77 protein-coding genes and 1 tRNA gene (1 of these 78 running past the window's edge) are annotated in these 87,549 nt (G+C 46.1%); 50 read left to right on the forward strand and 28 right to left on the reverse strand.

Going from position 1 to position 87,549, the window contains the following annotated elements; genetic code table 11:
* The 5 genes from HGH90_RS19255 to HGH90_RS19275 all read left to right on the forward strand — a co-directional run.
* A protein-coding gene (locus tag HGH90_RS19255; RefSeq protein ID WP_168764880.1) for a RagB/SusD family nutrient uptake outer membrane protein crosses the window boundary here: on the forward strand, positions 1-1,234 show its 3' portion. Its footprint begins 305 nt before the window's first position; only the last 1,234 of its 1,539 coding nucleotides appear in the window; its start codon lies off the left edge, out of view; its stop codon occupies positions 1,232-1,234.
* 136 nt (positions 1,235-1,370) lie between these two features.
* Positions 1,371-3,830 carry a TIM-barrel domain-containing protein gene (locus HGH90_RS19260; protein ID WP_168764881.1) on the forward strand — a complete coding sequence of 820 codons (2,460 nt, stop codon included), beginning with the start codon at positions 1,371-1,373 and terminating at the stop codon, positions 3,828-3,830.
* Between the two features lie 692 nt (positions 3,831-4,522).
* On the forward strand, positions 4,523-7,783 hold the full coding sequence (locus HGH90_RS19265) for a SusC/RagA family TonB-linked outer membrane protein (protein ID WP_168764882.1): 3,261 nt from the start codon (positions 4,523-4,525) through the stop codon (positions 7,781-7,783).
* Positions 7,784-7,805: 22 nt separating this feature from the next.
* The gene (locus HGH90_RS19270; RefSeq protein WP_168764883.1) at positions 7,806-9,293 is read left to right on the forward strand and encodes a SusD/RagB family nutrient-binding outer membrane lipoprotein; all 1,488 of its coding nucleotides are present in this window, start codon (positions 7,806-7,808) and stop codon (positions 9,291-9,293) included.
* Positions 9,294-9,375: 82 nt separating this feature from the next.
* Positions 9,376-10,182, forward strand: a complete 807-nt coding sequence (locus tag HGH90_RS19275; RefSeq protein ID WP_168764884.1) for a hypothetical protein — start codon at positions 9,376-9,378, stop codon at positions 10,180-10,182.
* A 72-nt stretch (positions 10,183-10,254) separates the two neighbouring features.
* Here HGH90_RS19275 and HGH90_RS19280 read toward each other — a convergent pair whose 3' ends face one another.
* On the reverse strand, positions 10,255-11,442 hold the full coding sequence (locus tag HGH90_RS19280) for a hypothetical protein (protein ID WP_168764885.1): 1,188 nt from the start codon (positions 11,440-11,442) through the stop codon (positions 10,255-10,257).
* Positions 11,443-11,586: 144 nt separating this feature from the next.
* A tRNA-Ile gene (locus HGH90_RS19285) sits at positions 11,587-11,660 on the reverse strand.
* Between the two features lie 131 nt (positions 11,661-11,791).
* On the opposite strand from HGH90_RS19285, the gene HGH90_RS19290 reads away from it, so the two are divergent.
* Entirely contained in the window at positions 11,792-12,421 is a 630-nt protein-coding gene (locus HGH90_RS19290) for an HAD family hydrolase (RefSeq protein ID WP_168764886.1), read from the forward strand.
* Positions 12,422-12,449: 28 nt separating this feature from the next.
* Here the strand turns inward: HGH90_RS19290 and HGH90_RS19295 are convergent, their stop codons facing one another.
* The 3 genes from HGH90_RS19295 to HGH90_RS19305 all read right to left on the reverse strand — a co-directional run bounded on the left by HGH90_RS19295 (position 12,450) and on the right by HGH90_RS19305 (position 13,357).
* Positions 12,450-12,692, reverse strand: a complete 243-nt coding sequence (locus HGH90_RS19295; RefSeq protein ID WP_168764887.1) for a DUF4834 family protein — start codon at positions 12,690-12,692, stop codon at positions 12,450-12,452.
* An 82-nt stretch (positions 12,693-12,774) separates the two neighbouring features.
* Positions 12,775-13,125, reverse strand: a complete 351-nt coding sequence (locus HGH90_RS19300; RefSeq protein WP_168764888.1) for a TM2 domain-containing protein — start codon at positions 13,123-13,125, stop codon at positions 12,775-12,777.
* Positions 13,126-13,135: 10 nt separating this feature from the next.
* Entirely contained in the window at positions 13,136-13,357 is a 222-nt protein-coding gene (locus HGH90_RS19305) for a DUF2752 domain-containing protein (RefSeq protein WP_168764889.1), read from the reverse strand.
* Positions 13,358-13,598: 241 nt separating this feature from the next.
* Between HGH90_RS19305 and rimP the strand changes: the two genes are divergently transcribed.
* From rimP to HGH90_RS19335, 6 genes are all read left to right on the forward strand, one after another.
* A complete protein-coding gene (gene rimP / locus HGH90_RS19310; protein ID WP_247679910.1) occupies positions 13,599-14,063 on the forward strand; it encodes a ribosome maturation factor RimP in 465 nt (154 codons plus the stop codon).
* A 16-nt stretch (positions 14,064-14,079) separates the two neighbouring features.
* Positions 14,080-15,327, forward strand: coding sequence for a transcription termination factor NusA (nusA, locus tag HGH90_RS19315; protein WP_145662295.1), 1,248 nt, complete (start codon positions 14,080-14,082; stop codon positions 15,325-15,327).
* A 130-nt stretch (positions 15,328-15,457) separates the two neighbouring features.
* The gene (infB, locus tag HGH90_RS19320; protein WP_169191729.1) at positions 15,458-19,084 is read left to right on the forward strand and encodes a translation initiation factor IF-2; all 3,627 of its coding nucleotides are present in this window, start codon (positions 15,458-15,460) and stop codon (positions 19,082-19,084) included.
* Between the two features lie 175 nt (positions 19,085-19,259).
* A complete protein-coding gene (locus tag HGH90_RS19325) occupies positions 19,260-20,645 on the forward strand; it encodes a peptidylprolyl isomerase (protein ID WP_169191730.1) in 1,386 nt (461 codons plus the stop codon).
* A gap of 277 nt (positions 20,646-20,922) precedes the next feature.
* Positions 20,923-22,650 carry an amidophosphoribosyltransferase gene (locus tag HGH90_RS19330; protein ID WP_248277037.1) on the forward strand — a complete coding sequence of 576 codons (1,728 nt, stop codon included), beginning with the start codon at positions 20,923-20,925 and terminating at the stop codon, positions 22,648-22,650.
* Between the two features lie 256 nt (positions 22,651-22,906).
* On the forward strand, positions 22,907-23,404 hold the full coding sequence (locus HGH90_RS19335) for a SixA phosphatase family protein (RefSeq protein WP_168764894.1): 498 nt from the start codon (positions 22,907-22,909) through the stop codon (positions 23,402-23,404).
* Here HGH90_RS19335 and proC read toward each other — a convergent pair.
* Positions 23,401-24,198, reverse strand: coding sequence for a pyrroline-5-carboxylate reductase (gene proC, locus HGH90_RS19340; protein ID WP_168764895.1), 798 nt, complete (start codon positions 24,196-24,198; stop codon positions 23,401-23,403). The two genes, HGH90_RS19335 and proC, sit on opposite strands and share 4 nt — an antisense overlap.
* A gap of 87 nt (positions 24,199-24,285) precedes the next feature.
* Between proC and HGH90_RS19345 the strand changes: the two genes are divergently transcribed.
* Positions 24,286-27,576 (forward strand): AAA domain-containing protein, encoded by a 3,291-nt coding sequence (locus HGH90_RS19345; RefSeq protein ID WP_169191732.1) that lies wholly within the window; start codon positions 24,286-24,288, stop codon positions 27,574-27,576.
* 86 nt (positions 27,577-27,662) lie between these two features.
* On the opposite strand, the gene HGH90_RS19350 is transcribed toward HGH90_RS19345, so the two are convergent.
* Together HGH90_RS19350 and dusB are read right to left on the reverse strand one after the other, a co-directional pair.
* Positions 27,663-28,232 (reverse strand): NUMOD4 domain-containing protein, encoded by a 570-nt coding sequence (locus HGH90_RS19350; RefSeq protein ID WP_145662278.1) that lies wholly within the window; start codon positions 28,230-28,232, stop codon positions 27,663-27,665.
* Between the two features lie 42 nt (positions 28,233-28,274).
* Positions 28,275-29,342, reverse strand: a complete 1,068-nt coding sequence (gene dusB, locus HGH90_RS19355; protein WP_168764897.1) for a tRNA dihydrouridine synthase DusB — start codon at positions 29,340-29,342, stop codon at positions 28,275-28,277.
* Between the two features lie 183 nt (positions 29,343-29,525).
* Between dusB and HGH90_RS19360 the strand changes: the two genes are divergently transcribed.
* The 5 genes from HGH90_RS19360 (at position 29,526) to HGH90_RS19380 (ending at position 32,719) form a co-directional block, all read left to right on the forward strand.
* Positions 29,526-30,470 carry a CPBP family intramembrane glutamic endopeptidase gene (locus tag HGH90_RS19360; protein ID WP_169191733.1) on the forward strand — a complete coding sequence of 315 codons (945 nt, stop codon included), beginning with the start codon at positions 29,526-29,528 and terminating at the stop codon, positions 30,468-30,470.
* Between the two features lie 26 nt (positions 30,471-30,496).
* Positions 30,497-30,745, forward strand: coding sequence for a DUF2007 domain-containing protein (locus HGH90_RS19365; RefSeq protein WP_169191734.1), 249 nt, complete (start codon positions 30,497-30,499; stop codon positions 30,743-30,745).
* A gap of 107 nt (positions 30,746-30,852) precedes the next feature.
* Entirely contained in the window at positions 30,853-31,737 is an 885-nt protein-coding gene (locus HGH90_RS19370) for a phosphatidate cytidylyltransferase (protein ID WP_169191735.1), read from the forward strand.
* 85 nt (positions 31,738-31,822) lie between these two features.
* A complete protein-coding gene (locus tag HGH90_RS19375) occupies positions 31,823-32,476 on the forward strand; it encodes a phosphatidylserine decarboxylase family protein (protein ID WP_168764900.1) in 654 nt (217 codons plus the stop codon).
* A gap of 27 nt (positions 32,477-32,503) precedes the next feature.
* The gene (locus HGH90_RS19380) at positions 32,504-32,719 is read left to right on the forward strand and encodes a hypothetical protein (protein WP_168764901.1); all 216 of its coding nucleotides are present in this window, start codon (positions 32,504-32,506) and stop codon (positions 32,717-32,719) included.
* A gap of 89 nt (positions 32,720-32,808) precedes the next feature.
* Here the strand turns inward: HGH90_RS19380 and HGH90_RS19385 are convergent, their stop codons facing one another.
* The gene (locus tag HGH90_RS19385) at positions 32,809-33,504 is read right to left on the reverse strand and encodes a YjjG family noncanonical pyrimidine nucleotidase (protein ID WP_169191736.1); all 696 of its coding nucleotides are present in this window, start codon (positions 33,502-33,504) and stop codon (positions 32,809-32,811) included.
* Positions 33,505-33,602: 98 nt separating this feature from the next.
* Here HGH90_RS19385 and HGH90_RS19390 point away from each other — a divergent pair, with 98 nt between their 5' ends.
* The 3 genes from HGH90_RS19390 to HGH90_RS19400 all read left to right on the forward strand — a co-directional run bounded on the left by HGH90_RS19390 (position 33,603) and on the right by HGH90_RS19400 (position 37,205).
* Positions 33,603-34,304 carry an SDR family oxidoreductase gene (locus HGH90_RS19390; protein WP_168764903.1) on the forward strand — a complete coding sequence of 234 codons (702 nt, stop codon included), beginning with the start codon at positions 33,603-33,605 and terminating at the stop codon, positions 34,302-34,304.
* A 158-nt stretch (positions 34,305-34,462) separates the two neighbouring features.
* Positions 34,463-36,409 carry a BatD family protein gene (locus HGH90_RS19395; RefSeq protein ID WP_168764904.1) on the forward strand — a complete coding sequence of 649 codons (1,947 nt, stop codon included), beginning with the start codon at positions 34,463-34,465 and terminating at the stop codon, positions 36,407-36,409.
* 7 nt (positions 36,410-36,416) lie between these two features.
* Positions 36,417-37,205, forward strand: a complete 789-nt coding sequence (locus HGH90_RS19400) for a tetratricopeptide repeat protein (RefSeq protein WP_168764905.1) — start codon at positions 36,417-36,419, stop codon at positions 37,203-37,205.
* Positions 37,206-37,208: 3 nt separating this feature from the next.
* On the opposite strand, the gene HGH90_RS19405 is transcribed toward HGH90_RS19400, so the two are convergent.
* The 7 genes from HGH90_RS19405 to HGH90_RS19435 form a co-directional block, all read right to left on the reverse strand.
* On the reverse strand, positions 37,209-37,955 hold the full coding sequence (locus tag HGH90_RS19405) for a LytR/AlgR family response regulator transcription factor (protein WP_168764906.1): 747 nt from the start codon (positions 37,953-37,955) through the stop codon (positions 37,209-37,211).
* A gap of 111 nt (positions 37,956-38,066) precedes the next feature.
* Positions 38,067-38,876 carry a sensor histidine kinase gene (locus HGH90_RS19410; protein WP_169191737.1) on the reverse strand — a complete coding sequence of 270 codons (810 nt, stop codon included), beginning with the start codon at positions 38,874-38,876 and terminating at the stop codon, positions 38,067-38,069.
* Between the two features lie 195 nt (positions 38,877-39,071).
* Entirely contained in the window at positions 39,072-39,782 is a 711-nt protein-coding gene (locus HGH90_RS19415) for a response regulator transcription factor (RefSeq protein ID WP_145662239.1), read from the reverse strand.
* A 62-nt stretch (positions 39,783-39,844) separates the two neighbouring features.
* Positions 39,845-40,864 (reverse strand): sensor histidine kinase, encoded by a 1,020-nt coding sequence (locus tag HGH90_RS19420; RefSeq protein ID WP_248277038.1) that lies wholly within the window; start codon positions 40,862-40,864, stop codon positions 39,845-39,847.
* Positions 40,861-41,349, reverse strand: coding sequence for a gliding motility lipoprotein GldH (locus HGH90_RS19425; protein WP_168764908.1), 489 nt, complete (start codon positions 41,347-41,349; stop codon positions 40,861-40,863). The genes HGH90_RS19420 and HGH90_RS19425 overlap by 4 nt, the downstream gene beginning before the upstream one ends.
* A gap of 16 nt (positions 41,350-41,365) precedes the next feature.
* Positions 41,366-42,241 (reverse strand): YicC/YloC family endoribonuclease, encoded by an 876-nt coding sequence (locus HGH90_RS19430; RefSeq protein ID WP_168764909.1) that lies wholly within the window; start codon positions 42,239-42,241, stop codon positions 41,366-41,368.
* 115 nt (positions 42,242-42,356) lie between these two features.
* Positions 42,357-42,965 (reverse strand): pseudouridine synthase, encoded by a 609-nt coding sequence (locus HGH90_RS19435; RefSeq protein WP_168764910.1) that lies wholly within the window; start codon positions 42,963-42,965, stop codon positions 42,357-42,359.
* A 54-nt stretch (positions 42,966-43,019) separates the two neighbouring features.
* On the opposite strand from HGH90_RS19435, the gene HGH90_RS19440 reads away from it, so the two are divergent.
* From HGH90_RS19440 to HGH90_RS19500, 13 genes are all read left to right on the forward strand, one after another.
* Positions 43,020-43,730, forward strand: coding sequence for a Crp/Fnr family transcriptional regulator (locus HGH90_RS19440; RefSeq protein ID WP_145662219.1), 711 nt, complete (start codon positions 43,020-43,022; stop codon positions 43,728-43,730).
* 91 nt (positions 43,731-43,821) lie between these two features.
* Positions 43,822-46,239, forward strand: a complete 2,418-nt coding sequence (locus HGH90_RS19445; RefSeq protein ID WP_168764911.1) for a heavy metal translocating P-type ATPase — start codon at positions 43,822-43,824, stop codon at positions 46,237-46,239.
* A 215-nt stretch (positions 46,240-46,454) separates the two neighbouring features.
* Positions 46,455-46,745, forward strand: coding sequence for a cupin domain-containing protein (locus HGH90_RS19450; protein WP_168764912.1), 291 nt, complete (start codon positions 46,455-46,457; stop codon positions 46,743-46,745).
* 7 nt (positions 46,746-46,752) lie between these two features.
* On the forward strand, positions 46,753-46,911 hold the full coding sequence (gene ccoS, locus HGH90_RS19455; protein ID WP_168764913.1) for a cbb3-type cytochrome oxidase assembly protein CcoS: 159 nt from the start codon (positions 46,753-46,755) through the stop codon (positions 46,909-46,911).
* Between the two features lie 30 nt (positions 46,912-46,941).
* Complete coding sequence (gene ccoN, locus HGH90_RS19460) at positions 46,942-49,086, forward strand: cytochrome-c oxidase, cbb3-type subunit I (RefSeq protein ID WP_169191738.1); 2,145 nt, start codon at positions 46,942-46,944, stop codon at positions 49,084-49,086.
* An 11-nt stretch (positions 49,087-49,097) separates the two neighbouring features.
* The gene (locus HGH90_RS19465; RefSeq protein ID WP_168738353.1) at positions 49,098-49,277 is read left to right on the forward strand and encodes a CcoQ/FixQ family Cbb3-type cytochrome c oxidase assembly chaperone; all 180 of its coding nucleotides are present in this window, start codon (positions 49,098-49,100) and stop codon (positions 49,275-49,277) included.
* A gap of 7 nt (positions 49,278-49,284) precedes the next feature.
* On the forward strand, positions 49,285-50,364 hold the full coding sequence (locus HGH90_RS19470; RefSeq protein WP_168764915.1) for a cbb3-type cytochrome c oxidase N-terminal domain-containing protein: 1,080 nt from the start codon (positions 49,285-49,287) through the stop codon (positions 50,362-50,364).
* A 29-nt stretch (positions 50,365-50,393) separates the two neighbouring features.
* Positions 50,394-51,779, forward strand: coding sequence for a cytochrome c oxidase accessory protein CcoG (ccoG, locus tag HGH90_RS19475; protein ID WP_169191739.1), 1,386 nt, complete (start codon positions 50,394-50,396; stop codon positions 51,777-51,779).
* 33 nt (positions 51,780-51,812) lie between these two features.
* Positions 51,813-52,250 (forward strand): FixH family protein, encoded by a 438-nt coding sequence (locus tag HGH90_RS19480; protein WP_168764917.1) that lies wholly within the window; start codon positions 51,813-51,815, stop codon positions 52,248-52,250.
* A gap of 22 nt (positions 52,251-52,272) precedes the next feature.
* Positions 52,273-52,980, forward strand: a complete 708-nt coding sequence (locus tag HGH90_RS19485; RefSeq protein WP_211092999.1) for a sulfite exporter TauE/SafE family protein — start codon at positions 52,273-52,275, stop codon at positions 52,978-52,980.
* Positions 52,981-52,986: 6 nt separating this feature from the next.
* The gene (gene hemN / locus HGH90_RS19490; protein WP_168764918.1) at positions 52,987-54,345 is read left to right on the forward strand and encodes an oxygen-independent coproporphyrinogen III oxidase; all 1,359 of its coding nucleotides are present in this window, start codon (positions 52,987-52,989) and stop codon (positions 54,343-54,345) included.
* Between the two features lie 607 nt (positions 54,346-54,952).
* Positions 54,953-55,900, forward strand: a complete 948-nt coding sequence (locus tag HGH90_RS19495; protein ID WP_168764919.1) for a UDP-3-O-(3-hydroxymyristoyl)glucosamine N-acyltransferase — start codon at positions 54,953-54,955, stop codon at positions 55,898-55,900.
* Positions 55,901-55,988: 88 nt separating this feature from the next.
* Entirely contained in the window at positions 55,989-56,663 is a 675-nt protein-coding gene (locus HGH90_RS19500) for a hypothetical protein (RefSeq protein ID WP_168764920.1), read from the forward strand.
* A 2-nt stretch (positions 56,664-56,665) separates the two neighbouring features.
* Here the strand turns inward: HGH90_RS19500 and HGH90_RS19505 are convergent, their stop codons facing one another.
* From HGH90_RS19505 to pheS, 3 genes are all read right to left on the reverse strand, one after another.
* Complete coding sequence (locus HGH90_RS19505; protein ID WP_168764921.1) at positions 56,666-57,652, reverse strand: NAD-dependent epimerase/dehydratase family protein; 987 nt, start codon at positions 57,650-57,652, stop codon at positions 56,666-56,668.
* Positions 57,653-57,699: 47 nt separating this feature from the next.
* Positions 57,700-58,548, reverse strand: coding sequence for a 3-hydroxyacyl-CoA dehydrogenase family protein (locus HGH90_RS19510; protein WP_317166164.1), 849 nt, complete (start codon positions 58,546-58,548; stop codon positions 57,700-57,702).
* A 129-nt stretch (positions 58,549-58,677) separates the two neighbouring features.
* Complete coding sequence (pheS, locus tag HGH90_RS19515; protein WP_168764922.1) at positions 58,678-59,706, reverse strand: phenylalanine--tRNA ligase subunit alpha; 1,029 nt, start codon at positions 59,704-59,706, stop codon at positions 58,678-58,680.
* A gap of 92 nt (positions 59,707-59,798) precedes the next feature.
* Here pheS and HGH90_RS19520 point away from each other — a divergent pair, with 92 nt between their 5' ends.
* Positions 59,799-60,641, forward strand: a complete 843-nt coding sequence (locus tag HGH90_RS19520; protein ID WP_169191740.1) for a sensor histidine kinase — start codon at positions 59,799-59,801, stop codon at positions 60,639-60,641.
* On the opposite strand, the gene HGH90_RS19525 is transcribed toward HGH90_RS19520, so the two are convergent.
* Together HGH90_RS19525 and HGH90_RS19530 are read right to left on the reverse strand one after the other, a co-directional pair.
* Positions 60,638-61,324 carry a response regulator transcription factor gene (locus HGH90_RS19525; protein ID WP_168764924.1) on the reverse strand — a complete coding sequence of 229 codons (687 nt, stop codon included), beginning with the start codon at positions 61,322-61,324 and terminating at the stop codon, positions 60,638-60,640. The two genes, HGH90_RS19520 and HGH90_RS19525, sit on opposite strands and share 4 nt — an antisense overlap.
* A 16-nt stretch (positions 61,325-61,340) precedes the next feature.
* Positions 61,341-62,777, reverse strand: coding sequence for a sensor histidine kinase (locus HGH90_RS19530; RefSeq protein WP_168764925.1), 1,437 nt, complete (start codon positions 62,775-62,777; stop codon positions 61,341-61,343).
* 193 nt (positions 62,778-62,970) lie between these two features.
* Between HGH90_RS19530 and HGH90_RS19535 the strand changes: the two genes are divergently transcribed.
* Together HGH90_RS19535 and HGH90_RS19540 are read left to right on the forward strand one after the other, a co-directional pair.
* Entirely contained in the window at positions 62,971-63,756 is a 786-nt protein-coding gene (locus HGH90_RS19535; protein WP_168764926.1) for a GLPGLI family protein, read from the forward strand.
* 40 nt (positions 63,757-63,796) lie between these two features.
* Positions 63,797-66,685, forward strand: a complete 2,889-nt coding sequence (locus HGH90_RS19540; RefSeq protein ID WP_169191741.1) for a TonB-dependent receptor — start codon at positions 63,797-63,799, stop codon at positions 66,683-66,685.
* 83 nt (positions 66,686-66,768) lie between these two features.
* Here the strand turns inward: HGH90_RS19540 and HGH90_RS19545 are convergent, their stop codons facing one another.
* A complete protein-coding gene (locus HGH90_RS19545) occupies positions 66,769-67,059 on the reverse strand; it encodes a hypothetical protein (RefSeq protein WP_168764928.1) in 291 nt (96 codons plus the stop codon).
* 212 nt (positions 67,060-67,271) lie between these two features.
* Between HGH90_RS19545 and HGH90_RS19550 the strand changes: the two genes are divergently transcribed.
* Together HGH90_RS19550 and HGH90_RS19555 are read left to right on the forward strand one after the other, a co-directional pair.
* Positions 67,272-68,165: a hydroxypyruvate isomerase family protein gene (locus HGH90_RS19550; RefSeq protein WP_168764929.1), complete on the forward strand. Its 894-nt coding sequence runs from the start codon at positions 67,272-67,274 to the stop codon at positions 68,163-68,165.
* 118 nt (positions 68,166-68,283) lie between these two features.
* Positions 68,284-69,738 carry an amino acid permease gene (locus HGH90_RS19555; RefSeq protein WP_169191742.1) on the forward strand — a complete coding sequence of 485 codons (1,455 nt, stop codon included), beginning with the start codon at positions 68,284-68,286 and terminating at the stop codon, positions 69,736-69,738.
* Here the strand turns inward: HGH90_RS19555 and HGH90_RS19560 are convergent.
* The 3 genes from HGH90_RS19560 to mqnC all read right to left on the reverse strand — a co-directional run bounded on the left by HGH90_RS19560 (position 69,735) and on the right by mqnC (position 72,358).
* Positions 69,735-70,277: a GNAT family N-acetyltransferase gene (locus HGH90_RS19560; RefSeq protein WP_168764931.1), complete on the reverse strand. Its 543-nt coding sequence runs from the start codon at positions 70,275-70,277 to the stop codon at positions 69,735-69,737. The two genes, HGH90_RS19555 and HGH90_RS19560, sit on opposite strands and share 4 nt — an antisense overlap.
* A gap of 141 nt (positions 70,278-70,418) precedes the next feature.
* A complete protein-coding gene (locus HGH90_RS19565) occupies positions 70,419-71,021 on the reverse strand; it encodes a hypothetical protein (RefSeq protein ID WP_168764932.1) in 603 nt (200 codons plus the stop codon).
* A 212-nt stretch (positions 71,022-71,233) separates the two neighbouring features.
* A complete protein-coding gene (gene mqnC / locus HGH90_RS19570) occupies positions 71,234-72,358 on the reverse strand; it encodes a cyclic dehypoxanthinyl futalosine synthase (RefSeq protein ID WP_168764933.1) in 1,125 nt (374 codons plus the stop codon).
* Between the two features lie 134 nt (positions 72,359-72,492).
* Between mqnC and HGH90_RS19575 the strand changes: the two genes are divergently transcribed.
* The 7 genes from HGH90_RS19575 to HGH90_RS19605 all read left to right on the forward strand — a co-directional run bounded on the left by HGH90_RS19575 (position 72,493) and on the right by HGH90_RS19605 (position 79,116).
* Positions 72,493-73,722, forward strand: a complete 1,230-nt coding sequence (locus HGH90_RS19575) for an aspartyl protease family protein (protein ID WP_168764934.1) — start codon at positions 72,493-72,495, stop codon at positions 73,720-73,722.
* Between the two features lie 13 nt (positions 73,723-73,735).
* On the forward strand, positions 73,736-74,650 hold the full coding sequence (locus HGH90_RS19580; RefSeq protein ID WP_168764935.1) for an aspartyl protease family protein: 915 nt from the start codon (positions 73,736-73,738) through the stop codon (positions 74,648-74,650).
* Between the two features lie 88 nt (positions 74,651-74,738).
* Positions 74,739-75,977, forward strand: coding sequence for a M16 family metallopeptidase (locus HGH90_RS19585; RefSeq protein ID WP_168764936.1), 1,239 nt, complete (start codon positions 74,739-74,741; stop codon positions 75,975-75,977).
* 43 nt (positions 75,978-76,020) lie between these two features.
* Positions 76,021-77,301, forward strand: coding sequence for a M16 family metallopeptidase (locus HGH90_RS19590; RefSeq protein ID WP_168764937.1), 1,281 nt, complete (start codon positions 76,021-76,023; stop codon positions 77,299-77,301).
* Between the two features lie 150 nt (positions 77,302-77,451).
* On the forward strand, positions 77,452-78,258 hold the full coding sequence (locus HGH90_RS19595; protein WP_169191743.1) for a class I SAM-dependent methyltransferase: 807 nt from the start codon (positions 77,452-77,454) through the stop codon (positions 78,256-78,258).
* A gap of 1 nt (position 78,259) precedes the next feature.
* Positions 78,260-78,661 carry a lysozyme inhibitor LprI family protein gene (locus HGH90_RS19600; RefSeq protein ID WP_169191744.1) on the forward strand — a complete coding sequence of 134 codons (402 nt, stop codon included), beginning with the start codon at positions 78,260-78,262 and terminating at the stop codon, positions 78,659-78,661.
* Positions 78,662-78,714: 53 nt separating this feature from the next.
* Positions 78,715-79,116 (forward strand): lysozyme inhibitor LprI family protein, encoded by a 402-nt coding sequence (locus HGH90_RS19605; protein ID WP_169191745.1) that lies wholly within the window; start codon positions 78,715-78,717, stop codon positions 79,114-79,116.
* A gap of 114 nt (positions 79,117-79,230) precedes the next feature.
* Here the strand turns inward: HGH90_RS19605 and HGH90_RS19610 are convergent, their stop codons facing one another.
* Together HGH90_RS19610 and HGH90_RS19615 are read right to left on the reverse strand one after the other, a co-directional pair.
* A complete protein-coding gene (locus HGH90_RS19610) occupies positions 79,231-80,370 on the reverse strand; it encodes a formimidoylglutamase (protein ID WP_169191746.1) in 1,140 nt (379 codons plus the stop codon).
* A gap of 108 nt (positions 80,371-80,478) precedes the next feature.
* Positions 80,479-80,727, reverse strand: a complete 249-nt coding sequence (locus HGH90_RS19615; protein ID WP_089764628.1) for a hypothetical protein — start codon at positions 80,725-80,727, stop codon at positions 80,479-80,481.
* Positions 80,728-81,091: 364 nt separating this feature from the next.
* Between HGH90_RS19615 and HGH90_RS19620 the strand changes: the two genes are divergently transcribed.
* The gene (locus HGH90_RS19620) at positions 81,092-82,186 is read left to right on the forward strand and encodes a glycosyltransferase (RefSeq protein ID WP_169191747.1); all 1,095 of its coding nucleotides are present in this window, start codon (positions 81,092-81,094) and stop codon (positions 82,184-82,186) included.
* Between the two features lie 50 nt (positions 82,187-82,236).
* On the opposite strand, the gene HGH90_RS19625 is transcribed toward HGH90_RS19620, so the two are convergent.
* A complete protein-coding gene (locus tag HGH90_RS19625) occupies positions 82,237-82,566 on the reverse strand; it encodes an arsenate reductase family protein (RefSeq protein ID WP_168764943.1) in 330 nt (109 codons plus the stop codon).
* A gap of 97 nt (positions 82,567-82,663) precedes the next feature.
* Here HGH90_RS19625 and polA point away from each other — a divergent pair, with 97 nt between their 5' ends.
* The 3 genes from polA to HGH90_RS19640 all read left to right on the forward strand — a co-directional run bounded on the left by polA (position 82,664) and on the right by HGH90_RS19640 (position 87,404).
* The gene (gene polA, locus HGH90_RS19630) at positions 82,664-85,483 is read left to right on the forward strand and encodes a DNA polymerase I (RefSeq protein WP_169191748.1); all 2,820 of its coding nucleotides are present in this window, start codon (positions 82,664-82,666) and stop codon (positions 85,481-85,483) included.
* A gap of 126 nt (positions 85,484-85,609) precedes the next feature.
* On the forward strand, positions 85,610-86,134 hold the full coding sequence (locus HGH90_RS19635; RefSeq protein WP_145662110.1) for a GNAT family N-acetyltransferase: 525 nt from the start codon (positions 85,610-85,612) through the stop codon (positions 86,132-86,134).
* 124 nt (positions 86,135-86,258) lie between these two features.
* Complete coding sequence (locus HGH90_RS19640; RefSeq protein WP_168764945.1) at positions 86,259-87,404, forward strand: aminopeptidase C; 1,146 nt, start codon at positions 86,259-86,261, stop codon at positions 87,402-87,404.
* The last annotated feature ends 145 nt before the right edge of the window (positions 87,405-87,549 follow it).

Raw genomic sequence — 87,549 nt, forward strand, 5'->3', positions numbered from 1 at the left:
CGCTCATGTACAGAATACCTTCAATGCCCTGCTGTTGGAACAATTCAGCGCTACCAACGTACTCAACTTTCGCCCTACGCCGAGACAAGAGGCTGAAGCCCGCTTCCTGCGCGCCTTCTCCATGTTTTCGGTAATTGACCTGTACGGCCAGGTGCCCTTCCGTAATCCGGGAGATAACCTGCTGGAAGCGCCTAAAGTGTATAAAGCCGCTGAAGGCATCGACTTCATCATCTCCGAACTGAACGCCATCATGGCTAACCTGCCCGATAGAGCCACTGCCGGACAAGCCTATGTAGCCAATAAAGATGCCGCAAGGTTCCTGCTGATGAAAATATACCTGAACAAAGGCGCCTTCCTCAACAGGGCCGCACCCACCTTCGATGCCGCCGATATGCAGAAAGTAATATCCCTGGCAGACGAGCTGAAAGCCAGCGGCTATATTATTCAACCTAACTACTTCGATAATTTCGCCAAGGATAACGATGTAAAATCCCAGGAAAACATTTTCACACAGCAAAATGGTCCTGGTATCAGTAATATCCGCAATGGCAACAACGTATACTGCCGTTGGATGTGCACCCTGCACTATAGCCAGAATCCGAGTGGCTGGAATGGTTTTACCACCCTGTCTGATTTCTATGATACGTTTGAAGCAGTGGATACCCGCAGAGGCGGCAGTTATCCCGGCGTAACCAACGTTTCCGGTCTGAAAGTAGGCTTCCTTATCGGACAGCAATACGATCAAAACGGTAATAAGATCCTTGACAGAAGCAAACGCCCGCTCATCTTCACCCGGGAAGTGGAACTCAGGGCTACCGGCGACCAGGTGGAAATGGCCGGTATCAGGGTAGTAAAATACCCACCGGATATGGGCTCCAATGGTAGCGAAGCATCCAACGATTTCGTATTCTTCCGTTATGCCGACGCTGTGCTGATGAAGGCCGAAGCATTACTGAGAACCAATAATGCTGCTGCAGCATTGCTGCTCGTAAATGACCTTCGCGTTAAACGCGGCGCAACGCCTTTGACCACACTGGATCTCAACCAGATGTTGGCTGAAAGAGGACGTGAATTGTACTGGGAAGGCTGGAGAAGGCAAGACCTGATCCGCTTTGGCAAATTCCTCAACGCATGGCAATTGAAACCAGCCAGCGATCCTAAGTACTTGCTGTTCCCGATTCCTACCAGCGATCTTGCTGTCAATAAAAACCTGGTACAAAATCCAGGTTACTAATCATATGCTTTAAACGGGTGCGGGCAATGCCATGCCTGCACCTGTTTAATCTCCCACTACCCGCTATCTCATTACCACAGCGCATTACGTAAATTATGCGCCAGGGGAAGTTTTGCGTGGAAAATTAATCGCTCATATGTATATAAAAGCTCTGTTAAGGTGTTCCGGGTGGATACTCCTGCTTTCCTGCCTGTCGGCCCAGGCACAAAACCAGGTAAAGAAGATTGGTAAAGTAAATACTGTCCATATCTCAGGTCAGCAAATCGCTATAAGCGCAGAAAATGCCTATGCCGAAATTACGGTATACAGTCCGGCGATTATCCGGGTAAGAATGGACCAGCGGCCATTGACTACCGACTTTTCGTATGCGGTAGTTGCCAAGCCGGCGACCACCCATATACAGACCACTCAAAACAACGATGCTGTTAATATTATCACCGACTCGCTCCAACTGCGGATCGATAAAAATCCTTTTGCACTTCATTTTCTGACACCTTCCGGGGAAGTGATTAACGAAGATGAAGCAGGCCTTACTACCTCCTGGATTGGTGACGAAGTAACCACTTATAAAAAAATGCAGGAAGGCGAACGGTTTATTGGCCTGGGAGAAAAAACAGGTAATCTGGATCGTAAAGGTGAAGGCTATACGAACTGGAATTCTGACAAATTCGGCTATGCCACCAACCAGGATCCAATTTATGCCACCATTCCATTCTACATCGGCATTCACCATCATCTTAATTACGGCATTTTCTTCGATAATACTTTTCAAAGCGACTTCAACTTCGGCGCCAGCAACAATCGCTTCTCATCTTTTGGCGCCAGGAATGGGGAGATGAACTACTATTTCATCTATCACCCACAGATGGCCGATATTATTACTTCTTATACAAGCCTTACCGGCCGTATGCCCATGCCTCCTCTCTGGAGCCTGGGCTACCAGCAAAACCGCTACAGCTACTATCCGGATACTGAAGTACTGCGCATTGCGCAAACGCTCCGGGAGAAAAAGATTCCTGCAGACGGCATTACCCTCGACATCCATTACATGGATGCCTATAAACTCTTTACCTGGAACAAATCCCGTTTTCCCAATCCTGCTCAACTTACCAAACAGCTGGATAATATGGGCTTTAAGCTCACGGTTATCGTAGATCCGGGTATTAAAGTAGAAGATGGATATGCCGCTTATGAAAACGGAAAAAAGGAAAACATCTTCATAAAATACAGTGATGGCCAAAACTATACCGGCCAGGTATGGCCCGGCTGGTGCCACTTTCCAGACTTCACCACATCCAAGGGACGCGACTGGTGGAAAGGCCAATTAAAACCATATATCCACGACGGTGTGCGGGGCATTTGGAATGATATGAACGAAATAGCCACCTGGGGACAGAAAATGCCTAACAATGTGGTCTTCGGATATGAGGGGCATCCGGTTACTCATCAACAGGCACATAATATTTACGGGTTGCAAATGGTACGCGCCAGTTACGAAGGTACGCGGGAGGAATTGAAGAAACGTCCTTTTCTTTTAACCAGGGCAGCCTATTCGGGCTCTCAGCGTTATAGTGCTATCTGGACGGGCGACAACCGGGCTGAAGAAGATCATATGCTGCTGGGCATTCGACTGCTGAATAGTTTGGGAGTAAGCGGCATGGCCTTTTCCGGGATGGATATAGGCGGCTTCACCGGCAATCCTACCGTTAGTTTATATGCCCGCTGGATGCAGATAGGCGCCTTTATTCCTTACTTCCGCAATCATACCGGTGTTAATACCAAATCTTCCGAGCCCTGGGCTTATGGAGAAGAAGTACTGGAAATTACCCGCAACTACGTGAATCTGCGCTACGAGTTGCTACCTTATCTGTATAGCTCCATGTATGAAGCTACCCGCACAGGTATGCCTGTGATGCGTACGCTGGCACTCACCAACACCTTCGATGCGAATGTGTATGACGCGCGCTACCAGAACCAATATGGCTATGGTCCCGCCTTTATGATTGCTCCTTTTGAGAGCACCAAAGAATTTGGACAAATTTACTTTCCTGAAGGAAAATGGTATAACCTTTACACCGATGCGGTGGTCAACGGGCACCAGGAAGTCATTACGCCGTTGAACATAAAGACGCTGCCGGTGTATGTAAAAGAAAGCAGCATTATTCCGATGCAATCGCTGATACAGTCGACAGCTGAGAAGCCCACAGATACCTTATTCCTGCATATTTACAAGGGCAATAAATCCAACACCTTTGTTTATTATGAAGATGATGGCGAAAGCTTTGACAACGAAAAAGGTGTCTTTTATCAACGTACGATTACTTATTCACCGGCAGATAAAAAAATAGTGCTGGACAAAGTCAATGGAACCTATCCCTCCAAATTCCATCATATCCAGCTATTACTCCACGGTTTTGATGAGCAAAAAAGTATATCCGTTAATGGTAGTCCCCTGGCATTGCAGGCGAATGGATACGCTTTCCTATCACCTATTTCACGCTTTGATCCACAGGGATTTTTTAACCCTGCAGAGCGTTGTTCCGTGCTACAGGCCACTTTTGAGAATGGTAATCAGCTCATTAACGTGGATTTGTAATAAAAAGAACGGCTCCCCTGGATTTTCCGGGGGGTCTTCTTTATATCTGGTATATGAAGCAGGTAAAAACTGGATGGCTTTATTAAAATAATATAGGGATGATGCAACCCCGGCAACAAATGTGTTAACATCGTTAACGTTTAATTCATTATAAGTTAACATGAATATTAACAAAGCATTCACGCCATGCTATAGCTTTGTTATATCATGTATGCGCGTTTTACCATACTTATTACGCTACTTTTTATTAGGGTATTCTTTTCCCCGATATGGTATAGTTATAACGTACAGCATCTGCAACACCCCGAAAGAGCCTTTGAACAGGTACGTTTACATAAGAGAAGATCCAGCGCTACCGATGACGCGGTACTCCATGAAAGCATTGTTTGTGAATCGTCTTCCGAAGTTCAACGAAATTTAGCTGGCTTACTACGCATCATAAAGAGATGGTTATCGCTCACAGATGTTGTGACCATCATTCCCAGCTATCACTATACCTATTATTTATCTCCTCTTTTTATAAGGCATTGCGTGCTTCGCATTTGATTTCTTGCTGACATCGGGTTCCACAGCGCATATTATGGCGCTATATATTCCTTTTGTATGACTGTTTATTCATGCCGCAAACGATATCATTCGTTATGCGCAGGCAGTTTATTGTCTCAGCAATTTGTTTCAATCAAATCAGAATTATGCGAAAGCTTTCCTCTTTGCTATTTATATTATCTCTATTCCTGGTGTCGCTGTTAAATACAGGTATCACACAGGCACAAACTGCCGGGCTTATCTCCGGAAAAGTAGTAGATGCAGAAGATCAATCACCTATTATAGGTGCGGTAATTACCGTAAAAAATTCCGCTAAAGGAGCTGTAACTGATGCAGAAGGTAACTTCAAAATCAATGCCCCAGCCAATAGCACGCTAAATATTAGCTTCATAGGATATAAGTCGTCTAGTATAATTATCGGTACGCAGCTTACCTTAACTATCCCATTACAGAAAGACAATAAAGCGTTGAATGAAGTGGTGGTCACTGCGCTGGGTATCAACAAACAGTCCAAAGCTTTGGGATATGCCGTGCAAACCGTTAACACCAAACAACTTACACAAGCGCCAGACCCCAACCTGATTAATAACCTGGGTGGCAAAGTAGCCGGCGTGGTAATTACTAATGGTGGCGCCGGCGTAGGATCAACCTCCCGTATTGTGATCCGGGGAGAAAACTCGTTCAACGGCTCTAATCAGCCACTGTTTGTGGTAGATGGTGTTCCTATCAACAATGAAACTTTCTTCAACAACGCCATCGAAAATTCTTCGAACCAGGGCACCTGGGCAGAAGTAGACTGGGGAAACGGGGCTGCAGAAATCAACCCAAATAACATTGCTAAAATAACTGTGCTTAAAGGTTCTACCGCCGCCGCCCTCTATGGTTCTCGCGCTGCTAACGGCGCGGTAGTCCTTACTACAGAAAAAGGCAATACAGAAAAAGGCAAAATGGGTGTTACTTTCAATACCACCACTACTTTCGAATCGCCTTTAAAATTGCCTCGCCTGCAAAATGAATATGGCGCCGGCGTAAATGCTTATCCGCTGTCCGGTACACCTAATACGTATTCTTTTGTAAACGGGGCAGGAGCCAGCGAAAACAATATTCCCAACTGGGGTCTCAAATTCGATCCTTCTGTAAAAGTAGTTCAATTCGACAGCCCGGCAGGAGATGGCTACCTGGCCGGTGATTTAGTGGCGAGAGGTATTAATCCAGGTCTCACCGTAACACCCACTCCCTGGGTAGGACATGCTGATCACTTTAAACAATTTCTCCAAACAGGCTTAACTACACAAAATAGCATCGGTTTCGGTGGTACTACCGATAAAGGAAGTTACCATTTTGCAGTTGACCAGTTATACAACAAAGGTATCCTTCCCGGCACCGACCTGAAACGTTATGGTATTGCACTCCGTGCCGACCACCACTTTACCGACAAGCTCAGCACAGATTTCTTTATCAATTATATTAACAGTGGAAGTAGTAACCGTCCTAATATCGGTTATGGCTCAGAAAGCGTGATGTATACCTTCTTCGGGGTGTATGGTATGCCGATAAACATTGATATTAATTCATTGAAGAAAGAGTGGCAAACCGGCAGAGATCAGCAAAACCAGTTTCGCTACTGGAATAACCACGACAATCCTTACGTAACACTCAACGACAATACCAACAGCTTCACCAAAAACAGGGTATTGGGTAATGCCTCTCTGAAATACGCCGTAAACGACCAGTGGACTGTGATGCTAAGAACAGGCTCCGATTTCTATGCAGACAATAGGGAAGGACACAGAGCCTTCACCAGCGTTCGTTTTCCGACCGGTGGTTTCAGAACAGATAATGTCAACTACTTCGAGAATAACACCGACTTCCTGGTAAGTTATCATAAAAAACCCAGTCATTTATTCAACGTCAATGCGTCGCTGGGTGGCAACCGCTTCATGCAGAATATCACTTACACCAGGAATATTGCCAATGCGCTGATTACTCCCGGCTTGTATAACTTCTCCAACGCCCAAAACCAGTTACCCACACTGTATCAAAAGTTTGACAAAGTGGTATACAGTTTATATGCGTTCGCCGATTTCGATTACAAAAACCTGGTCTTCTTAAACGTAACTGGCCGCAATGACCGATCCAGCACTTTACCTGCCGGCAATAACTCCTATTTCTATCCCTCAGCATCATTGAGCGCTATCATTTCAGATATGGTGCATCTACCGCAGGCCATATCCTTCCTGAAGGTGAGGGCTTCCGCCGCCCAGGTAGGCCGCGACGCAGATCCTTATTCTATCAACAACACGTTTATTACCAACACGCCATTTAATGGTACGCCATTAACTACCGGCAATAACGTGTTGGCCAATAACAGCCTGAAACCTTCTTCTACCACTACTACCGAAGCTGGTATCGAAGTGCGGTTCTTGAAAAACAGGGTAGGCCTCGATGCCACCATCTACCAGTCAAATACCAAAGACGAGGTGGTGCAATTGCCCATCGCAGTATCTTCTGGTTATACCAATGCTTATGTAAATGGCGGAAAGATCAACAACAAAGGGGTAGAGATCATGCTGACAGGTACACCATTCCGCTCCCATGCTGCCAACGGTTTCAACTGGGATATGAGCTTCAATTTCAGTCACAACATAGGAAAGGTAGTATCCCTCCCGGATGGTATCAACACCTATGTATATGCACAGGTTACCCAATACGACCGCTACTACAGGGCAATACAGTATGATGCCAAGGTAGGGCAACGTCTGGGTAATATGTATGGCAATGCCTTTGTGAGAGACCCACAGGGTAATATCGTTTATAAAAATGGCGTACCACAATTTACAAGCACCCAAAATTCCTTGCTGGGCAACTATAACCCTGACTTCGTGTTGGCCTGGTCAAATGAATTGAGCTATAAAAACTTCACCATGAGCTTCCTGTGGGATTGGCACCAGGGTGGTAAGTTCTTTTCCTATACTGAATTAGGCGTATTAGCAGGCGGCATGTCGGTAGAAACATTGCCTGGCAGGGAAACCGGTATCGTCGGTCAGGGTGTGATGATGGATGCTGCCTCCGGTAAATATGTACCTAACACAGTAAAAGTAGATGCCGCTACCTATTACAATGGATATTACAATGCTTCCAACAACGAAGCCTTCATGTACGACGCTTCTTATCTCAAACTAAGAGAGCTGCGTATTGGCTATACCTTCAAAAACATCTTTGGCAAACTGTCTAACAGCAAGCTGAATGTTTCCCTGATAGGTAGAAATATCCTCGAATTTACCAAGAATAAGGACGTTGATCCGGAGACCCTGGCGCTGCGTGGACAGCAAATCCTGCCTGGAACAGAATTCCTGAGCATTCCATCTACCAAAAGTATGGGATTCTCTCTTGGTCTTAATTTTTAATGTAAATACCTAACTCTTCATCATGAAAAAGAACAGCTATTTCCTGGCTATCATTATAATAAGCATTACACTGGGCGCTTGTTCCAAAGAACTGAAACAGGTGAATACCAATCCTAATGCGTTAGAGAAGCCAGATGCCACCACCTTATTATCCAATACAATTGTTACAGAGTTTTACAGCAATGCCAACATTGTATGGACCCTGGGTAATGGATATAATCAGTATATGACCTTTAGCCAGTCTTACTACGACCAGCCTACCCGTTATTCGCCCGTAACCAACGAGCCATACTGGATTCCTATGTATGAAGCAGCCCGTGATGCCAATACTTTATACACATTGGCGCAGGCGAAAAACAATCCGCTATTGCAAGCGGCCGCCCTTACGCTGCGGTCCTATGCTTTTGCCCAGTTAACAGAGTTATGGGGAGATATTCCCTTTCTTCAGGCACTGAAAGGAAATACAGGTGTGTATACGCCGTCATATGACTCCCAGCAAACCGTTTACATGGACGCCGGACAAGGTATTATTCCCAGCCTGAGAAGAGCCGACAGCCTGTTAAAAGCTAACCCTTCCGGACTGATAGAAGGCGATGTATTATACAGTTCTAACACCGGCTCCTGGCGGTCATTTATCAATGCTTTGCGCTTACGTTACCTGTTAAGAGTGGCTGGCAAAGCAAGTGTTGCTGCTGAAATGCAAAGTATTGTGAATGATGCAGCATTGATGCAGAGCTCCTCCCAGAGTGGCACATTGGCTTTACCCACAGTAACACCCTATAATTTTGTGAGCCTGACCGAACGTTCCGGTGACTTTGCCGTTAAATACATGAATAGCACCCTGTACAATCAACTGCAGGCCACCCAGGACACTGCCCGTATCACGGCGTATTTCACTACCAACGCAACAGCTCCTGCCGGAACCCCATTCAATTTCAATAATTATGGAGGCATGCCTATGGTGGTAGATGCCACGGAAGCGCAGAGCAAGCAGGCGTCTAACTTCAATCCCAGCTTCACCAAGGGCACCAACCCCGCTTTAATTAAAGCAAGGCTGATTACTTATGCAGAACAGGAGTTTATCCTGGCAGAAGCTGCCCTGAAAGGATATATCAACGGCGGCAACGCCATTGCGCTGGCGCATTACAACAACGGCGTAATAGGCGCATTCGCAGAAATTGGAATCAATGCCGCTACGGCTACCAGCTACCTGGCGCACACCGGGGTGCCACTCGACAACTCCTCTCAAAGCAGCGCTATGCAGCAAATTATTACACAAAAATGGCTGGCCAATATCAACAATGGCTTTGAAGGATGGATTGAGTTCCGCCGTACAGGCTATCCCGCCTTCCAAACAGGCGATGCTGCCAATATGAACAACGGTATGATTCCCACCCGCTTCCTCTACCCAACATCTGAACAAACGATCAACAGTAAAAATTATGCTGCGGAAGTACAGCAAATGGGAGGAAAAGAAATCACCACCTATAAAGCCTGGTGGGAAAAATAAATAACCTTGTCTTTTACCGAAAGCGCCGGTATACAATATACCGGCGCTTTCTACCCCTCAGCGGCATGTAAATGATACTACAATGAATTATACACAACCCGAAATAAATGAGCTCTTTCTAAAATTCTATAGCGTTGACAAATATGAAGAAAGGCTTAAGTTCTACGATAACCACTTTAACATCTTACCGTTTACACTCCCCGATTTCGAAACAAACCTGTTTACCTTTTTTTCAGAAGACTACCTGCAGCAATTTGAAAACCTCTTGCGCATAGAGCGAAAGAATAGTGAATCATTACAAAAGACTTTCTTTTTCGAAAGAGAGCATTACACCTTCAGTATCAAACCAGGTCCTGCACACTATGCTACTTTCAATAACTATATCATCTCCCGGTTTCTTCAGGCCGATACTCAGTTGAAGCAAAAAATACAGCAGGAACTGGCACTGATCGGCGAAAGCAAAACACCTGTCAAAACAATGCTGGCTTCCGTGAATGAAATGCTCGTTATACTGAAAAGAAAGGTATCCTGTGATAACAGGAGACGCCTAAACACCCAGTTTGCATTGGTATTCCTGAAAGGGCTTACTGACTTTAGCGCTCATGGCATGCCCGTTATTGCTCCTAAAAGGAAAAAAATAATAGAGTTGTACCTGTATGCACAGGGGATTATGTATGGGGAGTATATACAGCTATTAAAAAAGAATGTACCTGGCCAGGAGGAGGCTAATATACCATTTGATAAAATATCGCTATTGAAAGAGCTCGGAGTAATCGAGGCAATCCGGAGGAAGTATCCGTTTTTAAATAAAGCGGATATGGATAAGAAGATAGAGGAGATTATTTACTTGGTGACAGGGGAGAGGATGGCGATTACAGCCATACGCTAACCGTTAGTGAAGCATTGTCCAGCACTCACATAGAGCACTGGACAATATTGCGGCGGAGGCTTAATGGTTATTTTACTTCATTAACTTAGCTGTATTTTCCTTCAATGCATCTACCTGTCGCTGCAAGTCGATAATGTAAAGTGTCAGCTCTTCTATTTTCTGAAGATACAATTTGTTCATTTCACCTAGGTCTACGCCTGTTTCTTTTACTTCTTTTTCAGATGGAATATCGGGCAAGTGTTTATTGTCTTTAATAAACTGTGCTACTGTGGCCAATGTGGGGAGTTTATAATCGGGATGAAAAACGTAATCAGCCCACTGTTCCTGGGTAACTTTTACCCGCCTTGCCCCAATAGTACCATCCACCGTAAGCTTGTAGCTCGGGTTATCGACGCCGATTCCAACATTTTTGTTGTTGGCAATGACCATTGAAGATCCAACTGATGTCCCCGTTCTGCCAATCTCAAAAATAATTTTACCACTAAGCGCAGCTCCAATGTGGAGATCCCTATAACTTTCAATAATATTGGAATTACGTTGAGAAATTACCGGATAAGTGGAATTCGTGTTTCCAATATACATTTGCGAGTTGGTGAGGGCTCCGTGGGTGATTGCTATTAAGTTAGAATAGGTTGAATCAGTACCCGCGAGAACCAACCTATTAGAAGTAGCTGCATTCTTTATAACTACGGCACCCTGTACCCCTACTTCTTCGGTAGCATTAAAAGTACTTACATCCGAAACTTCACTCCCCCGCACGATTTTAAATGAATCGTTTTGAGCATATCCTGTAAAGGAAAAATTAAAAAGTGAAGATGTCTGGGGAATTGAAACCGCTAAATATGCCACAGCGTTGTACGTCAAAGTAACCAGTGAAGCCCGATCACTAAAAGACATTAAAGTTCCTCTATTTCCCATGTAAGCAGAAGCTGTATTTACATCAACTATCCATTTCCGGTTAGATCCGACAGAACTACCGCGTATTGCAGTAAACCGGCCCATTACATAATTATCAGTAGGCAAAATAGTACCTGTATAGATAACATGTAATAAGATATAGTTTTCGGTGACGTTATCATCCGACATTCCCGGAATCCCCCTATCCACATAATAATTTCGGCCATTATCCAATACGTGAAGTCGACTCGTCGGAGTGACAGTACCTATGCCTACATAGCCATTGGCAGCGGGCAGGGCATTTTGGGCGCTTGCAGTAATACAGGCAAATAAAGAAAGAAGGGCTACAAATAGTAATTTCATAAAACGGTATAGGTTATACAATTGTATTGTGGTTAAGATACAAAAATATTTTTATACTTTGAGGATGACGTCATATGTATCAAAACATGTATCAAATGAAAAAAGGCTTTCCGCGCCAATCCGCTGAAAGCCTTTCTAGTCTTGTGGTCCCACCAGGGCATGATCCTGGGACCCCCTGATTATGAGTCAGGTGCTCTAACCAACTGAGCTATAGGACCTGTTCCGAAGAACGAATTCCCTTTTTCAAGGGAGGGCAAAAGTAATTATTTTATTGAAAAATCCTAAATTATTTTTTTCTTCCAACGCTTACGCCTATACTTTAATACATTTGAGCCCTATTTCTGATCATATGCAAGGCATTAAAAATATCATTTTCGACCTGGGAGGTGTTATCCTGAATATCAATTATCAGCTTACCAGGACGGCTTTTGAGGCATTGGGAGTAAAAGATTTTAATTCTCTTTATTCACAATTTCATGGTTCCGATTTATTCAACTCCCTGGAAACGGGGCATGTGTCTACGGAAGAATTCCTGGCAGCTATGCACCAGCATGTGCCGGCAACGGTAACCGACCAGCAGATCGTTGCAGCCTGGAATGCTATGCTGCTCGACTTTCCGTTGCAGCGGCTACAGCTCCTGCAGCAGTTACGGCAGCATTATGGCCTTTATTTACTGAGTAACACCAATGCCATTCACCTGGAGGCCTTCAACCGGATTTTGCAGGAGAGTAGAGGGATTCCATCACTGGGAGGTTTCTTCGACCGGGCTTATTACTCTCATGTAATGGGCTATCGTAAGCCGGATAAGGAATGTTACCAGGTGGTGCTGGATGAAAATGGACTGGTGGCAGAGGAAACTTTATTTATTGATGATACATTGCCTAATATAGAAGGGGCTAAGGCAGTGGGCTTGCAGACGATTCATTTACAGTCGCCTAAAACGATCATGGATGTTTTCCGCCCTAAGAGTGCGGTATAAAAAAGGCCGGTGAGTCACCGGCCCTTTCTTATTTTACTTCTTCAAAATCAATATAATCACCTTTGTCCACTTTCTTCGGTGGGGGAGGATTAGGGGCGGATGACTGCTGAGAGCCGGTTTGCTGGCTTTCATACTGCTGACGCATATGTTCCTGCATATCACTCATTTGTCTGCGCACCTGTTTGGTTACCTTATACCCCGGTATGAGCAGGTCAAATACCAGTTTATAGAGCAACCACGCAATAAATATGGAAAAGAAAAATTTCAACATAATGATGCGAAGTTAGCGGAATATACTTTCCGCGGCCTTGAAAATCACCTCATTTTAAGTTTTTTTTAACTTTCCATGCTGGCTAGATGCCCAGTAATGCTGCTGATGCCAGGGCTTCCTTTTTGTTGAATTCCCAGGTCATTTTACGATAATTTACGGCATCGATGATGGTGCCGATGAAGCAAAAGCCCAGGGTGATCAGGTAGATGATTCCCATGGCGATCTGGTTGAGCAGAAAGCGTTGAATACCTGCAGGGCCCAGAAATCCGATCAGGCTGCAGATCAGGATTGTTTGAGGGTCTTTGCGCCGGCTCTGATAAACAGCCAGGAAGCGTTGTTTATTCTCTGCTGAGTAACCTTTGGTAAGTTCCTGAAGCCATAGCATCTCTTCGGTTTCAATTCCCGGGAGCATGGCAAATGAAAAATCGCTCATAGCGGTAGATTTATAGTTGTTTAAGGTCTGTATATTGTAATCGGGCTAATTGTATGGTTCTATATAGCAGTACCACTACTACCAGCGGTGATAGCCAGTGATGCTGGATAGCAGCATTCCATTGGCCATGCAGGAAATAATGAATGCCATGACCCAGGCCACAACCCGGACAGAAGGGAATGCCTGCCCGCTTTAACAAACATAGGCTCTCCGACTTGGGGTCGGGTTTCATTATATATAAAAGGATAAGACCCAGTGGCCAAGCCATCAACTCTATGTTAATTTTTTGCCAGAAAGTGGTTCGCACGTCAAATATTTTAAAAACACATATGAATGATGGCAGCGCGTCTCATGCAAATATTTACATACAAGTTAAAGAAATAGTTTTTCAATCAAAATAAAATCATAATTTTGTGTGAGGAAAAATGATTCAAACGAAGGGGACGAGATATTGTCCCCTTCGCGCTTTTTGTATGGCAAACGAACACGTGATAAAAACGATCCGGGAAATCGCAGAAGGACTGCTGGTTAATGATCCCGACAATTTTTTGGTAGACATCAGGATTAAGCCCACTAACAATATAAAGCTCTTTCTGGACGGCGACAAAGGTGTACCGGTGGCTACGCTGGTTTCATTCAACCGCCAGTTATATCCCTTGCTGGAAGCGGCTGAACTGTTCCCTAACAACGATTTCTCTCTGGAAGTATCGTCTCCGGGCCTGGATGAACCGCTCAAACTGCACAGACAATACCTTAAAAATATTGGCCGTAAGGTGGAAGTAACCCTCCTCGATGGTTCCGTAAAGGAAGGTACCCTGCTGGCGGTAACAGAAGATGCTATCAACATTGAAGAGCTGGTAGGCAAAAAGAAAGAAAAAAAATCAACAGATTTAAAACTTAATGAAATAAAGCACACAAAGGTGTGCATCGTGTTTTAAAATATAACAACTAAACATGGCTAGTATTAACTTGATTGAGTCATTTACCGAGTTCAAGGAGGCGGAAAACATTGACCGTCCTACATTGATGAAGGTCCTCGAAGATGTGTTCAAAACACTGCTGCGGAAAAAATATGGCTCAGATGAGAATTTTGACGTGATTGTAAATACCGAAAAAGGTGACCTTGAAATATTACGCCGTCGAACCATCGTTAATGATGGGGAAGTAGAAGATGATAACGCACAAATCGCCTATTCCGAAGCTATTCTCGTAGAACCGGATTACCAGGTAGGTGAAGATTTATATGAAGAAGTAGAGATCATGGACTTTGGCCGCCGGGCCATCCTGGCTGCTAAGCAGACTTTATCCGCCCGTATCGGCGATTTGAAAAAGAACATCCTGGTGAAGAAATACGCCGATAAAGCAGGCGAAATTGTGAACGGAGAAGTATACCAGGTTTGGAAAAAAGAAGTTTTATTGCTTGATGATGAAGGGAATGAGTTAATTTTGCCTAAATCTGAACAAATCCCCACAGATTATTTCAAGAAAGGAGAGAACGTAAGAGCGGTGGTGAAGAAAGTAGAAATGAAGAACAACGCGCCACTCATCATTCTTTCCCGCACACATCCATCCTTCCTGGCTAAATTGCTGGAAATTGAGGTGCCTGAGATCTTTGACGGGCTTATTGTTATCAAGAAAATAGTTCGCGAACCCGGCGAAAGAGCCAAAGTTGCCGTAGAATCCTACGATGACCGTATCGACCCGGTAGGCGCCTGCGTAGGTATGAAAGGTAGCCGCATACACGGTATTGTACGCGAACTGAGAAACGAAAATATTGATATCATCAACTATACGACCAACATTCAGCTGTTGATCCAACGCTCCTTGACTCCCGCCAGAATCAGTCGCATGGAAGTAGATAACGAAAATAAATATGCTTCCGTTTACCTCAACCCTGACCAGGTATCACTGGCCATCGGTAAAAAAGGCGTAAACATTAAGCTGGCATGCGAACTGACTGGTTATGAGATTGATGTATTCCGTGATGAAGCACAGGAACAGTCTGAATTTGATATCGATCTGGAAGAATTCTCGGATGAAATCGAAGAATGGATAATAGATGAACTGAAGCGAATAGGTTGTGACACTGCCCGCAGCGTATTGGAGCTGACAGTCGAAGAACTGGTTCGCCGGTCTGATCTGGAAGAAGAGACAGTGCAGGATGTAAGAAGAATATTACAGGAAGAGTTTGACAAAGAATAAAGCCGAGCCACAACCCTTCCCAGGTAAAGGCCTTATTAGAAAGGGAATTGATTTTTTCGAGTTATTGTTTAAACGTAAAAAAACATCCCGTTTTGAAGAAACGGGAAACAGGGGAGGCCCGAAATACGATATGCCTGAAACAACAAACAACACACCACGACTGCTGGCTGCAGCCAAAGAGTTTAATATTGGTAAGGAAACCCTCATCGATTTCCTTGGCAATAAAGGCTTCGACATGGGCGGCTTTGGTTCTCCCAATGCCCGCCTTACGGCTGTTATGTACGCAGCACTGCAGTCGGAATTCCAACAGGACAAGGCTAACAAGCGCAAAAGCGACCAGATAGCCCTGCCCAAAGGAAGCGTGTTAGAAACGATGAAGAAGAAAGAGAAGGAGGAAGCGGAAGCGGCGGCTAAAAAGAATACCACTAAAGAAAATGAGGCAACAACTGCTGCCCCGGTAGCAGAAGCTCCTAAACAGGAAGCTAAACCAACACCTCAACCGGAACCAGTAAAGGAAACCCCTAAACCGGAACCAACACCACAGGCGAATGTTACCCCGGTAACACCTCCGCCTCCCGCAAAGGAAAAAGCTGAACCTAAGCCAGAACCAACCGCTGTTACAGCTCCCCCTGTTGCGGAAGTTCCTAAAGCCCCGGTAACGCCACCTCCGGCAGAACCAGAAGTTGTAAAAGCAGAAACGCCGAAAATCAATGGCCCTAAAGTAATTACAACCATCGACCTGGATGCCCTGAACCGCAAAAAACCAGTTGCACAAAAACCCGAACAGGACAAGGCTCCGGCCTCCACTCCTGAAGCAGTAAAACCTCCGGTGAAAGAAGAAAAACCGGTAACTCCTGCTCCAGCTGCGGAAAAACAACCGGAACCCAAACCAGCTCCTGCTCCGGAAGCAACTGCTGCACCAACTGAAAAACCAGTTGAGAAAGCCGATAAAACGGAACAAGCCCCTAAAGGTGAAACCACTACTCCGGCTGACAAAGTAGCGAAAACAGATAAGACCGATACGACAGAAAAAACGGAAAAAGCCGCACCGGTTGAAGATAAACCTGTAGTTAAAAAAGTGGAAGAAGTATTACAAGAGGCTAAACCGGCTGCAGCCAAAGAACCGGCGCACATTCCTGTTAAGCAAGTCGTAAAATCGGAAAATCGCAAACCCGATAATACTGCCGAAAACATACCAACACCCCCTCCTGCCGCCCCTCAGGCCCAGGAAGATGCTGGCCCCGCAGTAATCGAAAACATCCAGGCCGAAAAATTAACCGGCCCGAAAGTAATCGGTAAAATCGAACTGCCAGTTCAGTCTGACAGACGCGATAACAATAAAAGCAACTTTAACAGGGACGAGAAACGCAAACGCAAGCGTATCATCGTAGAAAAGAAACCTGAACCCGTTCAGCCTAAAGACTTTAAAGAAGGTGACCGCAAAGAAGGCGGCGCCCCGGGCGAACACCGTCCTCATCAACATGGCGGACAAGGCGGCAATCGCCCTCACCATGGCGATAACCGCGGTGGGCACCAGGGCGGCAACCGCCCGCAAGGCGATAACCGCAACCGCCCAGGTGGCACCAACACCGGAACCGGTGGTGGCTACAACAGACCTGCCGGACAAGGTCAGGGCGGACAAGGGGGTTATAACAGACCCGGTGGTCAAGGCGGACAAGGTGGTGGTAACAGACCCCCTGGACAAGGCGGCGGATATAACCGCTCCGGTCAGGGCGGACACCAGGGTGGAGGCAACAGACCCGGTCAGGGCGGTAACTTTAACCGGCCAGGACAAGGTGGCAACTTCAACAGACCCGGCCAACACCGCGGTGAAGACAAACGTACTACTGAAGAAAAAGAAATCGATAAGAACGAGATCCAGAATAAGATCAAGGAAACCATGGCCAAACTCAGCGTTGGCCGCGGTAAGAACGTGAAGGCGAAACATCGTAGAGAAAAACGCGAAGAAAGAGCTAACCTCAAGGAAAAAGAAGGAGGCGCAGACAACAAACTCCAGGTAACTGAGTTCGTTTCTGTATCCGAACTGGCTAACCTAATGGATGTAAGCTTCGCCGAAGTAATCTCGAAATGTATGGGCCTCGGTATCATGGTATCTATCAACCAACGCCTCGACGCGGAAGTAATAGAACTTGTTGCCGGCGAATTCGGATACGAAGTGGAATTCATTGGTCTGGAAGATGCAGAGGAAAACGATGAGGAAGACGAAGTAGATGATCCCGCAGATCTGCTGCCTCGCGCCCCAATCGTTACCATCATGGGTCACGTTGACCATGGTAAAACCTCCCTCCTCGATTACATCCGTAACGCGAATGTGGTAGCCGGTGAAGCCGGTGGTATTACCCAGCACATCGGTGCTTACCAGGTAACTACCGCCAGTGGTAAGAAAATTACCTTCCTGGATACCCCCGGTCACGAAGCGTTTACCGCGATGCGTGCCCGTGGTGCCAAAGCAGCAGATATCGCTGTTATCGTAATCGCAGCAGATGACGCTATCATGCCTCAAACCCGTGAAGCGATCTCCCACTCCCAAGCGGCTGGACTGCCAATGGTATTCGCTATCAATAAAGTGGATAAAGAAGGCGCCAACCCGGAAAAAATTAAAGAACAACTGGCCGGCATGAACCTCCTGGTAGAAGACTGGGGCGGTAAATACCAAAGCCAGGAAATATCCGCCAAAAGCGGCTTGAATATCGATGTGCTCCTCGAAAAAATATTGCTGGAAGCAGAACTGCTGGAATTGAAAGCCAATCCAGACCGTGAAGCCTCCGGTAGTATCGTGGAAGCTACGCTGGACAAAGGTCGCGGTTATGTCGCTTCCCTGCTGGTACAAAATGGTACCCTCCGTCAGGGCGATACCATCGTATCCGGCTCCTTCTTCGGTAAAATCAAAGCTATGTTCAACGAACGTGGCCAGAAAATGGACGAAGCAGGTCCTTCTATGCCAGTACAAGTGCTCGGCTTAAACGGTGCCCCTCAGGCTGGTGAGAAATTCAAGATGTATACCGACGAATCTGAAGCAAAAGAAGTGGCCAACCGCAGAGCCCAGATCGTTCGCGAACAAGGTATCCGTACCAAGAAACATATCACCCTGGATGAAATCGGTCGCCGTCTGGCACTGGGTAACTTCAAACAGCTGAACCTCATCATCAAAGCCGACTTTGATGGTTCCGTAGAAGCATTGAGCGACTCCCTCCAGAAACTGTCTACCGAAGAAATCGTTATCAGTATCGTTCACAAAGCAGTAGGTCAGATCACCGAATCCGATGTATTGCTGGCTACCGCTTCTGATGCCATCATCCTCGGATTCCAGGTACGTCCTTCTTCTCAGGCAGCTAAACTGGCAGAGAAAGAAAACATCGAAATCCGTAACTACTCCATCATCTATGACGCAATCGACGAAATCAAAAGCGCCATGGAAGGGATGCTGGAACCAAAAATCGAAAAGAAAGTGGTGTGCAACGTTCAGGTGCGCGAAACCTACAAATTCGAAAAGGTTACAGTGGCTGGTTGCTTCGTGGTCGATGGCAAGTTGACCAGGAACACCCGTATCAACGTGGTACGCGATGGTATCGTGGTATTTACCGGCGAACTCGGCTCCCTGAAACGTTATAAAGATGATGTGAAGGAAGTAGCCGCCAACATGGAATGCGGATTGAGCGTTCGCGGCTATAGCGACCTCAGACCTAACGACAACATCGAAGGTTTCGAAGAAGTAGAAGTAAAGAGAACTCTCTAATAATATCTCACACAAAAAACACAAAGGCGTTAAGGATTAAATTATATCATAATATCCTTGGCGCCTTTGCCGTTTCCATCCCCACCAGGGATTCATCTAAACTTTTGTTAAATCCGTCGACATTCCCTATGCTACTGACCTTTAAATGGTTATTTTTGATTTTTACCGTTTTTGTATGAAGAAACTTTTAGCATTATCCGCAGGTGCTTTACTGCTATGGCAAGCATCTACGGCCCAGCAAAAACTTGTGGCAGATAAGATTATCGGCGTAGTAGGGGATAAGATTATCCTCAAATCCGATATGGACGGCGCTCTCGCCGATCAGCAACACAATTCCCCCGATGGAATCCTGAAGCCCGATGCTGCCTGCAAAACCCTGGAAATGCTGATTTCCCAGAAAGTAATGGTGCTACAGGCGGAAAGAGATAGCTTACCCGTAAGCGATGGCGACGTGGAAGCGCAAATGGAAAACCGTATCCGTTACTTTGAATCGATGTACGGTAGTAAGGAAAAAATGAAAGAAATTACCGGCTACTCCATCTACCAACTGCGCGAACGTTTCCGTACACCTATTAAAGAAGGATTACTGGCCCAGGCCATGCGTAATAAAATCATTGAACCGGTAAAAGTGACGCCGTCAGAAGTAAAACGCTTCTTCGACGCCATCCCGAAAGATAGCCTCAAGTTCTACGAGTCTGAAATGGAAATCGGTACCCTCGTGCTGCAGCCCAAAGCTACCCGCGAAATGGACCAATACGCCATTGACCGGCTCCTCGATTTCAAAAAACGAGTACTGAATAAAGAATCTGACTTCGGCTCCCTCGCTCTCTTGTACTCTGAAGATCCAGGCGTAAAAGACAACAAAGGTATTTACGTATTAAACCGTAATGATAAAACCACCTACGATCCCGAATTTGTAGCTGCCTCCTTCCGTTTGAAAGAAGGTGAAATTTCTTCCCCGGTGAAAACCCAGTTTGGATATCACCTCATCCAAATGGTGAAACGCTCCGGTGATAACGTAACCGTACAACATATCGTATTGCGCGCAGCGGTAACCAAATCCGACCTGGCAGCCAATATCGCCAAGCTGGACTCCATCCGCAGTGGTATCTTGGCCAATAAATACACTTTCTCCGAAGCCGTAGCAAAGTACAGCGATGCTCCTTCAGCGAAATTCGATGGTGGTATGCTCCAATCCAAAACCGGCGATGGTAGCACCCTGATCACTATTGACCAACTCGACGATCCAAGCGAAAAAGATATCGTACTGATGCTCGATACCCTGAAACCAGGACAAATATCAGCTCCCGTGCAGTTTACCGATGAAAATGGCCGTACCTCCGTTCGCATCGTGTACCTGAAAACCCGTACGCAGCCACACCGGGAAAATCTGACTGATGACTATTCCCGTATCCAGCAACGTACCCTCGATATCAAACGCGCCGAAGCTATCAACAAATGGCTCACGGAAAAGATCCCAACGTTCTATGTACACGTTGACGATGAATACAAAAACTGTAACCGAATCAGCCAGTGGATGTCGTCACTGGCCAAACAATAAAGCTACCGTAGCCCCCTGGCTATGAATAATTAGTAAAGCGGAGATAAGAGCGAAAAACTTTTATCTCCGCTTTCTGATTTTAGCCTCATGGCTAAATCCTTATAGCTTTCTGGTTTTCTCCTTTTTTGGCGTACCTTTGCGACTTCAATTTTCTGCCATGAGTGATGCGATCAAACATGAATGCGGTCTGGCATTTATAAGATTAAGAAAACCGTTTTCCTACTACCAACAAAAATATGGGAGCGTTTTTTATGGGCTAAACAAACTTTACCTGCTCATGGAAAAACAACACAACAGAGGCCAGGACGGCGCTGGGGTGGCTACCGTAAAACTGAACACCGAACCCGGTGTACCTTTTATGCACCGCATCCGTAGCGCGGCGCCGCAGGCCATAGGCGATGTGTTTGCCAAAATACGCGATGAGATACAGGAAATAGAAAAATATCAGCCGGAAATCACCAAATACCCCGGCTTAATGAAAGGACACGTGCGCTTCCTCGGAGAACTGATGATGGGACATATCCGCTATGCTACCCAGGGTAAGAACAACGTAGAGCTCTGCCATCCTTTCGTTCGCTACAATACCATCCCCGCCCGTAACCTGACTATGGCGGGTAACTTTAACCTGATCAACACCGACGAACTGTTTGCATTCTCTAAGGCTGAGCCTGGTGATGTGCACAAAAACAGTGACCTCGCCGCCATGCTGGAAGTGGTACACCATTTCCTGGCGAAGGAAGATAGCGATGGCACGAAAGAACTCGACGTTAAAAGGATACTTCAACAAGCCTTTTCCATGTTCGATGGTGGTTACCACACCTGTGGCCTCATCGGTTCCGGCGATGCATTCGTAATCCGCGATCCCCATGGTATCCGCCCTTCCTATTACTACATCAACGACGATGTGATTGTAGCCGCCTCCGAAAGAGCTGCGATCCGCACTACCTTCAACGTTGGCGAAAATGAAGTACTGGAACTGATGCCGGGAAATGCCCTCATCGTTAAAAATAATGGCGACTACTCCATTGAACAAATCCTCGAACCCAAAGAACGTAAAGCCTGCAGTTTCGAAAGGATTTACTTCTCCCGCGGGAACGATGAAAAAATATACCGGGAACGTACAGATCTCGGCCGTCACCTATCTGGCACCGTTTTGAAAGCCATCGATAACGACCTCCGTAATACCATCTTCTCTTTCATACCCAATACCGCTGAAGTAGCCTTCTACGGCCTGGTAAAGGGACTGGAAGCGTATCTGAATAAGATAAAGGTAGAACGTATTCTTTCCTGGGGAAATGACTATGACGAGGAAAAACTCAGCGAAATGATTAACCGCCGCATCCGTATTGACAAAATAGCGACCAAGGATGTGAAAATGAGGACCTTCATCACTGAAGACTCCAGCCGTAATGAGATGGTACAACACGTATATGACATCACCTACGGTAAGGTAAGACCAGGTATCGATACCCTCGTGGTTATTGACGACTCTATTGTTCGTGGTACCACCCTCAAGGAAAGTATCATCAAGATGCTGGACCGCTTAGGCCCTAAAAAAATCATCGTGGTATCCTCTGCTCCGCAGATCCGTTACCCCGACTGCTATGGTATCGATATGAGCAAAATGGGCGATTTTGTGGCTTTCCAGGCAGCCATTGCTCTCCTGAAAGACCACGGCAAGGAACATATCCTGCAGGAAGCCTACGGCCTCTGTAAAGAACTGGCGCGTACCAACACCCTGCATGCCCAGAACGTAGTAAAGAATGTTTATAAACCCTTTACACCTGAGCAGATTTCAGCAAAAATTGCAGAAATCCTCACACCAAAAGGTATTGGTGCTGAAGTGGAAGTTATTTATCAATCTATCGAAAGTTTACACGCTGCCTGTCCCAATAACCTGGGCGACTGGTACTTTACCGGTAATTACCCCACTCCGGGCGGTAACCGCGTAGTAAATAAGGCCTTCATGAACTACATGGAAGGTAAAAACGAAAGAGGATACTAGTTAAGCCAAAGGCTTAAAGCATAAAGCAAAAAGCTATTGAAGCGGATGATCTTTGCGAATATCAAAAATCGCATTAAACATTCACTACAATAGCTTTTTGCTTTCCGCTTTAAGCTTTTTGCTCTTTCAAATAACCTTTTCTTCCCATGTTAATTTTATCTTAAATAACGCCATGGTGGCTGACAGTATAATTCTAAGAAGTTAACTTCCTGTAAAATCTGTATTTTCGTCTCAGTTAACTATTGGTTTTCAGCCCATGAAAACATTACTGCTCATACGTCATGCTAAATCCAGCTGGAACGATCCGGACATGGATGATTTTGACCGGCCGCTCAACAAACGGGGCAAACAAAATGCGCCGGAAATGGCGCAGCGACTGATTTCTCGGGGAATGGTGCCGGAGCTGATCATTTCCAGTCCGGCCAAAAGGGCCAGAACGACCGCCAAAATGATGGCCAGTGAATGGAAATATCCTAAACAGGCTATTCTATTGGAAGAAGAACTTTACCTCTGCTATGCAGCCACTTTCCTCAAAGTAATCACCAAAATTGATGATGATTTCGGCGCCGTCGCCATTTTTGCCCATAACCCCGGGATTACCGATTTTGCTAATTATCTGACGGAAGAAATCAGGATAGATAATGTACCGACTACGGGCATTTTTGCCATACAGGCCGATACTCAAAGCTGGAAAGACTTTGACATGGCCAGGAAAAAGTTCCTTTTCTTCGAATACCCGCGAAAAGACGATTAGTCCTTCACTATTTTATTATAGGAAGCAGTGATCCCCTTGATCAGGGAGGAACTGAATCCCTGGTGCTCCATTTCATTGAGCCCGGCAATGGTGCATCCTTTAGGCGTCGTTACCTTATCAATTTCTTCCTCCGGATGACGGTTCTCGCGAATCAGTAACTCTGCTGCCCCCTTCACGGTTTGTGCCGCAATCAGGCTGGCCGTACGTGCATCAAAACCTATTTCAATGCCTCCCTGAATATTAGCGCGAATATAACGCAGCGCATAGGCAATACCACAGGCACCCAATACAGTAGCTGCATCCATTAGCTTTTCATCAATACTCACAGTAGCTCCCAACTGGTCAAACATTGTCTTTACATAGCGCATCTGCTCTTCTGTAGCATGTTTGTGGGCAATACAGGTAATAGATTCCTGGATAGCAATAGCGGTATTAGGCATGGCCCTTACCACCGGCATTCCCGGTAGTACATGCTCCAGGTCATCTATACTGACACCGGTAACCACACTGATTAAAATATGGCGGGACGGGTCAAAAGAAGCTTTAAACTCCTGTAATACCTCCCGCACATTGTAGGGCTTCAATGCCACTACAATCACTTCCGCTTCGCGGATCGCGATATCATTGTCGGTTTCTATCCGTACTCCTGCATCTTTTAAGGCCGCCAGCGTACGCGTGTTACGCTTGGTAACCGTAATATCTGCGGCCTTCGAAAAACCGCTCTTCAGCAATCCCTGGGCAATGGCCGATCCCAGATTTCCTCCACCTATAATGGCTATTTTTTTGGCTGACATAAAAAAATGTTTACACTATAAATCCTGAGAAAGGTATAACAAAAGCCGCATCCATGCAAACGGCAACGAATTTCTTACCTTGCAGATATGCAGGCATTACAAACAGCAGCCGCGTTTTACGCCAGAATAAAGGAAGTACATAGCATTCAAAATACGGAGGACAAAGTCCGTCATTATAAACAGATCCTGGAAATCCTCTTCCGGGAGTTAACCCGGAAAGAAACCCGCACTTTCGGTAATTTGTTTGCCCGCATGCAGTTCTTCTTCGACCGGCAATTGGTTCCCCCGGATATCCATCAGCAGCTGACTGCCCTGCGCATACTAACGAACAAGGCCACACGGGGCATGTTTCCCCTCCAGGAAGCAGAGCATGTGCTTTGCATCAAGGCCCTCACTGAATCTGTGGCCTGGTGCTACCAGGTACAGCCTCCTGATGAACTCACCGCCTTTTATGCTTCCGCCGGCGTACATAAGCTATCGCTGGCCTGGCAATACCGTGCCGGCGATCTCGCCCTGGTAAAGTGCATGGTCACTGCTGTGGGCACGCTCACCACCACGGCGCAAGGAAAGTATACCCTGCTGCTCTCTGCCAAAAACGATGAACAAGGCGACTTTCAGCTGCTGCTCGAACATCTGGAACCGGCTACCATCGCCTCCCTGCAGGATCTATTGCGCCCCTACGATACCATCAACGTACTTCACTGCCGCCAGGGCGCCTCCGGGCACGAATACGCTACCACCGCTGAAAGCCAGGTAGTACTCGAACCCGACCTGCTGATAGATATCAGCGACCTGGCAGAATGCTTTACCCATAAAGGCGCCAACCGGCTGCTCTACCTAGTGAAAAAACTCACCCCGCAGCAATCCAGCCCCGCCGCCTTCAAGGGAAATCTCGTGAATGCCCTGCTGGATGAGATGCTGCGCAACAAAGACATCAATTTTAAAACCTCCTTTGTGGAAGCCGTCGCCGAAAATGTACTGCAAGCTGCCGCCTACGGCCGTGAAAAAATCAATGACATGTTTCGTGATATCCGGCAACAACACTGGGGCAATCTGCATAATACCGTAAAAGAATTGCAGGAGCAGCCTGTCCGGATAGAGCCTACCTTTTTTTCTGCTCAATACGGGCTGCAAGGACGCCTGGACCTGATGGCCGAAGACGATCACGACGAATACCGCAAAGAAATATTTGAGCTGAAAAGTGGCAAATGTCCCGACTATCACACCTGGAAAAATCATGAAATGCAGGTAGTAGGATATAACCTGTTGCTGAAATCTACTTTTGGGAGGCATCGCAAAGGTAGTTCGGCCATCCTGTATTCGGCTGCTACCACCACTCCGCTGCGAAATGTGACCAGTACCCATCTGACGGAAAACGACCTGTTACAACTCCGTAATGAAGTAGTAGCCATGTTGCTCCGCCTGGCAGGAGGCGAGGCAGAAATACTGTCGGCCATTACTACTGCCGCCGCTATTGGACTACCTTCATTCAGTGCCGCGCATTTCACCGCCTTTGAACGGGCCTGGCTAACGGCACCGCCGGTGCATAAAGCCTACTACCATGAATTCCTCGCCTTTATGCTCCGGGAATACCTGCAAGCCAAATGTGGTATGTTTTCGGAAATTAACCGGGAAGATGATGCCGACGGCTTTGCCGCACTATGGCTGCAACCCGAAAAAGATAAATTATCCCGCTTCAATATTATCCCGGGACTGCGGTTCCGGGAATTTGACACGGTGAATAGTTCCGTGCTGTTTGACATAGTCGTTCCCGTTAGCCACAACTTCAGGAAAGGCGATACCGCTATTATCTATCCCCGTACCAGCACTGAACTCCAGCCCATGCAACAGCAACTGCTGAAGGGCAGGATAGAAGAGCTGGGCAAAGACCAGCTGGCCTTTTCGTTGAATAACCGGCAAATGACGCTCGACTTCTTCCGGCAATTTGATGAATGGATTATTGAGCACGACATTTACGAATCTAATTATTGGACGGCCACTGCATCCCTGTTTTACATGATTTCCCCCTTGTACCGGGAGCGCGCCAATATGCTGCTGGGCATGGGTACGCCACGCTGGTACCCTTTACAACACACCTCTCCTGCAATGTTCAATGCTAACCAAGAACAGATTGTAAAACAGGCATTGGAGGCGCAGGACTACTACCTGTTACAGGGGCCTCCCGGTACGGGCAAAACCTCCTCGCTGCTTACGACCATGGTGGGCGAAATGGTTAAGCAGGATACCTACGTAATTATTGTGGCCTTTACCAACAAGGCAGTAGAGGAAATATGTCATAAGCTCAGTGCTAAAGGCATTGACCATTTACGCATGGGTGGCCGCAGTTCCGAGGCGGCACTTATCCTGAAACAATATTGCCTGGAAGGCTCCCTGGATGAAGCCCGCCGTTATATTACCGGGCACCGGGTATTTGTAGCTACCGTAGCTACCATGGCTACCCGGCTGGAACAGTTAGTAATGATGGGGATTCCTACCGATACACTGGTTGTAGATGAAGCCTCGCAGCTGACAGAACCCCAGCTCCTGGGGCTATTGATGCCTTTCCGCAAATTTATCCTGATAGGCGACCAGAATCAGCTGCCCCCTGTGGTAGCGCAGGAGGAGCACTTCTGCCAGGTGAAAGCTCCCTGCCTGTTGGACCTGGGCATACGGGACCTGCGTACGTCTATCTTTGAGCGGCTGATACTACGTTGTAAAACCAACCATTGGCGGCATGCCTGGGGCATGCTCAATACCCATTTCAGGATGCACGACAGCATTGCGGCATTGGTAAATCATTACTATGCCGGCCAGCTGTCGTCGGGAAGAGCAGCGCAACAGGCCGCATTCGACCCGGCGCCCGCCTATGAAAGTATAGGCTGGGAGCGGGTATTATCTCTCGGGAGAAAAATATTTATTCCCAGCCCTTATGAAGCCACTTCCAAGATGAACAAAACAGAAGCCCGCTGGGTGGCCTCTTTGCTACAGCATCTGAAAACCCGCTATGGAACTAGCTTTAGTAAAGATACGGTGGGCGTGGTAACTCCCTGGCGAACACAAATCAGCCTTATCCGGGAGCTGATAGCAGACGATGATACCCTGCAGGACATCAATATAGACACGGTAGAGCGTTTTCAGGGATCTGAAAACGATATTATTATTGTTTCGCTGGCGGTATATCATGCCGCGCAGGTACAAACGCTGCAGTGCCTGGGGCAGTTTAACTGGGAGGAGGAGCACATAGAAGTAGACCGTAAATTGTTGGTAACGTTATCGCGCGCCCGAAAACAGGTGATTATCCTTGGTCACGAGCCGGTTCTAAAAGATAGTGTGCATTACTGCCGTATGTTGGCAGATATGAGTAGGGGAGTGCTGTAAGGCGCCCGCAAATAACGATGGCCATACACGTGGTATGGCCATCGTTCAGACAACATCATATATGATCATTCCTGGCTAACCAGGCTTTAATCCAGTGTTACATGTGCCCAGTTTTCACCGCTTTTAATGCGGTAAAGCTGCATTTCACTGATATCAAACTGTTCAGCAATTTGCTTCATTGTTTTTTTACCAGGTTTATTCAGCAGGCGTTTAATGCTTTTTACTTTAGAAACATTCAGTTTCAGCCCTTTGATGCGGTTACGCTGTTTTTCCTTATAGGCCAGCTTGGCAGGGCTTTTTTGCTGATGTTCTTCCATTTCCTCTTTGGTGGCCCATTTGAGGTTGGATGCTTTGTTATTCTTTTTATCGTAGTCCAGGTGGATCACATATTTATGTGACCGTCCTGCTTTCTTACTGAAAAGTTTGGCCACCTCCCGGTGCAGGTAGAGTGACTGGTAGCTGTCGGCCGGCTTTACGTTCAATACCGTATAGCCTTCCACGGTAGACCCCGTGAGCAGCTTGCCATCTTCGGTACTTTCATGATAACTGATCACTCTCCCCATGTTGGATACAGCGTATTTTTTACGCAGGGCAGATTTGTTTTTAATCTGTAAGTCTTTCCAGACTTCGTTTTTCAGATTTTTAATTGTGGTCATGTGAAAGCAATTTTTATTTTTTTATATCCTGGGGTTATCCGTTTATCCGTAAACGTTACAACCAGCCATTTCATTATCAGCTGGCAGAAAATCGTGTGCAGCTAACTGGGGAGCAGCCCTTTCGAATATATGGTCTTTGTATTGTAACACAACCGCGTCTAGTACTTCCTCTATCTGAGCTAATGTATTGTAAGTTACTAATTGTTGTCTGAATTCCTTTATATGCGGTAATCCTTTGAGATAGTTCGTGTAGTGCCGGCGCATTTCAAGTATACCTACTACCTCTCCCTTCCAGGTAACAGAGTGGTGAAGGTGCTTTTTACAAACTTCTACTCTTTCTAAAACAGTTGGTAAGGGCAAATGTTCGCCAGTCTTCATAAAATGCTTGATCTCCCGGAAAATCCAGGGATAACCAATAGCAGCACGGCCAATCATCACACCATCCACCCCATATTTCGCCCTGGCGGCTATTGCCTGCTCCGGCGTACATATGTCACCGTTACCAAAGATAGGAATTTGTATGCGTGGATTATTTTTTACTTTTCCGATCAGGGTCCAGTCAGCACTTCCTTTATACATCTGGGTGCGGGTACGGCCGTGAATGGTGAGGGCTTTAATACCTACATCCTGCAACCTTTCCGCTACATCTTCTATATTCTTGGTTTCCTCATCCCAGCCCAGGCGGGTTTTGATGGTTACCGGCAGCCTGGTTGCCTTTACTACGGCAGCCGTCAGTTTCACCATTTTAGGGATATCTTTTAAGATACCTGCTCCGGCGCCTTTACAGGCCACTTTCTTTACCGGGCAGCCAAAGTTAATGTCCAGCAAATCGGGGTTGGTGGCCTCTACGATCTGGGCAGCCATCGACAGCGACTCTTCATCTCCCCCAAAAATCTGTATTCCTACAGGGCGTTCGTAATCAAAGATGTCCAGCTTCTTCCGGCTTTTAATGGCGTCCCGGATCAATCCTTCAGAAGATATAAACTCCGTGTACATCAGATCAGCCCCATTATCCTTGCACACCGCACGAAAAGGCGGATCGCTCACATCTTCCATGGGCGCCAGTAATAAAGGGAATTCTCCCAGTTCAATATTTCCTATCTTCACCATAATTTATATAACCACAGCAGGTTTTGCGGTAGTTATTATTTTAATATTTTATATACTATTTCTTTTACAAGCAGGATTTTTTGCAGTGATGGCCTGAAAGAGGGCAGCTGTCGTTACCAGGAGGCTGACTGCAAAGTGAATTTCGCGCTGTAAATTTACGCAATTTTAATACAGTATTCTCTTATGATTGGTTATCTGAAACAATCACCCATTTTATTACAGTTCCTTACCTTCTTTGGCTTTTTCTTTGGCTTCTCTGCTTTGTATGTAGTGGGTATCCAATCGTTGACACCCACCATCACCGGTCAAAGCCTGGACGCACTCCAAAGAACCCTGGATCCTAACTTTGTCGGCTATCTGAAAATAATACAACTGGCTTATACCATCATCGCCTTTCTGGTGCCCGCGGCCATTTTTGCCTACCTGTGGCAGCCTTATCCCATATCTTACCTGGGCTTAAAGCTCCCTTCCAAAGCCATTCTATGGGTTTTAGCCCTCCTGGCAATGTTCGGCGTATTACCGCTATCAGGCGCCCTGGGCGAGTGGAACCAAACCTGGCAGGTACCGCAATCCATTAAGGATATGGAGGCGTTGGCTGAAAAGCTGCTGGGCGTTATGCTCAAAATGCCTACTATAAAGGACTTGTTTATAAACCTTATACTGGTGGCGATCATACCGGCGATCGGGGAAGAGCTGTTTTTCCGGGGCGTTTTACAACGGCTGATCATCAATGCCACCGGAAAAGTATGGCTGAGTATATTTATCACTGCTGTGATCTTCAGCGCTATCCACATGGAAATATTGGCCTTTGTACCCCGGGTGCTGCTGGGATTCGCACTGGGGGCTATTTATGTCATCAGCGGTAACCTCTGGCTGGCTATTGGCGCCCACATATTGAATAATGGCTTACAGGTGGTGATGCTGTACTTTTTCCAGCATGGCATGGTAAAAGAGGATCCCCAGGCCGACAGCCACATCGAATGGTATTACGTAGCTTTGAGTATTCCTGTAACCATTGGCCTGTTTTGGGCATTGAAGCAAAAGTCGCCCGCCGGAGTCATGATAACCGGGGAAAATAAAAGCGCCGTTGGTGAAGTAGATGAGATAAGAAAGGACGGAAATTTGTAATCTTAACAAGACTTAAACGCTGTATTATGGAAAAAGACTGGGTTAAAATATTTTCGAGCGACCGGCCCTTTGAGGCGGAAATTGTAAAGGGAATGTTGCTGGAAAACGGAATTGATGCTGTTTTACTGAACCGGCAATCCTCTTCCTATAATATCACCCTGCCCGGCCAGGCAGAACTTTACGTACACCAATCGCAGGAAGAAACGGCCAAAAGCCTGGTGCATAATCACAACAACTTGCCCACCGGCGACCCCAATCAGGTAGATACTGAATAGGAGAGACACGGCAGCACACCGGGGCCAGGACTCCAGTGTGGAAATTTGCTTCGTCCCGTAAATTTGTCCACTTTTGCGGGTACATTCTAATCAACAGACAACATATAATGAAAACTTTTTTCACCCGCACTGCCTCAGCGCTTGTGTTTGTGGCAGTAATGCTGGGGGGTATTTTATGGGCCGACTATACCTTTTTCCTACTTTTCTTCCTGGTAGGCTGTTGTGCGCTCCAGGAGTATTTTAAGCTGATACGCCATATCGATGCAGATTATGCCGGTATTACTTCCTGGCATAAGTGGGGCGCCACCATTGCCGGAGCAGCTATTCTGCTCACCTTTACAGGCAATAATTTCAGCATGGCGCATATCCCTACCGGGCTCATTGGCTGGTGGACCGCCGTTATATTCCTGCTGGTAATGCCCCTGGGAGAAGTATTAATGAGTAAGGACTTCTCTTTAAAGAATATTGGCTACTCGGCTATTGGCCTGCTATATACCATCATCCCTTTCGGGCTGCTGATCAATATCCGCTTAAACGCCATCAATATTCACTATACCGCCGATAATGTAGGAACAGCCCCCGGATGGCTGATCCCCCTGTTACTCATCATTTTCATCTGGATTAATGATACCATGGCCTATATCGTAGGCTCCCTTATAGGACGAACTCCTTTTGCGCCCGCAATTTCTCCGAAAAAAACTATAGAAGGCACTGTGGGTGGAATGATCCTGGCAGTAGCTACTGCTGGCGTTTACGGCCGCTTCTGGGGAGGTGAATACCTGGCGTTGCAGCACTGGATAGTATTGGCTCTCATTGCTGCCATTTTCGGCACTATCGGCGACCTGATTGAGTCTAAGCTCAAAAGGATGGCTGGTGTAAAGGATTCCGGTAATATCATGCCCGGCCATGGCGGCTTCCTGGACCGGTTCGATTCGCTGCTCCTGGCCGCTCCCTTTGCCTGGATTTATGTTCAGTTCTTTATGATGGCCTGACATAATTTCGTATGCTAAAAAAATTGAATTGAAGTAACTTCGCAGCAAAACTAAACACATACATCAATCATCTAATAAAAAAACAATGAAGATCCATCGTGAAGGATTTGCTACCATCTCCCTTGTATTCCTGGTACTGGCGTTAATTAACGGAGCAGTATGTTATTGGTTTGGCGCTGCCACCGGCTTGTGCTGGACTGTGGCCATTATTTCCCTGGTGTTCTTCCTGTTCATCGTTTCATTCTTTCGTATTCCTTCCAGACAATATACAACCGGTGACTCGCTCGTTGTTTCACCCTGCGATGGTAAAGTAGTGGTAATTGAAGAAGTGTATGAACCAGAGTATTTTAAAGATAAACGCCTGCAGGTGTCTATCTTCATGAGCCCGGCTAACGTACACGTAAACCGTAATCCTATTGCTGGTACGGTAAAACTGTCGCAATACCACCCGGGTAAGTACCTGGTGGCCTGGCATCCCAAATCTTCTACTGAAAATGAAAGACATTCTGTTGTGATCGGTAACGGTAAAACAGATATCCTGGTAAGACAAATTGCCGGCGCACTGGCCCGCAGGATTGTAAATTACCTGAAACCGGGTATGGAGGTGAAACAGAATGAGGAAATGGGCTTTATTAAGTTCGGCTCCCGGGTAGACCTTTACCTGCCTATCGGTACAGAAGTAGCCGTACAGCTGGAACAAGTGGTACAGGGCGGGATTTCCGTTATTGCTAAAATCTAGTATCTTTAAAAGATAAACGGTTATCATATGATAAAGAAAGCCTTTACCGGTGTTGCGGCCTTCCTGCTGGTAGCCTGCGTGGCACTGGCCCAGGAGAAAACCAAGAACAAACCAGTCGCTAAAAAGGATTGTACAGCAGCTAACTGTCCTAGCGCCAAAGGTAAAAGTTGCTGTCAGCAACCGTCTAAAACCGCCAACCTGAGATTGGCAGCCGTTAACAAGACGAAAGCAAAAGCACAATAAAAGCTGGCCCTCAAGTGAAGGGCAGGTGAAACATAATAAAAAAGCGAAGCATTCATGGAATGCTTCGCTTTTTTATGCCTTTCCGGCACTTATAAAATATTTCTCAGCTCACACAGGTGATTAATGACATAAGTAGGCCGGAAGTCTACCGGTGGCTTAGCGGGGTTAAAGTATACCTGGTCCATGCCTACGCCATGGGCGCCTTTAATATCCAGCTCCATCGCATCGCCGATCATGATACTTTCTGTAGCGCTGGTCGCCGCCCGGCCCATCGCGAAATCAAAAATTTCGCGGTAAGGCTTTAAGCTGCCTGCCAGCTCAGAAGTAATGATATGGGTGAAATAGTGGTCAATTCCTGAATTTCTCATCTTCAGCAACTGGGTTTCTTCAAACCCGTTGGTGATCATGTGCATGGGATAGCCTTTTGCTGCCAGGTAATCCAGCGTTTCCCTGGTTTCTGGGAATAATGCCTTCTTGGCAGGTAATATTTCCAGGAATTGTTCGCTGAGTTTTTGGGTCAATGCTTCATCCCCGATTTTGAAATCCAGTAATGTAAGGCGGAAGCGCTTGTCGCGCAATTCGTGGCGGGTGATAAATCCTTTGCGGAACCTGTCCCACAAACGCTCATTATGATCTACATAAGAAACGGAAAACGCCTCAAAAGTTGGTATTCCTCTCTGCTCTAAAGCGTGGTTAGTGTACAGCTCCTGCAGAGTCTCCTGTTCATTGGTTTCAAAGTCCCAGAGTGTATGGTCCAGGTCAAAGAAAAGATGTTTATACTTCATGGCACCGCAAAGGTACTAAATACTGCCCAGATGGACCGACGTAGGCAAGGGCATTCAAAGTAAATTCACTATTTTACTGCATCAATGAGGAAAAAAATATGAACGCAGTTATAACAGGCGCCAGCAAGGGCATTGGAAAGGCCATTGCCGTGAAACTGGCTCAGGAAGGATGTAACGTGGCTATTTGCGCAAGACATGCCGGCGCATTAGCCGATGCCAAAGCAGCTATCCAGCAAAAGAATCCGAACGCTACCATACTGGCAGAAAGTGTAGATATGGGAGATAAATCACAGGTACTGGCCTTTGCCCGTAAAGTGATGACCACTTTTCCCCGTATTGATATCCTGGTAAATAATGCCGGCATCTTTATCCCCGGCGCCCTGCAAAAAGAAGAAGAGGGGCTACTGGAAAAGTTGATGGCGGTGAACGTATACAGTGCCTACCACCTCACCCGGGCGTTGTTGCCAGCCATGATCCCTCATCGCAATGGACATATCTTCAATCTCTGCTCTACGGCCAGCTATAAAGCCTATCCGAATGGCGGGTCTTACGGTATTACCAAACATGCCCTACTGGGTTTCAGCAAAAATCTAAGAGAAGAACTGATCCCTCATCATATCAAGGTAACTTCAGTAAGTCCGGGTCCTACCTTAACCGCGTCCTGGGACGGCTTCGAGGCACCCGCCGACAGGATGATGCCCCCGGAAGATATAGCCAGTGTGATCTGGTCGGCCTGGTCGCTCGCTAAACAAACGGTAGTGGAGGAAATCCTCCTCAGACCCATGCTGGGAGACATCTGACCCTTTTATCACATGAGCAATTTTAGTTATTCGGATAATGACAGCAACGTAAAAGATCTGAATAATAAATTTAGAACATATTAAAATGTTTTAACTAACTTTTAACGGCGCTTGCCTCGCTTCCAGCGCGGCTTTGGTTAAATTTGTTGACATAATTTATGATGTACAGAATTAGCATAGGGAAGTGTATTTACTCCATCTTGTTTTGCCTGGGACTAGCAGCCAGCGCGTTCGCGCAGGAGTTCCGCTTTACGACTACTGTGAGCAATAACACCGTGACGCAGGATGAACCGTTCCAGATTCAGTTTATGCTGGAAAACGGAACCAATGTGACGAGCTTTACACCACCCAGCTTTAAAGATTTTGAAGTCCTCCAGGGCCCTTCACAAATGCAGGGGCAATCTATTTTTAATGGTAAACGTTCTGAATACGTAGCGCTGAGCTATCTCCTTCAACCCAAACACGTAGGCAGCTTCACCATTGCCGGCGCACAGGCCCGCGTAAATGGGAACGTTGTAAAATCAAACCCCGTATTGATTGAAGTCAGAAAAGGCAATGCGCAGCAGCAACAACAGCAGCCGCCTGCATCTGCCGGCGCTTATCCATCCCACCGCGGCCAGGGTGGGGAAGACCTTCCCGAAGGATTCCTGAAAAAGGGAGAAGACATCAACGAAAAGCTGAAGAAAAATATTTTCCTGAAAGTAGATGTGGATAAAACCAATTTATATGAAGGACAGCAACTAACGGCAACGTATAAACTGTACACCAGGCTCCCAACTAATTCCAGCGTTACCAAAGTACCTGCCTTTAAAGGCTTCTCAGCAAAAGATATTGAATTGCCCAACCCACCTCAGGCCACCGAGGAACGGGTGAATGGCATTCCCTATAAAGTGTTTACCATCCGCAAAACATTACTGTTCCCCCTGCAATCAGGTACCCTGGAGCTGGACCCGGTAGAAGTAGACAACCAGGTAAGGCTCGTAAAAATGGTGAGCAACAAACGTAATAACAGCGGACGAGGCAAAGATCCATTTGAAGATTTCTTCAACGATCCGGCCTTTAAAGATCCTTTCTTTGATGACTTCTTTAACCGTCCGGAAGTTGAATATCAGGATGTTCCATACAAAATACAGAGCAATCCTATCAGCATTACAGTAAAACCAGTACCTGTAGATGGACGCCCCCTTAGCTATAACGGCGCAGTAGGTAAGTTCAATATGACCGCTGTGGTGGATAAAAACAAACTCACCACAGATGATGCACTTACGCTTAAAGTAACCATTAGCGGTCAGGGCAATGTAAACCTGCTCAACTCTCCCAAAATAGACGTCCCTGCAGGTTTCGACAAATACGATCCTAAGGTTACCGACGATATCGAAAAGAACAGCAACCCGCTCTCTGGCAAACGTACTTTTGAATATGTACTGATGCCCCAGGAAGCAGGCGATCATACCATCCCGGCAGTAGAATTTTCTTATTTCGACCCGGAAGCCAATAGCTTTAAAACCCTACGCTCCGAGCCATTCAATATTCATGTAGCCCAGGGTAAACATATAAAACAAGATAAACAGGACTTTGGCGTGGCCAAGAATGAACTGGTGAAAAATGATACCAGTGTACTCGACTGGACCCGCAATCATAGCTGGTTTATCCTCAGTCCGTGGTTTTATATCTTACTGCTGCTGCCATTACTTGCAGCCGCCGGTATTATCCTGAATAAACGTAGAAAAGACTATAATACTACCAACGCCGCAGCTCTGAAACTCCGCTATGCCAACAAGGTAGCCCTAAAGCGACTGGAATTGGCCGCCCGCTACCTGAAGGAAGGAAAGGATAAAGCATTTTATGAAGAAACTTCCCGCGCCGTTTGGGGATATCTCAGTACCAAACTGAAAATACCCATGGCCGATCTGAGCAAGCAGCTGGTACAGGAAAAACTAAATGTGCGCCACATCAATGGTAGCAATACCCACGATCTGTTTAGCTTGATCGACAACTGTGAAGTAGCCCTGTATGCACCAGGTCAGGATAATCGTAAAATGCAGGGCACCTACGAACAAGCTGTGACCATTATCAGTAACCTGGAACAGGCGTTAAAGAATTAATTTAACCATGCTGAACTATCATCAACATATTAAGCCAACGTTTTTAGCGATAGCATTGTTGTTCACATTTTCGGTTGGCCGGGGCCAATCTGCTGCCAGCGCTAATCCACAGCATCGCTTTGAAGAGGCTAACCTGCTTTTTAATCAAAGCAAATATACCGAGGCCGCCAGGGCTTACCAGTCACTGCTGGATGAAGGCCATACGCAAAAAGCACTTTATTTTAATGCAGGCAATGCCTGGTATAAAGCCGGTAAAACCGGTCTGGCAGTATACAATTACGAGAAGGCGTTAGAGCTGTCTCCCAACGACGCCGCAGTGAAACATAACCTCGACCTGGTAAACCAAAAGGTGAATGGCTATGTAGACGAATTACCGTTGGTGTTTTTCCAGCAATGGTGGTTACAGTTGCAGCACCTGCACAAAGCCAATGGCTGGGCAATAGGCACTGTAGTGCTTTTCTGGCTACTGATAGCCGGCATCATCCTGAATGTATATACACCCGGATGGAGAAATCGTTTTGTAAAATGGGGCACCTATGTGTTGGGGGCCTTATGTGTACTTTACCTGCTCATGGCAGTAGATACCTATCTTTCTTCCAACAATCATCAAACAGGTATCGTCATGAACGCCAATATTAAAGCGAAAACGGCTCCGGATGAAAACAGCCGTGATGCCTTTGAAGTAGGAGAGGGTATGAAAGTACATATCACAGACGCTACTGCCGATTTCTGCAAGATAGAATTGGCGGATGGCAAGAGCGGCTGGATAAGCTGTTCGTATATTAAGCGACTGTAATACTCATAGTCGCTCTATCCGTAGTAAAAAGTCGTGTTTCTTTTCGCGGGCTACTGGTACACTATAGCCGTCACTCATAATTATTTCTCCCCCATCTCCCTTAATATACTTATCCATAAACGATAGGTTTATCAGGAAGCTGTTATGTACCCGGAAGAACCCCTTATCGGATAGCCAGGCTTCCATTTCGGGCAGGCTGCGATATACCAGCACTGGTTTTTCCGGCAGCTGTAAATACAACCGGGTTTGCCCGCCAATGGATCTGCAATAAATAATATTCCTGGCAGTCACCATTTGCAACCCATCCAGGGTGGGCAATGCCATTCTTTCATCCTGGCTAAGTTGTTGTTGCAGGAACTGCAACAGGTTATCCAACTTTTCTGTTTTGTCGGCATGCGTTTGCAAACCGGCTTTTTCTACTGCCAGCCGCAACTCTTTCGAATCTATCGGTTTGAGCAGGTAGTCGAGCGCACTGTGATGAATAGCCTGCAAGGCATATTGATCATAGGCTGTGATGAAAATGACAGCGAAATCGCGGTGATTACAGGCTTCAAGTACCTGGAAACCGTCTATACCGGGCATTTCCACATCCAGGAAAACTAGTTGAGGATGCAAGTCATTAATCGCGTGAATAGCTTCAAGGCCATTACCACAAACCGCTTGTAAGACAACATGCGGACAATACCTTTCCAACATTATTTGTAGTGCATCCCGACTATGTTTCTCATCATCTACAATGATGGTACGCATAAAATAAGATTATGATTACAGGTTTGCGCTGAGATGAAGTTTATATGGTCATTGAGCCTAAAAATTCATATAAAAATTAAGGAATTAATGGCATATGGCCCAATTAAAGACTCAGCCTGCCAGAGATTGGCGCGCCCCAACGTGCTGCATACTGATAATCAATCTATTAGCAGTGGGTGCCTGTGAGGCGTCATATACCTGCAACGCTTTAATACTGGCTTGCATATGATATTTTTCACTCATCATATACAAACGTTCTGAGGCAATGTCAATCCCAGATGCCTGGCGCTCACCGGTACCATCCAGTATCTCTGTAATCAATACCCCATTATCTTCCAGCTGTATAAACAGGCGGTCTTTTTCCTTACAGATGGTGACCAGCAGCTGTCCGCCTGACTTCTGGGGCCTTAACAACAGGCGGTGCCAGATAGCATATTGCACGTAAGGCTGAATAATCAGTGGAGGTATTAACGTAAATTGTTTATTTACATCTGGCAGTACGTTTATCTGGTAGTCGAACTGCTCATCGAAGCGCAGTTGTTCCAGCTGTATGTATAGTTCCAGCGCGTCCAGCTCATCCTGCAGGGAAATCCATTCCTTATTGAAATTCCCGATCATCAGGCGCATCAAACGGGAAAAACGGGTAAGATATAGCGAGGCCATGTCCGTACTGGTAGTAAGGATATAATGATGAATAGCGTTGAGGCTATTAAAAATAAAATGAGGGTCCATCTGCGCCTGGAAGGCATGTAGTTCCAGGTTAACCAGCGCCTGATGTTTGGTTATTTCTTTCGCTGAAGCTCTCCTGATTTTTCTTTCCCGCAGGGCAAAAAATACTATTAGGGCAACGAGACTTAACAAAAAAAACAGCCAGAATGGCCACTCCGCAGCAAAGACTATGTACGTATAATGTTGTGCCACAAATTAGGTTTACAGGATGCACTTCATCTCATATAAGCAGGTTAAATATCGGCTAATTCGGGCCCACGGGAAAGTGAGATTTACTACGAGGTAGAATTTCAGGGGAAAGTGGGGAGATTGAGATGAAAAGTGGCTAAAAGCATTTTGCTTTCTGCCTTATGCCCATGATAGGCATAAGGCAGAAAAACCAACTGGCTATGCTTCTGTAAATTTATATCCAACGCCTCTTACAGAGTGGAAATAGCGGGAATTGCGGCTATCTTCTTCAAAATACTTACGGAAATTGAGAATAAAGTTATCAATAGTACGGGTGGTAGGGTATACGTTGTATCCCCATACTACCTGTAATATCTTTTCACGGGTAACTACTTCGCCTTTATTTTCGATAAGCAGCTTCAGGAGCATAGCTTCCTTCTTGCTCAGTTCATAGTGTTTGCCGTCTTTGCCAATGCACTCCTGTGCTGCAAAGTCAATGGTATTATCACCGAAGCGATATACATTGGGTACACTGTCTTTGTCCTGGATCTTCTTATTTTTAACGATCAGCTTCTCTACCCGCAGTAATAACTCTTCCAGGTTAAAGGGCTTGGTCATATAGTCGTCGCCCCCTTTCTTGAGCCCCAGTACACGGTCGGCGCTACTGTTTTTGGCGCTGAGGAAAAGGATGGGTATTTCATTATTCTGAATGCGTATGTTTTCGCATACAGCAATACCATCCATTTCGGGCAACATAATGTCCAATATAATAAGGTCGAAATATTCGTTTTTAACTGCTTTCAGCGCAGCTGTACCGTTGTCTACTGCCGTTACTTCATATCCTTCCAGCTCCAGGTTCAGCTTCAGTGCTTCCTGGAGATTTTCTTCATCTTCCACCAGCAGTATTGATGCCTTTGTCGCTTCCTTCATGTGTTAATGTTTGATTTTACATCGAATCCGGGTTATTGATATTCACCAATCCTTCATCTAATTTACGCTGTTTGAATGGAATATTCAGGCAAGGTTATTTCAAAACAACTACCAACCGGCACATTATCCTTTACTTCGATACTACCGCCATGTTGTTCTACAATCTTCGCGGTGAGGAACAGTCCCAGGCCAGAGCCCTTTGCTTTGCGGGTATTTTCGTTGCCTACCCGGTAAAATTTCAGGAAGATGCGGCCTTTCTCTTCATCGGGGATACCTGGTCCTTCATCAATTACCTGTAATTTCAGCTCCTTGTTGCTCTCAAAGAGTTTTACAAGGATAGTAGTGTTCTTGGGGGCATATTTAGCGGCATTCTCCACGAGGTTGTTCACAATAATCTGCAGGGTAAGCTTATCTCCCTCCAGCCATATATCCGGCATTACTTCCGCATTGATCTGGTGGGTACCTATACGGCCATCGAGGTCTTTAATGCTACCGAATACCAGCGAGGAAAAGTCGAGTGGCTCCTTAAACAACCGGTAGTTATGCGTTTCCAGCTGCGCGGCCAGCAAAATGTTATTGCATAGCTGGTCGAGGCGGTTCGTTTCACGGATCGTGTTATTGAGCAGCTTCAACTGCGTTTCCTCATCCAGCTTATGTTTACGGATCGTTTCCAGGTTTAGCTTGGCTACTGCTATAGGTGATTTCAACTCGTGCGTTACCGCCATCATAAAGTTCTGCTGTTGCCGGCTGAGCTTCATGTATTTCCAAACGGCCCGGTATACAAATACGGCGCCCAGCAAGATAATGCCCAGGAAAATGATCCCTTCTCCCAGGTACTTAAAAGAGCGCATATGCTCCTCTTTGTTAATCCTTTGCAGCTCCAGCTGATGTTCTACCGGTTGTGCAAGGCTATCGACCCGGAGGTACAGGTTTTGTTGTTCGAAGCCTTTGATTTGTTCGCTTTGCCTGAACAATAAAATGCCCCACCATACCAGTGCAGCTATGGTGTAAGCCATCACCAGGAAGTAAACGAAGGAAACCGATTTCCCTTCCTGCATTTTATTGAAAAATCTTTTCATCATTGCCTGGTACCGGCTTTCTCAATCCGCAAGCCAACATTCATCACATGGGGGAGCGGATTTTGCCGCATATTCTGTTCAAAGGTGAATTTGTAGGTGCCGGGCTTATTGAAGATGGCCTTCTCCTGGATGAAGATACGGTGTTCATAAATATCATCCAGACCAGAACCAGACCATTTACCGGTGATGTCTGCCAGTGGCAGTTCTACCCGTTGTTCTTTAGGTATACTGTCGCCCGGGTATTGCGTTCCCACCAGCACCCATATGTTGCTGTACGGATAAGCATCGGTATGCCTGATATTTACACAGATATTATACAGGTAAGCAGTATCCTCCGGATGTATGTTTACTTCAAAAGTAGGTTTGTAATCATAGGACCACTCATGCCCCGGCACTTCCAGGTTTTTCTCGTAAGTATCCATTTTAGGAGGCTTACAAGCTGTTGCCAGCAATAATAAGCCTGCGGTGGCCAGAAAAAGTTGCTTCATACGGTGATGTGCCTTACTATAAAACGTTTAAAACTTGTTCTTTGGCTTTTTCCAATTCATCTTTCATCAGCACTACCCATTGTTGAATCCCGGCGTCATTGGCTTTGGAACCTGTGGTATTGATTTCGCGGCCTATTTCCTGTAATACAAAACCCAGTTTCTTTCCTTTGGCGGCGTCGGCATCTTTCAGGATTTCCCGGAAATAGCGGAGGTGATTCTCCAGTCGGGACAACTCTTCTGAGATATCGAGTTTCTCCAGGTAAAAGATCAGCTCTTGTTCCAGGCGGTTGGCATCCACATTGTCTTTTCCTACGTGTTCGGCCAATAAGCTTTCCAGGCGCTGACGGATACGGTCTTTGCGAAGCGGATCCAGTTCGCGCACTTTTTGCATAGAAGCATCTATATTGTCGATACGCTGCTGCAGGTCGGCTTCCAGCATCTGACCTTCATCGATACGATGATGGTCGAGGTCGGCCAGGGCCTGGCGCAGAGTGGTCTCCACATCTTTCCATTCTTCTTCTGTGATTTGCTCTGTTGCCGGTGTTACTACTTCCGGGAGCTTCATCAGCACATTCAGCATATCAGTCTGTGGCAGCTCCAATTCATTTGACAGCGCGGTAATAGACTGGTAATAATATTTGGCAAGATCAGTATTAATCACAACCGGACGGGTGGCGCCGTTCTGGCGAATATTAATAGTAGCATCCAGGGTACCTCTCTGCAACGTTTGCTGCATAAGAGCGCGGATGTCAAACTCATAGGGTTTTAACAAAGGAGAAAACTTCAGATTCACTTCAAACTGCTTCCCATTCAGCGATTTGATCTCCACCACGATACTTGTTTCGCCTTTGGTACTTTCTGCCCTTCCGAAGCCGGTCATTGATTTCAGCATAATAGAAATTTGTAGGTGACAAACCTAGTTAAAAAAGCTGAAAGGATAAAGCCCAAGCTGAAAGCAATGGAGGAGTGGTAAGCACGATTTTAGGCCATAGGATGTGCAAAAGCGCTCAGCGCCCGTCTTTAGGGGCTTTTATCTTCAGTCCCCGGTAAATTTCTTCCCGGCTCAACTGCCGGATGGCGCCAGACTGCATACCCGCAATGGTAATATCCTCTATCCGGTAACGGACAAGCCTCAACGTAGGAAACCCAACGGCAGCGGTCATACGCCTTACCTGACGGTTTTTCCCCTCAGCTAAAACCAGCCTTATCCAGGGAGCAGGAATGCTCTTGCGGAACCGGATAGGCGGGTTGCGGGGTGGCAAAACCGGTTCTGTGGCCAGTATCTCTGCTCTGCAACGGCGGGTAAGATATTCCTTTCCATCCACATTGATCCGGACCCCAGCTTCCAGCCGCTGCGCTGCCTCTGGCGTAATGGCCCCGTCTACCTGTACCCAATACTCCCGCTCATGTGCATATTGAGGCGATAATAACCTTTCATTCAGCGCCTTGTCATTGGTCAGGATCAACAACCCTTCACTGTCATAGTCCAGTCGCCCCACCGGGTATACATCTCCCGGTACTTTAAAATAGTCGGCCAGGCAAGCTTTATTCCCTTCCGGAGTAAATCTCGTTAGCACCTCATATGGCTTATAAATAATATAATAATAAAGTCCCACTAATACTTTTGCTTTGGTTAAGGCCGTGTAAATTAGTACTTTTGCAAATTGATTATGGCAACACCGATTCACAATCCTTCCTGTCAAAACTGCAAGGACCGCTTTTCTTCTATATTTTGCAAGGCGGACCAATGTAATCTGGATCTTCTTTCAGAGGCAAAGGTGTGTTCTGTTTATAAAAAAGGACAGGTCATCTTCCATGAAGGTGCTTATCCATTCGGTGTTTACTGTATCAACGATGGTAAAATAAAGCTGTCACACAGCGGCGACGACGGTCGGGAGCAAATTGTACGCCTGGTTAAAGCCGGCGATATCATGGGGTATAAAGCCCTGTTGAGCAATGAAAGATATACGGCTACAGCCACCGCCCTGGAAGACTCTTCTATTTGCTTTGTTCCTAAAGATTTGTTTCTCAACATATTACAAAAAGACGCTTCTCTTTCCTTTGAAATGATGCGCATCTTGTCGAGTGAACTCCGCAAGGCCGAACTGAAAATTACCCACCTGGCGCAAAAACCCGTACGGGAACGTCTGGCAGAAACCCTGCTCTTCATCAAAGAAACTTACGGACTGGAAGCCGACGGGCACACCCTCAGCGTTCGCCTATCCCGTGAAGAGATTGCCAACCTGGTAGGTACTGCCACCGAATCGGCTATACGCCTGCTTTCTGAATTTAAGAAAGATGGTATGATAGAGCTGGAAGGTAAAAAAATCCGCCTGCTCGATATGCCCGAAATTATCAGGACGGCCAACCTACAGGAATAACCCTGACAAATATCATATTCTTCCTTGATACATGTCATTGCCCACCGGGAGCACGACCGGTACTTTTGCAAATACACAAAATACCAACGGCATGGCTGTTTCTTCACGTACCAATACACTTACCTCCTGTTACCACTGCGGAGAGGACTGTTTCGATACCGATATTACCATAGAGGATAAAGTGTTTTGCTGCCAGGGTTGTAAAATGGTATACGAAATACTTAACCAGTACGACCTCTGCGAGTACTATGACCTGAACAGCAAACCCGGTATAAATCAACGTATTACAGCGAGGAATGATAAGTTTGCGTTCCTGGACGATGAAAAAATTGCTCAGCAGTTATACCTGTTTAAAGACGATGCTCAAACCCACGTAAATTTTTACATTCCACAGATCCATTGCAGCTCCTGCCTATGGCTCTTGGAAAATTTACACAAGCTGGAACCGGGCGTACTGCGTGTAACCGTTAACTTCAGTAAGAAAGAAGTGCTCGTTGTTTTTTCACACACACAAACCTCCTTGCGAAGAGTCGCTGAAATACTCACCGCAATTGGTTATGAACCTTATATCAGCTTACAGGATTTACAGCATAAAAAACCGCGGACCAACCGCCAGCTGGTATACCAGCTGGGTGTAGCGGGCTTTTGTTTTGGCAACATTATGTTGCTCAGCTTTCCTGATTATTTCGCCGGTGCCGGAGGGCTCGATGAAAGCTTCAACCGCCTGTTCCGATATATGAATCTCATACTGGCCCTGCCTGTATTGTTGTATAGTGCGCAGGCATTTTATAAATCCGCCTGGGGCGGGCTTAAACATGGGTTTCTCAATATTGATGTGCCAATCGTGCTGGCGATTTTTGTCACCTTTATCCGTAGCCTGTCAGAAGTATGGCAGGGACAAGCTGGCTATTTCGATTCTATGACCGGTATCGTTTTCTTCATGCTCATCGGACGCATCCTGCAAGATAAAACCTACCAGGGGCTATCCTTCGACCGGGACTATACCGCTTATTTTCCTATAGCCGTTACCGTATTAAAGGAAGACAAAGAAGTCCCCACTACACTTCCTGACCTGAAAACAGGTGACACCATCCGTATTCATCATAACGAACTGGTGCCCGCCGATGGCATTATTGTGCGGGGAAAAGCACTGATCGACTATAGTTTTGTAACTGGCGAATCTGCCCCGGTTACTAAATCTATTGGGGAAATTATTTACGCCGGCGGGCGGCAATTAGATGGCAGCCTGGAAATTCTCACCATTAAGGAGGTGGCACAAAGCTACCTGACAAGCTTATGGAATCGTGATGAGTTAAAACACAAGGAGGAAAAAGAGGTATCATTTGTACACCTGCTGAGCCGCTACTTTACGTGGATGGTATTGTTTATTGCTGCTATCACCGCGGGCTATTGGGCAATCCATGAGCCTGCGCGTATATGGCCGGCGGTTACGGCTATCCTGATCATCGCCTGTCCCTGCGCCCTGTTACTGGCATCCTCCTTTACCAACGGGCATATTCTCCGTATTCTCAGCCGGCATCAGCTGTACCTGCGCAATGCGCAGGCTATTGAAAATATGGCCAATGCAACGCACATTGTTTTTGATAAAACCGGTACACTTACCGGGAAAACCGGCAGCTCAGTTGTTTATTATGGTACTTCACTCACCCCGGGACAGGAAGTACTGGTGGCTACGCTGGCAGCCCAGTCCACCCACCCGCTGAGTAAGGCCATTGTAGCTTATTGCGGAACGCCCGCGCCCCTTGCTGTTCAAGACTTTCAGAACTTTACCGGCAAAGGAGTGTGCGGCTGGGTAGATGGTCACTTTATCCGCCTGGGTAATGCCGACTTCACCGGCGCCCATAAAAAAAATGAACAGGAAGGCAGCGTAGTATATGTTGCGATCAACGAAAAACTCTCCGGCTTATTCACTATCCGGAATACCTATCGCAGCGGCCTGCGACAGCTTATGCAGCAATTACAGACACAGTATTCGCTGTCTGTACTTTCAGGAGATAATAATCATACCGCCGACAAGCTACAAAAATTGATGGGCAACAAGGCCACCCTGCTTTTCGAGCAAAAACCGGCAGATAAACTCGCCTATATCATCTCCCTGCAACAACAAGGGGAAAAGGTGATGATGATAGGAGATGGCCTCAATGATGCAGGGGCCCTCAAGCAAAGCGATATTGGTATTTCGCTGACCGAAGACAGTAATAACTTTACACCCGCCAGCGATGGCATCATGGACGCCAAACAGTTGCCAGTATTGTTTTCTTTTATACAATTGTGCAAGGCCAACAAGCGCATTATCCTCGCCAGCTTTGCTTTATCTGTGCTCTACAATATTACGGGGCTATATTTTGCCGTACAGGGTATTCTATCTCCGCTGGTAGCCGCGATATTAATGCCGGCCAGCTCTATCAGTATTATCCTGATCACTTTCGGATGCAGCGAATGGCAGGGCAAGAAGCTTTCTGCTAAAGTATTACAGCAAAATGCCTGACAAATATCATGTTCCTGGTTGAGCAAAGTCATACTCCCGACTGAGTAAAGTCATTGCCGCTGCTGCATAGTGATACTACCTTTGCCACGACACGATACATAGTTAATCTAAGCTACCCCCATTCCAAGCCCGCATGAAATGGGCGTGTAAACAGTCAACAAAGTACTGTTTACACGCTGCGGGTAAGGCATGCCGGAAAATCAACAAACTAGCAAATGAAAGGTATAAACGTAATGCAGGAGTCGGGGAATGAAAAAGTGAAGAGCTGTGCTATTCTTAAAACCCAACGCTTCGACGCCACGCTGCTGATCGTGCAGCAGGGATATCAGATTCCTCCGCATACTTCCCCCGCCAACGCCATGATACTGATACTGGAAGGAAAGATTGCATTTATGTTGAATGAAGAAGTAACCATCCTGGAAACGGGAGATGTATTTTCTTTCGGCGCCAATGAGCTACATGCCTTACAGGCATTGGAAACAACACGCTTTATTCTCATTAAATAACTATACCATGAGCGTTATCGTCATTTTACTCGGAGTCAGTTTACTGGTAGCATTAGGGTTCCTGGGGGCCTTTATCTGGTCTGTCAAAAACGGGCAGTTCGAAGATGATTTCTCTCCGGCACACCGCATTCTCTTTGAAGATAAGAAAGATAACGTTAACGATTAAACGCATTTATAAACACCATTAAATACCATTATGTCACTCGAAAAATTTTATTACGACAACCGACCGGTGAAATGGTTTGCCTATGCTTGTGTATTCTGGGGACTGATAGGCATGCTAGCCGGTTTGTGGGCCGCACTGGAGCTGGTAATCCCCGGTCTTAACGCGGGTTTTGCCCCCATTACTTTTGGTAGGCTCCGTCCTGTGCATACCAATGCGGTCATCTTTGCTTTTGTGGGCAATGGCATTTTCATGGGTGTGTATTATTCGTTACAGCGATTGTGTAAAGCCCGTATGTTCAGCGACCTGCTGAGTAAAATCCATTTCTGGGGATGGCAGTCCATCATTGCCGGTGGCGCGCTCACCCTCTTCCTGGGTTATACTACCGGTAAAGAATATGCAGAACTGGAATGGCCCTTCGACATCGCCATCACCCTTATCTGGCTGGTATTTGGCGCTAATATGCTGGGTACTATTCTACGCAGGCGTGAATCTCATCTGTATGTAGCCATCTGGTTCTATATCGGTACCTGGGTAGCTATTGCGATGTTGCATATTATTAATTCCTTCGAATTTCCTTTATCCCTGTTCAAGAGCTATAGCTGGTATGCGGGCGTGCAGGATGCACTGGTACAGTGGTGGTATGGACACAATGCCGTGGCATTTTTCCTGACCACGCCTTACCTGGGGCTTATGTACTACTTTGTTCCCAAAGCAGCCAACAGGCCTGTGTATTCTTATCGCTGGTCTATCATTCACTTCTGGTCGTTGATATTTATATACATCTGGGCCGGCCCGCACCACCTGCTATATACAGCTTTACCTGAATGGGCACAGTCACTGGGTACGGCCTTCAGCGTAATGCTGATAGCGCCATCCTGGGGAGGTATGCTCAACGGGTTGCTCACACTCCGTGGTGCATGGGATAGGGTAAGAGAAGATGCCATCCTAAAATTCTTCGTCGTAGCGCTGACATGCTATGGTATGGCCACCTTTGAAGGTCCGATGCTGTCGCTGAAAAATGTAAATGCTATCAGCCACTATACCGACTGGACCATTGCACACGTACACGTAGGCGCCCTGGGCTGGAATGGATTCCTCACTTTTGGTATCCTTTACTGGCTGATTCCACGACTGTTCGGTACTGCCTTACATTCCCGCAAATGGGCCAATACCCATTTCTGGATTGGTACGCTGGGTATTATCTTCTATGTAATCCCACTTTACTGGGCCGCCTTTACACAAAGTATGATGTGGAAACAGTTTACAGAAGAAGGACAATTGAAATACCAGTTCCTGGAAACCGTTACCACCATCGTCCCCATGTATGCGCTACGTGCCTTAGGAGGATTATTATACATCAGTGGCGTAATACTGATGGCTGTCAACCTGACTAAAACCATCCGTAAAGGCGCCTTCATTGCCAACGAAGCTGCCGAGGCACCGGCTCTGCCAAAAGTAATCGTTACCCATGGTAAAGCCCACTGGCACAATTGGATCGAACGCCGGCCCATTCAGCTGGTGGTATTCAGCCTGGTAGTAGTAGCCATAGGCGGTTTGCTGGAAATGATGCCTACTTTCCTGATACGCAGTAATATCCCTACCATCAGCAGCGTAAAACCATATACGCCACTAGAGCTCCATGGCCGTGATATCTACGTGAGAGAAGGCTGTTATACCTGTCACTCCCAGATGATACGTCCCTTCCGCGACGAAGTGGCCCGCTATGGCGAATATTCCAAAGCAGGAGAGTTTGTATATGACCATCCTTTCCAGTGGGGCTCCAAACGCACAGGTCCGGACCTGGCCCGCATAGGTGGGAAATATCCCGACTCCTGGCACTTTAATCACATGCTGGATCCTTCATCTATGTCTCCCGGATCTATCATGCCCTCTTATCCATGGCTGTTTGAAGAAAGGGTAGATAAAAGTAAAACACCTGCTATGATCAGCGTAATGCGGAAACTGGGCGTTCCTTATGCCGACGGTTATGAAGTACGTGCCAATACGGACCTGGATAAACAGGCGCAGGAAATAGCTGACAGGCTACAGAAGGATAAGCTGCCCATTAAGGCCGACCGTGAAATTATCGCTTTAATCGCCTACCTGCAAAGGATGGGGAAAGATATCAAGTCAGCGCCAAAACCTGTAGCTCAAACCGATAACGCAGCATTTTAAATCTTCAGATCATGAAATTCATTAATTACCTGGAATCTATAGCCGGCATCAGCGTTTACCCTATGGCCTCGCTACTGCTGCTGTTCACCTTCTTCGTAGGTGCTTCGCTGTGGGCTTTTAAAGCCGATAAAAAAATGGTAGATCATATCAGCCGTATTCCATTAGATAATAATGACGATCATTCTCTATAAAAGTATAATGATGAATAAACAGTGTATAAAACTATTGGCCGGCAGCTTACTATGCAGCATTCCCGCTTTTGCAGAGGGTGGTGCTAATGCCCCTTCAGAATTATCTGACCCGGTAGCGCTGGTGTTGCTGGTCGTAATCGGAGGACTGTTACTTGCCATCGCCGTGCTGGGAAATGCAGTACTGGGAGCTATGGATATTTTCAGGGAAAAGATGAAGAAGGATGCCGGGAAAATATTGCTGGCAATAGGTATTGTCGTGATGACACTCATGAGTAGCTCCGCCTTCGCGCAAACGGCGGCTACTGCTCCTCCCGCAGCTAATCCTTATTTCTCTCATCTGTCGCAGACGTCTTTTTATATACTGGTATCTGTGATCGTACTGGAGTTGGCTGTAGTCATCAGCCTCTTATTTGTCCTGCGTTTCCTGGTAGGCATTCAGCGTAAACGCAAACCAGCGAAAGCAGCGGTACCTGGAAAACCGAAGGTATCCTGGATGGAAAAGCTCAACAATACCAAAACTGTGGACGCCGCCTCAGAAGAAAACGAGGATATGGGTCACAATTTCGATGGCATCCGGGAACTGAATAATCCTACGCCGCCCTGGTGGAAATGGGGCTTCGCCTTTACCATCTGCTTTGGTATTGTCTACTTCTGGCGTACCGAAATTTCTCATTCGGCTCCGGGTCAGCTGGAAGAACTGGCTGCTGCAGAAGCCCAGGCAGCCGAAAGCAAAGCGGAATACCTAAAAAAAGCGGCCAACAAGATCGATGAAAATAACGTTACACTCCTCACCGATGCAGGTGATGTTGCCGCAGGGCAAAAGATGTTTATTTCCAACTGTGCTCCCTGCCACGGTCCACAAGGACAGGGCGTTGTAGGCCCCAACCTTACAGACGACTATTGGTTGCACGGAGGCAAGATCAATGAAGTGTTTAAAACCATTAAATACGGCGTTGCCGACAAAGGGATGAAGTCCTGGCAGGAAGACTTTTCGCCCAAACAACTGGCACAACTGGCCAGCTTTATCAAGTCAATACACGGTAGCAATCCTCCCAACGCCAAAGAGCCACAGGGACAAAAAGAATAGGAACAGATTACCGGGATAAAGTATATATCATGAGCGACCATACATTCAGAGATTCTATAGCCACAGTTGATAAGCAAGGCAAGCGCAACTGGATATTTGCCAAACAGCCCAAAGGGCGCTGGTATAATATCCGTAGTTGGGTAAGCCTCTTTTATTTTAGTGTTTTTGTCAGCCTGCCGTTTATTTCCATAAGTGGCAGGCCCTTATTTATGCTGAATGTGATAGAAGGGAAGTTTATCCTGTTTGGCGCTATCTTCTGGCCACAGGACTTCTTCATCTTCGTCCTTGCGATGATGGCGTTTATCCTCTTTATTGTTGTATTTACAATGGCTTTCGGGCGGCTCTTCTGCGGATGGATGTGCCCTCAGACTATTTTCATGGAAATGTTATTCCGCAGGCTGGAGTATTGGATTGAAGGGGATGCGGCGGCACAAAAACTACTACAGCAATCGCCCTGGAATACCAATAAAATTATTCGCAAAACGGGGAAACACCTGGCCTTTTACGCCTTGTCTTTCCTCATTGCCAACATCTTCCTGGCCTATATCATCGGAGCTAAAGCCCTGGGCCGTATCATCACCGAGCCCTTGTCGGAGCATGCCGGCGGCTTCATTGCCATCCTGGTATTTTCGGGTGTGTTCTATGGCGTGTTTGCCTTTATGAGGGAACAGATATGTACCATTGTTTGCCCTTATGGCCGTTTACAGGGCGTTTTACTCGATAAAGACTCCATACTGGTAGCTTACGACTATGAGCGGGGAGAACCCCGCGGAAAGTTCCGTAAAGATGCCTCCCGGGCACAGGGCGACTGCATAGATTGTATGCAATGTGTAAAAGTTTGCCCCACGGGAATAGATATACGGAACGGTACCCAGCTGGAATGTGTGAACTGCACCGCCTGTATAGATGCCTGCGATTTCATGATGGAGCAAACCGGCCGGCCCAAAGGGCTCATACGCTATGCCTCCGAAAACGGCATTGCACAAAAGAAAAAATTGCATTTTACCCCCCGGCTACGAGTATACACCAGCGTACTGACATTACTCCTCATCGCCATTGGCGCTATGCTGGGAAGCCGCAAACCGGTAAGCGGCACCATCATGCGTACCGCCGGGATGCTGTACCAGGAAAGAGGCGCCGATAGCCTTACAAACCTCTACCGCATTAAGCTAATCAACAAAACAACAAAAGACATTCCGCTGGAGCTACGATTGGAAGATGAAGCCGGCGTTATATCCATGGCCGGGAATACCCTGATCCATGTAAAGGCAGAAGGACAGGGAGAAGGAACCTTCTTTGTGGTATTGCCCAAAACTGCAGTGCATAAACGCAAGTCGACCCTTTATATCGGCCTGTATGAAAATAACGAAAGAATTACCCGTTTACGTACCACCTTCCTGGGACCAGTACAATAAACGAAGCTATATAAACCGATTAAACCGATTATCATGAACTGGGGACACAAGATTATCATCGTATTTGTAGTGTTTGCTGCCGGCATCCTCACATTGGTTACCAAAAGCATGCGCACCAGGGTAGATATGGTAACGCCTGATTACTATGGCGAAGAACTGAAATATCAGCAGGTAATTGACGGCAAGCAAAATGCCGGCAAGCTGTCTGCCCCCATTACTATTGCACAACCCGAAGAAGGGATAATGATCACCTTTCCACCGGAACTGCAAGGCAAAGCAATAACTGGCCAACTTACCTTTTACCGGCCCTCAGACTCCCATAAAGATATCCGGTTAGCCCTTCAACCTGATCCATCAGGACATCAGCTGATCAAGCGACAGTTGTTCAGCAAAGGGCAATACCAGGTAAAGGTACAGTGGACCATGAACGACCAGCCTTTCTACCAGGAAACACCCGTGCATATTTACTAATCATCCATCTAAAACTAACATTATGATCGCCTCTTTTATGTTGGGTTTCATTGGCAGCTTTCACTGTATCGGGATGTGCGGGCCAATTGCCCTAACGTTACCCGTACAGCATCTGACAGGCGGGAAAAAGTTGGCCGGTATGCTGCTGTACAATGCAGGCCGCATTACTGCCTATGCGCTACTGGGCATCATTTTCGGCTGGCTGGGCAAGCAGTTGTATCTCGGTGGCTTGCAGCAATGGCTGTCTGTTATTACCGGTATTGTTTTGTTACTCGCGGTCCTGGTGAAATATACCCGTACCGGGTGGAGAAGAGGAGGAGCGCTTCCCTCCATATTTACCAGCAAAATAAAATCTGCCCTGGGCACGCTGCTCCGGCAACAGCGATTCCGGACGTTATTTGCTATCGGCTTTTTGAACGGACTCCTGCCATGCGGATTAGTGTACCTGGCTATAGCCGGTGCCATCGCAACCGGTGGAGTACTGCAGGGAGCATTGTTTATGGCGGCCTTTGGAGCGGGCACGCTTCCGGCAATGGCCGGCGTTACCTGGTTCAGTCACCTGGTTACCCTTGCTGTGCGTAACCGCATGCGTAGCCTGATCCCGGTGGTCATCAGCATCATGGGTGTACTGCTGATCCTTCGCGGCCTGAACCTGGGCATCCCTTATATCAGTCCCGAAATGTCTCCCGGTACCGAACATGTTGTTCATAATTGTTGTCATAAATCTTAAGCTATCATGAGCCTCATCACTAAATATAATGTAGCCGCACCGCGATATACCAGCTATCCTACGGTTCCTTATTGGGAAGAAAGCAGCTTTGACGCCGACAAATGGAAAGCATTGCTAAAAAAATCTTTCCAGGAGTCTAATCACCGGGACGGTATCAGCATTTACATACACCTGCCGTTCTGCGAAAGCCTGTGCACCTATTGTGGCTGTAATAAATACATTACGGTAAACCATGCGGTGGAAGGTCCTTATATCGAAGCGTTACTGAAGGAATGGCAACTGTACGTAAGCACCTTCGGCAGCAAGCCCCGCATCCGCGAGATTCACCTGGGCGGAGGTACGCCTACCTTCTTTAGTGCCGGACATTTAACCACACTGCTGAATGGCATCTACAGCCAGGCTGAATTACTACCCGATGCCTGCCTGAGCTTTGAAGGACACCCGGGCAATACTACACCGGAACATTTACAATCGTTATACAACCTGGGGTTTCGCAGAATCAGCCTGGGCATCCAGGACTTCGATATGCGGGTACAGGAAATCATCAACCGTTTGCAACCATTCGGCATGGTAGCCTCTGTAGTAGAGAACGCCAGGAAGATCGGTTTCACCTCCATCAACTTCGATCTTATCTATGGACTGCCATTACAGACTCTTACAAGCATGCAGCACACCATTGATAAGGTGGTGCGGCTACGGCCCGACAGGATCTCTTTCTACAGCTATGCACACGTACCCTGGATTAAGGGAACCGGACAGCGTAGATATACAGAAGACGATTTACCCAAGGATGAAGAGAAACGCCAACTGTATGAACTGGGCAAGTTGCTTTTCGACAGTAATGGATATACAGAGATAGGAATGGATCATTTTGCCCTGCCTGGCGAAGCCCTGCACAAAGCTTTTGAACAGGGAAACCTGCATCGCAACTTCATGGGGTATACCGTTTCCCATACATCGCTGCTGATAGGGCTGGGCGCCTCTTCCATTGGTGATAACTGGTACGCGTATGTACAAAATGAGAAACAGGTAAACGCCTATGAGGAGCTGGTTAACAAAGGTGAGTTTCCGATAGTACGCGGACATATACTGAGCGACGAAGACCTGCTCCTGAGGAAACATATTCACAACCTGATGTGCCACTTTGAAACCACCTGGCGCCGGGAAGATACGCAATGCGACGCCGTAATAGATGGCCTGCAAAGATTGCAGGAACTGGAGCGGGACGAGCTGGTATTAGTAACTCCCCAAAAAGTACAGGTAACTGCCAAAGGCAAGCCATTTATACGCAACATATGCATGGCTTTCGACGCCCGGCTGTGGCGACAAGTACCACATTCACAATTATTTAGCAAAGCAATATAGGGGTCCGGATTCCATGCTGATATGCATCATCATAACGGGGTGTGGAGTGGTATAAAATTGAAAATATCTGAAGTAAAACGACACCTGCGTCATTCGGCTATTACTCAAACTACGAAACACCCGTTATGGTGATAAAATAATCGGCCGGTCCCGGCACATTTTTTCCCCGGAAGGGGGTGGAATCTTCCAAAAACATAAAACTAACCGGTAATGCTACCTCGGGTTTCATCCCCGGAAAATGGTAAAAAAGTAATGATGAAAAGGAGATGGATTTGCGTGAGTGAAAATAGCAATTCGCTGTAACGCTTTATTCATGCGGATTTCAAAGGCAATAAAAAAAGTCTGACTGCTTTAACAATCAGACTTTCTTATTATGTGAATGGGTTAGTAAGTACAGGGAAACAAAATTCCCTACACAATATTAAAAAGAATTTCATCACAAAAGAAAAAATTTACAAAAAATTTTATTCACACTACTAAAATAATTGTGGATAACGGTTATCAAAAACACCTTTTTTATCGTCATCATCCCTCCATATTTTGATGGAAGCAATTGTTGATTTACTACCTTTGTTGCTCTTTAACATTATTCAATAATTCAGAGTATATGAAGTTCGAAGCACCTGTTGCAGTAACTGAAATAGCAGCATATATAGGCGCAGAGCTGGTTGGCAACGACCAATTAATGGCTACTGGTCTCAACGAAATACACAAGGTAACACCGGGAGATATCTCCTTCGTTGACTTTGAAAAATACTATAACGCCAGCTTACAATCAGCAGCTACCATTATCATCATCAACAAGAAGGTAGAGTGCCCGGAAGGAAAAGCACTTTTAGTATTGGACGACCCGTTCAGTGCCTATGTAAAACTGGTGAAAAAATTCAGACCATTTGAGCCGGCTACCAAAGCCATCAGCGACACAGCAGTGATAGGAGAGGGGACCATTGTGCAGCCCAACGTATTTGTTGGCAACCATGTACGGATAGGACGTAACTGTCTTATTCATCCCGGTGTAACCATCTACGACCATGCTGTGATCGGCGATAATGTAATTATCCACGCGGGAACGGTGCTGGGCGCGGATGCATTTTACTTCAAGAAAAGGGCCGACCGGGAAGTGATTTATGACAAGCTGGAAAGCTGCGGCAGAGTTATCATCGAAGACGATGTAGAAATAGGCGCCGGCTGTACCATCGACAAAGGCGTAAGTGGCGACACCATCATTGGCCGCGGTACTAAACTGGATAACATGATCCACATCGGACATGGCACCGTGGTAGGCAGAAACTGCCTGATCGCTGCCCAGGTGGGTATTGCTGGTAAAGCCAAAATTGAAGACAATGTGATCCTTTGGGGACAGGTAGGTGTGAATAAAGATCTCACCATCGGAAAAGGCGCCGTGGTAATGGCGCAAAGCGGGGTACCTTCTTCCCTGGAAGGCGGTAAAGTATACTTCGGCTACCCGGCAGTCGATGCCCGTGAAAAAAAGAAAGAAATCAGCTGGATCAAACGCATTCCCGAAATATGGGAAAAAGTAAAAGATATCAGGTAAGCCCTCTCCGGAGATTTGTTTATCCGCAGTGATACAGATAAACAAATCTCCGGAAAATTGACCCGCAAAAATTTAAACCTCCCACTTCATGAAGCAATTACTCGCTGTTTTTATCCCCTTGCTGCTTTGGAGCTGCACTACCACCAAAAAGACCCAAACTACCTCTTCACTATACACCAACGACCAGGAATGGGCCACCAAGATAAAAGATGGATGGCTAACGGCTAAAACCATCTCTTTTGGCCTTTATTCCACCACCTCCCGGAAAAACGGAGTAGCGGAAGCTACCTTCATCAAAGACCCGAAAAACGCCTTTAATTTCTACCTGAACGGCAACGGCGAACACCTCCTGATCCAAACCATGAACACGTCGGCCATTTCCTTCAGCAATCGCAATTTGCCGGGCTGGCTCAACAGTTTACCGGGTAGTACTGATATTCGTTACACCCTGATCAACGGCACCAAAAATGAGCCTTTAAAACGCTGGGAAATGATTGTTAAAGCGCCTCACTACCTGGAACTAAACGACGATAAACCAGTGGGTATCCTCCGGTGTGCCGATACGGATATACGCGTCACCGCCCATTCGCGCTTCGGAAAGGTAAATTCGTACGAAAATATATGCTATGAATTCCAATATCGCGGACAACTCGTGGCGGCTGTCATTCCTGGCGATAAACCCCGGGTATGGGTAGGCCGGGATGTGGAAACAGAAATGTCTAAAACCCTGGCCGCTGCTATCGCCGCCTTCCTGTTCCAATAAAGTTATTGAGCAGCGGTACGCTCCTGTAAAAAAGCGGCAGCAATATGTTGAATGGTATCTTCCAGTGGCCGGAACTGAAACCCCGGCAACGCGTCTAATACCTTCCTGTTTTCATAATAAACCTTCATCTGAGCAGTACGTGCCGTTTCTTTGGTAACCAGCGGATGCTTCCCTGTGAGCATTCCCTTTATCTTCTCAATCCGCCATACTACCTCGGCCATCCAGGGCTTAGCAGCTATATGGGGGGGCTTCTTTCCCAATTCCCTGGCCATGGTGGTAAATAATTGCTGATAGCTCCAGTTATCGGCAGAAAGAATAAACCGCTCCTCGCTGATATCACTGTCCATCAACCGTATCATTACCTCCACCACATCTTCTACATCTACAAAACCATTTACGCCGGCAGTATAATAGGGAAATTCTTTCCAGGCATTCTTCAGAAGGGCCCCGGAACCATCGTTCCAGAAACCCGCGCCCAGGATAATCGACGGATTTACAATCACTGCATCCAATCCCTCTGCAATACCTCTCCATATTTCCATCTCACCCTGGAACTTGCTGACGCTGTAACGGGAATTGTTTTTACTCTCTTCCCATTCACATTCCTCGTTTACCGCGGCGTTTTCCTTTGCTCTTCCAATCGCAGCCACAGAACTTACATACAGCAACTTTTTAACGCCAGCATCCAGCGCCATATTTACAACGTTGGCCGTACCTTCTACGTTAATCTTCATCAGCCGGTCTTTATCCCCCGCCTGGAAGGATACCACTGCCGCACAATGATATACCTGGCTAACACCTGCCATCGCATCTTCCAGTGAACATACATCCAGTATGTCGCCCTGTACCCATTCTATCTTGCCGGAAAGATCCTGCAACCGGGGAGAAGGTTGTTGCCGGTACAAAGCCCTGACAGGTTTCCCTTCAGCCACCAATGCCCGAATTAAATAACTGCCTAAAAAACCTGTACCACCGGTAACTAAGATCATGAAGATTAAATTCTATTACTAAAGAGGCCCAAAAATACTAAAACAAACTATTGTTCGTACCTGTAAAAACCCAATCCTGTTTTGCGTCCCAGCTTACCGTCTTTTACCCTTTGCTCTTGCAGCACATTTGGTTTAAAGCGGGGCGCATGATGAAAGGCATCGTAAAGCGATTGTGTAACGGCCAGGTTTACATCATTGCCTATCAGGTCCATTAATGCAAAAGGCCCCATTTTAAAGCCGGCGCTTTCCAGCAATTGATCAATCGTACTGAAATCCGCCAACCCTTGCTCCGCCAGGTGCATCGACTCCAGGTAATAAAGCCTGGCAACCCTGTTTACTATAAAACCCGGCGCATCTTTTACTCTAACCGGCACCTTCCCCATTTTAAGGGCCAACTCAAATACCGTGTTGGCTACTTCCGGAGCAGTATGTTTTCCACTCACCACCTCCACCAGCTTCATCAGGTGGGCGGGGTTAAAGAAATGCATGCCCACCACCCTCGAAGGATGGTTTACTGTTTCAGCTATTTCGGAAATTGACAGGGAAGAAGTATTGGTTGCGAAGATGGTATCGGGAGTATTAATGGCCGCCAACTGGTTAAATAGGGTGGTTTTGGCGGCGGCCTTTTCTACGATGGCCTCTATGATCATGTCGGCTACACAATCTTCCATATCGGTGGTGAAACGGATCCTCTGCAATACAACCTGCTTATCTGCTTCCGTCAGCTTTCCTTTTTCCACCGCAGCATGCAGACTCTTTTCTATCTGCGTCCTGGCTTTGCGAAGGCCTTCCTGCTGTATGTCAAATAATACCGTATTAAATCCGCTATAGGCAGCTATTTGTGCTATCCCGGCGCCCATAGTACCGGCGCCGCATACTACAATAGATTGAATCACATCGGAAGATTTTCTGGCAAACAGAAAGGGAAAACGCAAGGCCCTTGTTTAGATCATAATTTTTGCTTTATCATCCACCACAATAGCCTGGTGCTTTCCCCTTTTTGCATGTTGCCTTATTATTAAAAGCTATATCGCTCCTTCAAACTGTTCCAGGAAACGGGTATCGTTTTCAGAAAACAGGCGTAAGTCTTTAATCTGATATTTCAGCATGGTAATACGTTCTATTCCCATCCCGAAAGCAAAGCCGGTATACTTTTCAGGGTCAATACCGCAGTTGGCCAACACTTTTGGATGTACCATCCCGCAGCCGAGAATTTCTACCCAGCCGGTTTGTTTACATACCGGGCAGCCGGTACCACCGCAAATGAAGCATACAATATCCATCTCAGCGCTGGGCTCTGTAAATGGGAAGTAGGAGGGACGAAAACGGATACCGGTATTTTCACCAAACATTTCCTGTACAAAATGATACAGTGTTTGCTTAAGGTCTGCAAAAGAAACGTTTTCGTCTATGTACAACCCCTCTACCTGGTGGAAGAAACAGTGTGCACGGGCAGAAATAGTTTCGTTACGGTATACCCTTCCCGGGCTGATGATACGGATAGGCAGCTTTCCTTCTTCCATTACCCTTACCTGGGCAGAAGACGTTTGGGTACGCAGTAACCAGTCCGGATTCTTGCTGATGAAGAAAGTATCCTGCATATCGCGGGCCGGGTGGTTCTCCGGCAAATTAAGCGCGGTAAAGTTGTGCCAGTCGTCTTCAATTTCCGGTCCCTCGGCAATGGTAAAGCCAAGCCGCTCAAAAATCCGGATGATTTTATTGCGCACCAGGCTGATAGGGTGCCTGGTACCAAGCCGGTGAGGCGCCGCCGGCAAAGTATAGTCTGTATCGCCCTGGTCCGCGCCGGTAGATTCCTTCAGGTCACTGAACTGCTCATAGCGGGATTCCGCGAGTTGTTTAAATTCGTTTAATATCTGGCCAAATTCTTTCTTACGGTCATTCGGTACCTGCTTCATCTCCCCGAAAAGAGCTTTTACGATACCTTTTGTACCCAGGAATTTTATGCGGTACTGTTCCAGATCCGCTGCGCCCGCAGGCGTAAAAGCCGCAATTTCTTCTTTGTAGGCTGCTATTTGCTGTACTAACTGTTCCATAAACGACAAAGATAAGCGATTCTCCCGTGTTTAAACACTACGCTTATTTTCCCGGAAAAGGCGTAAATTTCACTAGCAAATTGAGGAGCTTTATGCCTATAACCATTCACACAACTACGCTGTTGCTGGCTGCAACCGTGGCGGCGGTTTGTTTTCTCCTTTTTCTGCGCTACCGCTCCCGCTACCTGCTTCTTAAAAGCAACGAAGCTGTCATTACCCGCCTTATAAATCAACAGGAAAATGAACTGCTGCAGTTGGGTCGCCAACTATCAGAACTTAAATTATCCGGCCTCAAATCACAGGTAAATCCACATTTTCTGTTCAATTGCCTCAATGGTATTTACACGGCGCTGATGACCGGCGAAACCTCCCTGGCACAGGAATATATTTCCCGTTTTGCCATACTGCTCAGGAAAGTACTTATGCTGGCCGACAAAAACTTTATCTCTCTACAGGAAGAAGCAGATATGTTGGATCTATACCTCAAACTCGAGCAACTCCGCACCAATAACGGTTTTGTGTATACTCTCAAAACCGATCCCCGGATTTCCCCGGCCACCCTGCCTGTTCCCTGTATGCTGGTACAACCCTTTGTGGAAAATGCTATCTGGCACGGACTAATGCATAAAGAAACCGACCGACAACTCCATATCCAGTGGATACAACTGCAATCAAACCTTTACGCCTGCGAAGTTACCGACAACGGTATAGGCCGGGTACAAGCCCTGCAATATCATCATGATGGACTGAAAACAAATAATCACCATTCCAGGGGGATGGAAATATGCATGGAAAGGGCTACACTGTACAGATCTATGTATCACACCCAGTTTGATATTGAAATTACTGACCTCCCGGGAGAAGAAAATACGGTAAAGGGCACCCGGGTATTTATCACCTTTGAAGTAGCTCCTGCTATGACAGCTGTTCACTAGAATATAAGCTTATACCCCACGCCGCGGATATTCACGATCTGCACACGGGAATCATCTTTGAGATACCGGCGAAGTTTGGTAATAAAAACGTCCATACTGCGGGCATTAAAGAAGTTATCATCGCCCCAGAGATCCAGTAGCACCGCTTTACGCTCCATTACTTCGTTTTTGTTATCATACAACCGGCGCAGGATAGCCGCTTCACGGTGCGACAAAAACTCGATGGAATTATTGCGGGCAAGGGTTTGCTTGGTATAATTAAATACATACTGTCCTATAGTCACGGCACCTTCTTCCAGTTCACGACCTGCCGGGTTATCTCCAAAACGCTTCAGCAACGCGGTAATACGAACGATCAGCTCATCCATACTGAAGGGCTTCTTCAGGTAATCGTTACCTCCCAGCTCAAAGCCTTTCACCACATCAGCCGTTTGGGATTTGGCCGTCAGGAAGATGATGGGAGTGAGCTTATCCTGTTTACGGATTTCCGCCGTAACAGTAAATCCATCCATATTGGGCATCATAATATCCAGTACTACCACATCAGGATGTTCCTGCTGATACAAGCGAAGCCCTTCCCGTCCATCGGCAGCATACAACATCTCAAATCCACGTATTTCCAGGCTGTCTTTTACTATTTGTCCCAGTTGTACTTCATCTTCTATCAATAATACTTTTGCCATAAATCTCTATTTAATACTATGCAGATGGAATAATAATCGTAAACTCACTGCCTTTCTCCGGCTCGCTCTGCACATGGATGCTGCCTCCATGCATTTCCACTATTTTTTGCACATAGCTCAACCCTAAGCCAAATCCTTTTACATTATGCAAGTTGCCGGTAGGCACCCTGAAAAATTTATCAAAGATACTACCCTGGTATACTTTAGGAATGCCGATACCATTGTCTTTTACCCGGATCTTCAGGATACCGTTTTCCAGGCTGGTCTGAATATATAGCTGTACATGTTCTCCGGAGTACTTGATGGCATTATCTACCAGGTTATTGATAGCATTAGCCAGATGCGTCTTGTCTACATACACCAGCTTTCCGGCCAGGTTGTTGTCATAGCGTAGCTGCAGCTGCTTACCCGCTTTCAGCTGATGATTCGATAAGATATTATCTATGACTTCATTCAGGTCGGTTTCTTCCAGGAAAAGTTCTATATCCTCCTTCTCTTCCGCGGCAATATGCAACACTTTCTCTACCAGGTCTGACAAGCGTTGCAGCTCATTTTTAGAAATGTCGAGATACGTTTGGGTTTTACGCTGATCATTTAAAGCATTGAAGTTAAGCATGGCCTCAACTGCCGCTGATACTGTAGCAATCGGGGTTTTCAGCTCATGCGTCATGTTGTTGATAAAATCACTCTTTACCTCGGATAACTTCTTTTGTTTGAGGATGGTTCTCAGCATATAGGTAAAACAGAGTGTGGTCAGCACCAGCAGCACCACGGAGGAGAGCAGGGTCCAGATCATCTTCTGTAATATAAACTGCAGGGGAGAGTCGAATGTAGCCTGAACAAACAGGTTGCTGGCAGGATTAAAAGGGATTTTTGCCGTTTGCCTTGGCTCCCGGCGCCGGATACTGTCTCTGAAAGTTTCCCGGCCCAGCCCGGTAAAACTGTAATGGAAGGTATCCAGCTTGTAGGGAGTTGCAATTTGCCGGTTGGCCAGCTCCACCCGGAATACTGAATCCAGCTTCTTCATGTTCGTACTATCGTCATGTAAGTTGCTGGTAATGAGGATCTCAGAAATTTGCCGGGCCAGGGTATCGGCATATACCCGCACATTAGAGTCGCCATGGAAGGCTTCAGGGGGAGGGGGCGGACCCGGATAAAATGCATGGCCTTTAAACCGCTTGCCCCTGGGCATACCTATTTCCTCCAATTGCTCGGCTACCCCCCGCATCGGCGAATTCAAGGAGTCTTTATCCTTGCCAAAATACCGGATATAGCGGCGCACGTCAGAAAACTGCTTATTAAACACCGCCATTCTCAGCGATTCATTGATCTCTTTATTGAACTGCTCTTCCCTTAGTTTGTAAGAGTTATACAACCAGTATCCCTGGAACAGAAATATGCCCAGTATACAAACAGACATAAGGATGAGGATATTTCTGATTCTTTGTCGCATGAAAAATTTTAAGCTCCTTACAAAACTATCCAATCGCGGTCTAATACCCGCCAACTCCTTAACAGTAATTAACAGTAAATAAGGAAGATTAACGCTTGCCCTTCGACCTTAACAGTAAATAACAGTAAATAAAGCTTTTTAACCCAAAAAATGAAAGCGAACGACCACATTTGTACAACAAAAACAACCAGGTATGAACCAAACTATCCGTTTATTCTTTGCAGCTACGCTGCTATCTGCCGCCAGCCCCGTATTGGCACAGCAATCAGGCACGATTGAATACGAAGTAACCGCAAAAACTGACCCCGAACGCATGCGTGGCTTCCAGCGCGGCGGCGAGGATGGCAACGAGGCACCACAAATCCCAGATGTCATTACCTTTAAACAAACCTTTACTTTTAACAACAACCTCGGTAAACTCACCACCGAAAGGCCCGACTTTGGCGGCGCAGGCAGACGACGGCCGGAAGGAGATACCAGCTCCCGCAATTTCCGCAGACCAGGCATGGGCGGGGGTATGGGCTTCCGGGGTAATAATGCCCAATACATAGACCTGGCGAACAAAAAATATGACCAGGTATTTACCACCTTCGGAGATGATAAGAAAACATATTATACCGAAGAAGATTTTATCTATACCGCTAATAACAAATCCACCGACAAAACAAAAAAGATCGCCGGCTATACCTGTAAAAAGGCTACCATCCAGCTAAAAGACGATACCTACACCGTTTGGTATACCACTGAATTGCCATTTGCATTCTCTCCAATAAACGGGTTACTGCCCGATAGTAACGCAGTTGTTCTATCTGCCGAAGGCAGCAGACGGGCATTTACAGCCAAAAACATTAGCCTGAAACCCATTACAGACACCGACCTGGGCGTGCCGGCCAGTGCTGAAAAAGTAAGCCAGGAACAGATGAGAGACATCAGGAGACAAGAGATGGAGAAATTACGTAAGCGGCAACCACAATTGTAAATTTTCATCCTAACTTACCCCTGTCCTGTTAATATCATTTATGAAAAAACTTCTACAACTCTTGTTGATACTGAGTTTGGGCATTCTTCATGCCCATGCTCAGTCGCAACAAGGAAAGATTAAAGGCCAACTAACTGATTCTACTTCCAGGGAAGCCATGCCCGCCGCAACCGTTGTACTGTTAAATGCAAAAGACTCCAGTGTTGCTAGTACTTCGATGACAGATACCAAAGGAAACTTTGAAATCACCAATATCTCCAATGGCGCATACCGCCTGTACGTAAGCTTCCTGGGCTATAAGCCTGTTAATAAATTCATACAGATCAATACCGACCATCAACAACTTACGCTGGGAAATATACCCATGGTACGCAAAGGCGTAAACCTGAATACCGTAGAAATAGTAGACGAGAAGCCGCCTATTGTAGTAAAAAAAGATACACTCGAATTTAATGCCGACGCCTTCAAAACCCGCGAAAATGCTGTGGTGGAAGACTTGTTTAAAAAGCTGCCCGGCGTTACAGTAGACAAAGACGGCGCCATCACTGCCCAGGGCGAAACCGTTACCAAAGTGCTGGTAGATGGTAAACCGTTCTTCGGCAGCGATCCCAAACTAGCGACAAAGAACCTGCCCGCTAATATCATCGACAAAGTACAGCTGATCGATAAAAAGTCTGATCAGGCACAGTTTACCGGCATCGATGACGGACAAACCGAGAAAACAATCAACATCACTATTAAAAAAGATAAGAAGAAAGGCATGTTTGGCCGTGCCACCGCAGGCTACGGTACCGATGACCGCTTCGGTGTTTCCCTCAGCTTAAACCGCTTCCGGGAAAATCAACAGCTGTCACTATTAGGCGGCGGCAACAACGTTAACAACATGGGATATACCCAGCAAGACCAGATGAGCTTCAGTTCTGCCGGTGGCGGAGGAGGCCGTGGAGGGGGCCGCGGAGGCGGAGGTATGCGTATGATGGTACAAGGCCTGGGCGGCAGCAGCAACAATGCCGGTATTACCCGCAACTGGAACACCGGACTTAACTTCAACCAGGATTTTGGCAAAAACCTGGTCGTAAATGGCAGCTATTTCTTTAATGATACCAAACTGAACGTAGAACAGAAAACAGCCAGGCAAACATTTACCGTCGATTCCTTGAAAAACCCTAATACCAATTACGATAACAACAACTCTTCCTCGCTCACAGACAATAGCAATAACCGCTTCTCTGCCCGCGTGGAATACACCATCGACAGCCTGCATTCCCTGATCTTTTCGCCTACTTATTCGCTTACTAACGGGAATAGCTACAGCGTTACACAAAACGTATCGCTACTCAACAATTTAAACGATACCATCAACAAGGGAATTACCTATAACGACGGACAAGGAAATAACCAGAATATAGGCGGGTCGCTGCTTTTCCGTAAAAAATTTAAAAAGACAGGCCGTACACTCAGCGCCAATTTCAACTATAGCAACAGCAATAATCAACAACAGAATTTCAATAAATCGAGCATCACCTATTTCAACCCGGATAGCGTAGTAACATTTAATCAGCGTAATGATATCAATACCGATAGCTGGAATGAAGGTGTAAACGTTACCTATACAGAGCCGGTTGGAAAAGACCGTTACGTAGAAGCCAATTACGGTATCACTAAATACAACAGCAAGAGTACAAAATATACATACGATTATGATGAAGGTAAGGGCGACTATAATATCATGAATGACTCGCTCAGCAACGCTTTCACCAACAATACAGTGAATCAGCAGGCTGGCTTGTCGCTCCGCACCAACAAACTAAAATATGACTATTCATTTGGGCTAAACGTATTGTTTAACGACCTTGATAATATGACGCACTCCTTCCGCACCGGTAAGGATAGCCTGATCAGGCAGCATACCGTCAACTTCGCTCCTCAGGCGTCTTTCAACTATATGTTTGCAAAAAACAAACGGTTACGAATCAACTATAATGGCAGCACCCAGCAACCTTCAGTTCAGCAGCTGGCGCCGGTACCAGACAACAGTAACCCGTTGTATGTACAATTGGGAAATCCTGATCTGAAGCCTACTTTCAACAACTCCCTCAACGTTAATTATAACCAGTTTAACAATATTACTTTCCGGGGTATGTTTGCTTCCCTGAGCGGATCATATGCGGTAAACAGGATCATCAACGCTACTACACTGGATCCTAAAACAGGGAAACAGACCGTAAAGCCAATTAACGTCAACGGCTATTTTAACATCAGGGGAATGGTGCATAATTCTATCCCCTTGTCGAAAACGCCCGGACAGAACCTGAACACCGGAACTACCGTGAGTTACAGCCGCGACGTAATTGCCAGCAATAACGTGATCAGCTATACCAACACACTGCAGTTGTCGCAGTCGGCCAACGTAAACTATATGTATAAGGAATTATTCGATGTATCGCTGGGTGGTAGTGTAAACTATAACGCTACCAGCTATACGCAGAAAACTGCATCCACGCTGAGCGATACCCGCTACCTGGATTATAATATCAATACCGACTTCAACATCAACCTGCCGCTGGGCTTTATGATAGGCACCGATGTTACCTGTACCATGAGCCGTGGCCGCCAGGCAGGATATAACCTTACTTCTACCATGTGGAACGCCAATGTATCGAAGTATGTATTCCCTAAAAAGCAGGGGATGATTAAAGTGCAGGGATTTGATTTACTGAGACAATATATCAGCGTATCGCGTTCCGTTTCCGACAACTATATCCAGGATACTCAAAGCAATGTGCTGCAGCAATATTTCATGATCAGCTTCACCTACTTCCTGAATAAGTTTGGTGGCAATAACGGTAAAATGGGGGATAGAGGTCCCCGTATGATGAATTTCCCGGGTGGACGGGGCGGCGGATTCCGCCAGAGAGGCGGCTTCTAAGCAATCCCCCACCAAGAGCGAAGGGCTTTCACCTTGTGGCGGTAGCCGCAAAATGAAAGCCCTTAGTTATTTTAGTGAATCATCTATTGCGTTGAAACGGTAGTTCTCCTTCCGGCCATCACCCGCTTCAATACCCACGCAATGGTAAATGTGGGGATAAAGTCGGTTCCCGGAAATAGTTCCTCGATAAAGTTAAAAACACTACCAAAAGTAGCAAGGGGAGAACCGCCAAACATACGGTAAAAAATAATAGCAGAAATAGGAGCCCAGATAAAATCACTGGCCTCACCCAACACCGGGACCGCGTAACTGGCACATCCTATTAAATCCAGCAATATGCAGACCCACAAACTTGGAGTATACTTTTTTTGCATTTTCAACCTCCGCTTTTCTCTATTTTAAACAAATTACTTACCAATTTTGAATACTATCTGTAAGTTATCATATTTACGTGGGAGAACAGCCGTTGGTTCTACGCAAAAAGCAAAATGCGTATTTTTCCCTTTCCACCCCAAAAGATAACAGGGGCTTGCAAATAAGCATTATTTCGACTACATTGATGGCTCTTTAAAAGCAAACCATTTTTATGCACCAGGAAAACTCACGCCGCGATATGATCAAAAAAGTTGCCTCCATGGCCTTAGCATCCACCGCGTTATCATCCCTGTCCAACAGGGTATCTGCCCATGAGCAGGCAGTTGATTACAAGTTGAAAGGTAAAATCAACCACTCGGTATGCGCCTGGTGTTACAATATTCCACTGGACGACCTGTGCAAGGCCGCGAAAAAAATCGGTATCCCCTCTATTGACCTGGTAGACCCGAAAGATTTCAGCATTCTGAAGAAAAATGACATGATTACCGCCATGGTGGCGAGTAACGGACCTGAATGGGGTATCACGAAAGGGTTTAACAATCCTGCCCACCACGACAAATTGGAAGAATACTTCAAACACTATATCGATGAAACCGCTAAAGCTGGCTTCACCAATTTGATTTGCTTCTCCGGTAACCGTAATGGAATGAGTGATGAACAAGGCCTTGAAAACTGTACAAAAGGACTGCAACGGGTCATCGGCTATGCCGAAAAGAAAAAAGTGACCCTGGTAATGGAGCTGCTCAATAGTAAAGTAAACCACCCTGATTACCAATGCGACCATACTGCTTGGGGCGTAGCGCTTTGTAAATCAGTGGGTTCTGCAAACTTCAAGTTACTCTACGACATCTATCATATGCAGATCATGGAAGGAGATGTTATCCGCAATATCCGCGACCACCACGAATATATTGCCCACTACCATACCGGGGGAGTTCCAGGCCGCCATGAAATCGACGAAACCCAGGAACTATACTACCCTGCCATCATGAAAGCAATCTATGACACGGGTTTTAAAGGTCACGTAGCACAGGAGTTTATCCCTGCACATAAAGACCAGATTGCCTCTCTTTCACAGGCTATTGAAATCTGCGATATCGCATAAGTATATGAGAATAACGGCTTTTGGATGCGGAATTAACACGCCGGCATCCAAAAGCCGTAAATTCATAAATAATATCCTACTTTTGCGCACTAGTCCACTAAAATAGTAGGATAATATAATGAAGCAATACTACAAGAAACCTCTGTCCTGGCTGCTCGACGAATCGGCCAGTGAAAACACACATACCCTGAAGCGTTCGCTGAATGGGTTTCAGCTTTTAATGCTGGGGCTGGGCGTAATCATTGGCGCCGGGTTATTTTCCCTTACCGGGCCAGCAGCCGGCAACAACGCAGGCCCGGCAGTTACCCTTTCCTTTATTGTGGCGGGCGTTGGCTGTGCCTTTGCAGGCCTCTGTTATGCCGAATTTGCCTCTATGATACCCGTAGCCGGTAGTGCATATACTTACGCCTATACTACTATGGGAGAGCAACTAGCCTGGATTATAGGCTGGGACCTGGTGCTGGAATTTTCCGTAGGAGCGGCTACAGTGGCTATCAGCTGGTCGAACTACCTCGTGGAATTTCTGTCGCGCTACCAGATCTATCTTCCGGCGCAACTGGTACATTCACCCTTTGAAACCGTTACCCTGGCCAATGGCGTCACTACGCACGGCTATTTTAATCTGCCGGCGGCATTGGTCGTAATACTGATGTCGTTGATACTAATGCGAGGCAGCAAGGGCTCCGCCCTGTGGAATGCAGTGGTAGTATCGCTGAAGGTTGGTGTGGTACTCGTTTTCATTATCCTTGGCTGGAAATACATACAGCCAGCAAACCTCACTCCCTATATTCCTAAAAATACCGGCACTTTCGGTGAATTTGGCGTGTCAGGCATCCTGAGAGGGGCCGGGGTGATTTTCTTTGTGTACCTGGGCTTTGATATTGTAAGTACGGCCGCACAGGAAACCAAAAATCCAAGACGCAATATGCCTATTGGTATCCTGGGATCGCTGGCGGTATGTACGGTGCTATTCATTCTTTTTGCGCATGTGCTTACTGGCCTGGCCCCTTATCAGGCGTTTAAAAACAGCGCTGCGCCGGTGGCTATCGCTATTGCGCATACGCCGTATAAATGGCTGGGTCAGATGATTATATTAGCAATTATCGTGGGGTATACCTCCGTTATCCTGGTGGATTTATGGGGCCAGTCGCGGGTATTCTACTCCATGTCTAAAGATGGATTGCTACCGAAAATATTTTCTGAGGTACATCCCCGTTACCGCACGCCCTGGAAATCGAATATTCTCTTCTGTATTTTCGTGAGCTTATTCGCAGCCCTGGTACCTATCAGGGTAGTAGGGGAGATGACCAGCATCGGGACTTTACTGGCTTTTGTAATTGTATGCGGTGGCGTATGGATGATGCGGCATTCTATGCCCGATGCGCCGCGCGCTTTCAAAACGCCGTGGGTACCTTTCGTTCCCATCATGGGAATCCTTACCTGTGCGGTGATGATGGCCTTCTTACCATGGGATACATGGCTCCGGCTCATCATCTGGATGGCCATAGGCATGGTTATTTACCAGTTTTACGGGAAGAAGCACAGTAAGGTGCGACAAAGTACAAAAAGCTAATATTTCCAGTCCTGGCGCAGAATTCCCATCACCACCATATCTACATATTGTCCGTGGAGTTTGGCGCTATGACGCAAAATACCTTCTTTGGCAAATCCCAGCTTGATTGGGATTTGCCCGCTTTTTTCATTTTGCAGTACAAAGCGGATTTCTATTTTATTCAGGTGCAGTTTCTTGAACGCGAAAGATATAAGCCCTTTACAGGCGGCCGTGGCAATACCTTTGCCCTGGAAGGACTCCCCGATCCAATAACCTATTTCAGCTTTTTGTAGCTGATGATCCCAGCCATGCAAGTCAATTACACCACAAAGCTGCTGCTGATACCATATGCCTAGCGCCACCGCCTCTTGCTCTTCCGCCTTACGCAGCATTAATTGTATAAAACGCAGAGAGTGTTCTTCATTGGTATTATAGTCCACCCAGGGCAAAAATTTCCTTAGGCTTTTCCGGGATACATCCAGCTGCTTATACACCAGGGAAGCATCTTGTACCTGCAGTTGCCGCAGATACATGTTTTCATTGATCGTGACTTCGAACATAGCTGGATTTATAAAGGGCGTTAAACATACATCGATTTCACGTAAAATCCAACCAGCATTTAGTTATAGACGATAAAAAAAATGCAGCAGGCAGGGAACTCCTGCTTGCTGCATCTCTCAGAGGCTATATAAATAGCCCTGTTATTGTTTCGCCAATAACTGCTGTTTGGCCATATCCTTTACTACACGTTGTGCATACAAAATGGCCATCCTTTCTGTTGTTGGTGGATCAAAAGACTGTGATTGCACGGAGTATAACAATTGTCCGCTTTTCAGATCATACAAGTTACCTTCCCACTGGTATTTCATATTGTAGGTAAAATATCCCGGGGCGTACATCCTCGAATACCACATGGAGTAATAAGGCCAAAACCCATAATAACCATATGGGGAGTAGTTGGGAACAAAAGTCCTTTCTCTGCCTTTATCCAGCATTACAATAGTCATGACCTGGTTTACGTCACTTCCCTGCAATTGCTGAACTACCTGCTTTTCGGTCATTTTTCCCATTTCCTGTGGACCATAAGTCTGTAAGGCAGATACCGCGTTATATCCTTTCCTTCTCAGTTCAGATACCGTATAATTTTCCATCTGGCTACGGAGTGTACGATCTTTTTGAGGTACCAATGCCATCACCATAATTTTGTTATCCTTTTGCAGCTGCGGAGCATTATTGGAACGCCAGGAAGACGTTACTTTGGTGCTTGAGCAGGCTGCCATGGTCATGATTGCTAATCCTGCCATGATAAGACCCAGCTTTTTCATATTCCCTCCTTTAGTTTGATTAAAATTCTACCTGTTAGACGTAGAAAGCAGCCATTTGTAACACCCACATGGAAGTTTTAACAATTCTTTTTGAAAGCGGAAAGCAGAAAGCAAAAAGCTATCGTAGCGGATGATCTATGCGGATAGTTATCCGCTATAATCACTCGCTACGATAGCTTTTTGCTTTCCGCTTAATAATTAATTACCTGCTCTTCAATCGATGCCGGAAGTTCCCTGAACTGGTAAAGCTGTGTACGCAGTTGCGGTTCGAAACCAGCCTCACGGATGGCCTCCTGCATGGATAAATAGGTGAACCGGTGTGGCGCACCTGCAGCGCTTACCACGTTTTCCTCAATCATAATCGAACCAAAGTCGTTGGCGCCGGCATGCAAACAGAGCTGTGCTACCTGCTTACCTACGGTTAACCAGGATGCCTGGATGTTCTTAATATTCGGCAACATAATACGGCTGAGGGCAATCATACGGATGTATTCTTCCGCCGTAGTCATATTATGCACTCCGCGGATCTTAGCCAGTAAGGTGTCTACATCCTGGAATGTCCAAGGGATAAATGCGGTGAAACCATAGTGGCCTTCCGGCTTTTCACTCTGTACCTGACGGATATCCACCAGGTGCTCAAAGCGCTCCATTACGGTTTCTACGTGACCAAACATCATAGTAGCAGAGGAGGCAATGTTCAGTTTATGTGCAGCCCGCATTACGTCCAGCCATTCCTGTGCCCCACATTTCCCTTTGGAAATCAACCGGCGTACCCGGTCATTCAGTATTTCTGCGCCAGCCCCGGGTAAGCTGTCCATACCAGCTTCTTTCAAAGCACGCAATACTTCAATATGTGTACTTTTTTCCAGCTTGGTGATGTGTGCTACTTCGGGGGGCCCGAGTGTATGGAGTTTCAGCTCCGGATATAATTGTTTTAACTCTTTGAAGAGGTTCACATAAAAAGCCAGTCCCAGCTCAGGGTGGTGCCCCCCCTGCAACAGCAGCTGGTCGCCGCCGTACTTCAACGTTTCTTCAATCTTCTTTTTGTACTCTTCAATAGGTGTAATATAGGCCTCTTTGTGGCCAGGAATGCGGTAAAAATTGCAAAACTTACAGTTGGCCGTACATACATTGGTGGTATTTACGTTCCTGTCTATCTGCCAGGTTACCTTTCCATGAGGTACCTGCTGTTTCCGTAACTCGTTGGCTATTTCCATCAACTCTGCCAGCGGTGCATTTTCAAAGAGGTAAACTCCTTCTGCAGCTGTCAGAAACTCGAAATGCTGCGCCTTTTTGTATAAATCCTGAAGTTCCATGTGCTATATTTCTAACCGGGAAAAACTTCGACAAAGGTAGTGTTTAGGCAGTTAACCGCTTGTATTAAAAATATTTTATACAAACACTTTTTAATGTTAAATTTAGCATCATACACATTCCTGCAGTCCCCAGTATGCTTAAACCAATTCTGTTACACGTTGTGTTATTACTGGCAATAATTGCCGGAGCAACCAATGTCCAGGCCCGAAACACCTCTTTTGTCACCGATAGCACCCCCGACGCCGCACTGATCACCCGTTTTCATTTTAAGCAATACTACGGCGGGGTAGTGGTTGTACAAGCCCTGCTCGATGACCACCCCGATACCCTCCAGTTTATCCTCGACACTGGTAGCGCAGGCATTTCACTCGACACCGCTACCTGCCTGAGAATGGGCATCAAAATGGAGCCGTCGGACCGGATCATTAAGGGGTTAGGAAGTTCCAAACCCGTGTCTTTTGCCAGGCATCATTCGCTGGTATTACCTGGATTAAAAGTAGACAGCCTCGATTTTCATATCAACGATTATGAACTTATCAGCCAGGTATATGGGATCCAGGTAGACGGGATTATGGGATATAGCCTCTTAAACCGGTATATCGTTACGGTAGACTATGATACCGAAGAAATTATTATCTACTCCAAAGGAAAATTCAATTACCCGAGAGGAGGGCAGTTATTACGGCCCTCTCTTACACAAATTCCACTGATATCGGCCCCCCTGAGAAACGATGTCAGAACGGTCAACAACCGCTATTATTTTGATACCGGCGCGGGTATGTGCTTGCTGTTATCACAACAATTCGTAAATGATAGCAGCCTGCTGGAAAAGAGAAGACGCCGTGGCAGAAAAATTATACAAACCGAGGCGCAGGGGCTGGGAGGCAAAATGAGCATGTCGCTGACTACCATCAACGAATTCCGGATTGGCAACTATACCTTCAAGAATGTACCCACGTACATCTTCGACGATCAAAGTAACGTTACCGCCTATCCGTTCCTGGGAGGCATGATCGGCAACGACCTGCTACGCCGCTTTAACATTACCCTCAACTATGCGAAGAAAGAAATTTATATGGTGCCCAATTCACACTTCCGGGATATGTTCGACTACTCCTATACCGGCCTGGTTATTTACCTGATCAATGGCCGGGTAGAAGTTACCGATATTATCAAGGGGTCGCCGGCAGAAAAAGCCGGCTTTAAAAAAGGCGATATTATCTTGGCCATCAACAATAACCTGGGGCCTAACCTCCAGTTATTTCGCGATATATTAAAAAACATTGGCACTCGTGCTGTCTGCCTGATTAACCGGGATAATGAGCTGATGCTCAAAAAATTGCCAATAAAAAGTATTCTTTGACGTTATTTGTGTCATGTGGCGTTTTTTATGGATAGTAACCGTATTTTCCTGTTGTTCGCTGCTGCCGGCCTATGCACAGCGTAAAAGCCAGGCTGCAACAACGGATGACAACAGGAACCCGGTAGCAGTGATCCCTTTTCAACTGGTGGATAAACATGTGATCATTCCTGTACTGCTGTCGGGCAGTACTGATACCCTTCGTTTTATATTCGACAGTGGGGCGGAAGTAACCATCCTGCATATGCCCACCGCTGAAAAATTACACCTTAAACATAGCGGAGAAGCCTATATGACAGGCACCAACAACGCCATGGTTAAAACAGCCGTTACTACCATCAATGCCCTCTATCTCCAGGAACAACGCCTCCCTTACCTGAAGGTTTACCTGGAAAATCTCACCGATGTGGGGCGGGTAGACGGTATCATTGGTGTAGCCCTCATGAAGTCATTTATCGTAAAACTGGATTATCAACACCAACAATTACTCCTCTACAGACCTGGCAAAACGCCCATAGGTAATACCGGTAGGTTGCTGCATTTTCAGCTCAACTTTACTACTCCCATTATCGATGCCTCCATACAACTACCCAATGGTACCCGCCTCGCCGGCCATTACCACATCACTACTGGCGGCGATTACGGTATTCTTTTTAACTGGCCTTATGTAGATAAGAACAAGCTCAATACTTTACCCACTACCAATACCGACCGGGTGCAGGACATGGTTAAAGTGCTGTATTATATCAACAGCACCATACCCTTACTGGAAGTAGGAGGGCACAGCATAAAAAATGTACCCATCAGCTATAGCAAAGATATCGACGACCTTGGCGTATTTACAGAAGTAGCTGGCTCCATTGGCTACGATGTCTGGAAGGATTTTACGCTCACTATCAACTACGATAAAAAAGAGCTGTACCTGGAATAATACCCGGCAGGAAAAACCAGAAAGCAGGAGAAAACGCGGAATGCTTCGCGTAATTCCCTATTTTTACCATATTGACTAATAAAAAGATATGATTCATTATAATAAATTTACGCTGGCAAACGGACTGAGAGTAGTTGTTCATGAAGATCACACCACGCCCATGGCGGTGGTAAATGTTTTGTACGATGTAGGCGCAAGGGATGAAAACCCAGAGCAAACCGGCTTTGCTCACCTCTTTGAACACCTGATGTTTGGTGGCTCTATCAATATTCCGACGTATGATGAGCCCCTGCAAATGGCCGGAGGAGAAAACAATGCTTACACAACCAGCGATCTGACGAACTATTACATACAGCTTCCTGCTGAAAATATTGAAACCGCCTTCTGGCTGGAAAGCGACCGAATGCTGTCGCTGGCTTTTGATGAAAAAAGCCTGGATGTACAACGTAAGGTAGTATCTGAAGAGTTCAAGGAACATTACATCAACAAGCCCTATGGCGATGTATGGCATAAAATGCGCGAACTATCCTACAGCACCCATCCTTATCGCTGGATGACCATAGGCAAGGAATTATCTCACATAGAAAATGCAAAACTGGAAGATGTAAAAGCATTTTTCTTCAAATACTACCGGCCGGTAAACGCGATCCTTTCTGTAGCCGGCAACATTACTACAGACCAGGTTAAAGCCCTGGCGGAAAAGTGGTTCGGCGATATTCCTTCGGGGGAAAAATACCAGCGCCAACTACCAGTAGAGCCACCACAAACAGCCGCTCATAAACTGGAAGTAAAAGCCAATGTACCGCTCGATGCGCTGTACAAATGCTACCACATGTACGCCCGAACTGACAAGCGCTATTATGCTGCTGACCTGATTTCCGATGTACTGGGTGGTGGTAGCTCCTCTCGCCTGCACCAGGTACTGGTGAAAGAAAAGAAACTATTCAGCAATATCGACTGTTATCACTTTGGCAGCCTCGATGCTGGCTTACTCACGATAGAAGGTAAACTGGTAAAGGGCGTAAAAATGAAAGATGCTGAAAAAGGCATACAGCTGGAATTGGAAAAAATTCAGCAGGAAGCGATCTCTGAAAGAGAGCTGCAAAAAGTAAAAAACCGCGTGGAAAGCTTACTGGCATTCGAAGACATGAGTTTATTAAATCGTGCTAACAACCTGGCATTTTATGAACTGCTAGGCGACGCCGCCCTCATGAACCGCGAATTTGAAAATTACGAAGCAGTAACGACCTCCGAATTACATGAAGAAGCAAAATTGCTTTTTGATGAAAAGAATTCGAATACCATTTATTATTACGCAGCAAGCTAACCCTATGGCTTGTTTACAGCCATCACCGTTTAAATAAGATACGATGAACAGAACTATTTCCCCTCCCATTAAAGATGCAGTGGAATTTGATATAAAGCTGAAACCATATGAACTGTTTACACTGGACAATGGCATTCCGGTGTATACAATGAAGTCGGATGAGCAGGAAACCTTACAGCTGGAACTTGTATTTCCGGCAGGAAGCTGGTATGAGACAGAAAGCCTGGAAGCCGCTGCCACTAACTTCCTGATGAGAAATGGTACCAGTAAACATACCGCACAGGAGATCAATGAAAATATAGACTATCATGGCGCCTACCTTAACCGGAATGCTTACCATGAAAATGCGACTTATACGCTGCACTGTCTCTCTAAACATACGGAAGTGCTGCTGCCTATGTTGCAGGAAGTGATCCTTGATCCCATTTTCCCTGAAGAGGAGCTGAGTCTGTATAAACAAAATCAAAAGCAAAAGCTGGCTGTAAACCTGCTGAAATGCGATTTTGTAGCCAACCGCTTTATTGACAAATATCTCTTTGGCGACTTTCACCCTTATGGTCGCGTAAGCACCATGATGGCCTACGATGCCTTACAGGCAGAGGGACTCAAAGCCTTTTACAAGAAGCATTACACCTACAACAACTGCAAAATATTTGTGGCTGGTAACATGCCCGCCAATATCATCACGTTGTTGAATAAGTATTTTGGCAGCACGCCATGGAATGGCGAAAGCAACCTGGTAAAGCTCGACATGCCGATCCAGGCCGCTGAAGAGAAAAAATTCCGGATCTTCAATGACGAAAATGGCGTACAGGGCGCTATCCGCATAGCCAGGCATTTTCCTAACCGCTACCATCCTGATTTTCCGAAGATGCTGGTGTTAAACACCATCTTCGGTGGATATTTTGGCTCCCGTTTGATGAGTAATATCCGGGAAGAAAAAGGATATACCTATGGTATCTTCTCCCAGCTATACAACTTCCGTCAAACCAGTGCGCTGAATATACAAACAGAGGCAGGCCGCGATGTATGTGAGGCTACTATAGAAGAAGTATATAAAGAACTCACGAACCTCCAGAATGAGCCGGTTCCCAAGGAAGAACTGGACCTCGTTCGAAACTATATGATCGGTTCCATCCTGGGCGACCTCGATGGTGCTTTTCAATTAATACAACGCTGGAAAAATTTGATTTTAAATGATTTAGATGAGAATTATTTTTATAATAATATACAAGTCATTAAAACAATCAGTGCAGAAGAATTACAACAACTGGCTAAGCAATACTTTACGCCCGGTGACTTTTATGAGCTGGTCGTGATTTAAAAAAATAAGTTCTTTAGAAAAGAAAAAAGTTTCCATTAATGGAAACTTTTTTCTTTTCTAAAGAACTTATCCTCAATGTTCTATATTTAAATACCCTTCGGCGTACAACTGAAAAATGAAGAAATATCTTTTCATCTAAATAGTAGCATCATGGAACCCAAAAACGACTATTTAACCGCCAATAAAGTACTCTGGAATAAACGGACAGACATACACGTTAACTCAGCATTTTACGATGTTCCGGGCTTCCTGGCCGGTAATAACCCGCTCAAGGAAATAGAATTATCCCTGTTAGGCGATGTGGCTAACACCACCCTGCTCCATCTCCAGTGTCATTTCGGACAAGACACCTTATCTCTGGCCAGGATGGGAGCCCGGGTGACCGGCGTAGACCTCTCAGATACCGCTATTGCACAGGCCAATGCCCTGGCAGCACAAATACAGCTGACCAGCCAGGCCAGCTTCGTTTGTTGTGATGTATATAGCGCCCCGGCGCATATCAATGACCGCTTTGATACGGTATTTACCTCTTACGGTACCATTGGCTGGCTCCCGGACCTGGATAAATGGGCCGCCGTAATCGAGCATTTTCTAAAACCCGGCGGGCACTTCGTGATGGCCGATTTTCACCCGGTAGTATGGATGTTTGATGATTACTTTAAAACTGTTTTCTATTCTTATTTCAATACCGAAGCCCTGGTGGAAGAAACCTCTGGCACTTACACAGATCGCAACAGTAACATCAAAAGCACCTCTTATTCCTGGAACCATCCGCTAAGTGATATTATTATGGCACTAACGGCGCAAGGATTGCAGTTACAGGTATTCCGGGAATTTGATTATTCTCCTTATAATTGCTTTAATAATACAATAGAAAAAAACGGCCGGTTTTATATTCAGGGAATGGAAGGAAAGCTACCAATGGTATATGCATTCAAATTCTTTAAACCTTTATAGCATGAAATCTATTTTTATTTTTCTTTTGCTGATAATCAGCAGCGCTGCTGCTTTTGCACAATCCCAGGGAGAGATGAACAAACAGGCAGGGCAGGAATATAAAGACGCCGACAAAAAACTAAATGAAATCTATCAGCTGATCATCAAAGACTATGCTGCCAATAAGACATTCATTCAAAACCTGAAAGAAGCACAGCGTATCTGGATCCAGTTCCGCGACGCACAGGTGAAAGCCATGTATCCTGCTGCCGCTAAAACCTATGGCAGCGTGTTCCCCATGTGCAAGGCCAACTACCTGACAGAGCTTACCCATCAACGTACTGAGGCACTGCGGGTGTGGCTCAACGGCCTCCCACAAGGCGATGTTTGTAGCGGCTCCATAGGAGATAAACAGGATCATTAATATTATTATAAATTTTAATATTGTTTCGTATATTTGTTGCTCACAGTGAGCCTATGCGAAACCTTATCCTCATTTTACCGCTATTCCTGTGCACCAGCGCCTATTCCCAAACATCCAAAGCGGCGCTGGATACATTGGAAATTCATTACCAGCAATGCCTGAGTAACAGCCACCAGATGTATAATTGCGCCGTGATTTATTACAAACAGCTGGACAGCCTGTTGCACAACACCCTGCAACATTTATATTCCAGCCTTAATCCTGGCAGGCAACAACAGCTGCAAGCCGAACAATCGGCTTGGGAAGAAAAAAAAGAAGAGTATTTCAAGAAAATAGACGAACGGGTGGAAAAGATGCATAAACGCACCATGGAAGGACTGGATGACGATATGATATCGACGGATAATAAAGCTTCTTTTATCAAACAACGACTGACCACACTACTTAATATTTAGCTTAAGAGGCTAAAGCGGAAAGCATAAAGCTATTGTGAAGACGATCTTCGCGAATATTTATAAATCGCTTTGGTTAGTCTTCACAATAGCTTTATGCTTTCCGCTTTATGCTTCTTACAGCCTTTCCTGGTGGCGTAGCCACCGCTCCGGCATTTCATTATTACTAGCCATGAGATAGTCGTTATAAGCGCAGGGAACAAATTCCCGGTCGGGCAATTGCATCCACCAGCGGCCTGTTTTCTTACTTTTCAGGAAAACAGTTTCTATATCGGAGAAGGCTATATGAAATTCCCAGAATGCATCACGGTCTTCCAGTAGGGCTTCACGATTCCTTACAGCCCGGCCATCCATAAAATACCACATCATTTGTGAAATTTGCCGGGCGGTCAGCTGCTCTTTATCTTTTTCGGGGCGATATCCATAAATACCAAAGGAGGAGAGGCGGCTGCTCATCCCGGCGTATCTCGCCAGGGAACAGGCTTCTTCTCCACTAAAACCATTGGGAGAGAGCTGATTGGCTGGAGCGTCTGTATGCCGGATGATATTGATATCCAGGCTAAACAGATCAGAGTGCCGCAGAACAGGTTCTGCCTCTTCCATGTTTTCGCGGATACGTCCTAACCGGAAACAATCGAAACGCAGCTTATCCAGCGTTTCTAACATGCGCGGATGTACGAAATAACTTTGGAACCCGATATGATTATAATGCCGGAGATAATTAGGTTGTTCTGTCAGGATATCCATTAAAAAGCGTTCGCTGCGTACAGACGACTCTTCTTTCAGATCTATCAGGGCATCGGCTACGGTAGCTTCAATAATTAATTGCTGTGAAGCGTAGGCTTTATATTGCGGATAGGTGAGATCGTGAGATCCTCCCAGAATGATAACGGTTTTGTTGATGGCCAATAATTCTGCTATCACAGTCTTCATGGCAGCATAGGCATCTGCGAGAAAAGCGCCTGACTGAAGATTGCCGATATCAGCCAGCTTAATATCACGATGCCAGTTGTAGAGGCGGAAAAATTCGCGGCGTACAGCGTCTGGCCCATTGGTGCTAGTTTTGCCGGATGCACTCCCTCTTTCTTCTCCCACACCCAGCAAAATAATATCGGCCAACTCTATATCCGGTTGATGGTGCTCTTCGTACACGTCGATCACACCCCCTACCTGGAATGGGTCATACTCCTGATCATCGTTTAATACAGCTTTGGAAACAGGACGCAAAAAATCCTGCAGGTGCGAAAAATCTGCCATCACTTAATTGGATTTAGTTGATGGCAAACGTACAAAAAAAAGCAAAAACCAGGCAGAAAGGCAGCGGGTCAAAATTACTATAACGGGAATCTTGTAGAGGTAATGCTACTAGTTCTTGTGAATAATAAATTCGAATGGCTTATGCGACTTGCGTGAAATTGCTTTTTCCAGCACCGATCGTTTGCTGGTAATCCGACTCTTGTTACAATCCATCACTTCCATAACTGCACAGAGATAATCCATCGTTTCAATCAGCGAAAGCATTTCACTGATTTGTCTAACTGCAGACTGGATCTGCTGCTCCGTGTACCTATCTTCATGTAGCAAGATTAATAAATCTCTATCTACAGGTTTCATGAATAAAAAATTTGACTGTTCCCCGAAATATTGTTTGGCCAGGTATCAAAGGATAGTTCAAAAAGATAAGGTAAAAATTGTTTGCTGTCAATCGTAGTTAAAGTCGTCTTTAGTTGTCAAACAGATCGTTATTAGTGCATTCTTTTCTTATTCATGGTAGGACAACCGCAATCGTTTTTCTTAAAAACTTTACAACCTTCCATCACTAAACATCCACAAAGAAAAAAGACTACAATCCATTTTATACTTTTCATACTGCAGTTTAATATACTTGGCTATGATTAAAACCTATCTTAAGTGTTTACCTTTTCTTAACAATGCTCTTTTGTAATTTAAGCTAAATTCGTAAAAAATATTAAAATATTTGTCCACAATTCGTTCCTCACGTAAAATTCTTGTAGTTCCGCTGGACTGGGGCCTTGGACATGCCACCCGGGATATTCCCCTCATCCATGAAATGCAAAACGCAGGTTGTCAGGTTTTTATTGCAGCAGAAGGCAAACACGCTGCTTTGTTGCAACAGGAATTCCCACAGGTAACCATTTTTCCGCTGCCGGGATACCGTATCCAGTACGCACAAAAAGGGCAGTTTTTCGGGCTGAAAATTATTCAGCAAATCCCTAAAATTTACCGGGCTGTAAAGCATGAACAACGCTGGCTAAAGAAGATAGTAGCTGATTATCAAATAAATGCAGTGATTTCCGACAACCGGTTCGGCCTGTATCATAAAGATATTCCTACTGTTTTTATTACACATCAGCTACTCATCAAAACACCTTTCGGCGGATGGATAGAGCGAACCCTGCAGAAAATAAATTATCGTTTCATTAACAAATACAGCGCCTGTTGGGTACCCGATTTTTCCGGTAATAATAACCTTTCCGGCGAATTGGCCCACCCGGGTAAATTACCCGGTCACATCAACTATATAGGCTGCCTGAGCAGGTTTGTACCTAAGCCTGGTGTAACAAAAAAATATGATCTGCTGGTATTGATCTCCGGACCCGAACCACAAAGATCCAACCTGGAGAAACTGATAGTAGATCAGATCAAATCATTGTCAGTTACCGCCCTCATTGTAAGCGGCAAACCCGGCAGCCCCCAGCATGAAACAATCGCTCCCGGCATAACCCAGGTTAACCACCTGAACGCCAGTGAACTAAACGATGCTATGCTGGCCTCCGATATGGTACTAAGCCGCTCCGGCTACACAACCCTGATGGATCTGGCCAAACTGAATAAAAAAGCCATCCTCATTCCCACTCCCGGGCAATCAGAACAGGTATACCTGGGCGAATACCTGATGGAAAAAGGATACTTTTATTCTCTTCCGCAGGAAGAATTTAACTTAAAAACAGCGCTGGAAGAGGCTTCCCGCTTTCCTTTCCGGTCATTTCACCACGACCAGGACATGGAACAGTACAAACAGGTGGTGCAGCATTTTGTACAGTCCATCTAAACGGCTAAATGAACTTGTAATAAGCCAGGGATGCCTTGCGTCCCTGGTATTTAAATATTCTTAACGTCTGACCCGGTATAGATCTTCTTGCCGACAATAGCAACGGGGCGTTTCAGGAAAGAATACTCCTGTAAGATCAACTCCCTGTAATCTGATTCTGTTAGCTCTTTTTCATGTAATCCCATAGGGCGATATTGTTGGGACCTTCTGCTGAACAGTGATTCATAACTGCCTGATAGCGCATGCATCTCTTCCAGCTGCTCCGGTGTTATTTTTTCTTTTTTGATGTCCTGCAAAATAAATCCCCGTTCTTTTGCATTCGTTTCTGTCAGTATTTTCTTACAAGTACCACAGGTTGACAAATGATAGATTTTATTCATCCTTTTTATTTTTTTCCACCCTAAAGTTACATCCTCACCGTATATCATACTACTATCTTAATTTTGCAGATTCAAATTAAATCTTGTAGGTTTAGCGATGGAAAAGAAATTATTTTTACTGGACGCGATGGCCCTCATTTACAGGGCTTACTACGCCCTGATCAGGAATCCACGCATCACTAGTGCGGGTAGAAACACCAATGCGCAATTTGGGTTTACTACTACTTTGCTGGACCTTATCAATAAAGAAAAGCCCACCCATATGGCTGTTGCGTTTGATACGCACGCCCCCACCGAACGCCACACCACTTATACCGACTATAAAGCCAATCGTGAAGATGCACCGGAAGACCTCCTGGATGCATTACCTGATATCAAGCGTATCATAGAGGGCTTTAATATTCCGGTAGTAGAGCTGGACGGCTACGAAGCCGATGACGTGATAGGTACCCTCGCCTGGCAGGCCGCCGATGCCGGTTATACCGTATACATGGTAACACCGGACAAAGACTATGGCCAGCTGGTAAGAGATAATGTATTTATCTACAAGCCTCCCTATATGGGCAATAAAGAAGAAATTATGGGCCCCAAAGAGGTGTGTGAGAAATGGCAAATCAAAGATGTACACCAGGTGATCGATATCCTGGGCCTCATGGGCGATGCCGTAGATAATATCCCCGGTATTGCCGGCATCGGCGAAAAAACAGCCATGAAACTGCTGGCACAATACCATTCCCTCGAAAACGTACTGGAAAATGCAGATAACATTGGCGGAAAAATGGGAGAGAAGATAAAAGCAGGTCGCGACAATGCCCTGCTCTCCAAAGAACTTGCCACTATTATCACAGATGTTCCGGTTACCTTTCATGAAGAAGATTTCTGCATCAAGGAAAGCGATAAGGCGAAGCTCACCGATATCTTCACAGAGCTGGAATTTAAAACCCTGGGTAAACGAATCCTCGGCGATACTTTTGGTGGTAGCAGCGCTGCCGCAGAAGCCAGACCAAAAGTAGTACAGACAGATCTTTTCGGTACGCCGATCGCGGAAGAAGCCACTGCTCCAACGGAAGAAACTATCGACAGCCCCAACATCCTGCTGGCAGATAAAAATATCAACAACACACCGCATACTTACTACCTCGCCGATACACCGGAAAAAAGAGCCGATTTGTTGCAGCAATTATTGCAACAAAAAGAAGTAGCTTTTGATACCGAAACCACTGGCACGGATGCCAACGAAGTAGACATTGTAGGCATGAGCTTCTCTGTCAAAAAAGGCGAAGGCTGGTATATTCCCATGCCGGCTGACCACAGCGCCGCGCGGGCTATTATCCATGAGTTTACCCCGCTGTTTCATCACAATAGCATTACCCTGGTAGGGCAAAATATCAAGTATGATATGCTAATCCTGAAATGGTACGGCGTGGATGTTACCACCAGCGTATTTGACACCATGCTGGCCCATTACCTGATAGAACCGGAAGGCCGCCGGGGCATGGATGTATTAAGTGCCCAGTACCTGCAATACGAACCGGTTTCCATAGAAACGCTCATTGGAAAAAAAGGGAAAGGACAGGGCAATATGCGCGATGTAGAAATTGAAAAAATCAAGGAATACGCCGCTGAAGATGCCGATATTACCCTCCAGTTGAAAGATAAATTTGCCCCGCTGCTGCCCGAAAAAGCGGTAGACAAAGTATTTTATGAGATAGAAAACCCATTGGTAAAAGTACTCACCGACATGGAGTATGAAGGCATTGCCCTCGATATTAATGCGCTGGCCGACTATTCCAGGGAACTGGAAATAGAAATCAAGCGCGCCGAGGAAAGTGTGTATGAGCAGGCTGGCGTAAGGTTTAAACTGGCATCCCCCAAGCAATTGGGCGAAGTGCTGTTTGAAAAATTACAGCTGGATCCCAAAGCGAAGAAAACACGAACCGGGCAATACGCCACGGGGGAAGATGTGCTGCAAAAGCTTTCCAGCAAACATAAAATCGTAGAAGATATTCTCATTTTCCGCGAACTCAGCAAACTCAAATCTACTTACGTAGATTCGTTACCGTTATTGCTGAATAAACGCACGAACCGGATACATACTTCCTATAACCAGGCGGTAGCGGTAACAGGTCGTTTAAGCTCAAATAATCCGAACCTTCAGAACATTCCCATTCGTACTGACAGAGGCCGGGAAATCCGTAAAGCCTTCATCCCGCGCAATGAGGAATATGTACTGCTGTCGGCCGACTATTCACAGATAGAATTACGTATCATTGCAGCTATTAGTGAAGATACAGAAATGATGGCTGCATTCAGGTCGGGGACCGACATTCACGCAGCTACAGCTGCTAAGGTGTACAATGTTGCCCTGGATGCCGTTACGCCGGAAATGCGCCGTAATGCCAAGAGCGTAAACTTTGGTATCATTTATGGCGTTAGCGCATTTGGGTTATCAGAAAACCTGGGCATCCCGCGTTCAGAGGCCAAAACCCTGATCGACAACTATTTTGCCCAGTATCCATCTATTAAAAAATACATGGAAGACCAGGTAAAGTTTGCACAGGAAAAAGGCTATGTACAAACGCTGCTGGGAAGAAAACGCTGGTTAAAAGACATCAATTCTTCCAACGCCGTAGTACGTGGCTTTGCCGAAAGAAACGCCATCAATATGCCTATCCAGGGCACCGCTGCGGATATGATCAAACTGGCCATGATTGCTATTCATAAGGCATTCAAGGAAAGAAACCTCAAATCACGCATGCTGTTGCAGGTACATGACGAATTGGTATTTGACGCGCATCTTTCAGAACTGGAAATAATTAAACCCCTTATATTAGATCTTATGCGTAATGCCTTGCCATTAGCCGTCCCTGTGGAGGCGGAAATGGGCACTGGCAAGAACTGGCTGGAAGCCCATTAATCAACACTTCCGGCTTATATGATTAGTATTTGGTAAATATAGCATTTACTAAATGCTAATCATATAAGTCTAAAAGCCAGGGAAACTACGCTTGCTTTTCCCAAAACAGTTTACTAGTTTTCAAATATGATCCAAACACCTCGACTACAATTGTTGCCGTGCTCCCTTGAGCATTTTGAATTGCTATTACAGGGCAACGATCATCTGGCCGACCTGCTTGGTATTTCTATTCAGGAAGGATGGACAGAGTATCCCGAAATGGTTCTGGTAGCATACGATAAATTACGGAATGATCCGGCTATGCTGGGTTGGTTCTTCTACCTGGTCATCCACCGCGAAGACAAGCGTCTCATTGGCGCCGGTGGGTTTAAAGGTAAACCCAATGGAGATGGGCTGGTGGAAATGGGCTATGAAATAACCGAAGATTACCGTGAACAGGGGCTGGGCACTGAAATGGCAGAGGCACTGATCCGGTTTGCTTTTGGCCATTCCTATGTCCATCGCGTAATTGCCCATACAGAAGAAGAGTATAATGCCTCGGTAAAAATTCTGCAAAAAGCGGGGATGCGATTTGTAGGCACCATAAAAAATAAAGAAAATGAAGACCTCTGGGAATGGGAAATTACTCGGAGTCAATATGAAGAAAAGTAACCTGTATGCTGTAATTCCTTCTGGTAACCACTGTAGCTGGTTCCGTTCATCCATCTTTTCAAGGGTCAAGTACCTGCTTTCCCTTATTTTTGGTCCTTGTTTTTAAAACTTATCATTATACACCATGAAGAAATGGATCATGTGTGCAACCATGCTGTATAGCATCGGAGCGTTTGCACAAAACAGCACCAACGTAGAGGGCAGCAAATACCAGTTCACCACGTTAAAAAACCTCGATGCAGGAGATGTACAGAACCAGGGGCGCACCGGCACCTGCTGGTCTTTTTCCGGCCTGTCTTTCTTTGAATCTGAGCTATTGCGCTCCGGCAAAAGCAAAGGTCTGAACCTGAGCGAAATGTTTGTAGTGCGCAAAATGTACCCGCTGAAAGCTGCTAATTATGTACGTATGCACGGCAAAGCCAACTTCGGTGAAGGCGGCGGTTTCCCGGATGATCTGTTATGCCTCCGCGAATACGGCCTGGTACCCCAGAGTGTATACGATGGCAACAAAGGAAAAATGTATAACCACGCAGAAATGGAAAGCCTGCTGGAAGGCATGGTAAACAAAATAGGTAACGCACAAGGCACTGTCAACCCCGACTGGTCTAAAGCGTTCGACGGTGTATTGAACGCCTATATGGGCGACGCTCCGGAAAAATTCCAGTATAACGGCAAAACATACACGCCACAGTCTTTCGCTAAAGAACTGGGACTCAACGCCGATGACTATGTACTGATTTCTTCTTTCACCCACCACCCTTACAATTCACAATTCGTGCTGGAAGTACCAGACAACTGGAACTGGGAAAGAGTATATAATGTAAACCTGGCTGACTTTACCAACATCGCGGAAAATGCTGTTATGAACGGCTATTCTATCGCATGGGCTGCTGATGTGAGCGAAAAAGGCTTCAACTTTAAAGAAGGCCTGGCCATCGTTCCTGAAAAAGACTGGGCTGATATGTCTGCCGAAGAGAAGAGAAATGCTTTCCTGGAACCCGGTAAAGAAAAAACAATCACACCGGAACTGCGCCAGCAAGCATTTGACAACTACGAAACACAGGACGATCACGGTATGCACATTGTGGGCCTCGCAAAAGACCAGAACGGCAATAAGTACTTCCGCGTTAAAAATTCCTGGGGTACCGACAATCCTGGTCAGGGCTATTTCTATGCCTCTGTACCTTACTTCGCTTATAAAACCACCTGTTTCATGGTAAACAAAAAAGCATTACCAGCAGATATAGCGAAAAAATTAGGCGTTAAATAATTATAATTTATAAATGGGGGGGCTGACCAAAAAGTAAAATAAGGCTTTTTGGTCGGCCTTTTTTTTAAGTGATAAATTTTCAGCTTTTAGATCTTGATTTGATTGTCGGGATGTTTAAATGTCTAAAAGTGTGATTTTAGGACAG

This window comes from Chitinophaga sp. Ak27 (assembly GCF_012726295.1).
In the GTDB taxonomy this organism is placed as follows: Bacteria; Bacteroidota; Bacteroidia; order Chitinophagales; family Chitinophagaceae; genus Chitinophaga.

Excerpts from the sequence above, each read along its gene's own strand:
- HGH90_RS19260 (WP_168764881.1), top strand. The coding sequence starts at position 1,371 with ATGTATATAAAAGCTCTGTTAAGGTGTTCCGGGTGGATACTCCTGCTT.
- HGH90_RS19265 (WP_168764882.1), top strand. The coding sequence starts at position 4,523 with ATGCGAAAGCTTTCCTCTTTGCTATTTATATTATCTCTATTCCTGGTG.
- HGH90_RS19270 (WP_168764883.1), top strand. The coding sequence starts at position 7,806 with ATGAAAAAGAACAGCTATTTCCTGGCTATCATTATAATAAGCATTACA.
- HGH90_RS19275 (WP_168764884.1), top strand. The coding sequence starts at position 9,376 with ATGAATTATACACAACCCGAAATAAATGAGCTCTTTCTAAAATTCTAT.
- HGH90_RS19280 (WP_168764885.1), bottom strand. The coding sequence starts at position 11,442 with ATGAAATTACTATTTGTAGCCCTTCTTTCTTTATTTGCCTGTATTACT.
- HGH90_RS19290 (WP_168764886.1), top strand. The coding sequence starts at position 11,792 with ATGCAAGGCATTAAAAATATCATTTTCGACCTGGGAGGTGTTATCCTG.
- HGH90_RS19295 (WP_168764887.1), bottom strand. The coding sequence starts at position 12,692 with ATGTTGAAATTTTTCTTTTCCATATTTATTGCGTGGTTGCTCTATAAA.
- HGH90_RS19300 (WP_168764888.1), bottom strand. The coding sequence starts at position 13,125 with ATGAGCGATTTTTCATTTGCCATGCTCCCGGGAATTGAAACCGAAGAG.
- HGH90_RS19305 (WP_168764889.1), bottom strand. The coding sequence starts at position 13,357 with ATGAAACCCGACCCCAAGTCGGAGAGCCTATGTTTGTTAAAGCGGGCA.
- rimP (WP_247679910.1), top strand. The coding sequence starts at position 13,599 with ATGGCAAACGAACACGTGATAAAAACGATCCGGGAAATCGCAGAAGGA.
- nusA (WP_145662295.1), top strand. The coding sequence starts at position 14,080 with ATGGCTAGTATTAACTTGATTGAGTCATTTACCGAGTTCAAGGAGGCG.
- infB (WP_169191729.1), top strand. The coding sequence starts at position 15,458 with ATGCCTGAAACAACAAACAACACACCACGACTGCTGGCTGCAGCCAAA.
- HGH90_RS19325 (WP_169191730.1), top strand. The coding sequence starts at position 19,260 with ATGAAGAAACTTTTAGCATTATCCGCAGGTGCTTTACTGCTATGGCAA.
- HGH90_RS19330 (WP_248277037.1), top strand. The coding sequence starts at position 20,923 with ATGGAAAAACAACACAACAGAGGCCAGGACGGCGCTGGGGTGGCTACC.
- HGH90_RS19335 (WP_168764894.1), top strand. The coding sequence starts at position 22,907 with ATGAAAACATTACTGCTCATACGTCATGCTAAATCCAGCTGGAACGAT.
- proC (WP_168764895.1), bottom strand. The coding sequence starts at position 24,198 with ATGTCAGCCAAAAAAATAGCCATTATAGGTGGAGGAAATCTGGGATCG.
- HGH90_RS19345 (WP_169191732.1), top strand. The coding sequence starts at position 24,286 with ATGCAGGCATTACAAACAGCAGCCGCGTTTTACGCCAGAATAAAGGAA.
- HGH90_RS19350 (WP_145662278.1), bottom strand. The coding sequence starts at position 28,232 with ATGACCACAATTAAAAATCTGAAAAACGAAGTCTGGAAAGACTTACAG.
- dusB (WP_168764897.1), bottom strand. The coding sequence starts at position 29,342 with ATGGTGAAGATAGGAAATATTGAACTGGGAGAATTCCCTTTATTACTG.
- HGH90_RS19360 (WP_169191733.1), top strand. The coding sequence starts at position 29,526 with ATGATTGGTTATCTGAAACAATCACCCATTTTATTACAGTTCCTTACC.
- HGH90_RS19365 (WP_169191734.1), top strand. The coding sequence starts at position 30,497 with ATGGAAAAAGACTGGGTTAAAATATTTTCGAGCGACCGGCCCTTTGAG.
- HGH90_RS19370 (WP_169191735.1), top strand. The coding sequence starts at position 30,853 with ATGAAAACTTTTTTCACCCGCACTGCCTCAGCGCTTGTGTTTGTGGCA.
- HGH90_RS19375 (WP_168764900.1), top strand. The coding sequence starts at position 31,823 with ATGAAGATCCATCGTGAAGGATTTGCTACCATCTCCCTTGTATTCCTG.
- HGH90_RS19380 (WP_168764901.1), top strand. The coding sequence starts at position 32,504 with ATGATAAAGAAAGCCTTTACCGGTGTTGCGGCCTTCCTGCTGGTAGCC.
- HGH90_RS19385 (WP_169191736.1), bottom strand. The coding sequence starts at position 33,504 with ATGAAGTATAAACATCTTTTCTTTGACCTGGACCATACACTCTGGGAC.
- HGH90_RS19390 (WP_168764903.1), top strand. The coding sequence starts at position 33,603 with ATGAACGCAGTTATAACAGGCGCCAGCAAGGGCATTGGAAAGGCCATT.
- HGH90_RS19395 (WP_168764904.1), top strand. The coding sequence starts at position 34,463 with ATGATGTACAGAATTAGCATAGGGAAGTGTATTTACTCCATCTTGTTT.
- HGH90_RS19400 (WP_168764905.1), top strand. The coding sequence starts at position 36,417 with ATGCTGAACTATCATCAACATATTAAGCCAACGTTTTTAGCGATAGCA.
- HGH90_RS19405 (WP_168764906.1), bottom strand. The coding sequence starts at position 37,955 with ATGCGTACCATCATTGTAGATGATGAGAAACATAGTCGGGATGCACTA.
- HGH90_RS19415 (WP_145662239.1), bottom strand. The coding sequence starts at position 39,782 with ATGAAGGAAGCGACAAAGGCATCAATACTGCTGGTGGAAGATGAAGAA.
- HGH90_RS19420 (WP_248277038.1), bottom strand. The coding sequence starts at position 40,864 with ATGATGAAAAGATTTTTCAATAAAATGCAGGAAGGGAAATCGGTTTCC.
- HGH90_RS19425 (WP_168764908.1), bottom strand. The coding sequence starts at position 41,349 with ATGAAGCAACTTTTTCTGGCCACCGCAGGCTTATTATTGCTGGCAACA.
- HGH90_RS19430 (WP_168764909.1), bottom strand. The coding sequence starts at position 42,241 with ATGCTGAAATCAATGACCGGCTTCGGAAGGGCAGAAAGTACCAAAGGC.
- HGH90_RS19440 (WP_145662219.1), top strand. The coding sequence starts at position 43,020 with ATGGCAACACCGATTCACAATCCTTCCTGTCAAAACTGCAAGGACCGC.
- HGH90_RS19445 (WP_168764911.1), top strand. The coding sequence starts at position 43,822 with ATGGCTGTTTCTTCACGTACCAATACACTTACCTCCTGTTACCACTGC.
- HGH90_RS19450 (WP_168764912.1), top strand. The coding sequence starts at position 46,455 with ATGAAAGGTATAAACGTAATGCAGGAGTCGGGGAATGAAAAAGTGAAG.
- ccoS (WP_168764913.1), top strand. The coding sequence starts at position 46,753 with ATGAGCGTTATCGTCATTTTACTCGGAGTCAGTTTACTGGTAGCATTA.
- ccoN (WP_169191738.1), top strand. The coding sequence starts at position 46,942 with ATGTCACTCGAAAAATTTTATTACGACAACCGACCGGTGAAATGGTTT.
- HGH90_RS19465 (WP_168738353.1), top strand. The coding sequence starts at position 49,098 with ATGAAATTCATTAATTACCTGGAATCTATAGCCGGCATCAGCGTTTAC.
- HGH90_RS19470 (WP_168764915.1), top strand. The coding sequence starts at position 49,285 with ATGATGAATAAACAGTGTATAAAACTATTGGCCGGCAGCTTACTATGC.
- ccoG (WP_169191739.1), top strand. The coding sequence starts at position 50,394 with ATGAGCGACCATACATTCAGAGATTCTATAGCCACAGTTGATAAGCAA.
- HGH90_RS19480 (WP_168764917.1), top strand. The coding sequence starts at position 51,813 with ATGAACTGGGGACACAAGATTATCATCGTATTTGTAGTGTTTGCTGCC.
- HGH90_RS19485 (WP_211092999.1), top strand. The coding sequence starts at position 52,273 with ATGATCGCCTCTTTTATGTTGGGTTTCATTGGCAGCTTTCACTGTATC.
- hemN (WP_168764918.1), top strand. The coding sequence starts at position 52,987 with ATGAGCCTCATCACTAAATATAATGTAGCCGCACCGCGATATACCAGC.
- HGH90_RS19495 (WP_168764919.1), top strand. The coding sequence starts at position 54,953 with ATGAAGTTCGAAGCACCTGTTGCAGTAACTGAAATAGCAGCATATATA.
- HGH90_RS19500 (WP_168764920.1), top strand. The coding sequence starts at position 55,989 with ATGAAGCAATTACTCGCTGTTTTTATCCCCTTGCTGCTTTGGAGCTGC.
- HGH90_RS19505 (WP_168764921.1), bottom strand. The coding sequence starts at position 57,652 with ATGATCTTAGTTACCGGTGGTACAGGTTTTTTAGGCAGTTATTTAATT.
- pheS (WP_168764922.1), bottom strand. The coding sequence starts at position 59,706 with ATGGAACAGTTAGTACAGCAAATAGCAGCCTACAAAGAAGAAATTGCG.
- HGH90_RS19520 (WP_169191740.1), top strand. The coding sequence starts at position 59,799 with ATGCCTATAACCATTCACACAACTACGCTGTTGCTGGCTGCAACCGTG.
- HGH90_RS19525 (WP_168764924.1), bottom strand. The coding sequence starts at position 61,324 with ATGGCAAAAGTATTATTGATAGAAGATGAAGTACAACTGGGACAAATA.
- HGH90_RS19530 (WP_168764925.1), bottom strand. The coding sequence starts at position 62,777 with ATGCGACAAAGAATCAGAAATATCCTCATCCTTATGTCTGTTTGTATA.
- HGH90_RS19535 (WP_168764926.1), top strand. The coding sequence starts at position 62,971 with ATGAACCAAACTATCCGTTTATTCTTTGCAGCTACGCTGCTATCTGCC.
- HGH90_RS19540 (WP_169191741.1), top strand. The coding sequence starts at position 63,797 with ATGAAAAAACTTCTACAACTCTTGTTGATACTGAGTTTGGGCATTCTT.
- HGH90_RS19545 (WP_168764928.1), bottom strand. The coding sequence starts at position 67,059 with ATGCAAAAAAAGTATACTCCAAGTTTGTGGGTCTGCATATTGCTGGAT.
- HGH90_RS19550 (WP_168764929.1), top strand. The coding sequence starts at position 67,272 with ATGCACCAGGAAAACTCACGCCGCGATATGATCAAAAAAGTTGCCTCC.
- HGH90_RS19555 (WP_169191742.1), top strand. The coding sequence starts at position 68,284 with ATGAAGCAATACTACAAGAAACCTCTGTCCTGGCTGCTCGACGAATCG.
- HGH90_RS19560 (WP_168764931.1), bottom strand. The coding sequence starts at position 70,277 with ATGTTCGAAGTCACGATCAATGAAAACATGTATCTGCGGCAACTGCAG.
- HGH90_RS19565 (WP_168764932.1), bottom strand. The coding sequence starts at position 71,021 with ATGGCAGGATTAGCAATCATGACCATGGCAGCCTGCTCAAGCACCAAA.
- mqnC (WP_168764933.1), bottom strand. The coding sequence starts at position 72,358 with ATGGAACTTCAGGATTTATACAAAAAGGCGCAGCATTTCGAGTTTCTG.
- HGH90_RS19575 (WP_168764934.1), top strand. The coding sequence starts at position 72,493 with ATGCTTAAACCAATTCTGTTACACGTTGTGTTATTACTGGCAATAATT.
- HGH90_RS19580 (WP_168764935.1), top strand. The coding sequence starts at position 73,736 with ATGTGGCGTTTTTTATGGATAGTAACCGTATTTTCCTGTTGTTCGCTG.
- HGH90_RS19585 (WP_168764936.1), top strand. The coding sequence starts at position 74,739 with ATGATTCATTATAATAAATTTACGCTGGCAAACGGACTGAGAGTAGTT.
- HGH90_RS19590 (WP_168764937.1), top strand. The coding sequence starts at position 76,021 with ATGAACAGAACTATTTCCCCTCCCATTAAAGATGCAGTGGAATTTGAT.
- HGH90_RS19595 (WP_169191743.1), top strand. The coding sequence starts at position 77,452 with ATGGAACCCAAAAACGACTATTTAACCGCCAATAAAGTACTCTGGAAT.
- HGH90_RS19600 (WP_169191744.1), top strand. The coding sequence starts at position 78,260 with ATGAAATCTATTTTTATTTTTCTTTTGCTGATAATCAGCAGCGCTGCT.
- HGH90_RS19605 (WP_169191745.1), top strand. The coding sequence starts at position 78,715 with ATGCGAAACCTTATCCTCATTTTACCGCTATTCCTGTGCACCAGCGCC.
- HGH90_RS19610 (WP_169191746.1), bottom strand. The coding sequence starts at position 80,370 with ATGGCAGATTTTTCGCACCTGCAGGATTTTTTGCGTCCTGTTTCCAAA.
- HGH90_RS19615 (WP_089764628.1), bottom strand. The coding sequence starts at position 80,727 with ATGAAACCTGTAGATAGAGATTTATTAATCTTGCTACATGAAGATAGG.
- HGH90_RS19625 (WP_168764943.1), bottom strand. The coding sequence starts at position 82,566 with ATGAATAAAATCTATCATTTGTCAACCTGTGGTACTTGTAAGAAAATA.
- polA (WP_169191748.1), top strand. The coding sequence starts at position 82,664 with ATGGAAAAGAAATTATTTTTACTGGACGCGATGGCCCTCATTTACAGG.
- HGH90_RS19635 (WP_145662110.1), top strand. The coding sequence starts at position 85,610 with ATGATCCAAACACCTCGACTACAATTGTTGCCGTGCTCCCTTGAGCAT.
- HGH90_RS19640 (WP_168764945.1), top strand. The coding sequence starts at position 86,259 with ATGAAGAAATGGATCATGTGTGCAACCATGCTGTATAGCATCGGAGCG.